The sequence below is a fragment of the Streptomyces sp. WZ.A104 genome (assembly GCF_002382885.1).
In the GTDB taxonomy this organism is placed as follows: domain Bacteria; phylum Actinomycetota; class Actinomycetes; order Streptomycetales; family Streptomycetaceae; genus Streptomyces.
In genome coordinates this window covers 1-112,434 of sequence record NZ_NWVL01000018.1, presented here as the reverse complement: position 1 = coordinate 112,434, position 112,434 = coordinate 1, and the positions used below count along the sequence as shown (strand labels likewise).

The window sequence follows — 112,434 nt, the reverse complement described above, 5'->3', positions numbered from 1 at the left end:
CGCCGACCGACCCGACTCCCACGCCGACGGACCCGACGCCGACCCCGACCGATCCGACGCCGACTCCGACGGACCCCACCCCGACGCCGACGGACCCGACGCCGACCCCGACGGACCCCACTCCCTCCCCCACCGACCCGACGCCCACCCCCACGCACCACACCCCGCACCCCACCCACTCGCCGAGCCACCCGGGCAAGCTTCCCGACACCGGCTCCCGTGGCGGTGAATGGATCATCGGGTCCATCGCGGCAGCGCTCGTGGCCGCCGGTGGAACGGTCCTGGTGGCCACGCGCAGGGCACGCCGCCGCACGTACTAGCAGCACTCGCCCAGCCCCCCGTTCAGCAGCCGCCGCCGGCCGCTGTACGGGAACGGGTCCGGCGGCCGGGACCACTGAGTCCCGGCCGCCGGACCCGCGCGACGGAACGCGACGAGAGGAAGACGAACCCCAGTGATCGGCCCCCTGACCGCCGTGACCGGAGCGAGCGGAGCCGTCGGCGGCCGGGTCGCCCGGCGCCTCGCCCGCACCGGCGTACCCGTACGGCTCCTCGGCCGTGACCCGGCCCGCCTGCCCGACCTGCCCGGCGCGGACCGCGCGCCCGCCGCCGCATACGGAGACGCGGAGGCCATGCGCCGGGCCCTCGACGGGGCGCACACCCTGTTCCTGGTCTCCGCGCACGAGAGCCCCTACCGGGTGCGCGAGCACACCACGGCGATCGACGCGGCCGTGGCGGTGGGCGTGGAACGGATCGTCTACGTGTCCTTCCAAGGTGCCGCGCCCGACGCCACGTTCACCTTCGCCCGCGACCACTGGGACACCGAGGCCCACATCCGAACGGCCGAGGTCCGCCACACCTTCCTGCGCGACAACTGGTATCTGGCGGGGCTGCCCGCGATGACGGGGGCCGACGGCGTGCTGCGCGGACCGGGCGGCGACGGGCGGGTCGCGGCCGTCGCCCACGAGGACATCGCGGACGCGGCGGCCGCGGTGCTGCTCGACGAGGGCACCACCTACGACGGCAGGACCTATGACCTCACCGGACCCGAGGCGTTCACCCTCGCCGAGGCCGCCGAGGAGCTGAGCCGGGCCACCGGACGTACCGTCACCTACGTCCCCGAGACCCGCGAGGAGGCCTACGCCTCCCGGGCCGGCTACGGGGCCGAGGACTGGGAGGTGGCCGGGTGGGTCACCTCGTACGAGGCGATCGCGCGCGGCGAACTGGCCGCCGTGTCGGACGCCGTGCCCCTGCTCACCGGCCACCCGGCCAAGAGCTTCGCGCAATACCTGGTGGAGAACCCGGACAGCTACCGCCACCTGCTGCCCGCCGACTGAGCGGACCGGCCGCACGGCCCGGGCTCACCGCCACGGGATGTGGCGCCACGGACTGCCCTCGCTCTCCGCCAGCAGCCGGTGGGCGAGGACGTTCTGTTCGTAGAACGGGCCGTACTCCTCCTCGTCGAACCGCAGCACCCGCCCCAGCGCGTACCCCGCCGAGAACTCCTCCCAGGAGAGGTGGGCCGACTTGCTCAGCGCCCCCGCGTGGACGATCGCCGCCTCCGCGTCCGCCGGGGTGCAGTAGCGCGCGGACAGCCCCCAGCGCGCCAGGTTCACCGCCCGCCCGTAGTCGTAGGCGACCGTCGTACGCACCCGGCCGTCGGGCGGCAGCAGCCCGTCCGCGCGGAACCGGGCCTCGTAGCGCATGATCCGGCGTACGAGGTTCTCGATGCCCTTCACCACGTCGGCGGCGGCCCCCAGGTCCTGGGCGTGGCCGGCGGCCGTCTCCCGCCACAGATCGGCCGACGGCAGCTCGCCCAGCGCGGACGCCAGCTGGTCGCGGGTGCGCAGCACGAAGTCCGGTTCCGGCGGGCTGTTACGGGCATCCAGCAGGGCGTCCAGCTGCTCGCGCCACTCCGCGTGGCCGGTGATGCCCCAGGAGTCGCGCAGCTGATCGCGCTCGGTGGTGTACTCGCGGTAGACCGTGCCGACCTCGTTCCACGGCACCGCGTTCCCGATCGCGAGATGCGCCCCGCAGGCCAGCCCGTATGCCAGCGGTCCGTGCAGCGCGCCGTGGCGCAGCGCGAGCAGCCGGTTCTCCCGGAGGCGGTCGTTCTCCGCGTACGCGCGCTGCCACAGCGCCAGATCCGTCGGGGACGTCGGCAGCAGCAGCTGCCCGGGCGTCCCCACGTTGACCCCGAGGAACACGCGCGGGTCGGACCAGCCGAACTCGGCGGCCCAGCGCAGCGACACCCCGTGGAAGACCCAGTCCGGATGCCAGGCGGGCAGCATGCCCCGGGTGAGCACCGGCCGGCAGACGAAGCCCGCCGGGTCGTGGTGCGCACGCCAGGTGATGGTGTCCGGCTTGGCGTCCGCCTCGGCGCGCGGGGCGGGGATGTACAGCTCGGCCCCCGCCAGCGCCGCCAGCTGGGCCCGCGGGTCGCCGCGGAGCGCCGCCTCGTGGAGGAGCTGCTCGGTCTCGGAGGGCGGGACCCAGGGGGCGGGCGTCCAGGGGGCCGGGGCAGCCGGGGGCGCGGTGGGACGGTTCGGGTGGATCGGGCTCATGACCAGGGGATGTTCCGGTAGGGGCTGGTGGGGTCCTCGGTCAGGACGCGGTGCTGGGCGAGCGCCTCCCGGTACGTCCGCTCCTCGCCGGGCGTGCCGTCCTCGTCATCACCGTGCACCAGCCGGGCCAGCAGATAGCCGAGGGAGAAGGCGTCCCAGGAGCGGTAGGCCTCCCGGGCGAGAGCGCCGAGCCGCAGCACGTCCTGCCCGGCCTCCTGCGGCTCGGTGTAGCGGGCGCCCAGCGCGAGCCGTACGACGTTGACCGCGCGCCCCAGATCGAAGGCGGCGAGGGTGTCGACCCGGCCGTCCGGGGCAAGGACCCCGTCGGCCCGGAACCGCTCCTCGTACCGTACGAACCGGTTCAGCGCCCGCTGCGCCTCCGCCCGGTCGTGGCCGTCACGCGCCGCGAGCGCCCGGTCCACCGCCTGCGACCACTCCTCCCGGCCGGGCGTGCGGCCCAGCCGGGCCGCCAGGGTGTGCCGGGTGCGCAGGACGGCCTCCTGGACGCGCCCCACCAGCTGGTTCTTCATCAGGGAGCCCAGCCGGTCGCGGAACTCGGCCCGGTGCGGGATGCCCCAGGGCCTGCGGAGTCTGGCCCGGTCCGCGGCGTAGTCCTGGTACACCGCGCCCAGCCGGTTCCACACGAGGCCGTTGGACACGGCGAGATGGGCGCCCAGCGCCAGGCCGTGGGCGAGCGGCCCGTGCAGCGGTCCGCCGCCGTCGGTGACCAGGACGCCCTGCCGGGGCCCGCCCGAACGCTCGTCCGCCTGGTGCCAGCCCCGCAGCCGACGGTGACCGGCGGCGACCAGCGCGGTGTACGGGGTGCCGTGGTTCACGGCGAGGCGGCGGGCGTCGTACGGCCAGATCCGGGCGAGCTCTCCGAGCCCCACCTCCCGGAACACCCACTCCGGATGCCAGGGCGGCAGCATCCCCGGGGTCAGGACCGGTACGCAGATCCGCCGGGTCGCCTCGTCGCGGAACGTGGGCAGCGGGGGCGTCCAGTCCGGGATGTCCGCGTGCAGCCGGGGGACGAGCACGTACAGCCGGGTGCGCGCGAGCACGTCGAGGACGGCCTCCGCACTGCCGCCCGCGACGGCCGCGGACAGCTCGCGTTCGGCCTCGGTGGGCGGAGCGGGGGGCGGGGACGCCGGCGGAGGGGGAGGAGTCCCCGCGTACGACGGTGGATGCGGCCGGTACGCCTCGTGCGCGGGCGCAACCGCCCGGCCGCCCTCTGTCTCTGCCGCGTTCCCCGTCGTCACGGAGGCGATCCTATGAAACGGGCCGCGCGCCGGCCCCGAGTGGTCAGCGGCCGGACGGGCGCACCAGCCCCGACTCGTACGCGAACACCGCCGCCTGGGTCCGGTCGCGGACGCCCAACTTGACCAGGATGCGGCCCACATGGGTCTTCACCGTCTGCTCGGCGACGGTCAGCTCCCGGGCTATCTCGGCGTTCGACAGGCCGCCCGCGATCAGCGCCAGTACCTCCGTCTCGCGCTCCGTCAGATCCCCGATGCGCGCCTTGAGCGGCGGGCGCGGGGCCTCCGCCGTCCGGGAGAACTCCACGATCAGCCGCTTGGTGATGTTCGGCGAGAGCAGGGCGTCGCCGGCCGCCACCACCCGTACGGCCTGGGCGAGTTCGTCGGCGGAGGCGTCCTTGAGCAGGAAGCCGGAGGCGCCCGCGCGCAGCGCCTCGTACACGTACTCGTCGAGATCGAAGGTCGTCAGGACGAGCACCTTCACCGTCGAGCCCTCGGCGGCGGTGATCCGCCGGGTCGCCTCGATGCCGCCCAGCTCCGGCATCCGGATGTCCATCAGGACGACGTCCGGGGCGAGTTCGGCGACCTTGGCCACGGCGTCCAGACCGTTGACGGCCTGGCCGACGACCTCGATGTCCGGCTCGGCGTCGAGCAGCACCGTGAAGCCCTGGCGGACCATCACCTGGTCGTCGGCGATCACGGCACGGATGGGCGTCGTCATGGGGCGTCCTCGGTGGTGGCGGTCGTGGTGGGGGCGGTGGGCAGGACCGCGGTGACTTCCCAACCCCCGTCGGGTGCGGGCCCGGTGGCCAGGTCGCCGCCGAGCATCGCGGTGCGCTCGCGCATCCCGAGCAGACCGTGGCGGGTGCCGGGCGAGGGGGCGGCCGGGCGGTCCGGCGGGGTGTTGGTGACCCGTACGGTCAGCCCGGTCGTGCGGTGGCCGATCTCCACCCGGGCGCTCGCCCCGGGCGCGTGACGCATCACGTTGCTCAGGGCCTCCTGCACGATGCGGTACGCGGACAGCTCGACGCCGGGAGGGAGGGGGCGGGGTTCGCCGGTGGTGGTGAGGGTGACGGCCAGACCGGTGGAGCGCACGGTGGCGAGGAGGCCGTCGAGCCCGTCGAGGCCCGGCTGCGGGGCGTGCCGGGAGGCGTCGCGCGCGGGGGCGTCCTCCGAGCGCAGGACGCCCAGCACCCGGCGCAGCTCGGTGAGGGCTTCGAGGGCGTTCTCACGGATGCCGGTGAGGTTCTCCTTGAGCTCGTCGGACGGGTCCTCCACCAGATGCGGGGCGACCTGCGCCTGGATGGAGATCACCGACATGTGGTGGGCGACCACGTCGTGCAGCTCGCGGGCGATCCGGTTGCGCTCCTCCAGGAGGGTGCGCCGGGCCCGCTCCTCGGCGGTCAGCTCGGCCTGGACGACGAGGTCCTTACGGGCCAGGCGCAGGCTGCGCAGTGCGGTGCCGAGGACCAGGGCGGTGGTGCACACGAGCGCGGCCGCGGCCGGGCTCACATGCGGCAGCGGCGGCGTGCGCAGGGCGACGAACAGCGCCGTCGCCAGCGAGAGGGCCAGCGCCGCCACCGCGCGGCGGGGCCGGACCCGCAGCGCCAGCAGGAACAGGGCGCCGCCCTGTAGCGCCGCTGCTGCGAAGGGGGTGGGATACAGGGCCGCGGGATTCACGGGGAGCCCCTTGAGCCAGGGGTACAGGTGGTCCGGAGGAGCGGCGGCCACGGTGACCAGCACCGCCACGACCGCCAGCGCGGTCGCCGCCCACCAGGCACCCACCGGACGGATCATTCCGGCCACCAGCGCCGCGGACTGTGCGGCGGCCACCAGCACCGCCAAGGCGCTGACCGCGGCACCGTGCGGGGTGAGTTCGACGGTACGGATCACCGTGACGCAGACCGCGACGATCACCAGCAGTACCAGGAACACCGGCCGCCACACCGGCGATCCGGGCTCTCCCATGCGCGGCACCCGGTCGGCGGGCGCAGCCCACAGGTCCTCGTACAGGGCGCGCGGCGCCCGGCGCACCGCAGCCCGCAGGCGCACCGCCCCCGATGACGTCACCGCCCCCACCGCCCCCTCGGCTCCACTAGCCCTCAGACTAGGCACGACGCACCTCCGCCTTCCGCCCGGGGCAGGACTCCCGTACGAGGAGGGAGCCCCCGCCCGTACGCCGCCCGACCTGTTCGTAACCCCGGAACGCCGCCCAGCACACCAGCAGCGCCAGCGCGAACACCGGCAGCCAGAGCAGCCGGGCGAGCACCCAGCCGGTGCCGTCGGGCACGGTGTGCAGCCCCGGCAGCGGCTCACCGGCGGCCAGCAGCGCGCTCGCAGTGACGACGATCATCGCGGTCTGGTGCCAGAGGAAGACGGTCATCGCCGACAGGTTCACCACCGCCACCGCGGCCCAGACCGGGGGCCTGCGCAGAGCCCGGCGCAGCGGCCCGAGCAGCAGCACGGCCGCCCCGCACTGGGCGAGGCCGAAGGTGACGGCGGCGAGGCTCGGCGGGTCCAGATTGGAGAGCGCGCCGCCGGGCACCCCGACCATGGAGGCCGGGTAGCCCGCCCACCGGACGAGGACCGCGGCCGCCGCCGCCCCGCCGAGCAGCAGCGCCCAACGGCTCGTCAGGCCGCGCAGTCCGCCCCGCGCCACCAGCGCCCCCAGGCAGTACGGCACCAGCCAGCCCGCCACCACGTTGACCCATCCCAGCTCCCGCGGCCCGCCGAGCCCGAGGCGTACGAGGTCGACGTGGAGCACCACCGCGAGCGGCCACGCCGGGTGCAGCCGCGCCACCAGCGGGGTCAGCGCGGTCAGGGCGGCGAATACCAGCAGGAACCACAGCGGCGACCAGACCAGCTTGGCCAGCGCCAGCACGGTGGGCTCACCGACCCCCGAGGCGAGCATCGCGCCCGCCGCGAGGGACCACACCACCAGCACCGCCGCCACCGGCCGGAACAGCCGCACCAGACGGCCGCCGACCCACCGCCCGTACGGCACACCCCGCTCCTGGGCCGAGGCCCAACTCCCGGCCGCCACCTGCCCGCCCACCAGGAAGAACACGGCGAGGGTCTGGAACACCCAGGAGACCGGGACGAGCTGCGGCAGATGAGTCAGCGGGCTCGCGCCGCGTACGGTACCGCTGTCGGCGACCAGCGCGGTCACCAGCCAGTGCCCGCCCACCACACCGAGGACGGCCAGTGCCCGCAGGGCGTCGATCCCGCGGTCCCGGCCGGGCGGAGTGGCGGCGTCGACCCGCGCGACGAGCCGACGCACCGCCTCACGCATCGGGGGCCTCCAGCGGGGCGCGGCCGGAGACGATCCTGCCGAGGTTCGTCAGGGCCCGCGACCCGGGCAGCAGATAGTCGCTGTGGCCCCCGCCGCCCGCGTCGAACACCTCCGCCCCGAACCGTTCCGCCACCGGATCGGTCCCGAACCCCACCGCCCCGACGAACGGCACCCGCACCCGCACATGGGGCACCCGGGCGATCCAGTCGGCGCCGCCCCGCCCCGCCCACACCCGAGCACCGGTGCCCAGGGAGTCCGCGTCCTCGCTCCCGACCCCGGGGCTGCCGTACAGCACCAGGGCATCGGCGGCCGTGCCCGAGGCGGCCCGGGCGCAGACCACCGAACCGTAGGAGTGACAGAGCAGCGTGATCCGGGCACCCGGCAGCACCGCGGCCAGCCGGTCCACCAGCGCCCGCAGCCCCGGCGCGGCCTCGGCGGCCCGCCCGTCGGTCACCGAGGCGGGGCTAACGGTGGCGGGCGTGCGGTACCCCAGCCAGGCGAGGACCGCCCCGCCGTCCCCCAACTCCCGCTGGAGCGCCACCGCCCCGCGCCGCAGCCGCCCGTACGCGTCGAGACTGACGCCCGCTCCCGGCACCAGCACGGCGACGCGCCGAGCCGCGGCCAGCTCCCCGACGACCTCCACGCTCCGCCCCCCGTCGCGCCCGTCGAACGAGAGGAACTGCCGCCCCGGCGAGGCCATCGCGCGCAGGGTGGCCGCCCGCTTCAGGTCGCCGTGCCCCACCGCCGCCCGCTCGGCGGCCAGGATGTCCTGCCGTCCGACCGCGTACCGCTCCGCCAGCGCCGCCGGGCCCGCGTCCCGCAACGGCCCGAGCGCGGTCGGCGCGGGGGCGGGCACGGCGGCGGGCCGGGCCGCACCGGAGACCGGTACGGCCACCGCGAAGGTGACCAGTGCGGCGAGCAGGGTGCGGCGCAGACGGGGTCTGCGCGGGCGGTCCGCCATGGGGCGAGGTCCTTCCGTACCAGGGACATTGTGTGATTCCGGTACAGAAGTTATGGGCGGGGTGCGGTAGTTGAAGTCCCGCTGTGGAGTGGATCTTCGGCGTAGCTCTCAGGTATGACGCGGGGCGGGCGTAGTGGGGTCAGCTCCCGTTCCGCCATGGCACGGCGGGGCCGTTCCGCGTGGCGCGGGCGCGGCGGGGTCGGCTTCGGGAGGTGTGCTCCAGGATCGCGGCGGCGAGCGGGGTGTGCACCCGGCGGGGGAGGGCGCCGACATCCCCACCACATGCGCCCGACCGACGCCGAACGTGTCCAGCACGGCGACGGCGCCCCCGGCCGGAACGGCCCCGGAACTACGCCCTCAGGGCCGAAGGGTGCGGCGGTAGGTGTCGGGCGGGACGCCGACGCCGCGGTGGAAATGGCGGCGCAGGGTCGTGGCGGTGCAGGGTCGTGGCGGTGCCCATCCCGACCGCCGCCGACGAGAGCGGGCGCTCGGACCAGGCCTTCCTCGTCGACGTCGTCGTCCGCTCCGGCGAAGCCGAACGCCGGGCCACGGCGGGCGGCCGGGACATCTACGCCGTCACCGCGCCCCTCGTCGCCGAGGCTCTCGAACGCGTCCTGGCCGGACGCACCAAGTCGGCCGGTGTCGCCTCCGCAGGCGAGATCTTCGACGCCTCGGACTTCCTGTGTTCGCTGGAACCGCACATCGCGGTCGACCTGCACCCGCGGAAGCAGAACGCCTGACCCGGCTCTTCGTTCACGAGTTCGGGATCTGGCGCGACGTCTGTGACTGAGCACTCCGGGCAACGGCCGGGATGCTTCCAGACGTCGAAGAAAGCTGTCGCAGAAGAGGCAGGATGAGGCTGGCCGGATTCGAACCGGCGTCCTCCCACATGCGGTGAAGGCGCGACAACCACTGCGCTACGAGCCCCATCCCTGCCAGGGATCATACGAGCCCCGGCGCTCCGCTGCCCCGAATATCCGCGGGCGGCGGACCACTGGGCGTGACGGCTTCACAGAAGCTGTGCCGGAGCCCGAACTCGCGCATGCCGGCCCGCGCGGCCCGGATCGCGTGCGGGGCCTTCGCCCGGCCGCCGCGAAGGTGCCGATGAGACGGGAGACCGCCGGGTCGGAGGCGACCGGCTTTGCGAGCGGTCTCGACCAACCAGGAGCACAGCACCGGCCGGAGGCGACCACCGCCCGGCCGTTGCCCTGAACATGGACGCGGGGAGAGCGCCCGATACGCTTCTTCGCCTGGGAAGTGCCTCCGACGGCGACAGGAGCAGGGGCCTCGCTAGTCCTCGTTCTTGCTGGTCAGAGGCGCTTCGCCTACTTGGCCACTCGTCGGACAGCCCACTTCATGAAAGCACGGGACCAATGTTCAACCTCGTCTTCGCGGCACTCGTCCTGTCCATCCCGGCAGGGTTGCTGATGCTGGTTCGCGGCGTTGGACGACAGTGGCACAAGCGGCCCATCGCGCTCGTCGGTGCCGCCCTGACCGCCGGCGGCTTCACGGCCGTGGTGTGGGGGTTCGGCGTCTTCGCAGGAGGGCTGGACGTTCGTGAAGCGTGCGAGTTCACCCACAACACCAACTACGACCAGGCATGGCGTGACCGCACGGGAGCGGACGGCAGCTCCTTCTTCCCGCTGGCCAACGCATGCAACGAGCACGTCAGTCTCGTGCCCGCATGGGTGAACCCGACGATCATCGTTCTCGCTGTCCTCAGCGTCAGCGCTCTCGCCCTTGCTCTGTTCCGGATCGCTTCTGCGATCTTCCACAGGAAGGAGCGGGTCTCCGCGTGAACGGATCGGAGTCCGGCGTCCGCGCGCTTCTTCCCTACGGATCTACGCGCACCTCTGGCCGGGAGAAGAAGACCGCACCCGGTCCGTGAGGGACGCCGTTCTCGGCGGCCTGCGGACCGGGTGCGGGTCGATAGGCCGTCTGGCCAGTGAAACAGCAGGTCAGACGGCCTATCCGTAGATCAAGCCTTCTTGGTCTCCCAGAAGATCCTGTCGACCTCGGCGATCAGGTCCAGAGCCTTCTGACCCGTCTTCGGGTCGTTCGAGCCCTTCGCCGCGGAGAGCGCCTTCAGGGTGTCGTTGATCAGCTGGTGCAGCTCCGGGAACTTCTCGAAGTGCGGGGGCTTGAAGTAGTCGCTCCAGAGCACCGAGACGTGGTGCTTCGCGAGCTCGGCGCGCTGCTCCTTGATCAGGACCGCGCGGGTGCGGAAGTCCGCGTCCTCGTTGGCCTGGTACTTCTCCTGGACGGCCTTGACCGACTCGGCCTCGATGCGGGCCTGGGCCGGGTCGTACACGCCGCAGGGCAGGTCGCAGTGGGCGCTGACCTTCACCTTGGGGGCAAACAGGCGGGAAAGCATGGAGCTGTCCTCCTCGTGATCGTCTTCTCAGGTGGGACATTACTCCGTGGAGCGCCGCTTTCCGTGGCTGCCCCAGGGGCTTAGGTCAAAAGTCCGGGGCGGGAACCGGGCCGTCGGCCGAATGTACGGAGCGGAACGCGGTACGCGGGACGGTGTGCCGGAGGAGGACCGGGAGGTGGCAGAGGTGCCGGAGCGGGGACGGGTGTCCGGAGGCGGGCGGGCCGGGCGGCGGCCGTTGCGGGTGGTGGAGGTGACGGGGCCCTCGATGGTTCCCACGCTCTACCACGGGGACCTGCTGCTGGTGCAGTACGGGGTGCCCGTGCGCCCGGGTGACGTGGTGATCCTGCGGCACCCCTTCCAGCAGGACCTGCTCGTGGTCAAGCGCGCCACCGAGCGGCGGCCCGGCGGCTGGTGGGTGCGCGGCGACAACACCTTCGCGGGCGGGGACAGCACGGATTACGGGGTCGTTCCCGCGGAGCTGGTCCTCGCCCGGGTGCGGGCCCGCTACCGGCCCCTGACGAAGGGTCAGCGGTCGGTGACCGCGGTGGTGGGCTGGGCGCTCTCCGCGCTGCGGCCGGTGCGCTCCGCCTCCTCGCGCTTGCGGGCGCGGTAGGCGGCCACGTTCGCCCGGGTCGCGCAGCGGTCCGAGCAGTAGCGCCGGGACCGGTTGGTGGAGGTGTCCAGGTAGGCGTTGCGGCAGGGGAGCGCCTCGCACAGGCCGAGCCGGTCCACCCCGTGCCCGGTGAGGTGGAAGGCGAGGCCCATCGCCGCGATGGCCGCGTATCCGGCGGTCGCGTTCGACGGGTGGTCGGCCAGGTGCATGTGCCAGTCCGGCCTGCCGTCCTCGTCCCGGAAGTCGTGCCCGGAGATCTGCGGGCTCACCGGGAAGTCCAGCAGCAACGAGTTGAGCAGGTCGACCGCGAGCGTCTCCTCGCCGTCGTCGGCCGCCTCGAAGACCGCGCGCAGCCGTGCCCGTACGGAACGGAACCGGGTCACGTCCGAGTCCGTCGCCCGCCGTGCCGCCTGCCGGCTGTCACCGAACAGCTCCCGGACCGCCTCGACGGAGGTGAGCGTGTCCTTGTTGCGGGCCGGCTCTTCGGTGTTGACCAGGCGCACGGCATAGTCCGAGTAAGAGGCCAGTTCCACTTGTAGTCCTTACGGCGTCGGTCTAGAGTCGGGGCGTCGACCAGTGTAATGGTCGGTGTTTGCGAACAGGTATTACGCAACGGGCGGGGCGTAACGGGTACTGCGTACCGGTGTTACGCGAACGGGTACGACATGGAGGCTGACGTGACGGAGACGGCTACGGGCACCGACTGGCGGTCCTGGCAGGAGAGCTGGGACCGGCAGCAGGAGTGGTACATGCCCGACCGCGAGGAGCGGTTCCGGGTGATGCTGGACATGGTCGAGGCGGTCGTCGGACCGGAACCGCGGGTGCTGGACCTCGCGTGCGGTACGGGAAGTATTACGGACCGGCTCCTCAAGCGGTTCCCGGGCGCCACGAGCACCGGCGTCGATCTCGACCCCGCGCTCCTGGCCATCGCCCGCGGCACCTTCGAGGGCGACGGCCGGGTCGCCTTCGTCACCGCCGACCTCAAGGACCCGGACTGGACCACCCGGCTGCCCCACACCTCGTACGACGCCGTCCTCACCGCCACCGCCCTGCACTGGCTCCACAGTGAGCCGCTCGCCACGCTCTACGGGCAGCTCGGCGGGCTCGTCCGGGACGGCGGGGTCTTCATGAACGCCGACCGCACCATCGACCCGGCGACCCCCCGGATCAACGCCGCCGAACGCGCCCACCGCCACGCCGCGATGGACCGCGCCAAGGCCGGCGGCGCACTGGACTGGGCCGAGTGGTGGGCCGTCGCCGCGAAGGACCCGGTCCTCGCCGCCCCCACCGCCGAGCGCTTCAAGATCTACGGCGAGCACGCGGACGGCGACATGCCGTCCGCCGACTGGCACGCCCGCACCCTGCTCGCCTCCGGCTTCGGGGAGGCCCGGGCGGTGTGGGCGTCGCCGTCGGACAGCCTCGTACTCGCTGTGAAGTAGGCGGGCGCGGAACGAGCGGGAGGGCGGTACGGACCCGTGTCCGTACCGCCCTCCTCGCTGCAGCCGACTACAGCACCTTCGACAGGAACGACTTCGTCCGGTCGTGCTGCGGGTTGGTCAGGACGTCGCGCGGGTGGCCCGACTCGACCACCACACCGTCGTCCATGAAGACCAGCGCGTCGCCCACCTCGCGGGCGAAGCCCATCTCGTGGGTGACGACGATCATCGTCATGCCGTCCTCGGCCAGGCCGCGCATGACGTCCAGGACGTCGCCCACCAGCTCCGGGTCGAGGGCCGAGGTCGGCTCGTCGAAGAGCATCAGCTTCGGCTCCATCGCCAGCGCGCGGGCGATGGCCACGCGCTGCTGCTGGCCGCCGGAGAGCTGGGAGGGGTAGTTCTTCGTCTTGTCGGCGAGGCCCACCCGGTCCAGCAGCTTCTCGGCACGGGCGCGGGCCACGGCCCTGGCCTCGCCCTTGACCTGGACCGGAGCCTCCATGACGTTCTCGATGGCCGTCATGTGCGGGAACAGGTTGAAGCGCTGGAAGACCATGCCGATGTCCCGCCGCTGGAGGGCGACCTCGCTGTCCCTGAGCTCGTAGAGCTTGTCGCCCTTCTGCCGGTAGCCGACCAGCTCGCCGTCGACCGAGAGCCGGCCGGCGTTGATCTGCTCCAGGTGGTTGATGCACCGCAGGAAGGTCGACTTGCCGGAGCCGGACGGGCCGACGAGGCAGAACACCTCACGCGGGGCGACCTCCAGGTCGATGCCCTTGAGGATGTGGGCGGCGCCGAAGGACTTGTGGACGCCCTCGGCCTTCACCATGGGGGTGGTCATGCGGAGACACCTCCGGAGGGCCGGTTGCTGAACGAGGCGAGGTTCGCCTTGATGCGCTGGAACGGCGTGAGCGGCAGCGAGCGCAGCGAGCCTCGGGCGTAGCGGCGCTCCAGGTAGTACTGGCCGACGCTGAACACGCTGGTCATCACGATGTACCAGATGGACGCGACGAACAGCATCTCCATCACCGCGTACGACGTGGAGCCGATCTGCGAGGTGGAGCGGAGCAGCTCGTTGTACGTGACCGCGTAGACCAGCGAGGAGGTCTTCAGCATGTTGATGAACTCGTTGCCGGTCGGCGGGATGATCACCCGCAGCGCCTGCGGCAGGACCACGCGGCGCATGGTCTTCGCCTGGGTCATGCCGAGGGCGTGCGACGCCTCGGTCTGGCCCTCGTCGACCGACTGGATGCCGGCGCGGCAGATCTCCGCCATGTAGGCGGCCTCGTTCAGGGCGAGCCCCAGCAGGGCGCACATGAACGGGGTCATGACGTCCGTCATCTCGTCCTTGTAGATGAACGGGATGTTCAGGACCGGGAAGATCAGCGCCAGGTTGAACCAGAGCAGCAGCTGTACGTAGACCGGGGTGCCCCGGAAGAACCAGATGTACAGCCAGGCCACCCAGCTGGTGACCGGGTTCTTGGAGAGCCGCATCACGGCCAGCACGACGCCGAGGATCACGCCGAGCACCATCGCGAGGACGCTGATCAGCAGGGTGCGGCCCGCACCGGCGACGACGGTGCTGTCGAACAGCTTGTCGCCCACGGCGTGCCACTGGATGTTGCCCTGGGAGAAGGCGTACCCGAGGGTGACGAGGAGGCCGATGACCACGACGCCGCTGATCCAGCGGCCGACATGGCGGACGGGAATGGCCTTGATGTACTCCGGGGCCGTGGTGGCGGCCCCGGAGACGGGCACCTGGCCGGCCGGTGAGCCGACGGGTGCCTTGTCGAGCTTGTCAGTCATCGTGACTGCCCTTCGGTGAAGCGTCCGGTCACTTGCCGCCGTTGATGGCGGCCTTGTCGATCGCTCCCGTGCCGGCGCCCCACTTGTCGAGCACCTTCTGGTACGAACCGTCGGCGATGATCGCGTCGACGGCCTCCTTCAGGGCGTCGCGCAGCCCCGTGTTGTCCTTGTTGACGGCGATGCCGAACGGGCCGGCGTCGACCTGCTCGCCCACGACCTCGAACGCCTTGCCGCCGTCGGCCTTGCGGGCCAGGTCCACCGCGACCGGGTAGTCGTTGACCCCGGCGACCGCGCCACCGGCCTTGACCCGGGTCTGGGCCTCGGTGTCGTTCTCGAAGGCCTGGATCTTGATGGCCTTCTCGCCGGCGTCCGTGCAGGCCTTCGACTGCGTCTTGAGAGCCTTCTCGTACGTGGTGGCGCGCTGCACGGCGGCGGTCTTCCCGCAGAGGTCCTCGATGGAGTTGATGCCCTCGGGGTTGCCCTTCTTCGTGTACACGGCGGTACCGGCGAGGAAGTAGTCGACGAAGTCGACGCCCTTGCCCAGCTTCTTGCCCGACTCGTCCAGGCCCTCCTGGCGCTGCTTGTTGTCGGTGATCGACGACATCGCGATGTCGTGGCGCCCGGTGTTCAGGGCGGTGATCAGGCCCTCGAAGGAACCGGAGGTGAACTCGAACTTCACCCCGAGCTGCTTGCCGAGGGCCTCGGCGAGATCGGGGTCCACGCCCACGATCTTTCCGTTCTCGACGAACTCCATCGGGGCGTATTCGGCATTCGTGCCGACCTTGATCACACCGGACTTCTGGTACTTCTCCGGCAGCTTCTCGAAGAGCGGCGCGCCGCTCTTGGTCTCCTTGCCGCTGCCGCTCTCCTGGGAGGAGCTGTCGGTCTGGTCGCCACAGGCGGTGAGCAGCAGGGAGCCGGCGACCGCGATGGCGCCGACCGCCGCGATCCGGGTCCTGGCGGTCGTACGACGCGTGGTGCTTGCGGTCATTTCGGGATCCTCCGGCAGGTGAGGGTGAGGTGCTGATGGGCGGCTTGGCACGCACCTTCGGGTGTCGCCACCTTGTGTGATGACGGCATCCTGCCATTCGGACTGGCCCGTTCAGGGGTCTCGTCATGTCAAAATCGGATAACGGGCGACCCCCGAACATCAACGGCCGGTACGTCATGCCCGGACCTTCTGCGGGGGTTCGGTCTCCGCACGGGAGAATCTTCGGTACGTCTCGACTGGTGGACGGCATTTATACCGGTTTGCCGACTTGTCCAGATATTCGACTATGAGTCACGTCACCGCATCGGAATGGACTCGTGCGTAACAGGGTTGGTCCGGTAAGAAAGACGTTTACACCCCTCATCCGGGGCTCAGGGCGCGTGTGCGGCGCGCCCGCGCGTACGTACCTCACCCTGCCGGGGCGGGCCAACCGCCCGGCGCAGGGCGCGTACGCGGTGCCCGCCCACCCCTCCTCAACCAGGAGTGGCCACCCTCAAACGATGAAGACTTAAGGGGTCAACACCATGGCAGCGGAGATCGTCAATCCTCGCAGCGACAGCACTACTGACAGCGGCATCCAGCGCACGAGCGCGACGGACACCGGGGCCGACGAGCCCTTCGATCCGGCCTTCGCCCTGCACCGGGGCGGGAAGATGGCCGTGCAGGCCACCGTCCCGATCCGGGACAAGGACGACCTTTCCCTGGCGTACACGCCCGGAGTGGCGAAAGTGTGCAGCGCCATCGCCGACAACCCCGAGCTCGTCCACGACTACACCTGGAAGTCCCAGGTCGTGGCCGTCGTGACGGACGGCACCGCCGTGCTCGGCCTCGGCGACATCGGGCCCGAGGCGTCCCTCCCCGTGATGGAGGGCAAGGCCATCCTCTTCAAGCAGTTCGGCGGCGTCGACGCGGTGCCGATCGCGCTCGCGACCACCGACGCCGACGAGATCGTCGACACCGTCGTCCGGCTCGCCCCCTCCTTCGGCGGGGTCAACCTGGAGGACATCTCGGCCCCCCGGTGCTTCGAGATCGAGCGCAAGCTCCAGGAGCGGCTGGACATCCCGGTCTTCCACGACGACCAGCACGGCACCGCCGTCGTCACCCTCGCCGCCCTCCGTAACGCCGCCAAGCTCTCCGGGCGGACGCTCGGCGACCTGCGCGGCGTCATCTCCGGCGCGGGCGCGGCGGGTGTCGCCATCGCCAAGTTCCTGCTTGAGGCGGGCATCGGCGATGTCGCGGTGGCCGACCGCAAGGGCATCGTCAGCCGCGACCGCGAGGACCTCACCGACGTCAAGCGCGAACTGGCCGAGCTGACCAACCGGGCCGGCATCTCCGGTTCGCTGGAGAAGGCGCTCGCCGGTGCGGACGTCTTCATCGGCGTCTCCGGCGGTACGGTCCCGGAGGCGGCGGTGGCCTCGATGGCCCCCGGCGCGTACGTCTTCGCGATGGCCAACCCGAACCCGGAGGTCCACCCGGAGGTCGCGCACAAGTACGCGGCCGTCGTGGCGACCGGGCGCTCGGACTTCCCGAACCAGATCAACAACGTGCTGGCCTTCCCCGGGATCTTCGCCGGTGCGCTCCAGGTCCGGGCCTCCCGGATCACCGAGGGCATGAAGATCGCGGCGGCGAACGCGCTGGCGGACGTCGTGGGCGATGAGCTGGCCGCCGACTACGTGATCCCGTCGCCGTTCGACGAGCGGGTCGCCCCGGCGGTCACCGCCGCCGTGGCCGCGGCGGCTCGCGCGGAGGGTGTGGCGCGGCGCTGAGTCCGCGCTGCGCTGTTGTGCGGTGCTTGGTGGGCGGGGCCTGTCTGTGCGGGCCCCGCCCATTCTTTTCGGCCCCGGAGGGGCTTGAGTGCGCGGGCCGGTCCGTGCGGGCTCCGCGCGCGTTCCTTGTCGGCCCAGGACGGCTTGAACGCGGCCGCTGGAGGGGCTCGGACCGCGGGCGCGGGGCCAGTTGGCGTGCGTCACACCCGCAGGCGGTTACGTCGTCGCCCCGCCCCGCCTATCGTCGAGCCATGTTCGCCGCCTACGCAGCCCGCATCGATCCCGACCAGCCTCTCGACGGACTTGAGCTGGGCGAGCGCCCGGCTCCCGAGACGCGTCCCGGATGGAGCACCGTCACGGTCCGCGCCGCCTCCCTCAACCACCACGACCTCTGGTCCCTGCGGGGCGTGGGGCTCTCGCAGGACCGGCTGCCGATGATCCTGGGCTGCGATGCCGCGGGCGTCGACCAGGACGGCAACGAGGTCGTCCTGCACTCCGTCATCGGACAGTCGGGACACGGCGTCGGGCCGAAGGAGCCGCGCTCCATCCTCACCGAGCGCTACCAGGGCACCTTCGCCGAGCAGGTCACCGTCCCCACCTGGAACGTGCTGCCCAAGCCGAAGGAGCTCAGCTTCGAGGAAGCCGCCTGCCTGCCGACCGCCTGGCTCACCGCGTACCGGATGCTGTTCACCAACGCCGGAGTGCGGCCCGGCGATTCCGTGCTCGTCCAGGGCGCGGGCGGCGGGGTCGCCACCGCGGCGATCGTGCTCGGGAAGGCCGCTGGGCTGCGGGTCTTCACCACCAGCCGGGACAAGGCCAAGCGGGAGCGGGCCGTCGAACTGGGTGCGCTGGAGGCGTACGAGCCCGGCGCCCGGCTGCCGCAGCGGGTGGACGCGGTCATCGAGACCGTCGGGGCCGCCACCTGGTCCCACTCCGTGAAGTCGCTGCGCCCCGGCGGCACCCTCGTCATCTCGGGGGCCACCAGCGGGGACCGGCCCGCGCACGCCGAGCTGACCCGGATCTTCTTCCTGGAGCTCAAGGTCGTCGGCTCCACCATGGGTTCCAAGGACGAGCTGGAGGACCTGCTCGCCTTCTGCGCCGGCACGGGGGTACGGCCGGTCATCGACCAGGTGCTGCCGCTGGACCGGGCCAGGGAAGGGTTCCAGCGGCTGGAGTCCGGCGACCTGTTCGGGAAGATCGTGCTCCGCCCCACGGACTGAGGGCGCGCACCAACTCGCCGGTAACCGACTCTTGATGGATCGTCAGTCCTGCTGATGGGATCGGGCCCATGCGAATGGGCAGAGCACTCATGGCAGTTGTCGTCGCGTCCGTGCTCGCGGCGGGGGCCCTCGCCCCCGCCGCCTCGGCGCGCCCCGCACCCGCACCCGCACCGGCACCGGAGTCCCGCGAGCGCTCCGTACCGCCGCTCACCGACGAGCGCGGCCGCACCCTCACCCTGCGCGGCTGGAACGTCGAGGACAAGGTCAACCGCGGCGAGGCCGCACTCACCGCCATCACCGAACGGCACTTCCGCGACCTGCGGGCGGGCGGCTTCAACTTCGCCCGGCTGCTGGTCTTCTGGGACGACCTGGAGCCCCGGCGCGGCCAGTACAGCGAGCGCTATCTCCGGCGCATCGAACGCATCCTGGGCTGGGCGCGGAAGCACCGCATCCACGTCCTCATCGACGCCCACCAGGATGTCTTCGGGCCCGCCTTCGGTCACCGGGGCATCCCCGCCTGGGCCACCAGGACCGACGGGCTGCCGTTCACCCCGAACCCCGACGACTGGTTCTCCGAGTACTTCGAACCGGCCGTCCAGCGGGCCTTCACCCACCTCTACGAGGACCCCGACCTGCGACGCGCCCAGGCCGCCATGTGGCAGGTCCTCGCGGAACGCTTCCGCGGCCACCCGGCGGTGATCGGATACGACCTGATCAACGAGCCGATGGGGGAGCTGCGCGAAGGCGAGGACCTGCCGACCGCCGCCCGCAGGATCGAGGCCGAGCACCTCACCCCGATGTACAACCGGCTGGCCCGCGCCATCCGCGCCAAGGACCGCTCCACCTGGCTGTTCGTCGAGCCGACCCCCATCGTCGGCGAGGGCGTGCCCACGGGGCTGGGGCGGATCGAGGACAGCCGGACCGTGTACGCCCCGCACTTCTACAACACCGCCATGGAGGCGGGCGCGGACTACGACCCGGAGGCCGGCTGGATCGAGGCGTACGAGGCCGCCGTCACCGCCTACCCGGCCCGCTACCGGATGCCCGTGGTCGTGGGTGAGTGGGGGCCGCTGAACAACGCCCTGCCGAACATGGGCCGCTTCTACCGCGAGGCCGTCGCCTCCCTGAACCGCTACAGCTCCGGCTGGGCCGGATACGTCTGGTGCTACGGCGGCGGCTACTGCGCCCTCGACGAGCGCGGCCGCTTCCGTACGAACAAGGAGCGGACGGCCACCCCCTACGCCCCGGCCGTCGCGGGAGAAGTCCGCTCCGACACCTACGACGCGGAGCGCCGGCGCTACCGGCTCGACTACCGGGCCGCCGCCCGTCCCGGGGTCACGGAGCTGTCGCTCCCGCCGTCCGTCCGGGGGTGGCGGGTCTCCGTCGCCGGGTCCGCCCGTGTGCTCGGGAACGCCCGGCACGGCGGGCGGCTGCTGGTGGTCGCCCGGCCCGGCGTGCGGGTGGAGGTGACCGTGCGGGAAGGTGGTCCGCATGGACGAACTGACCACCCCTGAAGGGTTTCTGCTGCGCCCCTGGCTGCCCGCCGACGCGCCGGCCGTGCTCCGCGCCTTCGCCCCGGCCGAGATGGACCGCCAGACCGACCGGCCCGTGTCCGACCAGGCCGGGGCGCTGGCCTGGATCGCGGACCGTACGCGTGAACGGGGGGCCAGGACCGGGTACTCCTGGGCCGTCGTGGGGGAGGAGGGCGAGGCCCTGGGCTGTGTCGCCGTTCAGGCCGTCAACCGGACCCACGACACGGGCTGGGTCTCCTACTGGACCACGGAGGCGGCGCGCGGCCGGGGCGTCGCGCCTGCCGGGGTGCGCGCGCTGGCGCGCTGGGCCTTCGGCGACCTCGGCCTCTACCGGCTGGAGCTGGGCCACCGCACCGACAACCCGGCATCCTGTGCGGTCGCCCGGCGTTCGGGCTTCGCACCCGAAGGGATCGAGCGGGCCAAGCTGCGCTACGGCCGGGTCCGCTACGACATCGAGCGGCACGCCCGCCTGGCGGACGATGATGTCAACTTTGATTGACGAGAGGTGGGTGTCAGCCGGCAGGCCGTGCACAAGAAGTACGGGAGGCGTTGATGTTCGAGCGATTCACCCGAGGGGCCCGCGCGAACGTGAAGGCCGCCGTGGCCCGGGCGGAGCGGACCGGGGCCGCCTCGGTCACCGAGGAGCACCTGCTGATCGCGCTGCTGGAACAGGAGGGCAGCCGCGCCTCCTTCGCCCTTGCCGCCCTCGGGCTGGACGGCCGCCGCGCCGCTCTGGACGCCGACTTCACCGAGGCCCGGCGGCGCGGCGGGCTGACGAGGGCCGACACCGACGCCCTCGCCGGATCGGGATCGACGTCGGCGCCGTCGTGGACCGGGTCGAGGGGGCCCATGGCGAGGGCGCTCTCGACACCGGTCGGCGCAGCCGCCGGTGGTGGTCCGGGCACCGCCCCTTCACCCCGGGGGCGAAGGGCATCCTGGAGAAGTCGCTGAGGGTGGCCCTCGGGCGCGGCGACCGGTTCATCGGCGAGGAGCACCTCCTCCTGGCCCTCACCGCGACCCCCGGAACCGTCGCCGACGTCCTCGCCGAGCACGGGGCGACGTACACGAGCGTGCACCGCGCGCTGTACGGGCCCGGGGCCGACGGCCAGGGACACGCCGAGGCCGGGTGAGGGGTGCTGGCGGGCGGGGACCCCCACTCCTCACCTCTTCTCGTTCTCCTCGTCCTCAGCCGTCAGCAGCGCCTCGATCCGTGTCGCCGCCGCGCCCAGGTGGCGGCGGGCCTCGGACAACTGGGCCTCGGACACCCCGTGGTCGCGGGCCGCGTCGCGGATGCCGTCGCGGAAGCGGTCGAGCAGCCGGTCCAGATCGCGCACCGGGTCGCCCGTGGCCGAGGTGTCCTTGCCCCAGCCGGATGCGGTGTCGTCGGGGGCCGGTGCCGACCCGGACCCGGGCTCGGACCCCGGTCCGTCGGGCTCGGGCTTGCCGAACGGGGGCCAGGTGCCGGTCCGGGCGAAGCCGCCGAGCTGGCCGGTGATCTCGGCCAGACCCTCCCGTACGCCGGAGGGCCAGTCGCCCCGCGCGAAGTGCTCCTGGACCTGGCGGGCGGCGTTCTGCATCTGCTCGCGCGCCCTGTCCTGGGCCTCCTTGGCCTGACGGCGAGCCTGCTGGGCGTCCTCGCGGGCGCGCCGGGACTCGTCCTTCGCCCGGCGGGCCTGCTCCTTCCACTCCTGCTTCGCCCGGCGTAGCTCTTCCTTGGCCGAACGCCAGGCCTCGCTGTCTCCCAGATCGCCCAGGCCGCCGAAGTCCGCGAAGTCGCCGAACGGGGAGGACTGCCCGGCCTTGCCGCTTCCGGAGCCCGCGCCCTGCCGGGACTCGGAGGCGGCCGCCCGCATGTCGCTGCGCAGCCGGCCCGCCGCGCCCCGTACGTCGTCGCGGATCTCGGCGGCCAGCTCGGAGACCGAGTCGCGGATCTCCAGCTCCAGATCGGCCAGTTCGCCGCTGCGGCCCGCCAGCTCCTCGCGGCCGCCTTCGGTGATCGAGTAGACCTTGCGGCCGCCCTCGGTGGCGTGGGTGACCAGCCCCTCGGCCTCCAGCTTGGCCAGCCGGGGGTAGACCGTGCCCGCCGAGGGGGCGTACAGGCCCTGGAAGCGCTCCTCCAGCAGGCGGATGACCTCGTAGCCGTGGCGGGGCGCCTCGTCCAGGAGCTTGAGGAGATACAGCCGCAGTCGGCCGTGGGCGAATACGGGAGGCATGTCAGAGAACCTTTCCGGTCGGCTCGGCGGCGTAGGCGTCGTCCTCGGCGGGCGGCCTGCGCAGCAGGGCGATCGAACCGGACACGGTCGTCGCCCGCAGGGTCCCCGTTCCGGCGCCCAGCGTGCCGGTGATCTTCTTCGTCCCCCACTGCCCGCCGACCCGCAGGTCCTCGAAGGCGTTGGAGACGGTCCCGCTCGCGGTGTTCGCCTCGACCCTTGCGTCCGCCGGGTGCGGCAGCCGGATCGCGATCCCGCCGGAGACCGTGGTCAGTCTGATGTCCGTGGGGTCCCCGGAGGTCTCGACGTCCAGCACCATGTCACCGCTGACGGACTCGGCCCGGACCGAGGCCCCCGCCCCGTCGACCACCGTCAGATCACCGGAGACCGAGTGGAAGCGCAGGTCCCCCGTGACGCTCTGCGCCTCCAGGCTGCCCGACACGGACTCACCGCGCACCGCGCCGGTCAGCCCGACGAGCGTGGAGTCGCCGGTGATGCCCCGGACCTCCGTACGCCCGGTGATGCCGGAGACGACGGCCCCGGCGCCGATCACCCCTACCTCCACCGAGGAGGCGGCCGGTACGACCAGGGAGACCACCGCGCTGCGGCGGCGGCCCTTCGGGTCGAACCAGCGCAGCAGGTCCTGCCAGGGCAGATCCTCGTACGCCACGGTGAGGCGGCCGTCCTCCTGGGTCACGATCAGGGGCGGGCCCTCGATCGCGGAGATCTCCAGCCGGGCCGCCGGCTCGTCGGTCCCGACGACGTTGACCGTGCCGTCCACGACACGCACGCTCAGCGCGGTCACCGGATCGTCGAAGCTCAGCCTCTGCGGCTCGGCGATGGCCCACGTCGACACAGCCATGGATGTGACCTCCCGGAGAGTGGCGACGCAACATATCGCGTCTCGTTACAGGACACGATATATCGCGGATCGGTGAAGTCAAGGCTGGCCAAGGGGGCGTGGGGCGGAATGAAGAGCACCAAAACAGGGCAAATTGCCCTAGCGTGTGAGCCATGAACGCGACATCCACCGGAGCGCTCCTGCTGTGCCGGGCCGACCCCGAGACCGTACGGCCGCTCGCCCACCTGCTGCGCGAGCAGATGCTGCTGACCCGGGCGGGCAAGGAGTGGTCCGTGCTCGTGCCCGAGGGGAAGCCCTGGCGGACCGGGGGAGCGGGGCAGGAGGCGGCCGAGCCGGTGGACCGGGTGCTCGGTGGCTGGGCGACCGCCCTCGCCGTCGGCTCCGCCTGGCCGGTGCTCGCCCTGTGGTGGGACGCCGACCGCGCCGGATACACCCTCGCCGCCGGATTCCGCCGCCCCGTGGGCTACGTCTGGCTCGGCGACGGCACCCCGGTGGGCGAGGACGAGGCCATGCGCACCTTCGCGGCCCGGCTCGGACTCGACCCGGTGCTGGACCTCCAGGCGCTGGAGGAACTGAGCCGTCCGGACCCCGACGCGGACGCCGATGCCCGGCTGCGCGGGCTGCTCGCCGTCCTCACCCGCACCGGACTGACCCTGCCCGCCGGACTCACGCCCGGCGCGAGCGGGGACCGGCTGCGCAGCGTCGCCGAGGCCCGGCCCGGCACGGAACGCGTCGCGTGGGCCGGGTGGCGGGACGCCGTACGCGTCGAACTGGACGCGGTCGAGAGCGGCCGGGTGGGGCCGTGGGTGCGTGGCCCCCGGGCCCGTGCCATCGCCGCAGTCCAGCTCGCGGCCGGGCTCCCGCTGCTGCTGTGGGGCGCCCGCCGCCGCAGCGGAGGCTGGGTCGCGGCCGGGGCGCTGCTGCTGGCACAGGGGGCGCTGGGACTCGCGTACGAACGGGCCAGGGCGGGCGCCGAACGGTAGACCGCCCCAGCGCTACGCGTCCCGAGGGTTACGCGTCCTCGTCGTCCTCGTCGTCCAGCCGTGCCAGCCAGGTCGCGAGGCGCTCGACGGGCACCTCGAAGTCGGGGTTGAGATCGACGAACGTCCGCAGCTGCTCGGCGAGCCACTCGAAGGTGACCTCCTCCTCGCCGCGCCGCTTCTCCAGTTCCTCGATGCCACGGTCCGTGAAGTACATGGGAGAAGGATATCGAGGCCCGCGCCCGCCCGGAACGCCGGAGACCCGGCTCCGCGACAGGTGCGGAACCGGGTCTCCGGTGACGTACGAACAGCTCGTACAGCCAGGTGGTCCTAGGCCTCGAAGACCTCGTTGACCAGCTGCGTCTGCTCCGCCTGGTGACGCTTGGCCGAGCCGACCGCCGGGGACGAGCCGTGCGGTCGCGAGATGCGGCGCAGGCGCTCGCCGTGCGGCACGTCCGAGCCGACCGCGAGGTCCAGGTGGTCGATCAGGTTGAGCGCGATGAACGGCCACGCACCCTGGTTCGCCGGCTCCTCCTGCGCCCACAGGTACTTCTCGGCGTTCGGGTACTTCGCGATCTCGGCCTGGATCTCCGCACCCGGCAGCGGGTACAGCCGCTCCAGGCGGATGAGCGCCGTCTCGGTGTCACCGCGCTTCTCGCGCTCGGCGTCCAGGTCGTAGAACAGCTTGCCCGCGCAGAAGACGACCTTGCGGACGTCCTCGGCCTTGACCGTCGAGTCCCCGATCACCGGGCGGAAGCCGCCGGAGGTGAACTCCTCGATCTTCGACGCCGCGGCCTTCAGACGCAGCATCGACTTCGGGGTGAAGACGATCAGCGGCTTGTGGTGCGGGTTGTGCACCTGCCAGCGCAGCAGGTGGAAGTAGTTCGACGGCAGGGTCGGCATCGCGACCGTCATGTTGTCCTGCGCGCACATCTGGAGGAAGCGCTCGGGGCGCGCGGAGCTGTGGTCCGGGCCCTGGCCCTCGTAGCCGTGCGGCAGGAGCAGCGTGACGCCGGAGGTCTGGCCCCACTTCTGCTCGGCCGAGGAGATGAACTCGTCCACGACGGTCTGCGCGCCGTTGACGAAGTCACCGAACTGGGCCTCCCAGATGACCAGCGACTCCGGACGGGCCAGCGAGTAGCCGTACTCGAAGCCCATCGCCGCGTACTCGCTGAGCAGCGAGTCGTAGACGTTGTAGCGGGCCTGGTCCTCGGAGAGGTACAGCAGCGGGGTGTAGTCCTCGCCGGTGACCTGGTCGACCAGGACCGCGTGGCGCTGGCCGAACGTGCCACGGCGGGTGTCCTGGCCGGCGAGCCGGACCGGGGTGCCCTCCATCAGCAGCGAACCGATGGCCAGCGTCTCGCCCATGCCCCAGTCGATCGTGCCGTTCTCCACCGAGGCCGCGCGGCGCTGCATCTGCGGCATCAGACGGGGGTGGACGGTGATCGACTCGGGGATGTTGACCTGGGACTCGGCGATCCGCTTGACGACCTCCGAGGAGACCGCCGTGTCGAGCGTCACCGGGAACGCGGCCTGCGGCTCCGGGACGTGCGGGGCGGCGGGCTGCGAGGTGGCCTCGCGGACCTCCGCGAAGACCTTCTCCAGCTGGCCCTGGAAGTCCTGGAGCGCCTGCTCGGCCTCTTCCAGCGTGATGTCGCCGCGACCGATGAGGGACTCGGTGTAGAGCTTGCGAACCGAGCGCTTCTTGTCGATCAGGGTGTACATCTGCGGGTTGGTGAACTCCGGGTTGTCGCCCTCGTTGTGACCGCGGCGGCGGTAGCAGATGAGGTCGATCACGACGTCCTTGTTGAACGCCTGCCGGAACTCGAAGGCGAGCCGCGCGACGCGGACCACGGCCTCCGGGTCGTCGCCGTTGACGTGGATGATCGGCGCCTCGATCATGCGCGCCACGTCGGTGGCGTACATCGAGGAGCGCGAGGACTCCGGGGCGGCGGTGAAGCCGACCTGGTTGTTGATCACCACGTGCACGGTGCCGCCGGTGCGGTAGCCGCGCAGCTGCGACATGTTGAGCGTCTCGGCGACGACGCCCTGGCCCGCGAAGGCCGCGTCGCCGTGGAGCGCGACCGGCAGGACCGTGAAGTCCGTGCCGCCCTTGTTGATGATGTCCTGCTTGGCGCGGGCGATGCCCTCCAGGACCGGGTCGACCGCCTCCAGGTGCGAGGGGTTGGCGGCCAGCGAGACCTTGATCTGCTCGCCGTCCAGACCGGTGAAGGTGCCCTCGGCGCCCAGGTGGTACTTGACGTCCCCGGAGCCGTGCATCGAGCGCGGGTCGAGGTTGCCCTCGAACTCCCGGAAGATCTGGGCGTACGACTTGCCGACGATGTTCGCCAGCACGTTCAGGCGGCCGCGGTGGGCCATGCCGATGACGACCTCGTCGAGGCGGGCCTCGGCGGCGGAGTCGAGGACGGCGTCGAGCAGCGGGATGACGGACTCGCCGCCCTCCAGCGAGAACCGCTTCTGCCCGACGTACTTCGTCTGGAGGAACGTTTCGAACGCCTCGGCCGCGTTCAGCCGGCGCAGGATGCGCAGCTGCTCCTCGCGCTCGGGCTTGGGGCGCGGGCGCTCGACCCGGTCCTGGAGCCACTTGCGCTGCTTCGGGTCCTGGATGTGCATGAACTCGATGCCGGTGGTGCGGCAGTACGACTCACGGAGCACGCCGAGGATGTCGCGGAGCTTCATCATCGTCTTGCCGGCGAACCCGCCGACCGCGAATTCCCGCTCCAGGTCCCACAGGGTGAGGCCGTGCTCGGTGATGTCCAGGTCGGGGTGCTTGCGCTGGTGGTACTCCAGCGGGTCGGTGTCGGCCATGACGTGGCCGCGGACCCGGTAGGAGTGGATCAGCTCGAAGACCCGGGCGGCCTTGGTGACGTCGTCGTCGTGCGAGGCGTCGATGTCCTTGAGCCAGCGGACCGGCTCGTAGGGGATGCGCAGCGCCTTGAAGATCTCGTCGTAGAACTCGTTCTCGCCGAGCAGCAGCTGGGACAGGACCCGCAGGAACTCACCGGAGGCGGCCCCCTGGATGACCCGGTGGTCGTAGGTCGAGGTCAGCGTCATGACCTTCGAGATACCGAGCTTGTTCAGGGTGTCCTGCGAGGTGCCCTGGAACTCCGCCGGGTAGTCCATCGCGCCGACGCCCATGATGAGGCCCTGACCGGGCATCAGGCGGGGCACCGAGTGGACGGTGCCGATACCGCCGGGGTTGGTCAGCGAGGCGGTGACGCCGGTGAAGTCGTCCATGCCGAGCTTGCCGATGCGGGCGCGCCGGACGATGTCCTCGTACGCCTGCCAGAACTCGAAGAAGTTGAGCGTCTCGGCCTTCTTGATGGCCGCGACGACCAGCTGGCGGTCGCCGTTCGGCTTCACCAGGTCGATGGCGAGACCGAGGTTGACGTGCTCCGGCTTGACCAGGGTCGGCTTGCCGTCCTTCTCCGCGAAGGAGTAGTTCATCGACGGCATGGCCTTGAGGGCCTGCACCATCGCGTACCCGATGAGGTGGGTGAAGGAGATCTTCCCGCCACGGGCGCGCTTGAGGTGGTTGTTGATGACGATGCGGTTGTCGAAGAGCAGCTTCACCGGGACCGCGCGGACGGACGTGGCCGTCGGCAGCTCCAGCGAGGCGTTCATGTTCTTCGCGACGGCGGCCGAGGGGCCGCGCAGCGTCACGTACTCCGGGCCGGCCGGGGCCTCGGTGGACTCCTCGGCCTTGGCGGGCGCGGCAGCGGGCTTCGCCGCAGCCGGGGCGGCCTTCGCCGGGGCCGGGGCGGCCTCGGCGGGCTTGGCCGGAGCCGCCTTCGCCGGGGCTGCCGGAGCAGCGGCTGCGGGCTTCGCCGGAGCCGGAGCGGCTGCGGGAGCGGCCGGTGCGGCCTGCGCGGGGGTGGTGGCGGTCACCGCAGCCCCCGAGGCTGCGGCGCCGGGAACGGGCTTGTCCGCCGTGCCGGACGTGCCCGGCTTGTAGTCGGCGAAGAAGTCCCACCAGGCGCGATCGACCGAACTGGGATCCTGGAGGTACTGCTGGTAGATCTCGTCGACGAGCCATTCATTGGCGCCGAACGCAGCGGCCGGGTTGGTGCCCGGGCTGGCTTGGTCGGTCGAGACGCTTGAGTTACTGGGGGACTGAGACGACACGGCGGCAACCGCCCTCTTCCGCTTCACAAGGTGATGGACAGCGGAAATCAAGGCTACGCCCCCCTGACCGTTCCTTGCAGGCCGGGCCGGTGCTTCGTCGTGCACATCACATCGGAAGACGGGTTTCGGCGCAGGAAATGGCGGGAAACAAGCGAGGTTCCGCTGCACTCCGGGTACGCAGGACCGTGGATACGGCCGTCCGACCGTATCCCCTGGAGATCCCGTACTGGCATGGCACGTATGAACGTGCCCTTCCGGTTCGACCCTATGTCAACGTCATCGTCAACCGCGCTGCTCGGGGATTCCCGGAAGGGTGACCTGGATGCGGCAGCCACGAACGGATTCGGCCACTCCGATCCGTCCGCCGTGCAGATCCACCGCCCAGCGGGCGATCGCGAGCCCCAGCCCCGTACCGCCGTCGCTGCCCGGCCCGTGCGGGGACGGCACCTGGCCCCGGTTGAAGCGCTCGAACACCCGGTGGCGCTCCGTCTCCGGGATGCCGGGGCCCTCGTCGACGACCTCCAGCTCCAGCGACTCGGGATACGCCCCGCGGCGCGCCAGCACCGTGACCCGGCCGTGCGGCGGGCTGTGCTTGACCGCGTTGTCGATGAGGTTGGCGACCACCTGGTGCAGTCGCTCGGTGTCCGCGTGCGCGGTGAGCTCCGGCGGCGAGACGTCCAGGTGCAGATGGACGTCCGTACGGGAGTGGTTGCCCGAACCCGACGGCAGGCGTCGGTGGGAGGCGGCGAGATTGGCCTCTTTCAGTACGCCCGAGAGATACGGCCACACCTCGAACCGGCGTGCCTTCAGTGCGACGACCCCGTTGTCCAGGCGCGACAGATCCAGCAGTGTCTCCACCAGCCGACCGAGCCGCTCGGTCTGCTTCAGCGCCGTGCACATCGTCTCGGGATCGGCGGCGGACACCCCGTCCACCACGTTCTCCAGCACCGCTCTCAGCGCCGCGATGGGGGTGCGCAGCTCGTGCGAGACATTGGCGACCAGCTCCTTGCGGTGCCGGTCCTCCGCCTCCAGATCGTCCGCCATGCGGTTGATCGTCTGGGCCAGGTCGCCCAGCTCGTCCCGCCGCCCGGCGCCGCTCACCCGGCGGGTGTAGTCGCCGTGCGAGATGGACCGGGCCACCGCGCGCATCTCGTCCAGCGGCGCGGTCAGACCGTGCGCCACGAACTGGGTGATCAGCAGTGTCGCGATCACCGAGAACACGGTGATGAACTGGAACTCGGTCCGGGTCCGCAGAGCGACGATCAGCAGTCCGGTGGTGATGAACACCGAGACCACGACGAGCGTGCCCAGCTTGGCCTTGATCGAGAAGGGCCGCATCCCGGGCCCTGGCCAGGTCATGGCGCCGGAGTCTCCAGGGCGTAGCCCACACCGTGCACGGTACGGATGCGCTCCGCGCCGATCTTCCGGCGCAGCGCCTTGATGTGGCTGTCGACCGTGCGGGTGCCCGAGGCGTCCGCCCAGTCCCACACCTCGGCCAGCAGCTGCTCCCGGGAGAGAACTGCCCGCGGGGTGTTGGCCAGGCAGACCAGCAGGTCGAACTCGGTCGGCGTGAGGTGGACGTCCTCGGCGCGCACCCGGACCCGGCGCTGCGCGTGGTCGATCTCCAGCTCACCCAGACGCAGTATCCCGCTGCGCGGGGTGACGGCGGCCAGTGCGGCCCGTTCCACCCGCCGCAGCAGCACATGCACCCGGGCGGCCAGCTCCCGCATGGAGAACGGCTTGGTCATGTAGTCGTCGGCACCGACGCCGAGCCCGACGAGCATGTCCGTCTCGTCGTCGCGCGCGGTGAGCATCAGCACCGGCACCGGGCGCTGGGCCTGCACCCGGCGGCAGACCTCCAGGCCGTCGAAGCCGGGAAGCATGATGTCGAGCACCATCAGATCCGGCTGCCAGGCCTCGGCCGCGTCCACGGCCGCGGGGCCGTCCAGCGCGGTCTGGACCAGAAAGCCCTCCGCCCGCAGCCGGGCGGAAACGGCGTCGACGATCGTGGGGTCGTCCTCGACCACCAGCACCCGGCGCTGAGCCCCCGGGGTGGCCGCGACGCCGTTGTGGGTGGTGTGTGTCTGTTCCATCGCCCCGCCCCTGCCCGTTCTCGCGGGAGGCATCCCCCCGGAGGCACGGTCTTCGCTCGTGGATTTCGTGGGTGAACCCGTGTGCCGGTCAGCAGCGTAAAGGCAGCGGAGGGCTCCCGGCTACGCAGGGTGTTGCCCCGCCGGTACGCGTTCGGGCCGGGCGCGTGGCCGGATCGTCGGGCTTGTGCCGGATGACCCGTGCCAGTGCCGTGCCGCGCATACCGGGTCGGGGCTTCAGAGACCCTTCGATGCGAGATGGACCACGTCGGGCACACCTCGGGCAACGGCCACTTCTTCGGCCCTAACCCCGCTGAACCCGGCATTCTGCAAAGCTTGTTCGAAGGCGAGGGACGGCTGCGCGGACCAGATGGCCAGCACGCCGCCCGGGGTCAGCCGGTCGTGGCAGTGGGCGAGTCCGGTGGGGGAGTAGAGGCTCCCGTTGTCCTCCGTGACGGTCCAGTCGGGCCCGTTGTCGATATCCAGACACAGGGCGTCGTAACGCTCCGTGGTCGTGCGGAGATGGGCCACCAGGTCCGTGTGCAGGATCGAGGCCCGGGGATCGGCGAGTGCGGCCCCGGAGATCCGCGCCAGCGGCCCGTCCCGGTGCCAGCCGATGATCGCCTGTTCCCGCTCCACGACAACGATCCGCCCCCAGCGCCCCTGCTCGGTGGCCCGCACCAGCGAGAAGCCCACGCCCAGCCCGCCGATCAGCACGGAGGGGCCGGTCCGGCCGGCGGGCAGGGCATCCAGCGCGGCATCGATCAGCAGCCGCTCGGAGCGCCCGTCGGAGGTGTCCATCAGGAAGCAGCCGTTGGCGATGATCTCGTAGTGCTCCCCGCGCTCCCGCAGAACGACCTCGCCGAACGGCCCGTCGCGGCGGTCGAGGGTGACGGGGGTGTCGGCGGAACGCGTCGGCATCGATTCATCGGGGGCGGTCATCGCGGACATGTCGTGGCTCTCCGGTCTCCGGTCGTGGCAGTCGGTGCCCGTCCATCCTGTCCTGCGGGCCGCGCGGAACGCCAAAGCTTTGCGGCCGCCCGCCACCGCCCCCCGCCCTGGGTGCGTCCGGTTCACGGCCGAGGCGCCTTCTTCCCGTGCACCGCCGTGTACTCGGCCGCCAGCCAGGGCCCCAGGTCGTCGAGGAACAGGCGGAGCAGGCCCGGGTCGGGGGAAGCGGTACGGGCCGCGGCCGCGGCGGCCGAACGCATCCGGGCCGCGCGCCCCGGATAGTAGCGGCCGAACACATCGGCGGACTCCTCCAGGTCGCTCGTCCAGCCGCCCCAGCGGGGCATGACCAGCGTGAAGCCGGTACGGACGAGGCGCCGGGCCACGCGTCGGCAGAGCCGCGTCCGGTCGGCGTCGGCCAGGTCCTCCGCCGTCGCCGACGCCCGCCAGCGCGGCAGCGCGAGCGCGAGATCGCCGTTGGTCTCGCGGGCGAGCAGCGAGGTGGGGCGGTAGCGGGGCAGGGCGGAGGCGAGGTCGGGCCCGAGCAGCGGAGTGCACAGGCAGGCGACGAAGAAGCCGAGGTCGTGCCGTTCCAGCTCGCTGAGTGCGGTCCGCGCACGGACCAGCAGGATGCCCGCCGTGTCGATGGCCGGGTGGTCGGTATCGAGCGCGGCGGCGACGCCGTCGGCGTCGCCGCGGTCCGCGTCCGTCGGCTCCCCCCGCAGTGCCAGCAGCAGATCGAGGTCCGAGCGCCCGGGAACAGCCGACCCGCGCGGAACGCTCCCGTACAGGTAGGCACTGTGCAGCCGCTCGCCCCCGAACGCCTCGGCGATACGGGAACGGGCATCCGCAACCACCGGCGCGAACGTCTCCGGGACGCGGTCGAGGCTTCCTTCGCGGGCGATCGTGCCGTCCTCGGCGAGACCTTTTCCGTTCATGCGAGCACTGTGCCGGAAAGGCCCGAGCGGCGGCCTCCGACCCCGGTCCCGCCCTCTCGGCGCGTGATCGCTGAGAGCGAACAGGCCCCGGGGAACATTCGGCGGCTCATGAGCATTGAGTCCACATAGCTCAACTTGCCTGCCGAAGGGGAGATCATGACTAGCGAGTCCAAGGCGTTCACACCGATCGACCTGCCCGTGCTGCCGCTCGACGACGAGGTCGTCCTGCCCGGCATGGTGGTGCCGCTGGACCTGTCCGACACCGAGGTGCGCGCCGCCGTCGAGGCCGCGCAGGCCGCCGCCCGTCCCGACGGCGGCAAGCCCGAGGTGCTGCTGGTCCCGCGGATCGACGGGACGTACACGGGGACCGGTGTCCTCGGCACCGTCGAGCAGGTCGGGCGCCTCTCGGACGGCGACCCGGGTGCGCTCATCCGGGCCCGTGACCGGGTCCGGATCGGGGCCGGGACCAGTGGTCCGGGGCGGGCGCTCTGGGTGGAGGGGACCGTGATCGACGTCGTCGTGCCCGACCCCCTGCCCGGATCGGCGGCCGAGCTGGTCAAGGAGTACAAGGCGCTCGCCACCAGCTGGCTGAAGAAGCGCGGCGCCTGGCAGGTCGTGGACCGGGTCCAGCAGATCGAGGACCTCTCCGCGCTCGCCGACAACTCCGGATACTCGCCGTTCCTCTCCACCGCGCAGAAGGTCCAGCTCCTGGAGACCGTGGACCCGGTCGCCCGGCTGAAGCTCGCCGTCCAGTGGCTGAGCGAACACCTCGCCGAGCAGGATGTCGCCGAGTCCATCGCCAAGGACGTCCAGGAGGGCGTCGACAAGCAGCAGCGCGAGTTCCTGCTGCGCCGCCAGCTGGAAGCCGTACGCAAGGAGCTCTCCGAGCTCAACGGCGACCCGGAGGACGAGTCCGACGACTACCGGGCCCGCGTCGAGGCCGCCGAGCTGCCCGAGCACGTCCGGACGGCGGCGCTCAAGGAGGTCGAGAAGCTGGAGCGGGCCAGCGACCAGTCGCCCGAGGGCTCCTGGATTCGCACCTGGCTGGACACCGTCCTCGAACTGCCGTGGAACGAGCGAACCGAGGACGCCTACGACATCCGCGGCGCCCAGGCGGTCCTGGACGCCGAGCACGCCGGTCTCGCGGATGTGAAGGAGCGCATCACCGAGTACCTCGCGGTGCGCAAGCGGCGTGCAGACCGGGGGCTGGGCGTGGTGGGCGGTCGCCGCGGCGGCGCGGTACTGGCCCTCGTCGGCCCGCCCGGTGTCGGCAAGACCTCGCTCGGTGAGTCCGTCGCCCACGCCATGGGCCGCACGTTCGTCCGTGTCGCACTCGGCGGTGTCCGGGACGAGGCGGAGATCCGCGGCCACCGGCGTACGTACGTGGGGGCGCTCCCCGGACGTATCGTGCGGGCGATCAAGGAGGCCGGTTCGATGAACCCGGTCGTCCTGCTCGACGAGATCGACAAGGTCGGTTCCGACTTCCGGGGCGACCCGGCCGCCGCCCTCCTCGAAGTCCTGGACCCCGCGCAGAACCACACCTTCCGCGACCACTACCTGGAGGTCGAGCTCGACCTCAGCGACGTCGTCTTCCTCGCCACCGCCAACGTGCTCGAAGCCATCCCGGAAGCCCTGCTCGACCGCATGGAACTGGTCAGGCTCGACGGCTACACCGAGGACGAGAAGGTCGTCATCGCCCGGGACCACCTCCTCCCGCGCCAGCTGGAGCGGGCCGGCCTGGAGAAGGACGAGGTCGCCCTGGAGGAGTCGGCGCTGCGCAGGCTGGCGGGCGAGTACACCCGCGAGGCGGGCGTACGGAATCTGGAGCGGGCCGTGGCCCGGCTGCTCCGCAAGGTCGCGGCCCAGCACGAACTGGGCGACCGCGACCTGCCGTTCACGGTGACCGACGCGGACCTGCGCGGTCTGATCGGGCGTCCGCACCATGTGCCCGAGTCCGCTCAGGACCCGGCCGAGCGCCGCACCGCCGTGCCGGGCGTGGCCACCGGGCTCGCGGTGACCGGGGCGGGCGGTGACGTCCTCTTCGTCGAGGCCTCGCTCGCCGACCCGGAGACCGGGGCCTCCGGACTGACCCTGACCGGTCAGCTCGGCGACGTCATGAAGGAGTCGGCGCAGATCGCCCTGAGCTTCCTGCGCTCGCACGGTGCGGAGCTGGAGCTGCCGGTCGCCGACCTCAAGGACCGGGGCGTGCACATCCACTTCCCGGCGGGCGCGGTCCCCAAGGACGGCCCGAGCGCCGGTATCACCCTGACGACCGCCCTGGCCTCGCTGCTCTCCGGACGCCTCGTCCGTACGGATGTGGCGATGACCGGTGAGGTGTCGCTGACCGGGCGGGTCCTGCCGATCGGCGGCCTCAAGCAGAAGCTGCTGGCCGCTCACCGCGCGGGCGTCACGACCGTCGTGATCCCGCAGCGCAACGAGGCCGACCTGGACGACGTCCCGGCCGAGGTCCTGGAGAAGCTGGACGTCCGGCCGGTCACCGACGTCCGCCAGGTGCTGGAGATCGCCCTCACCCCGGCCTCGGCCCGGGCGGAGGAGAGGATCCCGGCCGCGGCCTGAGCCCGTCGTACGGGGCGTACGGCCTGAGCGTTGTACGGCGTATGGAACGGCCCGCTTCCCGCATACCGGCGGGGGCGGGCCGTTCCGCATGCCCGGGGGCCGCTCAGGGGCGGTAGATCGTGCCCGGCTGCGGCTCGGCCGGGGCCATCAGCTCGGGGACGGTCACGAAGGTGTAGCCGTCCTTCTGGAGCGCGTCGATGATGCCCGGCACGGCGGGGACGGTGCCTTTGTAGATGTCGTGCAGCAGGATGATGCCGTCTTTGCTCGCCTGGTCCAGGATGCGCTTCCGGATCAGTGCGGAGTCGTTCGTCGAGTAGTCCTTCGCGGTGGCGCTCCACAGCACCTGCGACAGCCCCAGCTCCTTGCTGACCTTGCTGACCTCGTCGTCCGTGCGGCCCTGCGGCGGGCGCATGAGCCGGGGCCGCTCGCCGGTGATCCTCTCGATGGCCTTCTGGGTCTTCTCCAGCTCGGCCCGTATCTCGTCCGGGTCGTGGTCGGTAAGGATCTTGTGCGTCCAGGTGTGGTTGGCGACCTCGTGGCCCTCGTCCTGGATGCGCCGCACGGTGTCCGGGTGCTTGACGACATGGTGCTTGCCCAGCAGGAAGAAGGTGGCGTGCACCTTCTTCTCCTTCAGGATGTCCAGCAGCTCGGGGGTGTCCTCGCCCGGCCCCGCGTCGAAGGTCAGGGCGATGCACTTGGCCTCGCGGCAGTCCACCGGCCCGAACGCGCCCTTGGCGTCGGCAGCCGCCTCCCCGCGCGCCGAGCCCGGCGCGGTCGTGTCCATCGAGCAGCCGCTCAGCGTCAGTGTGAGCGCCGCCACCAGAGCCATGGCCAACCGCTTCCCGGGCAATGACGTCTTTGACGACGGCACCTTGGACAGCGGCGTCTTTTCGGGCATGGCAAAGCACTCCTCCGTGCGGGAAATCCCGCACAGCTGTGCGGTACGCCGAGGACTATACCTAGTACGTATACATGGAGTGCATAGTGGGTCGCGCCGTCGCCGTCGGCCCCCTCCTGGGCATCCTGCGAAATACTGGCCGAGCTGCGGCGTCGACCACCCGCGGTGACATGTTTCATCGGCAGGGAGCCGTAGAGGGGGTGCTGACGTGCACGGGAGTGAGAGCGAGCCGGAGCGGGGCGTGGCCGCCGGAAGCGGTGTGGACCACGAATTCTTGGCGCTGGAGCGCGAGTTGGCCGTGTTCCTGCGCCGGGCGCGGGCCAGCTCGGGCGAGATGGCCCGGGAGGTCCACCCGGAACTGGAGCCCGCCGCCTACGGGCTGCTCGTCCGCCTGGAGTCGGCGGGCCGGCAGCGGGCCACCGAGCTGGCCGCGTACTTCGGCGTCGGCAAGGCCACCATGAGCCGCCAGCTGCACTCCCTGGAGAACCTCGGCCTGGTCGTACGCGAGCCCGACCCGGCCGACGGCCGCGCCTGGCTCGTCCACCTCACCGACGAAGGCCTGGCCCGCTTCCGCAGCGTCCGGGATGCCCGCCGCGAGCGCTACGTACGCAAGCTGACGGGCTGGGACCGGGCCGAGGTGGCGGAGCTGGCCCGGCTGCTGCACCAGCTGAACGCCCGCGCCGAAAGCTGACCCCGAGCCGAGGGCCGGCCCCGCGCCGAAAGGCCCCTACAGCTCCACCAGGATCGCCGTGGCGTCGTCGTGCGCCTTGCCGCGCCGCAGCCGCGCGCGCCCGGCCCCCGCGTCGGCGGTCTCCAGCTCCCGTACCCGGTCGATCAGCGCCTGCGGCCCCGACCTCCGCAACTGCTCCAGCGCGGCCGCCCAGTCCCCCTCGCCGAACATCTCCGTCCAGCGGCTCGCCCCGTCCGTGAGCGCGGCGAGGGCACGGACCTCGGAGGCCGGGGCGCTGCCGGTCACCGCGCGCACCGCCACCGACGGATCGGCGGCAGCCGTGAAGAAGCCGCCCTCCTTGTTGCGCACCGTGGAGTCCGCGATCTCATGGGAGGCCAGCGAACCCGGCGGCAGCCGGTCCAGCCGGTCGTCGAGGACCGCGCGGACCGAGCCGTCCGGGGCCTCCAGCAGCAACACCGAATCCGAGAGCACCAGGTACTCGACCGCGTGTTCGCCCCAACGCGCCATGACCACGGTCGCCTGAGGAGTGCGTACGTGAGAAAGGTCACAGGTGGGCCGGTGTGCGTCGGCCGTACGGGAGATGGCCTCGGCCAGTACCTCGGTCAGGGACAGATCGAGGCGTGAACCGGACAGTTCCACCAGCGCGCCGCCCAGGCGGGCCGTGAACCACGGAACCGGGTGCACACAACCGGGCTCCGTCGGCGGCGGGGTGACGCCGTCGAGCAGGACCAGCGTGCCGCCCTGACCGGACGCGGGGAGAGCGGCCGAGACCCAGTCCTCGTTGGGGCGTTCGGGGCTGCCGGGGGCGGTGGCCAGTTCGATGCGCATGACGTCAGTCTCCACGACGCCTTCACGGGACCCGCACCCCGGTCGCATTGGCTTGTACCAGCAGGTCAACAGGGCCTCAGGGGCCGGAAGGAGAGACTCCGAACGAGTGCGGGCGGGCATCCTGCCAAAGCCGGAGCGGAAGTTCCACCCCATCGTCCATGCATGGTCAGGGGCGCACCGGGGGAGACTTGTTCGCCAACTCAAGAGTGATGTTCACTCGTTCGAGTGGCGGAGCGGTTGATGCGCGCACCCCTCTCAAAAGCACTGGAATGGTCAGAAGCCGTACCAGGAGCGGGGTGCCCCTCTGTGTGACCGTGCGTCACCTCTGCTTCAAGGGTGGACGAGTCAAGATTGCGAGCACCGGTGCAGAAGAAGCGGCCGCGGAGCAAGGGCACGACGCACGACGGTTCCGGGGCGACGCCTCCGGCGCCCGGCGCCGACAGGCGAACCGTGCGGGTGCGCAGCCGACTGGTCGCCGGAGTCGCGGTCGTCGGCGTCATCGTCCTGGCGGCGGGTGCGCCCGCCGTGCTCGGGGCCTCCGCCGATCTGACCGAGTCCCAGCGGCTCGTCACCCTCGCCGAGCTGAACCAGCAGGCCGTCACCCTCGCGCACTCCCTCGCCGACGAACGCGACGCGGTCACCGCGTACATCGCCGACGGCCGGGGCGAGGATGACGACAGCGACGCCGCGGAGAACCGCACCGCCCGCGCCACGCGCGTCGACCAGCAGATCGACGAGATCCACGAGGCGGCCTCCGCGGCCCTGCGCCGCGACCTCTCCACGATCCCCTCCCTGCGCCGGGACGCGCTGACGGGCAAGGGCACGGCGCTGGAGGCCCACCAGGCGTACTCCGACGTCATCGCCAAACTGCACGGCATCGCCGCCGAGCTGGCCGAGAAGACCCCGCCGCGCGCCGCCGACGCCACCCGGGCCCCGCTCACCCTCGGCGGCGCGGCCGAACAGGCCTCCGCGACCCGGGGGCTCCTCCTCGCCGCGCTCGCCGTGCCGAGCCCCGAGCCCACGGTCCCGCAGACCGACCCCTTCACCGGGCTGCCCGTGCAGACCCAGGACGAGGACGCCGCCCGGGCCGACCGCGAACGCGACGAGCTGAGCGCCGCCGCCCAGCAGGCCCGCGTACGCGAACTGGCCTCGCTCGCCGACTTCGACCAGGCGGCGAACCCGGCGGCCCGCGACAAGCTCTCCGCCACCGTCACCGGCCCGGAGGTCAACGACGCGGAGAAGTACCTCACCCGTCTCACCGACCGCCCCGAGCTGTCCGAGGCGGAGCGCAGGGTCAGCCCGAAGAAGCTGGAGGCCGCGCTCTCCGCCCGCGTCGACCGGATGCGCAGCGTCGAGTCCGCCCTCTCCGCCGGCCAGGTCCGGCACCTGGAGGGGCTCCGCGACGACGACGTCACCGCCCTCGAACTGAGCATCGCCCTGCTCGGCGGCTGCTTCCTCCTCGCCGTCGGCGTCTCCACCGCGGTCGCCCGCACGCTCACCCAGCCGCTCGCCGTCCTCCGTATCGGCGCCGCCCGCCTCGCCGAGGAGCCCGAGACCGCCGAACCGGTCCGCTACACCGGCCGCAACGACGAGTTCGCCCAGGTCGTCCGGTCGATGAACACCCTGCACGGCAAGCTCACCGCCCTGCACCAGGACTTCACCGGTCGCGTCGAGAGCCTCAGCGCCGAACGCTCCGGCCTGATCAAGAGCCGCGAGTCCCTCGCCCAGCAGCGGTCCGAACTCCAGGACCGGACCGCCGAGCTGGCCACCCAGCTGGAACAGCTCAAGAACACGGTCCACCACACCTTCGTCAACCTCTCCCTGCGCACCCTCGGCCTCGTCGAGCGGCAGCTCGGCGTGATCGAGGGCCTGGAGGAGCGCGAGCAGGACCCGGAGCGCCTCGCCACCCTGTTCAAGCTGGACCACATGGCCACGGTCATGCGCCGCCACAGCGAGAACATGCTCGTCCTCGCGGGCGCCGACCACGGCCACAGTCACGCCGGCCCGATCCCGCTGGTCGACGTGGCACGCGCCGCCGTCAGCGAGATCGAGCGGTACGAGCGGGTCACCATCCAGTCCCTGCCGCCGCACGCCCAGATCGCCGGATTCGCGGCCGACGACCTCAGCCACCTCCTCGCCGAACTCCTGGAGAACGCGACCTCCTTCTCTCCGCCGGACTCCCATGTCGAGCTGTCCGGCTGGCTCCTGGAGACCGGCGAGGTGATGCTCTCCGTGTCCGACGAGGGCATCGGCATGTCGACGGTCCGGATGGGCGAGCTCAATGCCAGGCTGGCCGACCCGGCCTCGTTCGAGCCGGGGGAGCGGCACATCGACATGACCGGCGCCGGACTCGGGCTCCAGGTGACGTCGTTGCTGGCCGCCCGGCACGGAGTGCGGGTCCAGCTGCGCGAGCAGAAGGGAAGTGGAGTGGCGGCTGTCGTCGTCCTGCCGCAGACCCTGCTGCCCAAGTCCCTGCCCGCGGCCTCGCCGCCCGCCGTGCAACTGCCGGGCGACGGCCCGGCGCTCACCCTGCCGGGGTCGGTGGCCGAGGCCAACTCCAACGCGCTGCCGAGCCGTTCGCCGGTCGCGCCGACGGCTGCGGAGAGGGCTGAGGCCGCCACGGAGACGGCTGAGGCTACGGAGACCGAGGCGGCTGCCGAGCCGATGCCGGAGGCCGAAGCGGGGGCCGCGCCCGTGGGAGTCTCCGCAGAGGCTTTCGACGCGTCCTCCGGGGAGGTCCGCGAAGAGGTCTCCGGCGCTGAGCCCGGGCCTGTGTCCGTGTCCGAGCCCGTGTCCGAGCCCGAGCCCGGGCCTGTGTCCGAGCCTGACCCCGTGTCCGAGCCCGATCCCGGCCTCGCCTCCGAGCAGGCCGTCGAGCCCCAGTCCGCCGTGGACCCGATCATCGCCGCCGCTGAGCGCGCGATCCGCGAGAACGCCTCGGCGGAGGCGCAGCGTGGGCCGGAGCCCGCGCCCGTACCGGAGCCGGCCGAGGACCCCGAGGCCCGGGAAGCCAACGCCGTACCGCAGCAGGAGCAGGAGCAGGAGCAGGAGCAGGAGCAGGGGCAGGGGCCGGAAGCGGAGGCCCGGCCCACGCCCGACGCGGGTGCCGAACCGGACTCCGGCCCCGACGCGGAGGCACCCGCCGAATCGGACTCCGAGATCACGATGCAGGTCCGCCTGCCGAAGCCCCCGGCCACCCCCACGGCTCCCACGGTCCCCACCGCCCCCGTGGTCCCCGCAGCCCCCATCACCCCGGCCACGCGTCAGCCCGCCGACCCGTACGCGATCGGCCCCGACCGCCACGAGCGGCCCGCGGAGGGCGGCCCGGACGACGGCCCCGCGTTCCGCCCCGCTCCCCACACCGAGGCCTCCCACACCGAGGCCTTCCCCGCCGATGTCGTCCCCGGTCCCCGTCGCCCCGAGGGCGAGCGGGTCACGGACAAGGGGCTGCCCAAGCGCACGCCCAGGATCGTCCGGCCCGAGGGTTCACCCGCCGGGCTCACCGGAGGCACCCGCACCGGCGGCATCGACAGGGACGATCTCCGCCGCCGTCTCGGCAGCTTCCACCAAGCGGCGAAGGAGGGCCGACGCGACGTCGAGGCCGAGATCGCCGAGTCCACCGGCACCACGAGCACCACGAGCACCATCCACACCACCAGCACCGCACGGATCGACCAGACCGGCGGCCGTCGTACGGACGGCCGGAACGAAGAGACGGGGGACACAGTCGAGGAGGCACGCAGTTGACTGCGCCCAGCACATTCGGGCTGAGTACCGAAGCCCGGAACCTTCACTGGTTGCTGAGCAATCTCGTGGAGGAGGTGCCAGGGGTCCACTCGGTCACCGTCGTCTCGTCCGACGGCCTGATGCTGCTCTCCTCCGACCCCGGCCATCACAGCGCGAAGGCGGCCGGGACGTCGGACGGCCCCAAGGGCTCCAGTGCCGACCTCGCCACCATCGTCGCCGGTATCGGCTCGCTGACCGTCGGCGCCGCGAAACTGATGGACGGCGGCGGCGTCAAACAGACGATGGTCGCCATGGACGAGGGCAGCGTCTTCGTCATGTCGATCAGCGACGGCTCCCTGCTCGGGGTGCACGCCGCCCCCGACTGCGACATGAGCGTCGTCGCGTACCACATGGCCCTTTTCGTCGGCCGGGCCGGACACGTACTCACCCCCGAACTCCGCAGCGAGCTGCGCACATCGATGGAGAGCGCCCAGTGACGACCGCCGCCGCAGCCGAACCCGCCCCGCGTCTCCCCGTCCGCGGCGCCGACCGGCGCCCCGCCCGGGTCCGCCCGTACTCCCTCACCGGCGGCCGCACCCGCTTCGGGCACGTCCTGCTCGTCGAGACGTTCGTCGCGGCCCTCGAAGCACCCGAGGAGCGCCGCGAGCTCACCAACGGAAACCTCGTCTCGCGCGTCATGCCCGAGCTCCAGGCCATCGTCGAACTCTGCCGCCGGATGCGTACGGTCGCGGAGGTCTCGGCCCTGTTGAAGATGCCGCTCGGAGTCGTCCGGGTGCTGCTCAGCGACTTGGCCGACCAGGGAAAGATCCGCGTGTACGGGACCGGGCACGGCACCGGTCAGCCCGACCGCGCACTGCTCGAAAGGGTGCTCAATGGACTCCGCCGTCTCTGAGGCGCCGCTCTTCGCCCCGCGCCAGCCGGGGCCCCGGGACCAGGCGGAGGAATCCCTCCAGGCCTGGCAGCTCGACCACACCCGCGCACCCACCGCCACCAAGATCGTGGTGGCGGGCGGCTTCGGCGTCGGCAAGACGACGTTCGTGGGCTCGGTCTCCGAGATCACCCCGCTCCAGACCGAAGCGCTGATGACGCAGGCCAGCGAGGAGACCGACGACCTCTCCGCGACGCCTGGGAAGACCACCACGACGGTGGCCATGGACTTCGGCCGGCTCACCCTCGACGACGACCTCGTGCTGTACGTCTTCGGCACGCCCGGCCAGCAGCGCTTCTGGTTCATGTGGGACGACCTGGTGCGCGGGGCGATCGGCGCGGTCGTCCTCGCCGACACCCGGCGGCTGGAGGACTGCTTTCCCGCGCTCGACTACTTCGAGAGCTGCGGGCTGCCGTACATCGTGGCGGTCAACCACTTCGAGGGGACGCCCGGTTACGAGGCGGAGGACGTCAGGGAGGCCCTGACCGTACCGTCGCAGGTGCCGATAGTGATCATGGACGCGCGCAACAGGATCACGGTCGTCGAGTCGCTCCTCGCCCTGGTCGGTCACGCCCTCGACGTCACCCCCGCCTAGACCGCCCAGACCGCCCAGACCGCCTCGAACCAGAGACAACGGAGAGCCGCGATGCGGAAGATACTCATAGTCGGAGCCGGTCAGTCCGGGCTCCAGCTGGCCCTGGGCCTTCAGTCCAGAGGCTACGAAGTCACCCTCATGTCCAACCGCACGGCCGACGAGATCCGCACGGGCCGGGTCATGTCGACGCAGGTCATGTTCCACACCGCGCTCCAGCACGAGCGGGACTACCAGCTGAACTTCTGGGAGTCCCAGGCCCCGAGGATCGAGGGCCTCGGCGTCTCCGTCGCCGCCCCCGACTCCTCGCGCGCCGTCGACTGGGTCGGCAAGCTGGACGGGTACGCGCAGTCCGTCGACCAGCGCGTGAAGATGGCGGGCTGGATGGAGACCTTCGCCCAGCGTGGCGGGCAGCTGGTCATCCACGGGGCGGCCGTCTCCGACCTGGACTACTTCTCCCGCACCTACGACCTGGTGATGGTCTCGGCGGGCAAGGGTGAGCTGGTCTCCATGTTCGGCCGGGACGCGGCCCGTTCGCCGTTCGACGCCCCGCAGCGGGCACTGTCCGTCGCCTACGTCCACGGCATGGGCCCGCGCCCGGAGCACCCGGAGTTCGACGCGGTCCGCTGCAACCTGGTGCCGGGCGTCGGCGAGCTGTTCGTGATGCCGGCTCTCACCACCTCCGGCCGGGCCGACATCCTCTTCTGGGAGGGCATCCCCGGCGGCCCGCTGGACGCCTTCCAGGGCATCAGGGACCCATCCGAGCACCTCGCGAAGACGCTGGAGCTCATGGAGAAGTTCACGCCCTGGGAGTACGCCCGAGCCACCAGGGTCGAGTTGACCGACGCCAACGCAACCCTCGCGGGCCGTTACGCCCCCACCGTCCGCAAGCCGATCGGCCGGCTCCCCGGCGGCGGTCTGGTCCTCGGCGTCGCGGACGTCGTCGTGGCCAACGACCCGATCACCGGCCAGGGCTCCAACTCGGCGTCCAAGTGCGCCGACTCCTACCTGGACTCGATCATCGAGCACGGAGAGAAGGAGTTCGACGCGGCGTGGATGCAGTCCGCCTTCGACCGCTACTGGGACACCGCCCAGCACGTCGTGAGGTGGACCAACGCGATGCTCGGCGTCCCCCCGGAGCACGTGCTGAACCTGATCGGCGCGGCCGGTCAGCTCCAGCCCGTCGCGGACCGCTTCGCCAACGGGTTCAACGACCCGGCGGACTTCGACGACTTCTTCTTCGAGCCGGAGAAGACGAACGCGTACCTGGCCTCGGTCTCCGGAGCCTGACAGCGGAGTGTGCTTCGGCGGCCGGGCCCGCACCGCCGGTCCGGCCGCCGGGAGCCTATTCGGGTGCCGCGTCCGGTGCCGTGTCCGCGCCGTACCCGGTGTCCGCGCCGTCGCGGGCGCCCTCGGGGAGATCCGGGAGCGTGTACGCGGACAGCGGTACGCCGCCGGGGTCCGGGCGGACGGCCCCGAGCAGCGGGTTCGACGCCACCGGGGAGACCTTCACCTCCGTACCGGGGCGGGGTGCCTGCACCACGAGGCCGTTGCCGATGTACAGCGCCACGTGGGTCGCCTTCGGGAAGTAGACCACCAGGTCGCCGGGGCGCAGTGAGGAGAGCGGCACCTTCGGGAGCCGCTTCCACTGTTCCTGAGAGGTGCGCGGGATCGGCCGTCCGGCCGACGACCAGGCCCGGGACGTCAGCCCGGAGCAGTCGAAGGACCCCGGCCCCTCCGCGCCCCACACGTACGGCTTGCCGATCTGCCGGATCGCGTACGCCACGGCGTCGCCGCCCTGCCGTGTGGGCGGCCGGGTGGAGCTGAGGGCCCCGGAGGCGACCAGTTCGCGCTGGGCCGCCGCCACGCCCTGCTGCTCAAGTCCGGCCAGCAGGTCCAGTTGCTCGGCGGAGAGCGTGGCGAGCAGGGCCTCGACCCGCTCCAGCTTGCCGCGCACGGTGTCGCGCTGCTTCTTCTGCCGCGCGGCCAGCTTCTTCTGCTGGTCCATCGCCTTCCGGGACGCGGAGGCCAGCGTGTCCGCGCGCCGGGCCGATTCGGTCAGCCGGTCCACCGTAGCCGCACGGCCCGCGGCCACGCGCTCGATGACGTGGGTCTGGTCCAGGGCCCGCAACGGGTCCCGGGCCAGCAGCAGCTGGAGGAACGCGGAGAAGTCGGTGCGCCCCTGATACTGCTCCCGGGCCAGCCGCCCGGCGTCGCCGCGGCTGAGTTCCAGCGCGGCCCGCGCCTTCGTCAGGTCGGAGTCGACCTTCTTCGCCCGCGCGGTCTGCTTCTTCAGCTTCTCGGCGGTGGCGTTGTAGGCCTCGCTCGCCTCCTCCGCCTCCTGGTAGAGGGTCTGCAACTCGCGCAGCAGGGTGGCGACACTCCTCGGCGCCCCGGCCTCGGGGGCGGCGAGGGCGGTCTCGGCGTCGACGAGGGGAGCGGATGAGGAATCGTCGGACGGTACGGGGTCCGGCTCGGCGGGTGCGGCGATGGCCGGGGAGACCGTGAGCGCCGCGGTGAGGGCGGTCGTACAGACCGCGCGCAGGAGCCTGCCTGACACGACATCACCTCCGTGACCAAAAGTGGGTGAATCTGATTATCCGGTCACTCGGTGTCAGGTGATGCAAGCACTGCGCGGCGTGCCGTCCGAGGAATCCCCCGGACGGCGGTGGGGGAGGGGGAGGGCCTCAGACCACCGGGAAGGCGTAGAAGACCTTGCCCCGCTGGACGACGGCGGTCCTGCCGACCGTGAGCGTCCGGTACGGCGCGATCACCGTCCCGCCCTTGGGGTCGGTGGCACCGATGTCCTGGAACTTCCACAGCCGCTCACCGTCGGCCGCCGAGAACGCCGTGACCTGGATCGCGTCGGCGGCGATCAGGGTCTTCTCGCTGGCGCTGAGCGTGATGGACGGGGCGTTCCCGATCCCCGGCACCTCCGTGGAGCGGCGCCACACGAGCCGGCCGGTCTCCCGTTCCACCGCGCCGACCTGCCGGGTGCGTTCGGTGGTGTGGATCAGCGGTCCGGCGAGGATCGGGGTGCCGAAGACCGAACCGGGGCTGCCCGCGACCCGCCAGAGCGGCTTCGTGGTGTCCGTCTCGAAGGCCTGGAGGTCGGTGCCGACCGCCGCGAACAGCGCCCCGTCCTCGTCGCCCGCGATGCCCGCGACGGGGGAGGCCGTGCCGTACTGCTTCGTCCCCAGCAGCTTGCCGGTCTTCTGGTCGAACGAGCGGATGGAGCCCTTCCCCTTGGCCGCCTTGACCTCGGCCGGCGTGAGCGTGCCCGACTCCTGGCGTACGAGGATGTCGGTGGAGCGCTCCCCGATGACCCGGTAGACGGGGGTGCCCGGGGCACGGCCCGCCGGTACGGGCGTACGCCACAGCTCCTTGCGCTGCACGATGTCGTACGCGAAGAAGTACGCCTGGACGACCTCCTTGTCCTTGGCCTTCTTCTCGCCCTTCTTCGGCTTCGGCGCCTCCACGGTGACCGTGTGCGAGCCGGTGAACCAGACGACCGGGCCCGAGTGCCCGGCCAGCCGCCCGACCGCCAGGCCGGGCAGGTCGGTGAAGCCGTCCGTGTACCGCAGCCGGTGCACGACGGTGCCGTCCTCCGGCGACAGCCACAGGAACTCCGTCGGGGTGGCCACGAAGCACAGCTCATCGCCCGCAGCCAGCGCGGCCTGCCCCTTCGCGGCGTCGGCGCGCTGCCACAGCCGCTTCCCGGTCCGCAGGTCGACGGCGCTCGCCTGGCTCTCGCTGGTCACCACCAGCAGCCGGTCCCGCCACAGCGCGGTGGTGCGTGGGGCGGACTCGGAGGCCGGGTGCCGGTAGATCCAGCGCGGCTCGGGGGCCTGCCCCGGCAGCGTACGGCGGGGCTTCGGCGCGGGCTTGTCGTCCGTGGCCGCCGCGGTGTCCCCGGAGCCGAGCGCGGCAACAGCACCGCCGCCCACGACCAGTCCGCCGACCGCCGCGGCCGCGATGGTCAGCAGGGTCCGGCGGCTGGTGGCGGGGTCGGGCGCGGGGGCCGGTGCGGGGGGCAGGGGCAGGGACACCATCGGGCCACCGCCGGGCCCGCCCGGGCCTCCCGGACCTGAGGGCCCGGCGGGGAGCGCCGGGAGGGCGGCCGGAGGGTACGGGGCCGGTCCGCCCTGGGTGTGGGTCGGCTGCTGCGGGGCGGCGGGTGCCGCGGGCAGCTGGGGAGCCTGGGGGTGGGGGGTGCCCGGGGGAGCGGTCATTTCGTGGGGGACGGCGAGCTGGGTGGTCGGGCGGTCGTTCCGCGGCGGCCGCGGCCCGGTGTTGAGGAAGCGCGTGGTGCCCCGGTCCTCACCGACGTCTCCGTCGGCCCCGCTGTCCCCGTCACCTACGGGGGTGGCTGCTGGGGGAGCGGTGGCGGCCGCCGGTGCCGGTGCGGCGGTGGGGCCCTTCGCGAGCGCGGGAAGCGGCCGCGCGTCCTGGGGCACGAGGGCCTTGCGGGGGTCCTCGGGCCGGGCGTCCTCGGGCCGGGGGTCGTGCGGCCGGGGGGCCTCGGGTCGGGCGTCCTCGGGCCGGGGGGCCTTCGGTCGGGCGTTCTCGGGTTCGGTGGGGGTTGCGGACATACCGGGGATTTCTGGAGTGGGGGCGGGTTCGGTGGAGGCTTCGGTGTCGGTGTCGGTGTCGGTGTCGGTGTCGGTGGTGGAGCCGGTGGTGGAGCCGGGGCCGGAGCCGGAGTCGGTGGCCGTGGGGGCGGTGGTGGCCTCGGCGGCCTCAGTGGCCTCACCGGTCTCGGCGGTCTCCGTGGCCTCGCCGGGCTCCTTGACCTCCTTGGGCTCCTGGGGCTCTTCGGCCCCCTTGGCCTCCCGGGGCGCGTCGGCGCCAGGGCCGTCCGCAGCGCCAGGACCGTCCGTAGCGGCCGGGCCATCCGTAGTGGCCGGGCCATCCGTGTCATCGGCGCCCGCGCCGGGCCCTTCCGCAGCCCCCGCCTTCCCTGCCTTCCCCTCCGGCGCCCCGAGCGCCCGCACGCGCGCCTCCTGGTCCGTGACCGCCGCCGCCAGCTGTTCCGGGAGCCAGCCGCCGTGGGCGAGGCCCGCTGCGCCCTCCAGGGCCAGTTCGGCGGCGACCGTGCCCGCGGTGGGACGCTCGGCCGGGTCCTTCGCCAGGCAGGACGTGATCAGCTCGCGCAACGGCTCCGGCACGGCGTCCAGTTCCGGTTCGTCCTCGGCGATGCGGCGGGCGGCCTCTTCGGGCGGGCCCTCCGTGAACGGGGTCGTTCCGGTCGCCGCGTACGCCAGGAGCAGTCCCAGTACGAACAGGTCGGAGGCGGCGGAGACCTCCTTGCCCTCGATCTGCTCGGGCGTCAGATAGCCGAGCCGTACCGACAGCTGGCCGCCCGGCCGCGCCTCCGCCGAGGCCGCCGCGCCCAGCGGGCCGAACGCGGTGAGGCGGGGGCCGTCCTCGGCGAGGAGCACCGTACCGGGGGCGAGGCCCTGGAGCACGGACCCGGCGGCGTGCACCCGGGAGAGGATCTCGGCGATGCCCGCGCCCAGTATCCGCAGGGCCCGCTCGGGCAGCGGTCCGGCGATCCCGACCGCCTCGGCCAGCGGCAGCGCGGGGACGTAACCCGCCGCCGTCCACAGAAGTTCCGGGGCCTCGTCCTCGTCCGCACCGGTCTCCAGTGGTGGGGTCACCCAGCCGCCCGCCAGGCGTTCGGCGGTGCGGGCCTCCGCCTGGAAGCGGCGGCGGAAGGCGGGTACGGCGGCCAGCGCGGGGCGCGCGGCGGTGACGACGGCCGGCTCACCGGTCTCCGTGTCCCGGGCCACGTACTGCACGGCGCTCGCACCCTCGTGGAGGCGCGCCAGCACGGTGAAGCGGCCGAAGCGGCGTGGATCGTCCTGACGCAGCGCCTCCATGGCGCACCCCCCTTGTGACCGTCCCTCGGCACCTGACCGTCGATCTTAGGGCCTGCGCCGAAGCGCGGCCCGTCCGCCACTCAGCCGCGGCCCGGGGGCTTCGACCAGGGCCACTTGAGCGTACGGCGCTCGCGGCCCCCGGGAACGTACTCGTACACCCAGCCGCGCTGGAGGCCGAGGCGTCTGGTGTACCCGGCCGGGACGCGCTGGTACGCGTACACGGTGGCCGGGCCGCCGTCGGGGGAGGGTACCGGGACCTCGTACCACTTCGGCGGATGGCCGGTCGGGCCCAGCAGGATCGGCAGCACCCGGCCGTCCAGGGGGCCGCCGCGGAAAGGGGTGTTCTCGCTCTTCACCGGGTCAGTCTGACGCAGCCGCCGCGGGCAGCAGGTGCGCCGCCTCCGCAACGACCGGAATCACCCGCTCCGCTAGCTGTCCCGCCGGTCCCCCGGCGGTCTCCAGCGCCAGCAGGTCGCTCACCACGGACGCGGTCTCCGGGTCGGTGGCGGCGGTGGCCGCGAGGAGGGCGATGAGGTGGTCGACCAGCCAGCCGCGCAGCTCGGCGGCGGAGGGCCGCTTCCCGTCGTCGAGCCAGATCAGCGAGGCGGCCTCGACGGCCGCGATCCAGCTGCGCACCATCATCCGCAGCCGCGGCCCGGCGGGCTGCTCCCCCTCCCCCGCGCCGCCGATCCGTCCCAGGTGGCGCAGGATCTCGTCGGCGGCCGCCCTGCGCACCCCGTCCACGATCGTCGTCGTACGGGAGGTCTCCACGACGCTGCCGCCGCGCAGCAGGGCGCTGAACCCGGTGTCGTGCTCGTCGACGAAGCGCAGATAGCGGTCCAGGACCCGGGCGACCCGCTCGGTGGGCGGGCCCTCCGGCGGCTCGGTGAAGCACAGCTTCAGCTCGTCGGCCGCCGAGCCGAGCGCGGCCTCGTACAACTGCTGCCGCCCGCCGGGGAAGTAGCGGTAGACCAGCGGCCGGGACACCCCGGCCGCCACCGCCACGTCGTCGAGCGAGACCTCGTCGGGGGCCCGGTGCGCGAAGAGGCCGAGCGCGGCCAGCAGCAGCTGGGCGCGGCGCTCCTCGACACTGAGCCTGCGGTACGTCGCACGGGGCTGCGGGACTGCGGCGGTGGGCGTCATGCCACCGAGACTAGAGCCTGTGGCCCGCACCGCTTCAGGCCAGCAGCCCGGAGCTCCGCCACAGTCTGCGACCGACGCCGTTCAGCAGCCCGATGTCGTCGAAGAAGTCCGTCAGCCGCTTGGCGCCGGTCTGCATGACCTCGGTGCGGTGGCCGCTCGCCCTCACCTCGGCCACGGCCGCCCGGCGGTCCAGGCCGACGTTCTCGTACACCTGCGGGTTGACGAAGCAGACGGAGAAGACGCGGGCCGCCTCGCCGCAGCTGACCCTGGTGAGTTCGCGCTCCCAGCGCGGGGCGGTCACCATCTGGCGGCGCAGCTCTTCGCGGGCGTACCGGACGTGCCGGGCCTCCTCGATCACATGGATGCGGGTCACCCCGCGCACCAGGGTCTGCACCCGGTCGTCCGGGAACGTCAGGCGCTGCATCCAGTCGAGGATCTCCTCGCCGAGCAGGGTCGCGGCGAACGAACCGGGGGTGGTGGAGACGGTCTTCAGGACCCGCGCCAGGTTGTGATAGACGCGCGGCACCGGGTAGGTCGGGGCGCCGCCCCAGTCGATCATGCGGCCGAACATCATCGAGTGCCGGCACTCGTCGGCTATCTCGGTGAGCGCGTAGCGGACGTGGTTGCTGGTGACGGGCTTGTCATAGATGTGCCGGACCAGCAGCTGCATCAGGATGATCTCGAACCAGATGCCGAGCGAGGCGAGCGCGGCGGCCTCGTGCCGGGAGAGGTCGAGGCGCTGTTCCTCCGGCATGCGGTCCCACATCGGGGTGCCGTAGAGCGAGAGCAGCTCCGGGGGCCAGAACCACTTGCCCTCCTCGACGGCCGCGTCCCAGTCGAGTTCGGTGTCGGGGCCGAAGGAGTGTCTGGCCGAGGATGCGAGCAGCCGCGCGGCGATCTGCTCGCGGTCGCGGAGCGGCCCGAATGCGTCACGGAGCAGGGTCATATCGCGATCGGTCGCGGTCGTCATGGCGGGAGCACCTCACGCTGGGGGTTACCGGCAGTCATCTCTTATGAGACTGCTCGTCAGTAAGCCCGTCAATCCCCTGCGGACGACTTGTTGACCCGCTGTCTACCAACGTGTGAACCTGCTGGGGAGACGGTGGGTGGGCACGCTCAACTGCCGCCGGTGTCACGGAACTTATGAGCCAGTCGAGGCGAAGGAGCCGTCCGTGTCCACACATGACCTCTACACCACCCCGCCCGCCGAACCGATCTGGCAGGTCCCCGCCACCGGAGCCGCCCGGTTCAGCTGGGACTACGACGACGGCCGCGAACGCCTCCTCGCCCTCTACCAGAAGGGCAAGGACAAGCAGTGGGACGGCAGCAAACGCATCGACTGGTCCCTGGAGGTCGACCCCGCCGACCCGCTCGGCACCCCTGACGAGGTGCTCACGCTCTACGGCACCCCGCACTGGGCGAAGATGACGGGCCATGACCGGGGTGAGCTGCGCAAGCACTACACCTCCTGGCAGTTCAGCCAGTTCCTGCACGGTGAGCAGGGCGCGATGGTCTGCGCCGCGCGGATCGTGGAGTCCGTCCCCGACCTGGACGCCAAGTTCTACTCCGCCACCCAGACCATGGACGAGGCCCGGCACGCGGAGATCTACGGCCGCTTCCTCCACGAGAAGATCGGCATGCTCTACCCGGTCAACGACAACCTCCAGGGCCTGCTGGGCGACACCCTGCGCGACTCCCGCTGGGACATGCCCTACCTCGGGATGCAGGTCCTGATAGAGGGCCTGGCACTGGCCGCCTTCGGGATGATCCGCGACACCACGACCAAGCCGCTGCCGAAGCAGATCCTCGCGTACATCATGCAGGACGAGGCCCGCCATGTGGCCTTCGGGCGGATGGCGCTGCGGGACTACTACAAGCAGCTCAGCGACGCCGAACTGCGCGAGCGCGAGGAGTTCGTCATCGAGGGCTGCTACCTGATGCGCGACCGGCTCAGCGGCGTCGAGGTCCTGGAGAACTTCGGCATCGGCAAGCAGGAGGCGAAGGAGCTCTCCGAGCACTCCGAGTACCTCCAGCTCTTCCGCAAGCTGCTGTTCAGCCGGATCGTCCCGTGCGTCAAGGACATCGGCCTGTGGGGCGAACGGCTCCAGAAGGCGTACGTCGACATGGGCGTCCTCGAACTCGGCGACTCCAACCTGGACCTGCTCATGTCGCAGGACGAGGAGATAGCCGAGGAACTGGACCGCGAGCGCTTCGCCGCCGAGGAGCAGGCCCGGGTGACGGAGGTGGCGGACGCCATCGAGGAGGGGGCGGCGGCCGACGCGGCCTGAGCAGCCACGCGGATGCCCGAGCGGATACTCGGATGCGTGCCGCCGGGCAACGGCGGCACGATGCCCGTATGACGACGAACCCGCCCCCAGCCGCCACCGCCGCCGGTCTCGCGGCCGCCCGCCGCAGCCTCGAAGCGCTCGCGCTCGGCGACGCGTTCGGGGAGCGCTGGTTCCCGCTCTTCCGCGAGCGGCGGCGGGCCCTGAACGAGATCAGGGCCCGCCGTACCCCGCCGGAGCCCCTGTGGCACTGGACCGACGACACGGCCCTCGCGCTCGCCCTGCAACGCTCCCTCGACGAGCGCGGCCAGGTCGACCAGGACCACCTGGCGCTCTGCTACGCCCTCGCCTTCGACGCCGACCAGGCACGGGGCTACGGCCACGGCATGCACCTCCTGCTGCCGCAGCTCCTCTCGGCCCCGGCCGACTGGCGCACCCTGGCCCCCGGACTCTTCGACGGCGGCAGCCTGGGTAACGGTGCGGCGATGCGGGTCGCACCCCTCGGCGCCCGGTTCCACGAGGACCTCCACCGGGTCGCGGAACAGGCCGCGCTCTCGGCCGAGGTCACGCACGCCCACCCGGACGGCATCGCGGGCGCGGTGGCGGTCGCCGTGGCGGCGGCGCTCTCGGTACGGGGCGAGTTCACACTGGACGCGGTCGCGGACGGGACGCCGGAGGGGCCGGTACGGGACGGGGTCCGGCGCGCCGCCCGGACCCCGTTCACCACGGAACCGTGGAGGGCCGCGGACCTCCTCGGCAACGGGCAGCGCATACGGGCCGACGACACCGTGCCCTTCGCGCTGTGGACCGCCGCCCGTCATCAGGGCGACCTGGAGGCGGCGCTCTGGGCGACGGCGGAGGGGTTCGGCGACGTGGACACCACGTGTGCCATCGCCGGGGGCGTCGTGGGAGCGTCCACCGGGACGGCCGGGGCACCGGAGGAATGGCGGCGCAAGCGGGAGCCGTTGGGGCAGGAGGCGGTCTGACCGGGTGCGCGCCGGTTCTGGTGCGGGCTCTTCCGGGCGGCGCGCCGGCTCTGGCGTGGGCTTCCCCGGCCGGGCGCCCGTTCGTAGGCGTGTCGTACCGTGAGCCCATGACCACCCCGCCGCAGCCATCGCAGGGCCCGTACGGGCCGCCGCCCCCGCCCTCGCACGGCTCCTACGGCCCGCCGGCCGCCGCCCCCGGGGTGCCGCAGCAGCCCTACGGCTTCCCGCAGCAGCCTCCCGGCCCGCCGCAGCAGGGCGGCTGGGGGCAGCCCGGCATACCCGCAGGTGGCGGGCCGGGGGCGGGAGGCTGGCCGCCCCAGGGGCCGCAGCCGCCGCGCAGGACGAAGACCGGGCTGATCGTCGGCATCGCGGTCGGCGCGCTGCTCGTGGCGGGCGGCATCGTCTTCGGCGTCACCCAGCTCGCCGACAAGGGCTCCGACCTGGTCTACCCGAAGGCGGAGTACGAACTCCTCGTGGAGAAGCAGCTGCTGGACGGCGAGTTCAGCCTCACCCAGGACCTCTCGGAGACGGAGGGCAAGGAGATCGAGGAGACCCCCGACGCCAGCATCCGCGACGCCAACGCGATCGTCGCGCAGTACGGCTCGGACAAGGGCGGGGTCCTGGTGCTCTCCGGGATGCACGGGCGCCTGGCCAGCCCCGGATTCATGCGCGGCAAGATCATGGAGGGGGCGGCGGAGGGCGACGGCGCGAAGCTCGTCGTGCCGCCCAAGAAGTTCACGCCGGCGGGGTACGACATCACGATCGAGTGCCAGGTCGTGCAGTCGAAGGAGGGCGTCGGTGTCGCCAACATCCCGATGTGTGCCTGGGGTGACGACAGCACCGCCGCGATGGTCGCGCTGATCCGGCCCGAGAGCATCCTCAAGTCTCCCCGGTCCATCGACCTGGCCGAGGCCGCGGCGGAGACCGCCAAGGTCCGGGAGGAAGCCCGCAAGCCGATCGGCTGACCTGCCACGGTCCGCCATGGTCCGGGCAGGGGGCGCCGGAGTCTCCCGCCGCCCGCCTGCCCGTCCGTCGTCGATCAGCGCACTCCGGCCGGTGCCGGGAAGCGGGTGCGCAGGGTGAACGCTCGCTCGGTCGGGCCGTGTTCGCGCAGGTGCAGCAGTCGTTCCTCGGCGTCCGCCACCGTCGGGCGTACCCCCGCCGGCACCCACCACAGGGCGGTCATCGCCTCCTGGATCTGCTCGAACCACTCGCGGCGCCGGCTCATCAGCTCCCGGTGCCGCCCGGCGTACATGAAGGCGGTGAGCGCTTCGACGTCCCGCCACACCGACATGTTCACGATCAGCCAGTCGTCCCCGAAGACCGGGACGTCCGTGGCGTTCCCGGAGTCGGAGCGCAGTCGCCAGAGGAACCCGTCGGCTTCGTCGGCGACCGTGTTCACCGGGTCCAGCCCATCGACGAAGTCCTTCAACTGTGGTGAATCCAGCGGGAATCTGAGCCGTGAGATGTTCACCTGCGCCAACTCGTGTTCTCCGCCGCTGATTTCTGTCTCGATAGAGGTCATGACCGCACGGTAGGCAGCATGCTCTCCACGGCGTGGGCCATTCCGAGCAGCGAGACGTCCGCCCCCCGTGCCGCCACCAGCTGGAGCCCCACCGGGCAGCCGTCCCCGGTGAACCCGGCGGGCAGGCTCGCCGCCGGGTGGCCGCTCAGGTTGAACACCCAGGTCAGGGCAGTGGAGTAAAGGTCGCCCGGACCCTCGTGCCCATGCGGCCGGTTCGGCGTGACCGGGGTCAGCAGCAGGGGCGCGGCGGCGAAGAGCGCGTCCAGCCGGTCGTCGTTCGCCCGCCGGACCGCCACGGCCGCCGGGTCCCCGGGTGCCCCGCCCCGTACCGCCTGCCAGGCCCGCGCCGGATCGAGCAGTTCGCAGCCGGTGTCCAGCAGGCGTACGGTCCCCGCCGCGACGAGCCGGTCCACCGCCGCCCGGACGACGGCCGCCACCTCCGGGTCCACGTCCGCGAAGCCGAGGCCCTCGCTGTAGACGGCGGGAAGCGGGAGCGGCGGGGCGGCGGGTGGCTCGTACCCGTCCAGCACATGGCGGAGATACCGCTCAGCACCCGCGGCCGACCGGGCCAGCACGCCCGCCGACGCGAGCCCGGACCGGTCGGGGGAGGGGAGCAGCCCGTTCGTCGTCTTCAGGCCGAACACCCCGCACCAGGCGGCCGGGATGCGGACCGACCCGGCCCCGTCGCTGCCGGTCGCCAGCTCCGCCATCCCCGCCGCGACCGCCACCGCCGAGCCCGCCGACGAACCGCCCGGCGTCCGGTCCGCCCGCCACGGGTTGACCGTACGGCCGTGGGCGCCCTGTCCCCAGGTCTGCCAGACCGTCCCGGGGCCGGGGACGGAGGTCGCGCCGACCGGGACCCCGCCCGCCGCGATCAGCCGGCGGGCCGCGTACGAGCGGGCGCCCGCCGGGCCCTTCACCGCGAACGGCAGCCCGCCCAGGGGGAGTTCCCGTGCCTCCGGCTCACGGGCGAGCGCCTCGTCCGGCCAGACCTCGATGAACGCGTTGAGCGCCGGGTCCAGTCGCCCGATCCGTTCCAGGGCCCGCGCCACGGCGGACGGTGTCCTCGTCGTCCTCGTTGTCCTCGTCATGGGCCCACTCTCTCCCCCTGTTCAGCCTCGCGTCCTCACTCCTCCAGCGCCGCCTCCATCACCGCCCGTGCGATCGGGGCCGCGCTGCCGCCGCCGCTGATGTCGGCCCGGTCGGCGGAGGCGTCCTCCACGACCACGGCGACCGCGACGGCCGGGCGGCCGGATCCCGGGGCCTCGGCCCAGGAGATGAACCAGGCGTACGGAATACCGGAGTTGTCGACTCCGTGCTGGGCCGTTCCGGTCTTGCCGCCGACCCGCACCCCGTCGATCGCCGCGTTCGACCCGGTGCCGTTCTCCACCGTGTCGACCATCATCCGCTGGAGCTGCACCGCCGTCGACGGGCTCATCACCCGCTCGTACGGCCGGGAACCCTCCTGCCGGACGGTGTCCCCGTCATGCGTGGTCACCCGGTCCACCAGATGCGGGCGGCGCAGATCGCCGCCGCCCGCCACCGCCGAGGCCACCATCGCCATCTGGAGCGGGGTCGCGGTCGTGTTGAACTGCCCGATCGACGACAGGGCCAGCTGGTCCTCGCTCATGTCGGTGTCGAAGTTGCTCCTGGCCACCCCGGACGGGATGCGCAGCCCGGAGTCGTTGAAGCCGAACCTCCCGGCCGCCTCCGCCATCCCCGCCAGGCCGACCCGCACGCCCAGGTGGGCCATCACGGTGTTGCAGGAGACCCGGATCGCATCCGCCAGCGAGGCCTTCTCGCAGCCGCGAGACTCGTCGGGCAGGGTGGTCCTCGTGTTCGGCAGGACGTACGGGGACGGGGTGTCCGTGGGCGCGTCCGGGTCGGTGACCACCCGGGACTCCAGGGCCGCCGCCGCCGTCACGATCTTGAAGGTGGAACCGGGCGGATAGGTCTGCCGGATGGCCCGGTTGAGCATCGGCAGGCTCTTGGCCGCGTTCAGCCGGGTCCACGCCTCGGTGACGGCCGAACCGGTGCCGGAGAGCCGCTCGGGGTCGTACGAGGGGGTCGAGACCAGGGCCAGGATCCTGCCCGTCGACGGCTCCAGGGCGGCCACCGCGCCCCGCCGCCCGCGCAGTCCGTCGTACGCGGCCCGCTGCACCGACGCCTTGACGGTGGTGACAACATTGCCGCCCGGCTGTCGGCTCCGCGTGAAATCGTTCCAGAAGGGCAGCGGCGTCAGAGCTGAGTCCGTACCGGACAGGACGGAGTCCTCGGCGTTCTCGATGAGCGTGGTGCCGTACGTCTGCGAGGCGTATCCGGTCACCGGGGCGTAGAGCGGGCCGTGCCGGTAGGTGCGCTCGTAGTCGAGCTGCTCGCCGGTCCTCCGGTTGCCGGTCACGGGCCGGTCGCCGACCAGGATGTTGCCGCGCGGCTGGTCGTAACGGGCAATGGCGCTACGGCGGTTGGCGGGGTTGTCGTTCAGCTCCTCGGCCTCGAAGAGCTGGACGCGGGCCGCGTTGACGAGCAGCGCCACGAGCAGCAGCAGACAGAAGGCGGCGGCCCGCCGGATGTAGCGGATCACCGCTCGTTCTCCTCCCCGGCTCCGGCTTCTGGCCCGTTCTCCACCGTCGTCGCGATGACCCCGGTCTCCACCTGCTCCGGGTGCGGTCTTCGTGAGACGTCACTGACCCGGATCAGCAGGGCGACGATGATCCAGTTGGTGACGACGGACGAGCCGCCCTGGGCCAGGAACGGCATCGCCATCCCGGTCAGCGGGATCAGCCCCATCACCCCGCCCGCGATCACGAACACCTGGAGCGCCAGGATCGACGCCAGGCCGATGGCGAGCAGCCGCCCGAACGGGTCGCGCAGCGCGAGCCCGGCCCGGTAGCCGCGCGCCACGAGCAGCGCGTAGAGGAGGAAGACGGCGGTCAGGCCGCTCAGTCCCAGCTCCTCGCCCGCCGTCGCCAGGATGAAGTCGGACTTGGCGGCGAAACCGATGAGGATGGAGTGGCCCGCGCCGAGCCCGGTGCCGAGCATGCCGCCCGCGGCGAACGCGAACAGCGACTGGGCGAGCTGGCCGGGGCCCCGCCCCGCGTCGATCGAGGCGAACGGGTCCAGCCAGTCCTGCACCCGGCCGTGTACGTGCGGTTCGAACGAGCCGACGACGAACGCCCCGACGGCGGCCAGGAGCAGCCCGACCGCGATCCAGCCGGTCCGGCCGGTCGCCACGTACAGCATGATGACGAAGAGCCCGAAGAACAGCAGCGAGGTGCCGAGGTCGCGCTCCAGCACCAGCACGCCGACGCTCAGCAGCCAGATCGCCACGATGGGCCCGAGCACCCGCCCGGAGGGCAGCTGGAGCCTCCAGACCGTGCGGCCGGTGTGCGCCAGCGCGTTGCGATTGGCGGCCAGATAGGCGGCGAAGAACACCGCCAGCAGGATCTTGGCGAACTCGCCGGGCTGGAAGGAAAGTCCACCGATCCGGATCCAGATCTTCGCCCCGTTCACCGCCGGGAAGAAGATCGGCACGATCAGCAGCGCGAGCGCGGTGGCCACCGAGAGATACGCGTACCGCTGGAGCACCCGGTGGTCGCGCAGCAGCACCACGACGGCGGTGAACAGTGCGACGCCGAGCGTGGACCAGATGAGCTGGGTGGGCGCGGCCTGGTCCCTCGGGGTCTCCAGGTCGAGCCGGTAGATCAGGACCAGGCCGAGACCGTTGAGCAGGACGGCGATCGGCAGCAGCAGCGGATCGGCGTACGGGGCCCGGAAGCGGACCGCGGCATGGGCGAGCAGCGCGAGCATGCCGAGCCCCGCACCGTATCCGGCGACATCGGGGGGCACGGCCCCGTTGCGGGCCAGGCCCACCGCCGCGTAACCGTAGACGGAGATGAGGACGGCCGCGACGAGAAGGACGAGCTCCACCCCGCGCCGCTTGGGCAGGCGTAGCTCGGGCGGTGAAGCGTCCGCCGTCGTTGCGGTCATGCTCCGCAACGTAGCAAGAGGTGCGCTGTATTTCCCTTATGTCACACCCTTCTGATGTCCTCGTCGCCCTGCGCGGGAACGCCTGCGTCCGCCCGTGGGGCGGGCGGCTGCGGAGCCGGGCCCGACGGGCGGACGGACGTGCGGGTGAGGTGGAGTCAGCACCAGCGCGGCGCGGCGCCGATGTTCTCGATGTAGCGGGCCGAGCCCCAGGCCCAGGTGCCGTCGGTCAGCAGGTACCAGCGGTTGTTGCCGTCGACGTTGTCGCCCTTGGTCTTGCAGAAGATGTGGACGACCGCACCGTGCTCGACCGAGCCGACGATCCGGCTGCTGCGGGTCGGCTTGTCGCGGAGCAGCAGGTAGGGCTTGGCGATGACCCGGCCCTTGTAGGTCCGCTTGGGCCTCTGGGACTCGGCCTGCCCCTGCGCCTCCTGGCGGGCCTCGTGCTCGCGCTGGAGGGCCGACGCGGAGAGCTCGTCGGACGTCGGGTCCGGGGCGGTGGCCTCGGCGCGCTGGCCGGCGGGCTGGGGGTCCGCGGCCAGGGCGGCGGGGGCGCCGGCCGTGAGCGCCGCGAGGGTGCCTGCGGCGACGCACAGGCCGAGCCGGCGGAAGCGCGAGGGGCGGGACAGGGGGGACATGCTGCCTCCATGCGAAAGGGAAGGGGGCCGTGGGGGACACGAGCTGGGCTCGCCCTGGTCACGCTAAGTTCGCCACAGAGGGTCCGCAACGCGTCACGGTCCGTGAGGGGGGCCTTCGTGTGAGCCGTCCGGGTCACCGTGGGCGTCATCGACGGCGGTCTCCCCGCCCCTTTCCTCCTCGTCGAGGTGTACGTACTCCGGCAGGGTCATCCGAGCCAGCGCGCCGCCGTCCGGCGGATTGCCGACCTCCAGCCGGGCGCCGATGGCCTGGGCCTGGCCCGCGGCGATGGTCAGCCCCAGCCCGTGGCCCTTGCCTGCCCCCTCCGTACGGAACCGCTGTGGCCCGCCTTCCAGCAGATACGCCGGGAACCCCGGCCCGTGATCCCTTACGGTCACCACCGCTCCGTCCACGCTCAGAACCACCGGAGGGGCCCCGTGCCGGTGGGCGTTGGAGACCAGGTTGCCGATCACCCGCTCCAGCCGACGCCGGTCGGTCTCCACCCGGGCCGCGCCCGTCACCCGGACCTCGGTGTCGGTGCCGGAGGCGCGCACGACCCGTTCCGCCAGCGGTGCGAGATCGTGCACGGCGAGATCGACCTGCTCCGTGCGGGCGTCGAGGCGGGAGATCTCCAGCAGGTCCTCGGTCAGCGCCCGCATCGCCCTGACCCGGTCGCGCACCAGCTCGGCCGGGCGGCCCGGCGGCAGCAGTTCGGCGGCGGCCGACAGGCCGGTCAGCGGGGTGCGCAGCTCGTGCGCCACATCGGCGGTGAACCGCTGCTCGGCCTGGAGCTTGCGCTGAAGCGTCGAGGCCATCGTGTCGAGCGCGCCCGCCACGATCGCCACCTCGTCCTGCGCGCGGACCGGGCGGGCGGTGCGGGGGTCGTTCACCCGGGCGTCGAGATCGCCCGCGCTGATCCGGCGGGCCACCCGGGCGCTCTGGTGGAGCCTGCGGGTCACCCGGCCGACGGCGAACAGCCCGACGAACAGGGTGGCGGCGATGGCCAGCAGCGAGGAGCCGATGATCGCCCGGTCGAGCCCGGCGATGGTGCGGGCGCTGTGGCTGTAGTCCGTCCAGGTGGCCAGCGCCCGCCCGTCCGCCGGACCGGCCGCCCACATGGCGGGGCCGCCCTGTCCGTCCGGGTCGCCCGGCCGGTGCGGGCCGTCCGCCACGATCGTGCCCCGCTCGCCGCCCGCGGCCAGGGCGCGCAGCGAGGCGGGGAGGCCCGGCGGGTCGATGCCGGAGCCCCGCGGCAGCGGCTCCCCGGCCTCGTACGCGTCGGTGACCACCTCCAGTCGCTCCAGCGCCTTCTCGCGGGCGTGGCCGACCGTCTGCCGGGTCACCGCGGTGTGCACCAGGACGCCGAGGAGCGCGGCCAGAGTGCAGCACATGACGGTCAGGAAGACCGCGGACTTCCAGGTGAGGCCCGCGGTCCAGGAGGGGGAGCGGAGCCCGCGCCTCCTCATCGCGTCTCCGTGGGGGCGTCGGTGGCAGCGGCATCGGGAGGGGTGGAAGCGTCGGTGGCGGACGGCGTGGGCGAAGACGTCCGCGTGGCTGTCGCCTTCGGCCTCCTCGGGCCCTTCCGGTGCTCGGGTGTCCGCAGGATCTCGTCCCGGGTGGGCAGCATCGCGCGCTGCCGGTCGTCCCAGGACCACGCGGTGCGGTACTCGTACCCCGGGATCACCGAGGGGGCCCGCATGATCACGTCCCGGCCCGCCAGCTCCACGCTGATCACGGCGTCGTAGGCGGACATGATCCGGGTCAGCCCGCCCCGGTCCGGCATATAGGCGCGTACGGCGAGCTGCTGGTCGGGCATGCGAATGCCGAGCACCAGTTCGTCCATGTCGTCGCCGGTCAGGTCGCGGTAGTACGGCGGGAGGACCGGGCAGTCGTCGGGCGCCGTGCGGCAGGCGCGGATCTGACGGACGGTCTCGTCCGGCAGCTCGTCCAGGCCGCTGTCCCGGTCGGTCCTGGCCTTCAGCCCGGCCTGCGCCACGGCGACCGGGTCCAGCCGCCGCACATCGCCACCGGGCACCCGGATCCCCGGGATGCGGGCCGTCTCGCCCTCCCCGTAGTCGTACGGGGCGGACGAGGCGGGCGGCAGCTCCGGCCAGAGGTGCTTGGGCTCGACGGCCGACGGCGCGTCCCCCGCGCTCTCCAGGCCGCCCGCCGCACCGCAGCCGGACAGCAGGGCGAGCGCGGCTACGGCGCACGCCGCGGCGCGGGCCGTCGACGGGACGCTGTGCGGGCGCACGGGCTCGCCTCCTCTCCGGCGGGGCTCGACGGGCTCACGGGCGACCGCCGGACCGCGCGGACGGCAGGGGCCTCACACCCTAATCGGAGGATCGTACGCAATGCCCACTTCGTGCCCCTACGTGACGCCTCGGTACGTCGTCGGTACGGGCCGGGAGGTCAGCGCTGGTAAGGATTCCCGCCCTGGCCCGGCGGCGTGAAACCAGGCTGCTGCTGGGCCTGGCCGTACGGTCGGCCGTCCTGCCCGGCCGCGTGCTGCGCGAGCAGCTGGTCGGCCTGCTCCTGCGGTATCTGCTGCTCCCCGCCGCAGAACGTGCACTGCGTGGCGAACTTCGTCGAGAAGGGGAACAGCGGCACGAAGAACAGCGTGAACTTCGTGACCCGTTTGCGCAGGGTGTGCGCGGCCGGATTGCCGCACCAGCCGCACACCATCGTCAGGATGGCCAGCTGGTGGAGGTAGCCCTTGGTGCCGAAAATGATCATGCCGTGGTCCCTTTCCCCGTCTCTCGTCCCGTGCCGTGCCCCGTCCTCCGGAGCGCTCGTCGGCACAGCGTCAGGAGCTTCTCGTCCTCGTGGATGTCGTGGCTGCCGTACCCGCCGTCCATCGCGTTGTGACGGCGTACGGAGGCGAGTTCGGTGCGCAGGACGTGTGCCGCGGCCGACCCTTCGGGGACCGGTCCCATCCGCGCCAGGCATTCTGCCACCCGGACCCGCACATGACGGCTGCGTTCCCAGGCGGCCAGCAGCACTTCGGTGGTCTCCCGCGGCCGTCCGGACACCTCCCACAGCGCGATCGCCGCGTCCACGCGCAGCCACAGCTCGTCGTGGGCCAGCAGCCCGCGCAGCCGGGGCGCGACCACCTCCGCGCGCGGCCCGAGGGCCCCCAGCGCCACCGCCGCCGCACGCCGGCCGTGCACCTGGTCGGACTGGAGGCCCTCGATCAGCACCGGCAGCACCGCCCCGGTGTCCCCGGAGATCGCCCACAGCGCCTCGGCCGCCTCCGTCGCCGCGGCCGTCCCTGGGTGGCGGATCAGCGCCCGCAGCTCCGGGACGGCCTCCCGCGCCGCTGGCCCGAACGAGGCCAGCGCCCGCAGCGCCGCCGTACGCAGCCAATCGCCCCGGTACGCCGGCGCCCCGCGCAGCACCCGCAGCACCTCGGGGGCCGCCTCGCCCGCGCGCAGCCCGGTCAGCCCGGCCAGCAGCGGGCTCGCCCGGTCGTAGGCGCCCTCGTCCAGCTCCACCTCCGCGAGCCTGCGCCGCAGCGCCCCGGCGAGCGGCCGGGCCGCCGCCCCGAGGTGGCCCACCGCGAACCCCACGTCGTGCGCCACCTGGGGAAGCTCCAGGGCCGCCGCGAGCGCGGGCACCGCACGGGGGTCGCCGAGGCGGGCCAGGGCCTTCACGGTGGAGCCGAGGCCGGGCGGGCCGCCGGCCCAGGCCTTCACCCAGCCGCCGGGATCGGCGGCCAGCCGGGCGGCCAGGGCGTCCGCCGCGGGGGCCGCGAGGCGGAACAGCTCCTCCAGCACATGGCTCGCGGCCTCCGCCAGCCGGGGCTCGGGGTCGCCCAGCTGGTCGCCGACGAGCGCCACCAGCTCCTCGTAGGGGCCGCGCCAGGCCCGTATCAGCCCGCCGCTCATCCGTACGGCGTCGATGCGCTGCCAGCGGTCGGGGCTGCGCAGCTGGTCGGCGAGCAGCGCGGTGCGGTCGCCCACCCGGTCGTCGAGGCCGACGTGGAGCGTGCGCAGCAGATCGGCGGCCCAGGGAGTGCCGTGCCCCGGGCTGTCCTGAGCGGGCAGGGCCCGCAGCTGTCCAACGAGCGTCGGCGCCGCGACCTGCTCGCTCCGACAGCCCTCCGATGCGGCCACGGGCTCGGAGTCGGGGTCCTGGTCCATGGCCCCGGAGCCGTCTGCGGGTCCGGGGTCGGCTGCGGCCCCGGACTCGGGCTTGGACTCGGGCTTGGACCAGGACCCGGCAACTGACTCGGCCCCGGCCCCGGTCCCGGCAACGGACCCGGGCTTGGACTCGGTGCCGGCTGCGGCACCGGCACCGGCACCGGCAACGGCCCCGGTCCCGGCAACGGACCCGGGCTTGGACTCGGTGCCGGCTGCGGCCCCGGCACCGGCACCGGCCCCGGACCCGGCTTCGGCAGCCGTTTCCCGGCCGGGCTCCGGTGCCGAGTCCGGGGCTCGCGCACCGCCCAGGCCCCCCGTGCCGTCCAGGTCCCTCGCACCCCCCGGCTCCCTCGCACCGTTCGTCTCCGTGGCGGCGCACTCCGTCGGCGCCGGGGGCGCCTCGGGCGCCGCGCGCATCTCGCGCAGCAGCCCCGACACCACCGGCACCACATCACCGGGCAGGACATCGGGCGAGCAGCGCGCCAGCTGGGCCAGGGCCGCGAGCCGCAGGCCCGGTGTGTGGGCGCGGGACGCCAGCCCGTTCAGCCACTCCGCCACCCGGCCCGCCAGCGGCCGGTGCCGCAGAGCGACCCGCCCGGCGGCCTCGACGAGCGCGAGCCGCACCTCCTCGTCGGGCTCCACCGGCAGCCGCTCCCGCAGCAGTGCGAGGACCCGCACAGGGTGCCGGTGCAGCGTGGCGAGGGCCAGCGGGGCGGCGAGTCGCACTCCGGGGTCCTCGTCGGCGATCAGCTCGAAGAACACCCCGGCGCCCGCGGTGACCGCGGCCGCCGCCATCGCGTAGTTCGCGGCGCCCTCGATCTCGTCCTCGTCGATCTCGTCCTCGTCGTCCTCGTCGAGGTCGAAACCGCCGATGCTGGTGAGCAGTTCGACGACACAGCCCCGGTCCTGCACGCCCGGATCCACGACCAGTTCGAAGAGGAACGGGATGCATGCCAGCGTGCAGGCGTATACATCGCCCTGGTGGTGCACCGCGCCGTACATGCCGTCGAGCGCCGTCTCCCGCTCCGCCGGATCGTCCGACGCGAGCCCCCTCAGGAGCTCCGGCACATCGTCGGCAGGCCCGTAGGCATGCTCCATCGAGGCCCAGTCGACCTCATCGATCCCCGAGAACACGCCATCCCCTCCCCACGACCACGACAGCGCCCGGAAGGGTACGCCCTCGCGGCGCGCCCGTCCGTCACACCCCTTCGGCGCGCCCCGCAGAAAGCGCCTGCGCAGAGTGTGCACCACGGGTCCGACAATCCACCCGCCACTTGCGGCCTTTCCTCACGCCGTGACCAGGTCATGACCAGGTCAAGACGATTCGGCTGTGAGGTCGCTGTGAACGAGGGACCGCCACAGGGCAATCCGCGCTCCCCGAGCTCACTTGGCCCCGCCCCGAGCTCACTTGGGCCCGCCCTGGGCTCACTTGGACCCGCTCCGGGCTCACCCGGCCCCGCCCAGGGCTCCCCCCGGGAGCGGATGTGCCTGTTCCGGATCGTTCAGGGGGGCGAGGAGATCTCCGTACCGTTCCAGCCGCCCGCCCATGTCCCCGGCCCGGAACACCAGGGCACCGGCCTCCCGGCAGTCCGCGATCTCGTCCCAGGTGACCGGGGCGGACACGGTGGGCTCGGGCCTGGCGCGCAGAGTGTAGGGCGTCGCGGTCGTCTTCGCCGCCGCGTTCTGGCTGAAGTCGACGAAGACCTTCCCCGGCCGCAGGGCACGCTTCATCCGGTGCAGGGCCAGCTCCGGAAGGGCCGCCTCCGCCTCCATGGCGAGCCGCTTGGCGTACGCGGACACCTCGCCGGAGGGTGTCGGCGTGAGCGGGACCAGCAGATGCAGTCCCTTGGACCCGGACGTCTTCCCGTACGCGAGCAGTCCGTCGGCCGCGAGCCGCTCCCGCAGCCAGAGTGCCACCGTGCAGCACTGCACGACGGTCGCGGGGGAGCCGGGGTCCAGGTCGAGGACCATCCGGTCGGCGATCTCCGGCGCGTCCGCCCGCCACTGCGGGGTGTGGAACTCCACCACCAGGTTGGCCGCCCACATGAGCGAGGCCAGATCCTGCACCATCACCTGCCGGGCGGCCGGGTCCTCGCTCCGGGGAACGGCGGCCGTGGCCACCCAGGCGGGCGTACCGGGCGGCGGATTCTTGGTGAAGAACAGCTGCCCGTCGGGCCCGTCCGGGTAGCGCAGGAAGGACACCGGGCGGTCGCGCAGATGGGACAGGACCGCCCCGGCGACGGTGGTCGCGTAGTAGTGCAGCACTTCGCCCTTGGTCGTCCCGGTGGCCGGATACAGCACCTTGTCGAGATTGCTGAGCGAGACCCGTCGCCCCTCCACGTCGGTGATCGGCGTCATACGATAAGAATCACACGAAAACCTATATGAACGCGCTTAACGGCCTTCCTGGTCAAAACGGCTAAAGGGGTGAACGGTGAGGTCCATATGGAACGGCGCGATCTCCTTCGGGCTGGTCAGCATCCCGATCAAACTGGTCAACGCCACGGAGAACCACTCGATCTCCTTCCGGCAGGTCCACCTCGCCGACGGCGGCCGGATCCGGTACCGCAAGGTCTGTGAACTGGACGAGGAAGAGGTGTCCGCCGCCGAGATCGGCAAGGCGTACGAGGACGCCGACGGCACCATGATCCCGATCACCGACGAGGACCTCGCCCAGCTCCCGCTGCCCACCGCGAAGACCATCGAGATCGTCGCCTTCGTGCCCGCCGACCAGATCGACCCGCTCCAGATGGACGCGGCGTACTACCTCTCCGCCAACGGCGTCCCGGCCGCCAAGCCGTACACCCTGCTGCGCGAGGCCCTCAAGCGCAGCAACAAGGTGGCCCTCGCCAAGTACGCCCTGCGCGGCCGCGAACGGCTCGGGATGCTCCGGGTCGTCGACGACGTGATCGCGATGCACGGCCTGCTCTGGCCCGACGAGATCCGCGCACCCGAGGGTGTCGCCCCGGACGGCGACGTCACCGTCCGCGACGCCGAACTCGACCTGGCGGACGCTCTGATGGACACTCTGGGCGAGGTCGACATGGACAGCCTCCACGACGACTACCGGGAGGCGGTGGAGGAGCTCATCGCCGCGAAGGCCTCCGGCGAGACCCTGCGGCCGGCCGCGTCCGATGACTCCGGCGGCGGCAAGGTCATCGACCTGATCGCGGCCCTGGAGAACAGCGTCCGCGCGGCGAAGGAATCCCGCGGCGAGGGTGAGGGGGCCGAGAGCGCCGAGGGCGGCGAGGACGAGGGCGGCATGGCCGATGTCCACCCCATCCAGAGGACGTCCGCGAAGAAGACCACGCACCGCACGCCGACCGGCAAGACGGTCACCCGCTCCAGTGGCTCCACGACCGCGAAGAAGTCCGCCCCCAAGTCCACCGGCGCGAAGAAGTCCACGTCGACGGCGAAGAAGGCGGGGGAGAAGAGCACGCCGAGGAAGACCACCGGGAAGACGTCCACGCCGACGGCGAAGAAGACCGGGGCGAAGAAGACCACGACGAAGAAGACCACGGCCAAGAAGCAGACGTCGGCGTCCTCTTCGAGCTCTTCGAGCGGGGGCACCACCAGGAAGACGTCAGCCTCCTCCCGCAAACGCGCCTCGGCCTGACGGCGAACCCCGCCCCGCCGCCCCGCTGTCACAGTCCACCCGTACGCTACGGCGCATGAGCGCAGAGTCTCCCTCGGGACGGGTGATCGACGGCCGCTTCACGCTGGTGGAGCGGCTCGGCAGCGGCGGCATGGGCATGGTCTGGCGGGCCCGGGACATGGCCCTGCACCGGGACGTCGCGCTCAAGGAGGTCCGGCCCCCGGACCCGAACCTCGCGGAGTACGACCCCGAGGGCGCCCGCACCCTGCGCGCCCGCGTGCTGCGCGAGGCCCGCGCACTGGCCCGCCTCGACCACCCCAACGTGGTCACCGTCCACCACATCGTCGACCCCGGCGAGGACGGCTACCCATGGATCGTGATGGAGCTGGTGGCCGGTTCCTCCCTCCACGACCGGCTCGCCGCCGGACCCGTGGAGCCCGCAGAGGCCGCCGAACTGGGGCGCGGCATCCTCTCCGCCCTGCGCGCCGCCCACGCCTCCGGCATCCACCACCGTGACGTCAAGCCCGCCAACGTGCTGCTGCGCACCGACGGCCGCCCCGTCCTCACGGACTTCGGCATCGCCGCGATCCGGGAGTCGACCAGCCTCACGGCCACCGGCGCCCTCATCGGCTCGCCCGACTACATAGCCCCCGAGCGCATCCGGGGCACCGAGGGGGACCCCTCCTCAGACCTCTGGTCGCTCGGCATGATGCTGTACGTCGCCGTCGAGGGCCGCCACCCGCTGCGCCGGGCCACCACCCTGGCCACCCTGGCCGCCGTCCTCGACGAGGAGATCCCGCCGCCGGTACGGGCCGGGGCCCTCGCCCCGGTCCTGGGCGCGCTCCTGACCCGGGACATCGCGGCCCGCCCGGACGCCGAGACCCTGGACGCCCTGCTGGCCGAGGCCGCCCGCACCGGTTCCGGCGGCGGGAGCCCGGCCCCGGCCCGGGCCCCGGGCCCGACGCCCACGGAGCCGGTGTGCGATCGGCCCGCGCCCGCCGGGCCCGGAGGGCGGGCGGGCCGTGTCCCGACCGCGTACGGCTTCCCGCCGACCCCCGTGCCCGCACCCGTACTGAACAACCCGCCGGCGCCCGTACCGAACAACCCCTACCGACCGGGCAACCCTTACCAGCAGTCGTACGCGGCTGCCGTTCCCGTCCTCACCGAGGAGGAGCGCGGACGGCGGAGCCGGCGCCGCACCCGGATGGCTGCCACCGCCTCGTCCGTCGTCTCGGCCCTGGTGCTCGCGGGCGTGGTCCTCTGGACGAGCGACGTCCTGCCCTTCGGGCGTTCCGGTTCCGACGGCGGCGACCGCCCCCGTGACACCGCGGGCGCCCCTGCGGACGGCTCGAAGGAGACGCCCCCGGCCTCCAACCCGACGCCGGAGGGGGTTACCGACGACGAAGGCAACGACGACGATCGCCAGGGGGGCGAGGAACCGGAGACCCCCGAGAACCTGCTCACCCCGGACGGAGCGCGGGCGGCGATCAAGGCGCTGAAGCCCCTCATGGGCGGGACGAAGGTCACCGACTTCACGCTCCACGGCGAACACGCCTCCGCCGAGGCGCCGCTGAAGTCCAACTCCCGCCTCTACGACCGGTTCAGCTACCGCGATGGCCAGGCGAAGAACGACGAGCTGGGCGGCACGCTGACGTCCGGGGAAACGACGGTCGACCTGAACTCCGTCGACTGGGACGCGCTGCCCGCCCTCCTGCGCACGGCGGGGCGGACGCTCAACATCCCGGAGCCGGAGAGCCGTTACGTCATCGTGGACCCCTCGTCACCCTTCCACGACGACCGCCCGGTCCTGCGCGTCTACGTCACCGACTCACACGGCGGAGCCTTCCTCACCGCGCACCTGGACGGGCGGGTCATCGAGAAGAGCCCGCGCCCGAAGGGCTGACGCCCCGGGGCACCGACACCGGCCGGACCGGGTCCGGCAGCACGGGCAGATCCAGGCCGAAGGGGCTCCGCTCGATGACGTAGGTGCAGCTCGTGTACGTGTAGCCGGGCCGGACCTTCGACCCGGCGGAGTAGCTGTCCACCCGGGCGGTGGCGCCCGTGCCGTGCTTGTAGAGGAAGTGGTAGTCCCCTGCCGGGAGTCGCAGTCGTGCCTTCGGGTAGTTTCTGCCGCTCGTCCGGCAAGCCTGCCGCGCGCCGACGGCCGCGCCGCTGTACCGCCTGCATCCGTCGCAGGCCTTCAGGGATACGGTGCCGGTGACCGGGCCGGTGTAGAGCACCTCGACCGCGTTCGGCGCGTCGTTGCTGATGACCAGCTCCATCCGGGCACCCCCGGGGCGGCCCTTCGGGGGCAACCGCCTGCCCGCCGGGGGCCGGTCGGCGGCGATCTCGGCGGCGATGGCTATGTCCCGCGCCCGGCGCACCCGCTCGTCGCTCTTGTACGTCCGGGCGAAGTCCGTCATCGTCCTTCGCGCGTCCCCGAACTTCCTGTCCTTGAACTGATCGACCCCGCAGGCGTACGCCCCGTCCGCCACACCCTTGTCCGCATCGGCGCGCAGCGCCTTCACCCGGTCGGAAGGCAACCCGGCCGCGGTGGTGCCGAGGCGGCGCAGCGCCGCCGTGGCCGCACACGGCTCGGCGCCCTTCAACGCCGCGACCTGGGCCTTGATCCGCTCGCTGATCGCCGGTCCGACCTGCTGGGCGGGCGCGGAGTCGGGGAACGTACGCAGCAACTCGCCCAGCTCCGCACCGCCCCCGCCGCTGCCTCCGGCCGCAGCGCCCAGGCGCGAGACCCCGCACCCGTACAGCGAGGCGGCGAGGGGTTCGTCGGGCCAGGCGGCCAGGGTCCCGAGAAGCCTCTCGCCGACCGCGTCCGGCAGGGTGCGCAGATAGGTCAACGGTTCGACGGCTTCGCAGTGCCGCTTCCTCGCGTACGGGGCGGAGACAGCGTCGTAGTACGCCTTCAGGCGGTCCGGGAGCAGCTTGGCGGCCCGGGAGCCCGGGTGGTCCTCGGCGAGCGCGCGATAGACGCCGAGCGCCTTCTCGTACTCGCCCTTCGCCGCCCCGAAGGGCTGCCGCGCCGCCGCCGCGACCCGCTGGTCCCCGCCCTCCAGCCGCTCCAGCAGTATCTGCTCCCGGGCCTCGTCCCGCGCGGAGCCGTACACCACCGCCCCACCCGCCGGCACGGCCAGCAGCACCACCCCGAGACCGGCCGCCAGCACCGGCCGCCACGACCCGCCCAGCGCCGAACGCCGGGCGATCCGGGCGCCGTCGGAGGCGGCGAGTACGAGCACGGCCAGATACCCGACGAGGACGCCCCCGGGCACCCCGTCCGGATCGGCGGGCAGCGCGACGAACAGCAGGGCAGCCGTCGCCGCCCAGCACCCGGCCGCCCGCCCCCAGCGCCCCAACAGGGCGTAACCGAGCCCGAGCCCGGCCAGATTGAGCATCCCGGCGGCAACCGCCCGCAGCCCGGCCCCGTCGGGCGGCGGCCCGGCACCAGGTGCGTGGGAGGGCGGCGGCCCGGCATCCTGAGCAGGGGAGGGCGGCGGCCCGGCATCAGGCGCATGGGGGGACGGCGGCCCGGCATCAGGCGCATGGGAAGGCGGTGGCGGGACCGCCCCGCCGATCCCGGGCGAGGCCCCCTGTCCCGCATGTCCCGCAACCCCGTGCTGATCACCGGACTCCATAACGGTCCCCCCACCGTCGAGCCGCACACGTCACCGTGATCCTGCCCGGTTCTGTCCCCGGTCACGCACAGAATCCGTCACCGCCACCTCGACCCCTTGGCGCGTCTCCGGGCCGCAGGCCGGACGGATCATCCTCTACACTGCCCAACGCCGCGACTGGCGCGTGCCCCGGGCAGGGGCGCTCCGTGGAACCGACCACGAGGAAGCGGCACACCCCGGGCCCGCCCGGGGCGTCATCTCCGGAGAGCCGTCCGCCTGGGCATCCGGGTCCACGCCGCATCGAGCGGCCGACCCGGAAGGACCCCTTCCATGACCACCCGGACCCCGGCAACCGCACCCGCACCCTCTGCCACCACCGCGCCCGCGCCCCGCCATCCGGCCCTCATCTCCGCCGACCCGGAGCTGGCCGCCCTGATCGGTGCGGAGGAACGGCTCCAGGCCGACACCCTGCGCCTGATCCCCAGCGAGAACTACGTCTCGGCCGCCGTACTCGAAGCCTCCGGCACGGTGCTCCAGAACAAGTACTCCGAGGGCTACCCCGGCAAGCGGTACTACGAGGGCCAGCAGGTCATCGACCAGGTCGAGACCCTGGCGATCCGCCGCGCCCGGGCCCTCTTCGGGATGGATCACGCCAACGTCCAGCCGTACTCCGGCTCCCCGGCCAACCTCGCCGCCTACCTGGCCTTCCTCCAGCCCGGCGACACGGTCCTCGGCATGTCCCTCCCGATGGGCGGCCACCTCACCCACGGCTGGGGCGTCTCGGCCACCGGCCGCTGGTTCCGGGGCGTTCAGTACGGAGTCCGCAGGGACACCGGCCGGATCGACCTGGACGAGGTCCGCGACCTGGCCCGCGCCGAGCGGCCCAAGCTCATCTTCTGCGGCGGTACGGCCGTACCCCGCACGATCGACTTCGCGGGCTTCGCGGAGATCGCCCGCGAGACCGGCGCCGTACTGGTCGCCGACATCGCGCACATCGCGGGCCTGATCGCGGGCGGCGCGCACCCCTCGCCCGCCGGGCACGCGGACGTCGTCTCCACCACCACCCACAAGACCCTGCGCGGCCCCCGCGGCGCGATGCTGCTCAGCACGGCCGAACACGCCCGCGCCATCGACCGCGCGGTCTTCCCCGGCCTCCAGGGCGGCCCGCACAACCAGACCACCGCCGCCATCGCGGCCGCCCTGGGTGAAGCGGCCACCGCCGGCTTCTGCGCGTACGCCCACCAGGTCGTGGCCAACGCCCGCACACTGGGGGAGGAGTTGGCGGATCGCGGCTTCGACCTGGTCTCCGGCGGCACCGACAACCACCTCCTGCTGATCGACCTCACGAACAAGGACGTCCCCGGCAAGGCGGCAGCCCAGGCCCTCGACCGCGCGGGCGTCGTCGTCAACCACAACGCCGTCCCCTACGACCCCCGCAAGCCCTTCGATCCCTCCGGCATCCGCATCGGCACCCCCGCCCTGACCTCCCGCGGAGTGCCCGCCTCCGCGATGGCCACCGTCGCCACGTGGATCGACACAGCCGTCGAGGCGGCCCGCAAGGGCGACGAGGCCGCACTCACCACGATCCGCGCCGAGGTGAAGGAGCTGATGGACGCCCACCCGGCGCCGGGACTGCCGATGGCCTGACCGGGCAAGTCGTTCCCGGTGCGGGTTTCGTCATGTCATGTGGCGGATGGGGAGCCGATATTTCCCTCACCCCGGTACCCGACGGTGTCCCGCCGCAGCGCGCCGTGCTGGCCGGGATTGCCGAGACGGCGCTCAACGCACTGTGGGACGCGCCGCCGAGGGTCGGCGACCGCATGGCCGTCGTGGGCTCGGGCGCGGTCGGCTGCTCCGTAGCGGCGCTCCTCGCCCGGTTCCCCGGCGTCCGGGTCCAGCTCGTCGGCATCGACCCGGCCCGGGTGGAGGCCGCCGCCGCGCTGGGCGTCGGGTTCGCCGCTCCCGTACACGCGAGGGGTGACTGCGATCTCGTCTTTCACGCCGGTGCCACCCGGTCCGGGCTGCGGCGCTCGCTCGAACTGCTCGCCTCCGAGGGCTGTGTGGTCGACCTGAGCTGGTACGGGGACCAGCCGATGACCCTGCCGCTCGGGGAGTTCTTCCATTCCCGGCGCCTGACGCTGCGGAGCAGCCAGGTCGGCGCCGTCCCGCCGGGGAGACGGGGGCGGTACACCACCGGAGACCGGCTCGCCTTGGCACTCGATCCGCTGCGGGACCCGGTCTTCGACGCGCTGATCACCGGCGAGCCCGACTTCGACGAACTTCCGCGCGTGATGGCCGAGATCACTGCCGGCCGGCTGCCCGGACTCTGCCATCGCATCCGCTACAGCCCTCAGCACCCCCGGCACCGCCGTCCCCTCTGCCGAAGTTGCCGACCATGCCGACGAGACGCTCAGCCCCCTTCTGGTGGGAGAGGCCGCAACAACGGTGTTCCTGAGGCCCGCTCCGTACCCCGGAGGGACCACGGCCCGGATGAGACTGGTCGACGCACGTGCCGTCGGCGATGTGTCCCTGCTGCGGTTCGCCCCGAATGAACGTTCCATCGAGCCCCTCGAAGTCAGCTGACCACACCCGTAGTTGACGACCCGTAGGTATGATCGCGGGGCGTGCGGGCGGCCTGTCACAGGCGGAACGGGGGGACGGCCATGAGTAAAGCGGTGGAACTGGCGGATGTCATCACCCAGTTGCGGAGTGAGCTGAGCCGGGCCATGGCGGCGGGGGACGACGACGAGATCCGCTTCCAGGCGGAGAAGCTGGAGCTGGAACTCACCGTGGGGGTGGAACGGAGCCTGGAGCCGGGAGTCAAGGTCCGGTTCTGGGTGCTCGACGCGCAGAGTTCCGCGCGTGCCGCCCACATGACCACGCAGCGGATCACACTCACCCTCCAGCCGGTGCGCGGCGACGCGCCCGACAGCCCCGTGCTGATCTCCGGCGCCGAGCTGCCTGATGAGGCCTGACCCCCGGAACGGTGGGGGCGGCCTTGACCCGCATCGGCTCGCGGAGATCATCGTCAGGACCGGAAGCGGCAGGCGGCGCGGCTCCGGCTACCGGATTTCCGCCGGTGTCGTTCTCACGGCTGCCCACGTGGTCGCCGACGCGACCGAGGTGGTCGTGCGGTGCGACGCCGACCGGCCCGGTGAATGGTCGGCCCCGGCGGCCGTGGCCTGGGCCGACGGAAGCAGCGACCTCGCCGTACTGAATCTCACGTCACCGGCGGCCCTTCCCGCGGACGCGGACGTCGCTCCGGCGCGTTTCGGGCGCATCGCCGACGACCGGCACGGCGTGTTCGTCGTGCACGCCGCGGGGTTCCCGCTGTGGAAGCGACGCCGCCGGCCGGACGGTACGTACTTCCGTGAACTGCACCAAGCGGACGGTACAGTCGCGGCGCTCTCCAACCTCCGTACGGGCACGCTGGAGATGACCGTGGCACCGGCCGGCGCCGACCCCGACCCCGACGTGTCGCCCTGGGCAGGCATGTCCGGCGCCGCGGTGTGGGCGGGCAGCCGCATCGTCGGCGTCGTCGCCGAACACCACCGCTTGGAGGGTACGGGCAGGCTCACCGCCGTCCGTCTCGACCGGGCCGTGCGCCAGCTCGCCGCCCCGGACCGTGTGGAGTTCGCCCGGCTCACCGGGTTCCCCGCGACGGCGGACCTGCCTTTCGCGGTGCCGGGGGAGTCGGTGGAACCGCCCGGCGACAGGGACTCCGACCCCGAGGTGCGGGTGGTGGGGGTGCCGGTGGCGCACGGTATCGAGCTGTTCAAGAACCGCACCCACGAGACCGACCTGATCGCGGGCCACCTGAGCGACCCCGCCAACCGCATGGTGACAGTGATCGGGCGGCGCGGCATCGGCAAGAGCGCGCTCGCCGCGAAGGTCATGGACCTCCTCGACCGCGGCGCATGGCCCGGAACCGTCCGGGGCCCGGTCCCGTCCGGCCTGGTCAACCTCTCCACCCGCACGACCGGGATATCCCTGGAGCGCCTCTTCTTCGACTGCGCCCGCCTGCTCGGCCCCGAGCGGGAAGCGCGTCTGCGCGAGGTCTGGTCCGCCGGCGGGACGGTCCACGACCGGCTGGACCAGCTGCACGCGGCCATGGGCGGGCGCCTCATCGTCATCCTCCTGGACAACCTGGAGGACCTGCTCCACGACGACGGCGGCATCGCCGACGAGGGCCTTGCGGTCTTCCTCGACTGGCTGTTCCGGACCCGGGGCACCCCGCGTCTCCTCGTCACCAGCCAGTTGCCGGTACGCCTCGCGCCCGAACTGCGGCGCTTCACCGCGCAGGTGGAGCTCTCCAAGGGCCTCGGATCCGCCGAGGCGGCGGCCCTGCTGCGTGAACTCGACCGGGACGGCAGCCTCGGCATCGCCGACCTGTCCGACGACGAACTGCTGAACGCCGCAGTCCGCGTCCACGGTGTGCCGCGTGCGCTGGAACTCCTCGTCGGCGCGGTCGCCGGAGACACCTTGCTGCTGCCCACGCTCAGCGATGTCCTGAAGGACTTCACGCACCGGCACGACGTCGTCGCCGACCTCGCCCAGGACCGCTACCGGCGCCTCGACGAGCAGGCACGTGCGGTGCTCGGAGTCCTTGCGGCCCTCCGTATCCCCGTGAAGCAGGCGGCGGTCGAGGAGATCCTCGCCGGACTCGACCCGAGCCTGCCGGTGACCCCCGCCCTCACCTCCCTCGTCCGCATGCACCTGGTCTCCGTGGACCGGCCGAGCCGTACCCTCGCCCTGCACCCCATGGACGCCGACCTCGCCTACGCCCAGATGCCCTCGCACGGTTCCCTCGGGAGGCAGACCGTGGAACGACGGCTCGCAGCCTGGTACGCGGGGCAGCGCCGCCCCGACGACGCATGGCGGTCGCCGGAGGACCTCGAACCGCACCGGCGGCAGTTCGAGCACCTGGTGCGCGCGGACGACCACGACGCCGCCGCACGCGTGCTGAACGAGATCAGTGAATGGCTCGTCTGGCACGGCTCCGTCCTCTCCGCGGTCTCGATGCACCTCACCGTCCGCGGGCACATCGGCGACGACCGGGTACGCCTCGCCCACACCGTCGCCTACGGCCACGCCAGGCTCAGCGCCGGTCCGATGGAGCAGGCGGTCGACCTGTTCACCGAAGCGGTGGAGCTCGCCGAACGCCTCGGAGACCGGTCCGCGCTACAGAACGCCCTGTTCGGCCTCGGCGACGCCCACCGGCAGCTCGGGAACCTCGGAACCACCGTCGAACTCCTCACCCGGGCCGCCGGGCTCGCGGGCGAACTGGGCGACACCGAGCGCGAGGCGCACGCCTTGCTCTCCCTCAGCCTCACCCACAGCTACCTCGGCGACGGCGAGCGCGCGCTGGACGGCGCCGACCGGCTGGCCGCGATCGCCGACGCGAGCGGAGATCCGCTCACCACCGCACGGGCCGGTAACGCACGCACCATCGCCCTGCTCACCCTGGGCCGCTGGCAGGACACCATCGCCGCAGGCGCCGAGACGGCCAGGGCCTACCGGGCCTCCGGCACCCCGGAGGCGATCGCCTACGCACTGAACGCGCAGGGCATCGCGTTCCTGGCCCTCGACGCCCCCGCCCAGGGAATCCCGGTCCTCGAAGAGGCCTGCCACGAGGCCTCACTGATGGAGAACCCCCGGGGCGAGGGCGTCTGCCTGCTCAATCTCGCCTGGGCGTACTGGTGCGACGGCCGTCATGGGCAATCCGCCGACACGGCCGAGCGTGCCTCGACCGTCCTCCGGATCGCCGGCTCCGCCCAGGAGGAGGCGGCCCGCTTCCTGGCCGAGGCCGCCCGTGCCCGCCCCCTCGCGCCGCGGAAGGCGGCGGCCGCCCTGAACCGAGCGGCCGCCTCTCTGGACGGCAACGCCGAAGTCATCGCCCCCGCCTGGCTCACCGAGCACGCCGACCGGCTGGCGGACGGGGCCGCCCCGGCAGCCGGACCGCAGCCCGAGGCCTGAGGTCGCAGTCGCAGACGCACCGTGGGGCACCTGCGTCACGGAAGTCCCTTCCATCCGTCACAGGGATCTCCTAGTCTCACACTCTGTTCACATGTGGTCTGTTCACTTCTGACAATTGCTGATCTTGCGACAGAGGTCAGGCGCGGGGGTAGTGAAGCATGCGGGAAAACCGGCGCTCGAAGTTGAGCGTTCTCGCCGGTGCGTCGGGACTGGCGCTCTCGGCCGTCACCGCGGCACCGGCGCTGGCCGACGATGTACCGGAGAGCCCCCGGGAAGTGGAGATGGCCGCGGACGTGAAGGTCGTCGAAGGCATAGCCCCGGCACTCGGACCGGCCGCAGGACCGGCCGCAGCGGCCGAGGCCGCTACGGCCTCGGACACATGCCTGGGCTCCACCGCCGCCTATGGCTCCAGCGGGTGCTTCCAGCACAACGCCGACATCGTCTGGGCGGGCGACACGAAGAAGGACGGCATGTCCGCGGCTGTCGGCGTCTACACCGACTACGGGCGCGCCGAGGAGGTCTGTGTCAACAATCTCGGCGTGAACACCTGGGCGGGCTGCGACAAGGACTACCGGGAGAGCGGGAACGTGCGCCTTCGCGTTCTGCGCTACGACGGCGACACCGGCAAGTTCTACCAGCCTGAGGCCTGGTCCGGCTGGGTCCCGGTCGACGGAAAGTACTGACTGGAAAGTACTGACCGGAAAGTACTGGCCCGCCCACCTTGGTGCGCTCCGCTCGACCGCGACGGTGCGGAGCGCACGAAAAAACCGGACCAGCCTTTGCTGGTCCGGTTCTTCAATCCGGAAGTGCCCCCGGCAGGATTCGAACCTGCGCACCCGGCTCCGGAGGCCGATGCTCTATCCCCTGAGCTACGGGGGCGTGTCGCTGTCGTGCTCTGCGACGGGTGAAACACTACCAGCTCCGACGGGGTGTCCGTGAACAGGTATTCCGTCGCGCCGGTCGGCGCAGGCGGAGGCCACTCGTCCGGGGCGGAAGTGGACAAAAGCCGGACGCGGCCGCTCCGGCCGCCCTACTCTCGAAGGGTGTCAGGGGCGTACGGCCGCGTGCTTGTTGTCGACGACAACAAGGTCATCCGGCAGCTGATCAGGGTCAATCTCGAACTTGAGGGTTTCGAGGTCGTGACCGCGGCCGACGGTGTCGAGTGCCTGGACCTGGTCGACCGGGTCCGCCCCGACGCCGTCACCCTCGACGTCGTGATGCCCCGGCTGGACGGCCTGGAGACCGCGACCCGCCTTCGCTCCGATCCCCGGACCCGCCGTCTTCCCATCGCCGTCATCAGCGCCTGCACGCCGTTCGAGGTCGATGCGGGCGTGGCGGCCGGGGTCGACGCGTTCCTGGCGAAGCCGTTCGAGCCGAGCGAGCTGGTGCGGATCATGCACCGGCTGGTGACCGGCGAGGACCGGCCCCCGGTGGACGGGCGGCGCGGCGCCGGGCGGGCGGGGAGCACCGCGGGCTGACCCTGTGGCGAATCCGGTTCGGACCGGCCGCTCGACGAATCCGGGTCCGGCCGGTCCCTCGGCGAAATCCGGTTCGGGCCGGCCGTACGGCGAGACCGGGTCCGGCTGACCATATGGCGAAACCGGTCGCGTAGTGCCCCCCTGTCTCACCTAGGCTTGTCCCGTGACCCCCGCCGACCTCTCCCGGACCGTGCTGCACGCCGTGCGCCGCGCGGTCGACGAGGATGCGTTGCGCGCGCCCGTGCCCGCGCGCGTGCGGGTGGAGAGGACACGGCCCGGCGGCAGCGGGGACTACGCCTGCGCCGTCGCGCTCCAGCTGGCCGGGCCCGCCGCGCTGCCCGCCCTGGAGGTCGCCCGTATCCTGCGGGAACGGGTCGCCGCCGAGCCCGGCATCGAGCGGGTCGAGATCACCGGTCCCGGGTTCCTGAGCTTCACCCTCGACGCCACGGCCGAGCACCACCGCGCCCTCCTCGACGCCGTACGGGAGCAGGGCCTCGCGTACGGACACGGGGACGCGCTCCGCGACGAGATCCTCCAGTTCCATCACGCGCGCGAGGTGCGTGCCGCGGTGACCGCCCATGCCGTGCGCCGGCTCGTCATCTCCCAGGGCGCCCGGGTCCGGATCAGCTGCGAGGAGGCGCCCGACCCGGACTGGGCCCGCCTCGGCGTCACCGTCGACGCGCACGGGACGCCCCCCGTACCGCTCACCGGGATCCGGCCCGTCCCCGCCGGGGCCACCGCTGCGGAGCTGCTGCGGCGGCTCGGGCCCGACGCGGCCCGCTGGGGGCTCCTGCGGTCCGCCGGGCACGACCGCGCCGCCCTCGGCCCCGAACTGCTCGTCCAGGGCGAGGCCAATTCCCTCTTCCGGGTGCGTTACGCCCACGCCAGAATCCGTGCGCTCACCCGCGGGGCCGCCCTCCTCGGCTTCACCGCCGAGCCCGCCCCGGACGCCGAGCGCGCCGGGCACACGGAACCCGCCCCGTTCGACAGCGCCGCCCGCCCCCTCCTCGACCTCATCGCCGACCATCCCGGCGTCCTGCTCGCAGCAGCCCGTCACCGCGCGCCCGACCGGGCCGCACGGCAGCTGGAAGCCGTCGCGCACGCGTTCTTCGACTTCCACGACTCCTGCCCGCCCCTGCCCGCCGGTGACGAGAAACCCTCGGCCGCCCACCGCGCCCGGCTGGCTCTCGCCGAAGCCGCCGGGACGGTGCTGGCAGGCGGCCTGTCCCTGCTCGGCATCCGTGCGCCCGAACATCTCTGACGAGATCAGAAGAGACCCGAGAGAACGAACACGATGAGCCGCTCCGCACACCCCGCAGGACCCCGTCACGCCGACGTGCTGACCGAGGGGCACTACTCCGCGCCCGCCGCCGATCTCAACATCCTGGACGAGAAGGTCTGGTCCCGTACGGTCACCCGGGACGCGGACGGCGCCCTCACCGTCGGCGGGATCGCCGTCGCCCGGCTCGCGGAGGAGTTCGGCACCCCCGCGTACTTCCTGGACGAGAGCGACTTCCGGGCCCGCTGCCGGGCCTGGGCCGACGCCTTCGGGCCGGACGCCGACGTCTTCTACGCGGGGAAGGCATTCCTCTCCCGCGCGATCGTCCGCTGGCTCACCGAAGAAGGACTCAACCTCGACGTCTGCTCCGGCGGTGAGCTGACCACCGCCCTCGACGCGGGCATGCCCGCCGAGCGCATCGCCTTCCATGGCAACAACAAGACCGTCGCCGAGATCGAGCGGGCCGTCGATGCGGGCGTCGGGCGGATCGTGCTCGACTCCTTCCAGGAGATCGTCCGCGTCGCCCACATCGCCCAGCCGCACGGTGTCCGCCAGCGGGTGCAGATCCGTGTCACCGTCGGCGTCGAGGCCCACACCCACGAGTTCATCGCCACCGCGCACGAGGACCAGAAGTTCGGGATCGCGCTCGCCGACGGGCAGGCCGCCGAGGCGGTGCGCCGCGCGCTCGCCCTCGACGGGCTCGAACTCATCGGCATCCACTCGCACATCGGCTCGCAGATCTTCGACATGGCGGGCTTCGAGGTCTCCGCCCGGCGCGTGGTGCAGCTGCTCGCCGAGGTCCGCGACGAGCACGGCGTCGAGCTGCCCGAGATCGACCTCGGCGGCGGCCTCGGTATCGCGTACACCTCCGAGGACGACCCCCGTGAGCCGCACGAGATCGCCAAGGCGCTCAACGACATCGTCACCCGCGAGTGCGAGGCCGCGAATCTGCGTACCCCCCGCATCTCCGTCGAGCCGGGCCGCGCCATTGTCGGACCCACCGCGTTCACGCTGTACGAGGTCGGCACGATCAAGCCCCTGGAGGGGCTGCGGACGTACGTCAGCGTCGACGGCGGCATGTCGGACAACATCCGCACCGCGCTGTACGACGCCGAATACAGCGTCGCGCTCGTCTCGCGCACCTCGGACGCGGAGCCGATGCTCGTCCGGGTCGTCGGCAAGCACTGCGAGAGCGGTGACATCGTGGTCAAGGACGCGTTCCTCCCCGCCGACCTGGCCCCCGGCGACCTGATCGCCGTGCCGGCCACCGGGGCGTACTGCCGTTCCATGGCGAGCAACTACAACCACGCCCTGCGCCCCCCGGTCGTCGCTGTCCGGGACGGCGAGGCGCGCGTCATCGTCCGGCGCGAGACGGAGGAAGATCTTCTGCGTCTCGATGTCGGCTGATGAAATAGTCATCTCAGGATCCGGACGGGTGACAGAATCGCCCGTCCGGTGAGTGAGACTGGTCCCCACATGAGCATGGATGAGAAACGAGGTCGGATGATGCGTACGCGTCCGCTGAAGGTGGCGCTGCTGGGCTGTGGAGTGGTCGGCTCAGAGGTGGCGCGCATCATGACGACGCACGCCGACGACCTCGCGGCGCGCATCGGTGCGCCCGTCGAGCTCGCCGGAGTCGCCGTCCGCCGGCCCTCCAAGGTGCGGGAGGGCATCGACCCCGCACTGGTCACCACCGACGCGACCGCGCTCGTGCGGCGCGGCGACATCGACGTCGTCATCGAGGTCATCGGGGGCATCGAGCCGGCCCGCGCGCTCATCACCACCGCCTTCGAGAACGGCGCGAGCGTCGTCTCCGCCAACAAGGCACTGCTCGCCGAGGACGGCGCCTCCCTGCACGCCGCCGCCGAGAAGTACGGCCGCGATCTGTACTACGAGGCCGCCGTCGCCGGGGCGATCCCGCTGGTGCGGCCGCTGCGCGAGTCGCTCGCCGGGGACAAGGTCAACCGGGTGCTCGGCATCGTCAACGGCACCACCAACTTCATCCTCGACAGGATGGACACCAGCGGCGCCGGCTACTCCGAGGCGCTCGACGAGGCCACCGCCCTCGGGTACGCCGAGGCCGACCCGACCGCCGACGTCGAGGGCTTCGACGCCGCCGCGAAGGCCGCGATCCTCGCCGGGATCGCCTTCCACACCCGGGTGAAGATCGGCGACGTGCACCGCGAGGGCATCACCGAGGTCACCGCCGCCGACATCGCCTCCGCGCGCCGCATGGGCTGCACCGTCAAGCTGCTCGCCATCTGCGAGCGCGCCGCCGACGGAGCCTCTGTCACCGCCCGCGTGCACCCCGCGATGATCCCGCTGAGCCACCCGCTGGCCTCGGTCCGCGAGGCCTACAACGCGGTGTTCATCGAGGCGGACGCAGCTGGTCAGCTCATGTTCTACGGACCCGGCGCCGGCGGCTCCCCGACCGCTTCCGCGGTCCTCGGCGACCTCGTCGCGGTCTGCCGCAACAAACTGGGCGAGGCCACCGGCCCCGGTGAGTCCGCCTACACGCGCCTGCCGGTCAGCCCCATGGGCGAGGTCGTCACGCGCTACCACATCAGCCTCGACGTGGCCGACAAGCCGGGCGTCCTCGCCCAGGTGGCAACGGTCTTCGCCGAGCAGGGCGTATCCATCGATACCGTCCGCCAGCAGGGAAAGGACGGCGAGGCGTCCCTCGTCGTCGTCACCCACCGCGCGCCCGACGCCGCCCTCTCCGGGACCGTCGAAGCGCTGCGCAAGCTCGACACCGTGCGCGGTGTCGCCAGCATCATGCGTGTTGAAGGGGAGTAAGGACCCATGACCAGCAAGGGCACCCACCAGTGGCGCGGCATCATCGAGGAGTACCGGGACCGCCTTCCGGTCACGAGCACGACGCCGGTCGTCACGCTTCGTGAGGGCGGTACGCCGCTCGTTCCGGCGCAGGTCCTCTCCGAGCGCACGGGCTGCGACGTGCACCTCAAGGTCGAGGGCGCCAACCCCACCGGTTCGTTCAAGGACCGCGGCATGACCATGGCCATCACCCGGGCCAAGGAGGAGGGGGCGAAGGCCGTCATCTGCGCCTCCACCGGCAACACCTCGGCCTCCGCCGCGGCGTACGCCGTGCGTGCGGGCATGGTCTGCGCCGTCCTCGTACCGCAGGGCAAGATCGCGCTCGGCAAGATGGGCCAGGCGCTCGTGCACGGCGCCAAGATCCTCCAGGTCGACGGCAACTTCGACGACTGCCTCACCCTGGCCCGCTCGCTCTCGGACAACTACCCGGTGGCGCTGGTCAATTCGGTCAACCCGGTCCGTATCGAGGGCCAGAAGACCGCCGCGTTCGAGATCGTCGACGCGCTCGGCGACGCCCCCGACATCCACGTCCTGCCGGTCGGCAACGCGGGCAACATCACCGCGTACTGGAAGGGGTACCGCGAGTACGCCGGTGACGGCGTCTCCACGCGCACCCCGCGCATGTGGGGCTTCCAGGCCTCCGGCTCCGCGCCCATCGTGCGCGGCGAGGTCGTCAAGGACCCCTCCACCATCGCCACCGCGATCCGCATCGGCAACCCGGCCTCCTGGGACTACGCCCTGGCCGCACGCGACGAGTCGGGCGGTTTCATCGACGAGGTGACGGACCGCCAGATCCTGTCCGCGTACCGGCTGTTGGCCTCCCAGGAGGGCGTCTTCGTGGAGCCCGCCTCGGCCGCGTCCGTCGCCGGTCTGCTCAAGGCCGCCGAGGAGGGCAAGGTCGACCCCGGCCAGCGCATCGTCTGCACGGTCACCGGCAACGGCCTCAAGGACCCCGACTGGGCCGTCGCGGGCGCCCCGCAGCCGGTCACGGTCCCGGTCGACGCGGCCACCGCCGCGCAGAAGCTCGGGCTCGTCTGACCGGTCCGGGCCGGTCGGGACGGACTGCCCGGGCCGGACCGGGCGGCAGGTTGTCCGGATCGGCCCGGGCAGTCACGTCACTCGACCCGGTCAACCGCGACAACCCGGCTCAACCGCCCTCTTTTCGGGGCGGAGAGCGCATAGGAGGCGGGCGACACGCATCGTGCGCCTCCTGTGCGCCCTATGTCGCCACAGAACCTTCCTTCGATAAGCTGTACCCCATCCGCCCGACATCCGCCCGACGGTTCGCTGTGGTGCGGCAGCCGTGACGGCGAGCACGGGGCGGACCACCGGGAACCCCACGTACCGCCCGGTGCAACTCCGTCCGCCCCATCCCGCAGACCCCCGCCGCAGAGCCACCGCACTGCATCCCCGCTGCCTTACAAGGAGTCGTCCGACCGATGGCCGGTCCCGCGTTCCGAGCCGCCGCCGTCAGGGTGCGCGTCCCCGCAACCAGCGCCAACCTGGGCCCGGGCTTCGATGCCCTCGGCCTGTCGCTGGGGCTGTACGACGATGTCGTCGTCCGGGTCGCCGACTCCGGGCTGCACATCGACATCGCAGGTGAGGGCAGCGAGACCCTGCCCCGAGACGAGAGCCACCTGCTCGTGCGCTCCCTGCGTACCGCGTTCGACCTGCTCGGCGGGCAGCCCCGCGGCCTGGAGATCGTCTGCGCCAACCGCATCCCGCACGGCCGTGGCCTCGGCTCCTCCTCCGCCGCCATCTGCGCCGGAATCGTCGCCGCCCGCGCCGTGACGACAGGCGGCGACGCCCGGCTCGACGACGCGGCCCTGCTGGAGCTGGCGACCGAGATCGAGGGGCATCCCGACAACGTCGCGGCCTGTCTGCTCGGCGGGTTCACGCTCGCCTGGATGGAGGGCGGGGCGGCCCGGGCGATCAGGATGGACCCTGCCGATTCCGTCGTTCCGGTGGTTTTCGTGCCCGGACGACCGGTGCTCACCGAGACGGCGCGCGGCCTGCTTCCGCGCACCGTCCCGCACGTCGACGCGGCGCTGAACGCCGGCCGGGCGGCCCTCCTCGTCGAAGCCCTGACCCGTCGCCCCGAGCTGCTGCTCGCCGCCACCGAGGACCGGATCCACCAGGAGTACCGGGGCCCCGCCATGCCGGAGAGCGTGGAACTGGTCAACCGTCTGCGCGCCGACGGTGTGCCCGCGGTCATCTCCGGTGCGGGGCCCACGGTCCTCGCGCTGACGGAGGAGGGTTCGGCCGACAAGGTCGCCCGACTGGCGGGGGAGGGCTGGGCGGCGAACCGGCTGGCCCTCGACGGGCCGGGCGCCAGTGTGCTGCCGCTGGCCGCGTAACCGCATGTGATTACCGGTGAGCGAGAGGGGGAATGTTTGTTGGAGCCGGTAGTGTTAACCTCAAGTCTGCAACCGACGTCTTTGAGGCGCGTTGCTTCGTGTCCCCCTCCGGGACCACCATTCTTCCGGGAGCCTCCCCAACTGCCTGAGCAGCCTGCCTGAGCAGTTTCGAGCACGCTCCGGAACCGGCACGACACCCCTCGCTCGTCCAGGAGTGGGCCGAGCAGGGGGATCTCGCGCCGGACCCCGCACGTTTCGTCTCTCCGCCGTACCCGGCGGACCACCGCCCCGGCAAGGTCCGCGATCCAGCAAGATCAACAGACCACAGTCGGACAGCACAACCGGTCGCCGAGCCAGAAGGCCGACGTCCGCTCCAGGGAAGGACCCTTCGTGAGCGACACCACCGATCTGATGGGCGTGACTGCCGACAAGAACGTCGACAGCGCCGCGCCCGCCGAAGGTGCTGCCACTGGCACCACCGCACGGCGCCGCCGCTCCGGCACCGGCCTTGAGGGCATGGTCCTGGCCGAGCTGCAGCAGGTCGCGTCCGGCCTCGGCATCAGGGGTACTGCGCGGATGCGCAAGAGCCAGCTGATCGAGGTCATCAAGGAGGCTCAGGCGGGTGGCGGATCCGCTGCCCCCAAGACCTCCCCCAAGGCCGCAGAGACCCCCGCCGAGGCGGAGAGCAAGCCGAAGCGCCGCGCGACCTCCAAGGCGCGCACCGGCGACGAGGCCGCCGCTGCCGAGAAGGCCACGGCCCAGCAGCAGATCGAGATCCCCGGTCAGCCGGCCAGCGACGACCAGCCCGCGGGCGAGCGCCGTCGCCGCCGTGCCACCGCGCAGGCGGGCAGCCCCGACACCAAGACCGAGGCGAAGACCGAGGTCAAGGCCAAGGCGGAGCCCGCGGCCGAGCAGAAGGCCGAGGACCGGGGCGAGCCCAAGGGCGACGCCAAGGCCGAGGCCGCCACCGACACGGCCGAGGGCCGTCGCGGTGACCGCCGTGACCGTGGCGACCGCGGTGACCGTGGCGACCGCGGTGACCGTGGTGAGCGCCGTGAGCGCCAGCGCGACCGCCGCGGCAAGGGTGACGACCAGGGCCAGCAGGGCGGCGGCGGGCAGCGCCCGCAGCGCCAGGGCCAGGGTCAGGGCCAGCAGAACCGCGACAACGGTCCGCAGGACGACTTCGACGACGAGGCGGGCGGCCGCCGCGGCCGCCGTGGCCGCTACCGCGACCGCCGTGGCCGCCGTGGCCGCGACGACTTCGCCGGCGATGTGCAGGTGGCCGACGACGACGTCCTGATCCCCGTCGCGGGCATCCTGGACATCCTCGACAACTACGCGTTCATCCGGACCTCCGGCTACCTGCCGGGCCCGAACGACGTGTACGTCTCGCTCGCCCAGGTCCGCAAGAACGGCCTGCGCAAGGGCGACCACGTCACCGGCGCGGTGCGCCAGCCCAAGGACGGCGAGCGGCGCGAGAAGTTCAATGCGCTGGTCCGCCTCGACTCGGTCAACGGCATGGCGCCGGAGTCCGGCCGGGGCCGCCCCGAGTTCCAGAAGCTGACCCCCCTCTACCCGCAGGACCGGCTCCGTCTGGAGACCGACTCCAACATCCTGACGACGCGGATCATCGACCTGGTGGCCCCGATCGGCAAGGGCCAGCGCGGGCTGATCGTGGCCCCGCCGAAGACCGGCAAGACCATGATCCTCCAGGCCATCGCCAACGCGATCACGGTCAACAGCCCCGAGTGCCACCTGATGGTCGTCCTGGTGGACGAGCGTCCGGAGGAGGTCACCGACATGCAGCGGTCGGTGAAGGGCGAGGTCATCTCCTCGACCTTCGACCGCCCCGCCGAGGACCACACCACCGTCGCAGAGCTGGCCATCGAGCGCGCCAAGCGTCTCGTGGAGCTGGGTCACGACGTGGTCGTCCTGCTCGACTCGATCACCCGCCTGGGCCGCGCGTACAACCTCGCGGCACCGGCCTCCGGCCGCATCCTCTCCGGTGGTGTCGACTCGACCGCGCTCTACCCCCCGAAGCGCTTCTTCGGCGCCGCGCGCAACATCGAGGACGGCGGCTCGCTGACCATCCTGGCCACCGCGCTCGTCGAGACCGGCTCGCGCATGGACGAGGTGATCTTCGAGGAGTTCAAGGGCACCGGCAACATGGAGCTCAAGCTCGACCGGAAGCTCTCGGACAAGCGCATCTTCCCGGCGGTGGACGTCGACGCGTCCTCCACCCGTAAGGAAGAGATCCTGCTCGGCACCGACGAGCTGGCGGTCGTCTGGAAGCTGCGCCGGGTGCTGCACGCACTCGATCAGCAGCAGGCCATCGAACTCCTCCTGGACCGGATGAAGAAGACCCAGTCCAACGCGGAGTTCCTGCTCCAGATCCAGAAGACGACGCCGGGCAGCGGCAACGGCAACGACTGACGCAGCCCCCTCGACGGTTTACCAACCGCCGCTTGAATCCGCCCCGTTACTCCGGTGACGGGGCGGATTTCTGCATGTAACATCAATTCGCCGTCACTCTCCCCCCACTTACGGCACCACCACTTGATGCCCCTGGATAAATGGGAGACTTGCGTGCGCATATCGCGCCATGCCGGATCAGTACGAATCGTCGGCCGCTTGGCGGCCGCCGGCGCCGCGACGCTGGCACTGTTGGGCGGAGGCCTGACGGCCGGGGCCCAGGCGGCTGAAGGCGGCGAACGCTTCCTGCCGCCGAAGGGCGTCGAGGTGGTGAGCCCGCAGAAGCTCTCACCGAAGATCATCGGCGGGACCGACACCGCCTTCAAGAACGCGCCCTGGATGGTGCAGCTGCTCTTCGAGGAAGACAACGACGGGCTCTTCTACTTCTCCTGCGGCGGCACTCTCGTTGCCCCCAACAAGGTGATGACGGCGGCCCATTGCGTTACCGACGAGAATGGCAAGGCCCTCGATATGGTCGGCCGTGGGCTGGTGCTCGCGGGGACCGCCAAACTGGCGGGTGGCCCCAAGGACGAAGGGACGGCCGTAGGGATATCCCGCTCCTACTTCGCGGGTTCGTACAACGCGGCCGAGATAGACAACGACATCGCGCTTCTGACGCTTTCCCGGCCCTTGAGCTACAAGCCGGCGCAGCCCGCGTCGTACGGCGACACCGCGCGTTACGTCGCGGGAACGAAGGCCACCACGTACGGCTGGGGCATGACCGGTTCGGACTGGGGCTCCTCCCCCCTGTCGGACACCCTGCTGCGGCTGGAGCAGCCGCTGCGTTCGGACGCCGAGTGCTCCGAGAACCTCGACGGCGCCACCGGCGTCCCAGGTTCCTACAAGCCGGGCCACATGATCTGCGCGGGCGTCGGCGGCACCGGCAACGACGCCACCGGGAGGGCGACCTGCCCCGGAGACTCCGGCGGCCCGATGTTCGTCACCGGGCGCATCATCGGCATCACCTCCTGGGGTCCCGCCAACAGCGCCGAGGCGTGCAACCTCCGTGGCACGTATGACGCCTACACGAAGGTGTCGACGTACTACCGGTCGATCCAGCCCCGCATCGACGACACGAGCTTCAGCCGTGACCACCGGGCCGATGTGTTCGCCCGTTCCACCGGTGCGGCGGCGTACACCTTCCCCTCGTCGGGCGAGAAGCTCGCCGCCCGCAAGGTGCTCGCCGGCTCCTACAACGCGTACAACCTGCTCATCCAGACGGACCTCGACCGGGACGGCTACCAGGATCTGATCGCCAGGGAAGGATCGACCGGGGACGTCTACTGGCTGCACCGTTCGGTGAGCAGCTCGACCTACGCCAAGACGAAGATCTTCAGCAACTGGAAGACGGTCCGGGCGATCGTCGCTCCCGGCGATGTCAACAACGACGGCAAGGGCGACATTCTGGCCGTCACCGCCACGGGCGACCTCATCACGTACCCGAGCTACGGCAACGGCAGGTTCAACACCCCGGTCAAGTCGGCGACGGGTTACCAGGTCTACAACCAGGTGCGGGGACACGGCGACCTCACCTATGACGGCAAGAACGACCTGCTGGTCCGTCGCGGCGGCACGAACGACCTCTACCTGGTCAAGGGCACCGGCAAGTCCACCGCCCCCTTCGAGGAACCGGTCAAGGTCCGCAGCAACTGGGCGGCGTACAACCTCCTCGTCACCCCGGGCGATGTGAACGGGGACGCCAAGGCCGATCTCGTGGCCCGCTCCAACTCCGGCGGCCTGTATCTCCTCAAGGGCACCGGGCAGGCCAACTCGGAGATCTTCGCCACACAGATCAAGCTCGGCAGCGGCTGGAACGACTACTACACCGTCGGCTGAAACCCCAGGTGAGCGGCGGATGTCCGCTCGCGCACCACACAGGGCTGTGGCCCCCGTCCTCCGACGGGGGCCACAGCCCTGTGTGCAACCCTTCTTGCCGCTTCGCCATCTGACCAAGAGGTGACAAACCCTCCCGGAACCATCGCGCCCCGGGAGCGAAGAGCGACGGAGCGCAGGACCGAGGGAGACGTGTGAGCGAGCAGAGCAGGAGCGCGGGGCGCATACGCGGCACCGGCAGCCGTCGGAGGAAGCCCTCGCGCCGGCACCGTGCGAAGGCCGTCGCGGCCTGGTCGGTGGCGGGGTTCGTGGTCGTCGGCGGGGCCGGGCTCGGGTACGCGTACATGACGCTCAACGGCAACCTCTCCAGCATCGACATCGATGCGAAGCTCGGCGCCGACCGTCCCGACGACGTGGATAACGGTTCGCAGGACATCCTGGTGCTGGGCTCCGACTCGCGCTCCGGTGACAACGGGGAGTACGGCGCCGACGAGGGCGGGGCCCGCTCGGACACGGCGATGGTCGTGCACGTCGACAAGGGCCACAAGTCCGCGAGCGTCGTCTCGATACCGCGCGACACCCTCATCGAACGCCCCGCCTGTACGAGCGACACGACGGGCGACCCGGTCCCGGCCCAGCACCGGGTGATGTTCAACACCGCCTACGAGGTCGGCGGGCCCGCCTGCGCGGTGAAGACCGTCGAGTCGATGTCCGGCATCCGCATGGACCACTACGTCGAGGTCGATTTCACCGGCTTCAAGAAGCTCATCGACGAGCTCGGCGGCGTCGAGATCACCACGAAGACCGCGATCAACGACTCCAAGAGCCATCTGGACCTGGAGCCGGGCACCCACACCCTGGACGGTGAGGAGTCACTCGGACTCGTCCGGACCCGCAAGAGCGTCGGCGACGGCAGTGACCTCGGGCGCATCCAGCTCCAGCAGGCGTTCATCAAGGCGCTCATGGAACAGGCGAAGAGCGTCGGGGTGCTCTCCAGCCCGCAGAAGCTGTTCGGCCTCGCCGACGCCGCCACCAAGGCCGTCACCACGGACTCCGGCCTCGGGTCGGTCAAGAAGCTCAGCTCCTTCGCCAACGGACTCAAGGGGCTCGGCGCGGACAACGTGCACATGGTGACCCTGCCGGTGGAGTACGACCCCGTCGACCCGAACCGCGTCCTTCCCCAGGAGAAGGCCGGGAAGCAGGTCTGGACGGCCCTCAGGAACGACCGGCCGATACCCGCATCCGCCACCGAGGAGTCCGCCGGGGACAAGGGCGAGGCCGGGAAGGTCGTCGAATAGCGGCGGAGCGGTCACGCAGCGTACGGCGCGGTGCGGGGGGAATACCTGCGGCCCGCCCCCGGTTTTGGGAGATACGGCCGGTCCTGGCAGACTGGTACGTCGGCCCCGGTTCACGGACGCGCAATCAGCGCGGTCGACCCGGCGCCCTCCCGAAACTAGGAGACACCTTGAAGCGCGACATTCACCCCGAGTACGTCGAGACGCAGGTCAGCTGCACCTGCGGTGCGTCGTTCACCACCCGGAGCACCATCGACGGCGGCACCATCCGTGCCGACGTCTGCTCCGAGTGCCACCCGTTCTACACGGGCAAGCAGAAGATCCTCGACACCGGCGGCCGCGTGGCCCGCTTCGAGGCCCGCTTCGGCAAGGCTGCCGGCTCCGCCAGCAAGTAGCGAGCCACTGCGCCGGTTCTCGGCGCCCTCTCACCGGGGGCGTCGGGACCGGCGTTTTCCGGTCAGCAGGCCCGTAGACGTCATCAACCAGGAGCCCCCGCATGTTCGAGGCGGTCGAGGAACTGATCGGTGAACACACCGATCTTGAGAAGAAGCTCGCAGACCCGTCGGTCCACGCCGACCAGGCCAACGCGCGCAAGCTGAACAAGCGCTACGCGGAGCTGACCCCGATCGTCGCCACGTACCGGAGCTGGAAGCAGACCGGCGACGACATCGAGACCGCCCGCGAGTTCGTCGCGGACGACCCCGACTTCGCCGCCGAGGTCAAGGACCTGGAGAAGCAGCGCGAAGAGCTCACCGAGAAGCTCCGCCTCCTCCTCGTCCCGCGCGACCCCAGCGACGACAAGGACGTGCTCCTGGAGATCAAGGCGGGCGCGGGCGGCGACGAGTCCGCCCTGTTCGCCGGTGACCTGCTGCGCATGTATCTGCGCTACGCCGAGCGCGTCGGCTGGAAGACCGAGATCATCGACTCCACCGAGTCCGAGCTCGGCGGCTACAAGGACGTCCAGGTCGCCGTCAAGACCAAGGGCGGCAACGGCGCCACCGAGCCCGGCCAGGGCGTCTGGGCCCGGATGAAGTACGAGGGCGGCGTGCACCGTGTGCAGCGCGTGCCCTCCACCGAGTCCCAGGGCCGTATCCACACCTCCGCCGCGGGCGTGCTCGTCACCCCCGAGGCCGAAGAGGTCGACGTCGAGATCCACGCCAACGATCTGCGGATCGACGTCTACCGCTCCTCCGGGCCCGGCGGGCAGTCCGTCAACACGACCGACTCCGCCGTCCGCATCACGCACCTGCCGACCGGCGTCGTCGCCTCCTGCCAGAACGAGAAGAGCCAGCTCCAGAACAAGGAGCAGGCCATGCGCATCCTGCGCTCCCGGCTGCTGGCCGCCGCCCAGGAGGCCGCTGAGCAGGAGGCCTCCGACGTACGCCGCAGCCAGGTGCGTACGGTCGACCGCTCCGAGAAGATCCGGACGTACAACTTCCCGGAAAACCGCATCTCGGACCACCGCGTCGGCTTCAAGGCGTACAACTTGGACCAGGTGCTCGACGGCGACCTGGACGCAGTGATCCAGGCCTGCGTCGACGCCGACTCCGCCGCCAAGCTCGCCAACGCGTGAGCGTCTGAACGCACCGTCCGCCCCGCACACCCGTAACCCGTACGGAGAACCGCGATGAACCTGCTGCTCGCCGAGGTGGCCCAGGCCACCCAGCGGCTGGCCGACGCCGGTGTCCCCTCACCGCGATTCGACGCCGAGGAACTCGCGGCCTTCGTCCACGGGGTGAAGCGGGGCGAGCTGCACCAGGTGCCCGACAGTGACTTCGACGCCCGCTACTGGGAGACGATCGCCCGCCGCGAGGCCCGCGAACCCCTCCAGCACATCACCGGGCGGGCCTTCTTCCGCTATCTGGAGCTCCAGGTCGGGCCCGGGGTGTTCGTGCCCCGGCCGGAGACCGAGTCCGTCGTCGGCTGGGCCATAGACGCCGTACGGGCCATGGATGTCGTCGAGCCCGTCGTCGTCGACCTGTGCACCGGCTCGGGCGCCATCGCGCTCGCCATGGCCCAGGAGGTCCCGCGCTCTCGCGTACACGCCGTGGAGCTGTCCGAGGACGCGCTCAAGTGGACCCGGAAGAACGCCGAGGGGTCCAGGGTCACCGTCCACCGCGGAGACGCCCTGAGCGCCCTTCCCGAGCTCGACGGCCAGGTCGACCTGGTGATCTCCAACCCGCCGTACATCCCGCTCACCGAATGGGAGTACGTCGCCCCCGAGGCCCGCGACCACGACCCTGAGATGGCCCTCTTCTCCGGCGAGGACGGCCTCGACACCATCCGCGGCATCGAGCGCACCGCCCACCGCCTGCTGCGCCCCGGCGGCCTCGTCGTCATCGAGCACGCCGACACCCAGGGCGGCCAGGTGCCGTGGATCTTCACCGAGGAGCGGGGCTGGGCGGATGCCGCCGACCACCCCGACCTGAACAAGCGCCCCCGGTTCGCCACCGCCCGCAAGGCCATGCCGTGACCCGCCCCCGGCACCACCACCCGTACCCGTACACGTTTGAGGAGGCCGGCTGATGGCACGGCGATACGACTGCAACGACGCCACCGACCGGATCACGGGCCTGCGCGAGGCCGCCTCCGCCGTCCGCCGCGGCGAACTCGTCGTGCTGCCCACCGACACCGTGTACGGCATCGGCGCCGACGCCTTCAGCTCCGAGGCCGTCAACGACCTGCTGGACGCCAAGGGGCGGGGCCGCAACATGCCCACCCCCGTTCTCATCGGCTCCCCGAACACCCTGCACGGCCTGGTCACCGACTTCTCCGAGCAGGCCTGGGAGCTCGTCGACGCCTTCTGGCCCGGCGCGCTCACCCTCGTCGCCAAGCACCAGCCCTCGCTCCAGTGGGACCTCGGCGACACCCGGGGCACCGTCGCCATCCGGATGCCGCTGCACCCGGTCGCCATCGAGCTGCTGACCGAGGTCGGTCCGATGGCCGTCTCCAGCGCCAACCTCACCGGACACCCCGCCCCGGAGGACTGCGACGCCGCCCAGGGCATGCTCGGCGACTCCGTCTCCGTCTACCTCGACGGCGGCCCGACGCCCGGCATCGTGCCGTCCTCGATCGTCGACGTCACCGGTGCCACCGCGGTCCTGCTGCGGGCCGGCGCGGTCTCCGCGGAGGAGCTGCGCAAGGTGGTACCCGACCTTGAGGTGGCCAATTGACCGCCCCCGAGGGGCGTGGCATAGCAGGGCGGACCGACACCTTCCGCATCCTCCACGTCAGCACCGGCAACGTCTGCCGCTCGCCCATCACCGAGCGGCTGACCCGCCATGCCCTGACGGACCGCCTCGGCGACCCGCTCAGCGGCGGCCTCATCGTGGAGAGCGCGGGCACCTGGGGCCATGAGGGCGCCCCCATGGAGGCCAACGCCGAAGTGGTCCTCGCCGACTTCGGCGCGGACGCCAGCGGCTTCGTCGGCCGCGAGCTGCTCGACGAGCACGTCATCCGCGCCGACCTGGTCCTCACCGCCACCCGCGACCACCGCGCCCAGGTCATCTCCATGGGCCACTCCGCGGGCCTGCGGACCTTCACGCTCAAGGAGTTCACCCGGCTGGTGCGGGCGATAGACCCCGCCACCCTGCCCGACCCGCGCGACGAGGGCGTCGTCGAGCGCGCCCGCGCCCTGGTCCGCGCCGCCGCCGCGCTGCGCGGCTGGCTGCTGGCCCCGACCGCCGAGGCGGACGAGGTCTACGACCCCTACGGCGCGCCCGTCACCTTCTTCCGCTCCATCGGCGACGAGATCAACCAGGCCCTCGACCCGGTCGTCACCGCCCTCACCGGCGTCCGCGCACCGAGCTGACGGACGTACGCGTGCCTCCTGCCGTGCCGGTCGGGCCGGTGCGCCGACCGGCGTAGGAGAGGCCGTGACAGCGGGCACAGCACTCCGCCCCGGCCTACATTGGAGCTGACACCGGCACACCCTCGCCGGCGCACCCTCCTCCAGGCCCGGAGCCGTCCCATGCCGGTCACCTCGCCCGCCGCACCCGCAGCCGTGTCGTCCGCGCCCGACGCCCTGCCCCAGGACTTCGGCGCCCTGCTCCGCGAGGACCCGGAGATCGCCGGAATCCTGCTCGCGGAGACCGGCCGCCAGGCCGCCACCCTCCAGCTGATCGCCGCCGAGAACTTCCAGTCGCCCGCGGTCCTCGCCGCCCTCGGCTCCCCGCTCGCCAACAAGTACGCCGAGGGCTACCCGGGCGCCCGCCACCACGGCGGCTGCGAGCACGCGGATGCCGCCGAACGCATCGCGGTGCGCCGGGCCACCGCCCTCTTCGGCGCCGAGCACGCCAACGTCCAGCCGCACTCCGGCTCCTCCGCCGTCCTCGCCGCCTACGCCGCGCTGCTGCGCCCCGGCGACACGGTGCTCGCGATGGGACTCCCGTACGGGGGACACCTCACCCACGGGGCGCCCGGCAACTTCTCCGGCCGCTGGTTCGACTTCGTCGGCTACGGGGTGGACCCGGACACCGGGCTCATCGACTACACCCGGCTCCGCGCGCTGGCCCGCGCCCGCCGCCCCAAGGCCATCGTCTGCGGTTCGATCTCCTACCCCCGGCACCCCGACTACGAGCTGTTCCGCGAGATCGCCGACGAGGTCGGCGCGTATCTGATCGTCGACGCCGCGCACCCGATGGGACTGATCGCCGGGGGAGCCGCGCCCAACCCGGTCCCGTACGCCGACGTGGTCTGCGCCACCACGCACAAGGTGCTGCGCGGGCCGCGCGGCGGGATGATCCTGTGCGGCGCGGAGCTGTCCGAGCGGATCGACCGGGCGGTGTTCCCCTTCACCCAGGGCGGCGCGCAGATGCATACGGTCGCGGCGAAGGCGGTCGCGTTCGGGGAGGCGGAGACACCGGCGTACACGCTCTACGCGCACCAGGTCGTCGCCCATGCCCGGGTGCTCGCCGCCGGTCTGGAGGCGGAGGGCTTCGAGGTCACCACGGGCGGCACCGACACCCACATCGTCGTCGCGGACCCGGCGCCGCTCGGCGTCGACGGCCGCACCGCCCGCGAACGGCTGGCCGCCGCCGGTATGGTCCTGGACACCTGCGCGCTGCCGTACGGGGACGCCCGGGGTATCCGCCTGGGCACCGCCGCCGTCACCACGCAGGGGATGGACGAGGGGGACATGGCCCGGATCGCCGCGCTGTTCGGGGCGGCCGTACGGGAGACGGGCGAGGTGGGCCCGGTCGCGGCGGAGGTCCGTGAGCTGGCGATGCGGAATCCTCCGTACCCGGGGTAGACGAGGGTTGTGCAACCATCACCCGTACCGTGGAGTCCTTGTTTCAGAGACTAGGGTGTGGGGCTTAGATGGCCGGCGAAACCTGTGGGGCAGCCCGTGCGTGATTACCTGCTGACGCTCTGTGTCACGGCCGCAGTGACTTATCTGCTGACCGGACCGGTGCGTAAGTTCGCCATCGCGGTCGGGGCGATGCCCGCGATCCGCGCCCGCGACGTCCACCGGGAGCCGACTCCGCGGCTCGGTGGCATCGCCATGTTCGGCGGACTGTGTGCGGGGCTGATCGTCGCCGACCACCTGCACAACCTGAAGGACGTCTTCGAACTCTCCAACGAGCCGAGGGCGTTGCTCTCCGGCGCCGCCCTGATCTGGCTGATCGGCGTTCTCGACGACAAGTTCGAGATCGACGCCCTGATCAAGCTCGGCGGCCAGATGATCGCCGCCGCCGTCATGGTCATCCAGGGGCTCACGATCCTGTGGCTGCCCATCCCCGGCGTCGGCACGGTCGCCCTCACCCAGTGGCAGGGCACGCTGCTCACGGTGGCGCTGGTCGTCATCACGATCAACGCGGTCAACTTCGTCGACGGCCTGGACGGGCTCGCGGCGGGCATGGTGTGCATCGCCTCGGCGGCGTTCTTCCTGTACGCCTACCGCCTCTGGATGGGGTACGGGATCGAGGCGGCGGCCCCCGCGACGCTGTTCGCGGCGATCCTGATGGGCATGTGCCTCGGTTTCCTGCCGCACAACATGCACCCGGCGCGGATCTTCATGGGCGACTCCGGCTCGATGCTGATCGGCCTGGTGCTGGCGGCGGGCGCGATCTCGATCACCGGCCAGGTCGACCCGGACAACATGAAGATCTTCTTCGAGGGCAGCGAGCGCGGGGCCACCCACGCGATGTTCCCGGTCTTCATCCCGCTGGTGCTGCCGCTGACGATCATCGCGATCCCCGCCGCCGACCTGATCCTCGCCATCGTCCGACGCACCTGGAACGGCCAGTCGCCGTTCGCCGCCGACCGGGGCCACCTGCACCACCGGCTGCTGGAGATCGGCCACTCGCACAGCCGGGCCGTGCTGATCATGTATTTCTGGTCGGCCATCATCGCCTTCGGCGCCGTCGCCTACTCGGTGCACTCGGCCTCGACGTGGATCGTCTTCATCATCATCGCGGCGAGCGTGGTGGGCCTCGTCCTGCTGCTGATGCCGCGCTTCACCCCGCGCGCCCCGCACTGGGCCAACCGCTTCGTGCCGCCGCGCTACCGCCGCGGGGCGGCGGTGCGGGCTTCCTCCCCCTCGTACGAGGAGAACCCGGCACCCGTGGCCTCCGGGGCCCAACAGGGCGTGCAGGGCGCTCGGATGGGCGAGGAGGACGCCGAACGGGCCCCTGTGGCGGTCGGGGTGTCCGGCGTCAACGGGGCGACCGCGATCGGCGCTCGTTCGCGCTTCCCCGAACGCCGCTCCATCGACTCCTCGCGCTGACGATTCGGATTCCGTGGTGCATTACCAGACATTGCACCGCCTTGTCGTGCACACACGCGCGGGGTAACTCTCATGTGTGACAGGTGGCACACTTTCCAGGTAAAGACCTCATCAAATAGTTTGTGATACCGTTCACGAGACCCGGTGACGGAGCCGAAGGACCCTAGTGAGACGGTCCATTGGCCCAGGTCTCCGCTCTGCGGACCGGGCCTACGCTCGTCCATGACGACGCCCCATTCCTCCCCAAGACCAGTGGAGCTGCCGCCATGCAGTCCGACATGCGCGAAGTACTGCGCATCGCCGCCCCCACCGCCGCGGTGGGCGCCATCGCCACGCTTGTCGGCGGCTTGCTCGCCGGCGGCAAGGGGGCGATCGGCGCCGTGGTGGGCTGCGTGGTGGTCATCCTCTTCATGGCCCTCGGACAGCTGGCGTTGCAGTGGGTCGCCAAGTCGATGCCCCACCTGTTCCAGGGCATGGGGCTGATGGTCTACTCGGTCCAGCTCGTGCTCCTGCTCCTGCTGATCATGGGCATCAGGGACACGTCGCTCTTCGACCTCCAGGTCTTCGCCCTCACGCTGGTCGCCTCGGTGATCACATGGATCATCACGCAGACCGTGCTGCATGCCAGGAGCAAGACCCTGTACGTGGATCCGGAGGCGGAGAGCCGGAACGCCCCGGGCGGAACCGAGGACAAGCATGACCAGTAGGGCCGGGATAAAGCCCTGTTCGACATGCTGCTATCGTCCGGTCTCGGTTGCGGTACTGCGGGCGCGGACAACACGGCTGTCGCCTGATTCATCGCGAGGCTTCGGGCCCGGCCGCCGCCTCCTCACCGTAAGAATCCAGTCCGGTGCCGACCTGCGGCTGCCAGCCGCTCCGATACAACGAGGTAGCCGTATCCATGCGCCATGCAGAAGGAGCTCCTGGTGACTGCTGACGCCCAGACGCTCGCTTTCGAGGTTGACTGCCACCTGTTCCAGGGTTCGTGCGGATTCCCAGCCCCGAGCGCGTGGTCGTTCATTTTCGACCCGATCTTCAGTGTCGGTCCGGTCGACTTCAACAAGCCGATGCTGCTGGCGATCATCGGAACGATCGCCATCCTGAGCCTGTTCTGGGCCGGCTTCTCCAAGCCCAAGGTCGTTCCGGGCAAGCTGCAGATGGTCGCCGAAGCCCTCTACGACTTCGTGCACCGGGGCATCGCCAAGGAGATCATCGGCAAGAAGGGCGAGCCCTTCGTTCCGCTGCTGGTGTCGCTGTTCTTCTTCGTCTGGATGATGAACCTCTGGGCGATCATCCCGATCGCACAGTTCCCGGTGACCTCGGTCATTGCCTACCCGGTCGGACTGGCTCTGGTCGTCTGGGTCGTCTACATGTCGGTGACCTTCCGGAACAACGGGTTCGTCGGAGGCATCCGCAACCTGTGCGTGCCGAGCGGCCTGCCCAAGCCGATCTACGTGATCCTGACGCCGATCGAGTTCGTCTCGAACATCTTCGTGCGCCCCTTCACGCTGGCGGTCCGACTCTTCGCGAACATGTTCGCCGGTCACATCCTCATCCTGGTCTTCACGATCGCGACGTGGTACATGCTCGGCACCGTGCTCGGCACCGTGTACGCCACCGCGTCGTTCGCCGTGACCCTGGCCCTGACCGTCTTCGAGATGTTCATTCAGGCGCTCCAGGCCTACGTGTTCACCGTGCTGACCGCCACGTACTTGTCCCAGGCGCTCGAAGAAGCGCACTGAGGACACCCGGGCCACCGCCCGGACACCCCTTAGTCGTCCGGTGGACGCAATCTCCACCGGCCAATCAAGAGAAGGAATCACAGATCAATGTCTGAGACTCTCGCAGCCGTTGTGGGCAACGTCGGCACCATCGGTTACGGCCTCGCGGCGATCGGCCCCGGCGTCGGCATCGGCATCATCTTCGGTAACGGTGTGCAGGCCATCGCCCGCCAGCCCGAGGCCGCCGGCCTCATCCGCCAGAACATGCTGCTCGGCTTCGCCGTCATCGAGGCCCTGGCCCTGATCGGCTTCGTCGCGCCCTTCATCTACCCCAAGTAGTCCAGGCGACCTGACGATACGTTTTCGACGAAAGGTCCACCATGTTGCACTTGGCAGCTGAGGAGCCGCAGTCACCGCTGCTGCCGGTCTGGCCCGAGATTCTCATCGGCCTGATCTGCTTCAGCATTGTCTTCTTCGCTTTCTACAAGAAGCTCCTCCCGGCCATCAACAAGGCCCTGGACGAGCGTCGTGAGGCGATCGAAGGTGGCATCGAGAAGGCCGAAGCGGCTCAGACCGAGGCCCAGAGCGTTCTTGAGCAGTACAAGGCTCAGCTCGCCGAAGCCCGCCACGAGGCCGCCCGCCTGCGCCAGGAGGCGCAGGAGCAGGGTGCCGTCATCATCCAGGAGATGAAGGCGGAAGGTCAGCGGCAGCGCGAAGAGATCATCGCCGCCGGCCACGCCCAGATCGAGGCCGACCGCAAGGCTGCGGCTTCCGCACTCCGCCAGGACGTCGGCAAGCTCGCCACCGACCTGGCCGGCAAGCTCGTCGGTGAGTCCCTCCAGGACCACGCCCGGCAGAGCGGCACCGTCGACCGGTTCCTCGACGAGCTTGAGGCGAAGGCCGAGGCCGCCCGATGAACGGCGCGAGCCGCGAGGCACTGGCTGCCGCACGTGAGCGTCTCGACGCGCTGACCGACAACACGTCGGTCGACGCGGCGAAGCTCGCCGAGGAGCTGGCTTCGGTCACCGCACTGCTCGACCGCGAAGTATCCCTGCGCCGGGTCCTCACCGACCCGGCCCAGAGCGGCGAGAGCAAGGCCGAGCTGGCCGCCCGCCTGCTCGGCGGTCAGGTCGGCGGCGAAACCGTCGACCTGGTCTCCGGTCTCGTCCGGTCCCGCTGGTCGCAGTCGCGCGACCTGGTGGACTCGGTCGAGGAGCTGGCGAACACCGCCGACCTCACCGCCGCCCAGCGCGGCGGCGCCCTCGACGACGTCGAGGACGAGCTGTTCCGGTTCGGCCGGATCATCGGCTCCGACCAGGAGCTGCGGTCCGCGCTCACCAGCCGTACGGCCACGGCCGCCGCCAAGAGTGAGCTGCTGCGCAGCCTGCTCGGCGGCAAGGCGCAGCCGGTCACCGAGCGGATCATCGTCCGCCTGGTGACCCAGCCCCGTGGACGTAGCCTGGAAGCAGGGCTGGACTCGCTGTCCAAGCTCGCCGCGGAGCGCCGGGACCGCATGGTCGCCGTCGTCACCTCGGCGGTGCCGCTCAGCGACCGGCAGAAGCAGCGTCTCGGCGCCGCCCTGGCGAAGCTCTACGGCCGCGAGATGCACCTGAACCTCGACGTGGACCCCGCGGTCCTCGGCGGGATCTCGGTGCGCGTCGGTGACGAGATCATCAACGGCACCGTTGCGGAGCGCCTCGACGAGGCGACCCGTCGCATCGCCGGCTGACACAGCGCAGCGCAAAAGTACACGCAAGACCAGCGGCCCGGTTGGGCCGTGCAGAAACTGCAGAAGATTCCTGGGGGTCGGCCCCCAGACCCCCTTAAGAAACTTCGGGCCCAACAAGGAGAGCAGGGAACCCAGATGGCGGAGCTCACGATCCGGCCGGAGGAGATCCGGGACGCACTGGAGAACTTTGTCCAGTCGTACCAGCCGGACGCGGCCTCGCGCGAGGAGGTCGGTACGGTCAGCGTTGCCGGCGACGGCATCGCGAAGGTGGAGGGCCTGCCCTCCGCCATGGCGAACGAGCTGCTGAAGTTCGAGGACGGAACCCTCGGTCTCGCCCTCAACCTTGAGGAGCGCGAGATCGGTGCGATCGTCCTCGGCGAGTTCAGCGGCATCGAGGAGGGCCAGCCGGTGCAGCGCACCGGTGAGGTGCTCTCCGTCGGCGTCGGCGAGGGTTACCTCGGCCGTGTCGTCGACCCGCTCGGCAACCCGATCGACGGTCTCGGCGAGATCGAGACCGACAGCCGCCGCGCCCTAGAGCTGCAGGCCCCTGGCGTCATGGTCCGCAAGTCGGTGCACGAGCCCATGCAGACCGGCTACAAGGCCGTCGACGCCATGGTGCCGATCGGCCGCGGCCAGCGTCAGCTGATCATCGGCGACCGTCAGACGGGTAAGACCGCTCTGGCCGTCGACACGATCATCAACCAGCGCGACAACTGGCGCTCGGGCGACGTGAACAAGCAGGTGCGCTGCATCTACGTCGCCATCGGTCAGAAGGGTTCCACCATCGCCTCCGTGCGTGGTGCGCTCGAAGAGGCCGGTGCGCTGGAGTACACGACCATCGTCGCCGCCCCGGCGTCCGACCCGGCCGGCTTCAAGTACCTGGCGCCGTACACCGGTTCGGCCATCGGCCAGCACTGGATGTACCAGGGCAAGCACGTCCTGATCATCTTCGACGACCTCTCGAAGCAGGCCGACGCCTACCGCGCCGTGTCCCTGCTGCTGCGCCGCCCGCCGGGCCGCGAGGCCTACCCGGGTGACGTCTTCTACCTGCACTCGCGTCTGCTGGAGCGCTGCGCCAAGCTCTCCGACGAGATGGGCGCCGGTTCGATGACGGGCCTCCCGATCGTCGAGACCAAGGCGAACGACGTGTCGGCGTTCATCCCGACCAACGTCATCTCCATCACCGACGGCCAGTGCTTCCTGGAGTCCGACCTGTTCAACGCGGGTCAGCGTCCGGCGCTCAACGTCGGTATCTCGGTCTCCCGAGTCGGTGGCTCCGCCCAGCACAAGGCCATGAAGCAGGTCTCCGGCCGGCTTCGCGTGGACCTCGCCCAGTACCGCGAGCTGGAGGCGTTCGCCGCCTTCGGTTCCGACCTGGACGCGGCCTCGAAGGCCTCGCTGGAGCGCGGTAAGCGCATGGTCGAGCTGCTGAAGCAGCCGCAGTACGCCCCGTTCCCGATGGAGGAGCAGGTCGTCTCGGTCTGGGCCGGCACCACGGGCAAGATGGACGACGTCCCGGTCGAGGACATCCGTCGCTTCGAGGCTGAGCTGCTGGAGTTCCTGCGCCGCGAGCGCAAGGACCTGCTGACCAGCATCGCCGAGGGCGGCAAGATGTCCGACGACACGCTGCAGTCGGTCGCCGACGCGATCGCCGCCTTCAAGCAGCAGTTCGAGACCTCGGACGGCAAGCTCCTGGGCGAGGGCTGATCGATGGGCGCTCAGCTTCGCGTTTACAAGCGCCGCATCCAAGCCGTCACCGCGACCAAGAAGATCACCAAGGCGATGGAGATGATCGCCGCCTCGCGCATCGTCAAGGCGCAGCGCAAGGTGGCGGCATCCATGCCGTACGCGACCGAGCTCACCCGTGCGGTGACCGCGGTGGCGACCGGCTCCGACGCCAAGCACCCGCTCACCACCGAGGTCGAGGTCCCGACCCGGGCCGCGGTCCTGCTCGTCACGAGCGACCGCGGTCTGGCCGGCGGCTACTCCTCCAACGCCATCAAGGCCGCGGAGCGGCTGCGGGAGCGCCTTGCCGAAGAGGGCAAGGAGGTCGACACGTACATCGTCGGCCGCAAGGGTGTCGCGTACTACGGCTTCCGCGAGCGCAAGGTCGAGGACTCCTGGACCGGCTTCACCGACAACCCGGCGTACGCCGATGCCAAGCGCATCGCCGCCCCGTTGATCGAGGCCATCCAGAAGGACACGGCCGAGGGCGGCGTCGACGAGCTGCACATCGTCTTCACGGAATTCGTGTCGATGATGACGCAGAACGCGGTCGACAACCGGATGCTGCCGCTTTCGCTCGACGAGGTGGCCGAGGAGAGCACCCGCAAGGGTGAGATCCTTCCGCTGTTCGACTTCGAGCCGTCGGCCGAGGACGTCCTCGACGCCCTTCTGCCGCGCTACGTCGAGAGCCGCATCTACAACGCACTGCTGCAGGCGGCCGCTTCCGAGCACGCTGCCCGCCGCCGCGCGATGAAGTCGGCGACCGACAACGCCGGGGACCTCATCAAGAGCCTGTCCCGGCTTGCCAACGCGGCCCGACAGGCCGAAATCACCCAGGAAATCAGCGAGATCGTCGGCGGTGCCAGTGCTCTGGCCGACGCGACCGCGGGGAGTGACAAGTAATGACGACGACAGTTGAGACGGCCGCTGCCACGGGCCGCGTCGCCCGGGTCATCGGCCCGGTCGTCGACGTGGAGTTCCCCGTCGACGCGATGCCGGAGATCTACAACGCCCTCCACGTCGAGGTCGCCGACCCGGCCGAGGACGGCGCCCGCAAGACGCTGACCCTTGAGGTCGCCCAGCACCTGGGTGACGGCGTGGTCCGCGCGATCTCGATGCAGCCCACCGACGGCCTGGTCCGCCAGGCCCCGGTGACCGACACGGGCGCGGGTATCACCGTCCCCGTCGGTGACATCACCAAGGGCAAGGTGTTCAACACCCTCGGTCAGATCCTGAACGAGCCGGAGGCCGAGGCGCAGATCACCGAGCGCTGGCCGATCCACCGCAAGGCCCCGGCCTTCGACCAGCTTGAGTCGAAGACCGAGATGTTCGAGACCGGCCTGAAGGTCGTCGACCTGCTGACCCCGTACGTCAAGGGCGGCAAGATCGGTCTGTTCGGTGGTGCGGGCGTCGGCAAGACGGTCCTCATCCAGGAAATGATCATGCGTGTGGCGAAGCTGCACGACGGTGTGTCGGTGTTCGCCGGTGTCGGTGAGCGCACCCGTGAGGGCAACGACCTCATCGACGAGATGACCGAGTCGGGCGTTCTGGACAAGACCGCGCTCGTCTTCGGCCAGATGGACGAGCCGCCGGGCACGCGTCTGCGCGTCGCCCTGTCCGCCCTGACCATGGCGGAGTACTTCCGCGATGTGCAGAAGCAGGACGTGCTGCTCTTCATCGACAACATCTTCCGCTTCACGCAGGCCGGTTCCGAGGTCTCCACGCTGCTCGGCCGTATGCCGTCCGCGGTGGGCTACCAGCCGACCTTGGCCGACGAGATGGGTGTGCTCCAGGAGCGCATCACCTCGACGCGTGGTCACTCGATCACCTCGATGCAGGCGATCTACGTCCCCGCGGACGACCTGACCGACCCGGCCCCGGCCACCACGTTCGCCCACCTCGACGCGACGACGGTTCTCTCCCGTCCGATCTCCGAGAAGGGCATCTACCCGGCCGTGGACCCGCTGGACTCCACGTCCCGCATCCTGGACCCGCGCTACATCTCGCAGGACCACTACGCCGCGGCCAGCCGCGTCAAGGGAATCCTGCAGAAGTACAAGGACCTCCAGGACATCATCGCGATCCTGGGTATCGACGAGCTGGGCGAGGAGGACAAGCTCGTTGTCCACCGTGCCCGTCGCGTCGAGCGCTTCCTGTCGCAGAACACCCACGCCGCCAAGCAGTTCACCGGCCTGGACGGTTCGGACGTGCCGCTCGACGAGTCGATCGCCGCGTTCAACGCGATCTGCGACGGCGACTACGACCACTTCCCGGAGCAGGCGTTCTTCATGTGCGGTGGCCTGGACGACCTCAAGGCCAAGGCCAAGGAGCTCGGCGTCTCCTGAGCCCCCGGCTCACCGAGGGGGGCGGGTGTGTCCCGCCCCCCTCACCACGCCCCGTAGAATTGACCCAACACCCGGCATCGACCGCCGGGTGGTGACCCGAGGAGCCACCCTTGGCTGCTGAGCTGCATGTCGAGCTGGTCGCCGCGGACCGTAGTGTCTGGTCCGGCGAGGCCACCCTGGTCGTCGCGCGCACCACGTCCGGCGACATCGGCGTCATGCCCGGTCACCAGCCGCTTCTCGGTGTGCTGGAATCGGGCCCGGTGACGATCCGCACGAGTGAGGGCGGCACCGTCGTCGCCGCCGTGCACGGTGGATTCATCTCGTTCGCGGACGACAAGCTGTCGCTGCTGGCCGAGATCGCCGAGCTGGCGGACGAGATCGATGTCGAGCGCGCCGAGCGGGCGCTGGAGCTCGCGAAGTCGGAGGCGGACGCCGCTGCCCAGCGGCGTGCGGACGTACGACTGCGCGCGGTGGCGGTGCGCTAGCACCCCGCTGACAGATGTTTTTACTCAGCCGCGGCCCGAGCTGGAGCAATCCAGCCGTGTCGCGGCTGAGGCGATGCAGGTGCAATACGTATTTCGGTATCCGTTACTCGACGATGCGAGGAGGTCGGTGGAGATGGTCCTCGCGTTGTGGGTGGGCGTGTCCGTCGTCGTACTGGTCCTGTTGGGGTTGTTCGTCTTCGGTCTGCGCCGGCGGCTGATCCAGCGGTCCGGTGGGACCTTCGACTGCAGCCTGCGCTGGGATGTGTCCGAGGAGCCCGACGCCCTGGGCAAGGGCTGGGTGTACGGGGTCGCCCGCTACAGCGGTGACCGCGTCGACTGGTTCCGGGTCTTCTCCTACGCTCCTCGCCCCCGCCGGGGCCTGGAGCGTTCTGCGATCGAGGTGATCGCCCGCCGGCTGCCGGAGGGCGAGGAGGAGCTCGCGCTGCTCTCCGACTCCGTCGTGCTCGGCTGTCTCCACCGGGGGACGCGCCTGGAGCTGGCGATGAGCGAGGACGCCCTGACCGGCTTCCTGGCCTGGCTGGAGGCTGCACCGCCCGGCCAGCGGGTCAACGTCGCGTAGCGGCCGCGCACCCAGCGAGAACGTACGCGTACACAGCGAGAAACCGGGGAGACGGGGGGCGGACCCGTCTCCCCGGTGCTTTTCCGGGGTGGTGCGTGCCGTTACGGCGTGGGGATCACTCCCGCGGCTACTGGAGACCGCTGTCGATGGCGCTCACCAGTTCACCGTTGGCGGTGTCACCGGAGAACTCCCAGAAGAACGCACCTCCCAGGCCCTGGTTCTTCGCCCAGGTCATCTTGGAGCCGATGGTGGCCGGGGTGTCGTAGCTCCACCAGTTGTTGCCGCAGTGGGCGTAGGCCGTGCCGGCGATGGTGCCGGTGGCCGGGCAGGTGTTCTTGAGGACCTTGTAGTCCTCGATGCCCGCCTCGTACGTGCCCGAGGCCGCGCCGGTCGCCGTGCCGCCGGGGGCGGACTGGGTGACGCCGGTCCAGCCGCGGCCGTAGAAGCCGATGCCGAGGAGGAGCTTCTTGGCCGGGACGCCCTTCGCCTTGAGCTTGGCGATGGCCTCGGAGGAGGTGAAGCCCTCCTGCGGGATGCCGGTGTACGGGTTCAGCGGCGAGTGCGGGGCCGTCGGGCCCTGCTTGGCCCAGGCGCCGAAGAAGTCGTACGTCATCACGTTGTACCAGTCGAAGGACTGGGCGGCGCCCGCGTAGTCGGTGGCGTCGATCTTGCCGCCGGCCGAGGCGTCCGCGGTGATGGCGGCGGTGACCAGGTTGTCGGAGCCGAACTTCGCCCGCGTGGCGGAGGCCAGCTTCTTCAGTGCGTCCGGGCCGCTGGTGTCACAGGTCAGGCCGCAGGCGTTGGGGTACTCCCAGTCCAGGTCGATGCCGTCGAAGACATCGGCCCAGCGGGGGTCCTCGACCAGGTCGTAGCAGGACTGGGCGAAGGCGGCGGGGTTCTGCGCGGCCTGGGGGAAGCCGCCGGACCAGGTCCAGCCGCCGAAGGACCAGAGGACCTTGATGTGCGGGTACTTGGCCTTCAGCTTGCGCAGCTGGTTGAAGTTGCCGCGCAGCGGCTGGTCCCAGGTGTCGGCGACGCCGTCCACGGACTGGGCAGCGGTGTACGCCTTGTCGTAGTCGGCGTACGCGTCACCGATGGTGCACTTGCCGTTCTGCACGTTGCCGAAGGCGTAGTTGATGTGCGTGATCTTCGCGGCGGAGCCGGACGTCACCAGGTTCTTGACGTGGTAGTTGCGCCCGTAGACGCCCCAGTTGGTGAAGTAGCCCAGGTTGATCTTGTCGCCGACGGGCGGCTCGCCGCCTCCGCCGGTGGTGCGCACGGAGACGGAGCCGGAGACCGGGCCGGTCTGGCCGGCGGTGTCCCGGGCCTGCACGGCGTAGGAGTAGTCGGTGCCCGCGGTCAGGCCGGTGTTGGTGTAGGTGGTGCCGGTGACCGTGGCGACCTTCGCCCCGTCGCGCAGCACGTCGTAGTTCTTGACGCCGTTGTCGTCGGTGGCCGCGCTCCAGCTGAGCTTCACCGAGGTGTCCGTGACATCGCTGGTGGTCGGGGTGCCCGGGGCGGAGGGCGGGTTGTCGCCCGGGACGGTGCCGCCGTCACAGGAGGCGCCGTTCAGCTTGCAGCCCGAGGGGGAGCCGGAGCCGGTGCCGTTGAAGCCGAAGCTGACGCTGGCGCCGGGGGCGATGGTCCCGTTCCAGGAGAGGTTCTTGGCGGTCCAGTGGTTGCCGCTGCTGGTGACGGCGGCGTCCCAGGCGGAGCCGACCGCGGTGCCCGAGGGGAAGTCCCACTCGATCGTCCAGGAGGAGAGCGCGGTGGTGCCGGTGTTCTTCACCGTCCACTGGCCCTCGAAGCCGCTGCCCCAGTCCGACTTCTTGGTGTATGTGGCAGTGGCCGACGCGGCTGCCGAGGCGGGGGAGGCGAGGCCCACCATCGCGGCCAGCGGGACGACGAGCGCGGTCAGGCCCGCCACGACCTTGGATCTTCCGCTCCGGGTGGGTATCCATCGGAATCTGGAACGGCGTTGGGGGGTTTCAGTGCTCAACGGTGCTCCTCGGGTGAGGTCCAACAAACGGGGGTAATTCGTGGACTGCAAACCCTGCGCCGCCCTGAGTACGTAGTGTTCCCGTACTCACCGCAGTGTGTTTCGGTGACAGTAGGAAGGTCTGGACCAATCGTCAAGAGGTCCAGACCTTAGATGGGGGAATGAGGCCCGGAAGCGGGTCAGATCCCCAACTCCTGTGCCAGGACGGCTGCCTGGACCCGGCTGCGCAGCTCCAGCTTCCCGAGCAGCCTGCTGACGTGGGTCTTCACCGTGGCCTCCGCCATCGACAGCCGCAGCGCGATCTCCGCGTTGGACAGGCCCTCACCCAGACACCCCAGCACCTCGCGCTCCCGCCGGGTCAGTGCGTCCAGCACCGCTGGATCGGCCGTCTCCCTCGCACGTACGGGTGTGGCTCCGGCGAACTCCGCGATCAGCCGGCGGGTCACGGCCGGGGCGATCAGGCCCTCGCCGCGCGCCACCGTCCGTACCGCCTCCAGCAGATCGCGGGCGTCGGTGTTCTTCAGCAGGAAGCCCGAGGCCCCGGCCCGCAGCGCCCCGAACACGTACGCGTCGAGGTCGAACGTGGTCAGGACGAGAACGTCCGCCAGCTCCTCCGCAACCACCTGCCGGGTCGCCGACACCCCGTCCAGCCGGGGCATCTGCACATCCATCAGGACGAGATCCGGGCGGAGTTCACGCGCCAGGCGCACCGCGGCCTCGCCGTCCCCCGCCTCCCCGACGACCTCGATGTCCGGCGCGCTGGAGAGGATCAGCACCAGTCCCGCGCGCACCGCCGACTGGTCCTCCGCGACCAGTACCCGGATCGTCATTCCCGCACCTTCCTTTCCCATACGGGCAGTTCGGCCCGCACCCGCCAGATCCTGGTGCCGTCGGCGGCCGGCCCGGGCCCCGCCTCGATCGTCCCGCCGAGCAACGCCACCCGCTCCCGCATGCCCACGAGCCCGGCCCCGGACCCTGGCGCCGTGGGACCGGGGCGCTCCCCGAACACACTGGTCACCTCGACCGTCAGCAGTTCCCCGGTCCGGCCTAGTCGCACCACCACCGGGCCCGGCGCCGCGTGCTTGAGGGCGTTCGTCAGGGACTCCTGAACGATCCGGTACGCGGCCAGCTCCACCGGCGTCGGCAGCGGGTCGGAGCCCGTCGCCCGGGTGTCCTCCAGGGTGCAGGTCAGCCCGCTGGACGCGGCGTTGGTGTTCGCCTGCTCGACCAGTGCGTCCAGTGCGGCGAGCGTCGGCGCGGCGGCTGGGGCGCCGCCCTCGCCGCCCTCGCGCAGCAGCCCGATCAGCCGCCGCATCTCCGCGAGCCCCTCCACGCTGTTCTCCCGGATCACCCCGAGGGCCCGCCGCGAGGTCTCCGGGTCGTCGATGGACAGGGCCGCCGTGGAGTGGATCGCCACGGCGGAGAGGTGGTTGGCCACCATGTCGTGCAGCTCCCGGGCCATCCGGGCCCGCTCGGCGACCACCGCCTGTGTCCGGTCCAGCTCCGCCAGCCGCGCGGTCTGGTCGGCGGCCAGCCGGGCGGCCTCGGCGGCGGCGCGGTGGTTGCGCACGCTGACCCCGGTGATCGCCGGGACGAAGGTGACCAGTCCGGTGACGACACCGATCAGCAGCGCCTCGGGCCTGCGGAACCACGCCAGGAAACCGATCGTGGACGCGACGGTGACCAGGAGCGTGGCCACCGGGAGGCGGCGTGCCGCGGCCGGGGTCCCGTACAGCACGGCCGCGTACATCACGTCCGTGAACATCAGGACGGTCGCCAGACTGCCCCGGGTGAACTGGTCCGCGATCAGCGCGAGCGCGCCGAAGGCCAGCGCCGTGCGCGGGGCGCTGCGGCGCAGCAGCTCCATCGCGGCCATCACGGTCAGTGGTATGAGGGCGATCCAGGGTGCGGAGAAGGGGCGGCCGCCCTGGGTGTGCAGGCCGAGCCGCCACAGGAGCAGCCCCCCGAGCAGCCCGCAGACGGCAAGGAGCACATCGTCGCGGTGGGGGCGGATCGAGGTGAGCACCTCTCCATCCAACACGCCGCGCGGACGCCCGGCCTCCCTTCGCGGACCGATGCGCGACTACATCGAAGGATGCAGTCCCGTTTCGTCACTGCCGACGACGATTCCCCGCCCCGCGGACGGGAGGCTGGAGGGGAACGGGAGGAGAGACGCTGTGATCGCCATTCTGGTCGTGGCCTGCGAGGTCGCTTTCTGGGTGCTGCTGGCCGCGGGGCTCGCACTGCGCTACGTCGCGAGGAAGCCGAGGCTCGGAGCCGCCGTGCTGCTGTGCGAGCCGCTGCTGGAGGTCCTGCTGCTGGTGGTGACGGCGATCGACCTGAAGAACGGGGCCGAGCCCGACTGGAAGCACGGGCTGGCCGCCGTCTACATCGGCTTCACCGTGGGCCTCGGCCACCACACCATCAAGTGGGTGGACGCCCGCGTCGCCCACCGCTGGTTCGGCGGCCCGCCGCCGGTGAAGCCGCCGAAGTACGGCACGGCCCGCGCCGTCCACGAGTGGCGCGTTGCCGCCCGCTGGATCCTCGCCGCGACCGTCGCGCTCGGGCTGCTCCAGGCGGCGGTCTGGTACGTCGGCTCCGGCGGGGAGACCAGCTCGCTGCGGATGTGGCAGCAGAAGGTGGGCTGGGTGATCGGCATCAACCTGATCATCGCCGGGAGTTACACGCTGTTCCCGAAGCAGGCCCCGAAGGGCTACGAGGACGCCGCCGTCGAGCGGGAACCGGCCGAGAAGTAGGCGGGCCCCCGCCCGGGGGAAGCCTCAGCGCTCGCCGCCCGGCACCCACAGCACGTCCCCGACCTCCTTGTTCGCGCTCCGCGCCAGAATGAACAGGAGGTCGGAGAGGCGGTTGAGATACGTGGCGGTCAGGGCGTTCATCGACTCACCGTGCACCTCCAGCGCCGCCCAGGTGGACCGCTCGGCCCGCCGGACCACCGTGCACGCCTGGTGGAGCAGTGCGGCCCCCGGCGTACCCCCGGGAAGGATGAAGCTGCGCAGCTTCTCCAACTCCTCCAGGAAGCGGTCGCAGTCCGCCTCCAGCTTGTCGATGTAGGACTGCTCGACCCGCAGCGGCGGATACTTCGGGTCCTCCACCACCGGGGTGGACAGGTCGGCGCCCACGTCGAACAGGTCGTTCTGGACCCGTACGAGGACCTTCACCACGTCCTCGCGCAGCTGCCCCAGCGCGATGGCGGTCCCGATCACCGCGTTGGCCTCGTTGGCGTCCGCGTACGCCGAGATCCGCAGATCGGTCTTGGCGGTGCGGCTCATGTCGCCGAGGGCGGTGGTGCCCCGGTCGCCGGTCCGGGTGTAGATGCGCGTCAGATTGACCATGGGGTCAGCGTAGTGACGCCGAACCCCCAACTGCGCACGGCGTGGAGCCGAATGACGCGTCCCGGTGTGATGTCCGTCATTCGAGACGTGACGCGCATCTCTTCGCGGCCCCAGCGCGCCCGACGGGTACTAACCTCCGCCGGAGAGCATGTGAACCGCCGTGAACAAATGCCGCACAGGCGAACAGAAACCAAGGGGTGCGAACGTGGCCAGGAAGCTCGCCGTCATCGGGGCCGGACTCATGGGGTCCGGGATCGCGCAGGTCTCCGCCCAGGCGGGCTGGGACGTCGTGCTGCGGGACGTCACCGACGCCGCGCTGACGCGTGGCCGCGACGGCATCAAGGCCTCGTACGACAAGTTCGTCGCCAAGGGCAAGCTGGAGGCCGCCGACGCCGAGGCAGCGCTCGCCCGCATCACCACGACCACCGATCTCGACGCCGTCGCGGACGCGGACGTCGTCGTGGAGGCCGTCTTCGAGAAGCTGGAGGTCAAGCACGAGATCTTCCGCTCCCTGGACAAGGTCGTCGGCGAGCACACCGTCCTCGCCTCCAACACGTCCGCCATCCCGATCACCAAGATCGCGGCCGTGACGGAGCGTCCGGAGCGCGTCGTCGGCGTGCACTTCTTCTCGCCGGTCCCGATGATGCAGCTCTGCGAGCTGGTACGCGGCTACAAGACCAGCGACGAAACCCTCGCCACCGCGCGGGAGTTCGCCGAGTCCGTCGGCAAGACCTGCATCGTCGTCAACCGCGACGTGGCGGGCTTCGTCACCACCCGGCTCATCTCGGCGCTCGTCGTCGAGGCGGCCAAGCTGTACGAATCGGGCGTCGCCTCGGCCGAGGACATCGACATCGCCTGCAAGCTGGGCTTCGGCCACGCCATGGGCCCGCTCGCCACGGCCGACCTCACCGGCGTCGACATTCTGCTGCACGCCACCGGCAACATCTACACCGAGTCCCAGGACGAGAAGTTCGCCGCCCCGGAGCTGATGCGCCGGATGGTCGACGCAGGTGACATCGGGCGCAAGAGCGGGCAGGGCTTCTACACGTACTGACCGCGAACCGCGCTCCCCGGCCCGTCGGCCCGCCGCCGTCAGGGCCGGGGAAGCCGGGGAGTGTACCCGGCAGCGACCGGTCTCCGGCGAACCGGCTTCACTCCACCGAGTGAATTCGGTATCGGTTCGCTTACAGACGGCAACTTCCCTGTCGCCGGGGCAGTCAGTTGTGACAGAGACAGAAGCACAGGCAGAAGAAAAGACAGACGGACCTTCTACGGAGCATGACCGGGGAGCGCATATGCACATCAGGGGCGACCACGCCGAGCTGGTCGTCGGGGGCCGCCTCGACGTCCGAAGCGCGGCGGACGCCCGTACGGTCCTGCACACGGCCGTCGACGACGGAGCCGGCGACCTCGTGCTGGACCTGACCGAGCTGGACTCCTGGGACGCCACCGGACTCGGCGTCATCATGGGGGCCCACCGCCGGGCCGGACGGGCCGGACGCCGCCTCGTGCTGCGCGGTGTGCCGCCGCAGATGCAGCGCCTCCTGGTGGCCACCCGGCTGCACCGCATCCTGGCCATCGAGGGCGGGATCGCCGCCGACTCGCTGCCGCGCGTCTAAGAGGGCGTCCTGCTGTCCCTGCCGGTCCGCCGAGTGAACGGACGGACGGAATCCGGCGGCAGAAGTCGCGCAATCCTCACCGGAACGTGACGTCCTGGGCGGCGCGGCACCCCGCCCCTTCGTAGATACTGTGCAAGGTCTAATGTTCGGCCGTCCGCCGAATGAAACCGAAACCCAAGTGGTGGACACCGGACCGGAAGCGACAGCGGGGCGTGTGAGGCCGGGAGGGGCGACCGCGCACGACGCGTCTGGGGGACTTTGCGATGGACCCGACACACCGGGCACCCGAGGAACACGGGCAGGGGCACGACCGTCCCGGCGGCGAGCCGGACCACCGGCGGCCGTCCCGCGACGCCGCCGCCGACTTCGGGCAGCAGGCACCGCAGCAGGTCCGCGTCGTCCGGCTGACCGCCGGTGATCTGCTCGTCACGGTCAACCCCGTCGACGGCAGCGAGGTCGAGGCCTGCCCGCCCGGCGCGGAGCCCGCCGCCCCCGTCCGCCGCACCCCCGCCGAGCGCGCCGACCACGAGCGCGCTGGCGCACCCCCCGTTCCCCCGGGCCCGCCCGCCCCGCAGCCGG

At 71.6% G+C, this 112,434-nt stretch carries 95 protein-coding genes, 2 tRNA genes and 6 pseudogenes; 60 read left to right on the top strand and 43 right to left on the bottom strand.

Annotated features, from left to right (window positions below):
* Window positions 1-320, top strand: a pseudogene (locus CIB93_RS37875) (peptidase); the annotation flags it as partial.
* 132 nt (window positions 321-452) lie between these two features.
* A complete protein-coding gene (locus CIB93_RS12765; protein ID WP_096626907.1) occupies window positions 453-1,334 on the top strand; it encodes an SDR family oxidoreductase in 882 nt (293 codons plus the stop codon).
* 24 nt (window positions 1,335-1,358) lie between these two features.
* On the opposite strand, the gene CIB93_RS12760 is transcribed toward CIB93_RS12765, so the two are convergent.
* From CIB93_RS12760 to CIB93_RS12735, 6 genes are read right to left on the bottom strand one after another with little or no spacing between them, the layout of a single operon-like run.
* Window positions 1,359-2,561 carry a DUF1266 domain-containing protein gene (locus CIB93_RS12760; RefSeq protein WP_096626906.1) on the bottom strand — a complete coding sequence of 401 codons (1,203 nt, stop codon included), beginning with the start codon at window positions 2,559-2,561 and terminating at the stop codon, window positions 1,359-1,361.
* Window positions 2,558-3,820, bottom strand: coding sequence for a DUF1266 domain-containing protein (locus CIB93_RS12755; RefSeq protein WP_373558743.1), 1,263 nt, complete (start codon window positions 3,818-3,820; stop codon window positions 2,558-2,560). Before CIB93_RS12755 ends, CIB93_RS12760 begins: the two co-directional genes overlap by 4 nt.
* Window positions 3,821-3,863: 43 nt before the next feature.
* Entirely contained in the window at window positions 3,864-4,538 is a 675-nt protein-coding gene (locus CIB93_RS12750) for a response regulator transcription factor (protein ID WP_096626904.1), read from the bottom strand.
* Window positions 4,535-5,896 carry a sensor histidine kinase gene (locus CIB93_RS12745; protein WP_096626903.1) on the bottom strand — a complete coding sequence of 454 codons (1,362 nt, stop codon included), beginning with the start codon at window positions 5,894-5,896 and terminating at the stop codon, window positions 4,535-4,537. Before CIB93_RS12745 ends, CIB93_RS12750 begins: the two co-directional genes overlap by 4 nt.
* A gap of 28 nt (window positions 5,897-5,924) precedes the next feature.
* Window positions 5,925-7,109, bottom strand: a complete 1,185-nt coding sequence (locus CIB93_RS12740) for an acyltransferase (protein ID WP_096626902.1) — start codon at window positions 7,107-7,109, stop codon at window positions 5,925-5,927.
* Window positions 7,102-8,070: an alpha/beta hydrolase gene (locus tag CIB93_RS12735; protein ID WP_096626901.1), complete on the bottom strand. Its 969-nt coding sequence runs from the start codon at window positions 8,068-8,070 to the stop codon at window positions 7,102-7,104. Before CIB93_RS12735 ends, CIB93_RS12740 begins: the two co-directional genes overlap by 8 nt.
* Window positions 8,071-8,525: 455 nt before the next feature.
* Between CIB93_RS12735 and CIB93_RS12730 the strand changes: the two are divergent.
* Window positions 8,526-8,810, top strand: a pseudogene (locus tag CIB93_RS12730) (saccharopine dehydrogenase); the annotation flags it as partial.
* A 114-nt stretch (window positions 8,811-8,924) separates the two neighbouring features.
* Here the strand turns inward: CIB93_RS12730 and CIB93_RS12725 are convergent.
* Window positions 8,925-8,998 (bottom strand) — tRNA-Ala (locus tag CIB93_RS12725).
* 445 nt (window positions 8,999-9,443) lie between these two features.
* On the opposite strand from CIB93_RS12725, the gene CIB93_RS12720 reads away from it, so the two are divergent.
* Both CIB93_RS12720 and CIB93_RS39415 read left to right on the top strand, forming a co-directional pair.
* On the top strand, window positions 9,444-9,869 hold the full coding sequence (locus CIB93_RS12720) for a hypothetical protein (RefSeq protein WP_096626900.1): 426 nt from the start codon (window positions 9,444-9,446) through the stop codon (window positions 9,867-9,869).
* 31 nt (window positions 9,870-9,900) lie between these two features.
* Window positions 9,901-10,047, top strand: a pseudogene (locus CIB93_RS39415) (site-specific integrase); the annotation flags it as partial.
* Window position 10,048: 1 nt separating this feature from the next.
* Here CIB93_RS39415 and sodN read toward each other — a convergent pair.
* Window positions 10,049-10,444 carry a superoxide dismutase, Ni gene (gene sodN, locus CIB93_RS12710; protein WP_096626899.1) on the bottom strand — a complete coding sequence of 132 codons (396 nt, stop codon included), beginning with the start codon at window positions 10,442-10,444 and terminating at the stop codon, window positions 10,049-10,051.
* Between the two features lie 121 nt (window positions 10,445-10,565).
* Between sodN and sodX the strand changes: the two genes are divergently transcribed.
* Complete coding sequence (gene sodX / locus CIB93_RS12705) at window positions 10,566-11,057, top strand: nickel-type superoxide dismutase maturation protease (RefSeq protein ID WP_096626898.1); 492 nt, start codon at window positions 10,566-10,568, stop codon at window positions 11,055-11,057.
* Here the strand turns inward: sodX and CIB93_RS12700 are convergent.
* The gene (locus CIB93_RS12700; RefSeq protein ID WP_096626897.1) at window positions 10,970-11,590 is read right to left on the bottom strand and encodes an ABATE domain-containing protein; all 621 of its coding nucleotides are present in this window, start codon (window positions 11,588-11,590) and stop codon (window positions 10,970-10,972) included. The two genes, sodX and CIB93_RS12700, sit on opposite strands and share 88 nt — an antisense overlap.
* A 132-nt stretch (window positions 11,591-11,722) precedes the next feature.
* Between CIB93_RS12700 and CIB93_RS12695 the strand changes: the two genes are divergently transcribed.
* On the top strand, window positions 11,723-12,496 hold the full coding sequence (locus tag CIB93_RS12695; protein ID WP_096626896.1) for a class I SAM-dependent methyltransferase: 774 nt from the start codon (window positions 11,723-11,725) through the stop codon (window positions 12,494-12,496).
* Between the two features lie 67 nt (window positions 12,497-12,563).
* Here the strand turns inward: CIB93_RS12695 and CIB93_RS12690 are convergent, their stop codons facing one another.
* The 3 genes from CIB93_RS12690 to CIB93_RS12680 are packed head-to-tail and all read right to left on the bottom strand — an operon-like array spanning window position 12,564 to window position 15,284.
* Window positions 12,564-13,328, bottom strand: coding sequence for an amino acid ABC transporter ATP-binding protein (locus tag CIB93_RS12690; protein WP_096626895.1), 765 nt, complete (start codon window positions 13,326-13,328; stop codon window positions 12,564-12,566).
* On the bottom strand, window positions 13,325-14,293 hold the full coding sequence (locus CIB93_RS12685; protein WP_096626894.1) for an amino acid ABC transporter permease: 969 nt from the start codon (window positions 14,291-14,293) through the stop codon (window positions 13,325-13,327). The genes CIB93_RS12690 and CIB93_RS12685 overlap by 4 nt, the downstream gene beginning before the upstream one ends.
* A 28-nt stretch (window positions 14,294-14,321) precedes the next feature.
* Window positions 14,322-15,284: an ABC transporter substrate-binding protein gene (locus tag CIB93_RS12680; RefSeq protein WP_096626893.1), complete on the bottom strand. Its 963-nt coding sequence runs from the start codon at window positions 15,282-15,284 to the stop codon at window positions 14,322-14,324.
* Between the two features lie 524 nt (window positions 15,285-15,808).
* On the opposite strand from CIB93_RS12680, the gene CIB93_RS12675 reads away from it, so the two are divergent.
* The 5 genes and pseudogenes from CIB93_RS12675 to CIB93_RS12655 all read left to right on the top strand — a co-directional run bounded on the left by CIB93_RS12675 (window position 15,809) and on the right by CIB93_RS12655 (window position 20,932).
* The gene (locus tag CIB93_RS12675; RefSeq protein WP_096626892.1) at window positions 15,809-17,050 is read left to right on the top strand and encodes an NADP-dependent malic enzyme; all 1,242 of its coding nucleotides are present in this window, start codon (window positions 15,809-15,811) and stop codon (window positions 17,048-17,050) included.
* 251 nt (window positions 17,051-17,301) lie between these two features.
* Window positions 17,302-18,270 (top strand): zinc-binding dehydrogenase, encoded by a 969-nt coding sequence (locus CIB93_RS12670; RefSeq protein ID WP_096626891.1) that lies wholly within the window; start codon window positions 17,302-17,304, stop codon window positions 18,268-18,270.
* Between the two features lie 89 nt (window positions 18,271-18,359).
* Window positions 18,360-19,784 (top strand): cellulase family glycosylhydrolase, encoded by a 1,425-nt coding sequence (locus CIB93_RS12665; RefSeq protein WP_096626913.1) that lies wholly within the window; start codon window positions 18,360-18,362, stop codon window positions 19,782-19,784.
* Window positions 19,762-20,301, top strand: coding sequence for a GNAT family N-acetyltransferase (locus CIB93_RS12660; protein WP_096626890.1), 540 nt, complete (start codon window positions 19,762-19,764; stop codon window positions 20,299-20,301). The genes CIB93_RS12665 and CIB93_RS12660 overlap by 23 nt, the downstream gene beginning before the upstream one ends.
* 53 nt (window positions 20,302-20,354) lie before the next feature.
* Window positions 20,355-20,932: pseudogene (locus CIB93_RS12655) on the top strand (Clp protease N-terminal domain-containing protein).
* Window positions 20,933-20,962: 30 nt separating this feature from the next.
* On the opposite strand, the gene CIB93_RS12650 reads toward CIB93_RS12655, so the two are convergent.
* Window positions 20,963-22,015 carry a PadR family transcriptional regulator gene (locus CIB93_RS12650; protein ID WP_096626889.1) on the bottom strand — a complete coding sequence of 351 codons (1,053 nt, stop codon included), beginning with the start codon at window positions 22,013-22,015 and terminating at the stop codon, window positions 20,963-20,965.
* Window position 22,016: 1 nt separating this feature from the next.
* Window positions 22,017-22,874 (bottom strand): DUF4097 family beta strand repeat-containing protein, encoded by an 858-nt coding sequence (locus tag CIB93_RS12645; protein WP_096626888.1) that lies wholly within the window; start codon window positions 22,872-22,874, stop codon window positions 22,017-22,019.
* Window positions 22,875-23,026: 152 nt separating this feature from the next.
* On the opposite strand from CIB93_RS12645, the gene CIB93_RS12640 reads away from it, so the two are divergent.
* Complete coding sequence (locus CIB93_RS12640) at window positions 23,027-23,857, top strand: hypothetical protein (protein WP_096626887.1); 831 nt, start codon at window positions 23,027-23,029, stop codon at window positions 23,855-23,857.
* A gap of 28 nt (window positions 23,858-23,885) precedes the next feature.
* Here CIB93_RS12640 and CIB93_RS12635 read toward each other — a convergent pair whose 3' ends face one another.
* The 6 genes from CIB93_RS12635 to CIB93_RS12610 all read right to left on the bottom strand — a co-directional run bounded on the left by CIB93_RS12635 (window position 23,886) and on the right by CIB93_RS12610 (window position 31,976).
* Entirely contained in the window at window positions 23,886-24,071 is a 186-nt protein-coding gene (locus CIB93_RS12635; RefSeq protein ID WP_003966321.1) for a DUF6104 family protein, read from the bottom strand.
* Between the two features lie 113 nt (window positions 24,072-24,184).
* A complete protein-coding gene (locus CIB93_RS12630) occupies window positions 24,185-28,000 on the bottom strand; it encodes a multifunctional oxoglutarate decarboxylase/oxoglutarate dehydrogenase thiamine pyrophosphate-binding subunit/dihydrolipoyllysine-residue succinyltransferase subunit (protein ID WP_179500078.1) in 3,816 nt (1,271 codons plus the stop codon).
* 282 nt (window positions 28,001-28,282) lie between these two features.
* Window positions 28,283-29,359 carry an ATP-binding protein gene (locus tag CIB93_RS12625; RefSeq protein ID WP_096626885.1) on the bottom strand — a complete coding sequence of 359 codons (1,077 nt, stop codon included), beginning with the start codon at window positions 29,357-29,359 and terminating at the stop codon, window positions 28,283-28,285.
* Window positions 29,356-30,093 carry a response regulator transcription factor gene (locus CIB93_RS12620; protein WP_096626884.1) on the bottom strand — a complete coding sequence of 246 codons (738 nt, stop codon included), beginning with the start codon at window positions 30,091-30,093 and terminating at the stop codon, window positions 29,356-29,358. Before CIB93_RS12620 ends, CIB93_RS12625 begins: the two co-directional genes overlap by 4 nt.
* A gap of 234 nt (window positions 30,094-30,327) precedes the next feature.
* Window positions 30,328-31,041: a spermidine synthase gene (locus CIB93_RS12615; RefSeq protein WP_257002157.1), complete on the bottom strand. Its 714-nt coding sequence runs from the start codon at window positions 31,039-31,041 to the stop codon at window positions 30,328-30,330.
* Between the two features lie 122 nt (window positions 31,042-31,163).
* Complete coding sequence (locus tag CIB93_RS12610) at window positions 31,164-31,976, bottom strand: nucleotidyltransferase domain-containing protein (protein WP_096626883.1); 813 nt, start codon at window positions 31,974-31,976, stop codon at window positions 31,164-31,166.
* A gap of 156 nt (window positions 31,977-32,132) precedes the next feature.
* Between CIB93_RS12610 and lon the strand changes: the two genes are divergently transcribed.
* A complete protein-coding gene (gene lon / locus CIB93_RS12605) occupies window positions 32,133-34,553 on the top strand; it encodes an endopeptidase La (RefSeq protein ID WP_096626882.1) in 2,421 nt (806 codons plus the stop codon).
* Window positions 34,554-34,656: 103 nt separating this feature from the next.
* Here lon and CIB93_RS12600 read toward each other — a convergent pair whose 3' ends face one another.
* Complete coding sequence (locus CIB93_RS12600) at window positions 34,657-35,451, bottom strand: polysaccharide deacetylase family protein (RefSeq protein ID WP_096626881.1); 795 nt, start codon at window positions 35,449-35,451, stop codon at window positions 34,657-34,659.
* 208 nt (window positions 35,452-35,659) lie between these two features.
* Between CIB93_RS12600 and CIB93_RS12595 the strand changes: the two genes are divergently transcribed.
* Entirely contained in the window at window positions 35,660-36,142 is a 483-nt protein-coding gene (locus CIB93_RS12595; protein WP_096626880.1) for a MarR family winged helix-turn-helix transcriptional regulator, read from the top strand.
* Between the two features lie 36 nt (window positions 36,143-36,178).
* On the opposite strand, the gene CIB93_RS12590 is transcribed toward CIB93_RS12595, so the two are convergent.
* Window positions 36,179-36,970 (bottom strand): hypothetical protein, encoded by a 792-nt coding sequence (locus tag CIB93_RS12590; RefSeq protein ID WP_096626879.1) that lies wholly within the window; start codon window positions 36,968-36,970, stop codon window positions 36,179-36,181.
* Between the two features lie 363 nt (window positions 36,971-37,333).
* Between CIB93_RS12590 and CIB93_RS12585 the strand changes: the two genes are divergently transcribed.
* From CIB93_RS12585 to CIB93_RS12565, 5 genes are read left to right on the top strand one after another with little or no spacing between them, the layout of a single operon-like run.
* Window positions 37,334-40,717: a nitrate- and nitrite sensing domain-containing protein gene (locus CIB93_RS12585; protein ID WP_096626878.1), complete on the top strand. Its 3,384-nt coding sequence runs from the start codon at window positions 37,334-37,336 to the stop codon at window positions 40,715-40,717.
* The gene (locus tag CIB93_RS12580; RefSeq protein ID WP_096626877.1) at window positions 40,714-41,193 is read left to right on the top strand and encodes a roadblock/LC7 domain-containing protein; all 480 of its coding nucleotides are present in this window, start codon (window positions 40,714-40,716) and stop codon (window positions 41,191-41,193) included. The genes CIB93_RS12585 and CIB93_RS12580 overlap by 4 nt, the downstream gene beginning before the upstream one ends.
* Window positions 41,190-41,609: a DUF742 domain-containing protein gene (locus tag CIB93_RS12575; protein WP_096626876.1), complete on the top strand. Its 420-nt coding sequence runs from the start codon at window positions 41,190-41,192 to the stop codon at window positions 41,607-41,609. The genes CIB93_RS12580 and CIB93_RS12575 overlap by 4 nt, the downstream gene beginning before the upstream one ends.
* The gene (locus CIB93_RS12570) at window positions 41,590-42,240 is read left to right on the top strand and encodes an ATP/GTP-binding protein (protein ID WP_096626875.1); all 651 of its coding nucleotides are present in this window, start codon (window positions 41,590-41,592) and stop codon (window positions 42,238-42,240) included. Before CIB93_RS12575 ends, CIB93_RS12570 begins: the two co-directional genes overlap by 20 nt.
* A 51-nt stretch (window positions 42,241-42,291) precedes the next feature.
* Window positions 42,292-43,527, top strand: coding sequence for a styrene monooxygenase/indole monooxygenase family protein (locus CIB93_RS12565; protein ID WP_096626874.1), 1,236 nt, complete (start codon window positions 42,292-42,294; stop codon window positions 43,525-43,527).
* 55 nt (window positions 43,528-43,582) lie between these two features.
* Here the strand turns inward: CIB93_RS12565 and CIB93_RS12560 are convergent, their stop codons facing one another.
* The 5 genes from CIB93_RS12560 to CIB93_RS12540 form a co-directional block, all read right to left on the bottom strand.
* A complete protein-coding gene (locus CIB93_RS12560; protein ID WP_096626873.1) occupies window positions 43,583-44,797 on the bottom strand; it encodes a C40 family peptidase in 1,215 nt (404 codons plus the stop codon).
* 127 nt (window positions 44,798-44,924) lie between these two features.
* Window positions 44,925-48,119 carry a PQQ-binding-like beta-propeller repeat protein gene (locus CIB93_RS37870; RefSeq protein ID WP_096626872.1) on the bottom strand — a complete coding sequence of 1,065 codons (3,195 nt, stop codon included), beginning with the start codon at window positions 48,117-48,119 and terminating at the stop codon, window positions 44,925-44,927.
* 80 nt (window positions 48,120-48,199) lie between these two features.
* Entirely contained in the window at window positions 48,200-48,475 is a 276-nt protein-coding gene (locus CIB93_RS12550) for a hypothetical protein (RefSeq protein ID WP_096626871.1), read from the bottom strand.
* 4 nt (window positions 48,476-48,479) lie between these two features.
* Window positions 48,480-49,262: a TetR/AcrR family transcriptional regulator gene (locus tag CIB93_RS12545; RefSeq protein ID WP_096626870.1), complete on the bottom strand. Its 783-nt coding sequence runs from the start codon at window positions 49,260-49,262 to the stop codon at window positions 48,480-48,482.
* A gap of 34 nt (window positions 49,263-49,296) precedes the next feature.
* Window positions 49,297-50,232, bottom strand: a complete 936-nt coding sequence (locus CIB93_RS12540) for a diiron oxygenase (protein ID WP_096626869.1) — start codon at window positions 50,230-50,232, stop codon at window positions 49,297-49,299.
* 202 nt (window positions 50,233-50,434) lie between these two features.
* Here CIB93_RS12540 and CIB93_RS12535 point away from each other — a divergent pair, with 202 nt between their 5' ends.
* From CIB93_RS12535 to CIB93_RS12525, 3 genes are all read left to right on the top strand, one after another.
* On the top strand, window positions 50,435-51,550 hold the full coding sequence (locus CIB93_RS12535; protein ID WP_096626868.1) for a ferritin-like domain-containing protein: 1,116 nt from the start codon (window positions 50,435-50,437) through the stop codon (window positions 51,548-51,550).
* A 68-nt stretch (window positions 51,551-51,618) separates the two neighbouring features.
* The gene (locus tag CIB93_RS12530) at window positions 51,619-52,533 is read left to right on the top strand and encodes an ADP-ribosylglycohydrolase family protein (protein WP_096626867.1); all 915 of its coding nucleotides are present in this window, start codon (window positions 51,619-51,621) and stop codon (window positions 52,531-52,533) included.
* 107 nt (window positions 52,534-52,640) lie between these two features.
* Complete coding sequence (locus CIB93_RS12525; RefSeq protein WP_096626866.1) at window positions 52,641-53,498, top strand: hypothetical protein; 858 nt, start codon at window positions 52,641-52,643, stop codon at window positions 53,496-53,498.
* Window positions 53,499-53,572: 74 nt separating this feature from the next.
* Here the strand turns inward: CIB93_RS12525 and CIB93_RS12520 are convergent, their stop codons facing one another.
* From CIB93_RS12520 to ligD, 10 genes are all read right to left on the bottom strand, one after another.
* A complete protein-coding gene (locus CIB93_RS12520) occupies window positions 53,573-54,058 on the bottom strand; it encodes a DUF3291 domain-containing protein (RefSeq protein WP_179500077.1) in 486 nt (161 codons plus the stop codon).
* Window positions 54,055-55,149, bottom strand: coding sequence for an amidase family protein (locus CIB93_RS12515; RefSeq protein ID WP_096626865.1), 1,095 nt, complete (start codon window positions 55,147-55,149; stop codon window positions 54,055-54,057). The genes CIB93_RS12520 and CIB93_RS12515 overlap by 4 nt, the downstream gene beginning before the upstream one ends.
* Window positions 55,150-55,184: 35 nt before the next feature.
* Window positions 55,185-56,642: a penicillin-binding protein 2 gene (locus tag CIB93_RS12510; protein WP_096626864.1), complete on the bottom strand. Its 1,458-nt coding sequence runs from the start codon at window positions 56,640-56,642 to the stop codon at window positions 55,185-55,187.
* A complete protein-coding gene (locus tag CIB93_RS12505; protein WP_096626863.1) occupies window positions 56,639-58,048 on the bottom strand; it encodes an FtsW/RodA/SpoVE family cell cycle protein in 1,410 nt (469 codons plus the stop codon). Before CIB93_RS12505 ends, CIB93_RS12510 begins: the two co-directional genes overlap by 4 nt.
* A 155-nt stretch (window positions 58,049-58,203) precedes the next feature.
* Window positions 58,204-58,683 (bottom strand): SH3 domain-containing protein, encoded by a 480-nt coding sequence (locus tag CIB93_RS12500; RefSeq protein ID WP_096626862.1) that lies wholly within the window; start codon window positions 58,681-58,683, stop codon window positions 58,204-58,206.
* Window positions 58,684-58,776: 93 nt separating this feature from the next.
* Entirely contained in the window at window positions 58,777-60,147 is a 1,371-nt protein-coding gene (locus CIB93_RS12495) for a HAMP domain-containing sensor histidine kinase (protein ID WP_096626861.1), read from the bottom strand.
* Window positions 60,144-60,935: a hypothetical protein gene (locus tag CIB93_RS12490; protein ID WP_096626860.1), complete on the bottom strand. Its 792-nt coding sequence runs from the start codon at window positions 60,933-60,935 to the stop codon at window positions 60,144-60,146. The genes CIB93_RS12495 and CIB93_RS12490 overlap by 4 nt, the downstream gene beginning before the upstream one ends.
* 158 nt (window positions 60,936-61,093) lie before the next feature.
* The gene (locus CIB93_RS12485; RefSeq protein WP_096626859.1) at window positions 61,094-61,417 is read right to left on the bottom strand and encodes a zinc-ribbon domain-containing protein; all 324 of its coding nucleotides are present in this window, start codon (window positions 61,415-61,417) and stop codon (window positions 61,094-61,096) included.
* Window positions 61,414-63,957 carry a HEAT repeat domain-containing protein gene (locus CIB93_RS12480; protein WP_096626858.1) on the bottom strand — a complete coding sequence of 848 codons (2,544 nt, stop codon included), beginning with the start codon at window positions 63,955-63,957 and terminating at the stop codon, window positions 61,414-61,416. Before CIB93_RS12480 ends, CIB93_RS12485 begins: the two co-directional genes overlap by 4 nt.
* A 312-nt stretch (window positions 63,958-64,269) precedes the next feature.
* Window positions 64,270-65,181 carry a non-homologous end-joining DNA ligase gene (ligD, locus tag CIB93_RS12475; protein ID WP_096626857.1) on the bottom strand — a complete coding sequence of 304 codons (912 nt, stop codon included), beginning with the start codon at window positions 65,179-65,181 and terminating at the stop codon, window positions 64,270-64,272.
* Between the two features lie 76 nt (window positions 65,182-65,257).
* Here ligD and CIB93_RS12470 point away from each other — a divergent pair, with 76 nt between their 5' ends.
* Together CIB93_RS12470 and CIB93_RS12465 are read left to right on the top strand one after the other, a co-directional pair.
* The gene (locus tag CIB93_RS12470; RefSeq protein ID WP_096626856.1) at window positions 65,258-66,439 is read left to right on the top strand and encodes a Ku protein; all 1,182 of its coding nucleotides are present in this window, start codon (window positions 65,258-65,260) and stop codon (window positions 66,437-66,439) included.
* Window positions 66,440-66,494: 55 nt separating this feature from the next.
* On the top strand, window positions 66,495-68,321 hold the full coding sequence (locus tag CIB93_RS12465) for a serine/threonine-protein kinase (RefSeq protein ID WP_257002156.1): 1,827 nt from the start codon (window positions 66,495-66,497) through the stop codon (window positions 68,319-68,321).
* On the opposite strand, the gene CIB93_RS12460 is transcribed toward CIB93_RS12465, so the two are convergent.
* Window positions 68,290-70,068, bottom strand: coding sequence for a hypothetical protein (locus CIB93_RS12460; protein ID WP_373558741.1), 1,779 nt, complete (start codon window positions 70,066-70,068; stop codon window positions 68,290-68,292). The genes CIB93_RS12465 and CIB93_RS12460 overlap by 32 nt on opposite strands.
* 309 nt (window positions 70,069-70,377) lie before the next feature.
* On the opposite strand from CIB93_RS12460, the gene glyA (CIB93_RS12455) reads away from it, so the two are divergent.
* The 5 genes and pseudogenes from glyA (CIB93_RS12455) to CIB93_RS12435 all read left to right on the top strand — a co-directional run bounded on the left by glyA (CIB93_RS12455) (window position 70,378) and on the right by CIB93_RS12435 (window position 76,706).
* The gene (glyA, locus tag CIB93_RS12455; protein ID WP_096626854.1) at window positions 70,378-71,694 is read left to right on the top strand and encodes a serine hydroxymethyltransferase; all 1,317 of its coding nucleotides are present in this window, start codon (window positions 70,378-70,380) and stop codon (window positions 71,692-71,694) included.
* A 62-nt stretch (window positions 71,695-71,756) separates the two neighbouring features.
* Window positions 71,757-72,392 (top strand): annotated as a pseudogene (locus tag CIB93_RS12450) (zinc-binding alcohol dehydrogenase); the annotation flags it as partial.
* Window positions 72,393-72,710: 318 nt separating this feature from the next.
* On the top strand, window positions 72,711-73,022 hold the full coding sequence (locus CIB93_RS12445; RefSeq protein ID WP_179500075.1) for a trypco2 family protein: 312 nt from the start codon (window positions 72,711-72,713) through the stop codon (window positions 73,020-73,022).
* Window positions 73,012-76,023, top strand: a complete 3,012-nt coding sequence (locus CIB93_RS12440; RefSeq protein WP_096626853.1) for a trypsin-like peptidase domain-containing protein — start codon at window positions 73,012-73,014, stop codon at window positions 76,021-76,023. Before CIB93_RS12445 ends, CIB93_RS12440 begins: the two co-directional genes overlap by 11 nt.
* A gap of 158 nt (window positions 76,024-76,181) precedes the next feature.
* Window positions 76,182-76,706, top strand: coding sequence for a hypothetical protein (locus tag CIB93_RS12435; protein WP_096626852.1), 525 nt, complete (start codon window positions 76,182-76,184; stop codon window positions 76,704-76,706).
* A 124-nt stretch (window positions 76,707-76,830) separates the two neighbouring features.
* Here the strand turns inward: CIB93_RS12435 and CIB93_RS12430 are convergent.
* Window positions 76,831-76,902, bottom strand: a tRNA-Arg gene (locus CIB93_RS12430).
* Between the two features lie 185 nt (window positions 76,903-77,087).
* Between CIB93_RS12430 and CIB93_RS12425 the strand changes: the two genes are divergently transcribed.
* The 26 genes from CIB93_RS12425 (at window position 77,088) to CIB93_RS12300 (ending at window position 104,884) form a co-directional block, all read left to right on the top strand.
* Complete coding sequence (locus tag CIB93_RS12425; RefSeq protein WP_096626851.1) at window positions 77,088-77,501, top strand: response regulator; 414 nt, start codon at window positions 77,088-77,090, stop codon at window positions 77,499-77,501.
* A 163-nt stretch (window positions 77,502-77,664) separates the two neighbouring features.
* On the top strand, window positions 77,665-78,762 hold the full coding sequence (gene nrtL / locus CIB93_RS12420; RefSeq protein WP_096626850.1) for an ArgS-related anticodon-binding protein NrtL: 1,098 nt from the start codon (window positions 77,665-77,667) through the stop codon (window positions 78,760-78,762).
* A gap of 33 nt (window positions 78,763-78,795) precedes the next feature.
* Window positions 78,796-80,187, top strand: a complete 1,392-nt coding sequence (gene lysA / locus CIB93_RS12415) for a diaminopimelate decarboxylase (RefSeq protein ID WP_096626849.1) — start codon at window positions 78,796-78,798, stop codon at window positions 80,185-80,187.
* A 99-nt stretch (window positions 80,188-80,286) separates the two neighbouring features.
* Window positions 80,287-81,576, top strand: a complete 1,290-nt coding sequence (locus tag CIB93_RS12410) for a homoserine dehydrogenase (protein ID WP_096626909.1) — start codon at window positions 80,287-80,289, stop codon at window positions 81,574-81,576.
* A gap of 6 nt (window positions 81,577-81,582) precedes the next feature.
* Window positions 81,583-82,653: a threonine synthase gene (gene thrC, locus CIB93_RS12405; RefSeq protein WP_096626848.1), complete on the top strand. Its 1,071-nt coding sequence runs from the start codon at window positions 81,583-81,585 to the stop codon at window positions 82,651-82,653.
* A gap of 401 nt (window positions 82,654-83,054) precedes the next feature.
* Window positions 83,055-83,972 carry a homoserine kinase gene (gene thrB, locus CIB93_RS12400; RefSeq protein ID WP_096626847.1) on the top strand — a complete coding sequence of 306 codons (918 nt, stop codon included), beginning with the start codon at window positions 83,055-83,057 and terminating at the stop codon, window positions 83,970-83,972.
* Window positions 83,973-84,362: 390 nt separating this feature from the next.
* On the top strand, window positions 84,363-86,405 hold the full coding sequence (rho, locus tag CIB93_RS12395) for a transcription termination factor Rho (RefSeq protein WP_096626846.1): 2,043 nt from the start codon (window positions 84,363-84,365) through the stop codon (window positions 86,403-86,405).
* A gap of 198 nt (window positions 86,406-86,603) precedes the next feature.
* Entirely contained in the window at window positions 86,604-88,280 is a 1,677-nt protein-coding gene (locus CIB93_RS12390; RefSeq protein ID WP_179500074.1) for a trypsin-like serine protease, read from the top strand.
* A gap of 191 nt (window positions 88,281-88,471) precedes the next feature.
* A complete protein-coding gene (locus CIB93_RS12385) occupies window positions 88,472-89,575 on the top strand; it encodes an LCP family protein (protein ID WP_096626844.1) in 1,104 nt (367 codons plus the stop codon).
* A gap of 167 nt (window positions 89,576-89,742) precedes the next feature.
* The gene (rpmE, locus tag CIB93_RS12380) at window positions 89,743-89,967 is read left to right on the top strand and encodes a 50S ribosomal protein L31 (RefSeq protein WP_019764351.1); all 225 of its coding nucleotides are present in this window, start codon (window positions 89,743-89,745) and stop codon (window positions 89,965-89,967) included.
* Window positions 89,968-90,068: 101 nt separating this feature from the next.
* Entirely contained in the window at window positions 90,069-91,145 is a 1,077-nt protein-coding gene (gene prfA, locus CIB93_RS12375) for a peptide chain release factor 1 (RefSeq protein WP_096626843.1), read from the top strand.
* A 54-nt stretch (window positions 91,146-91,199) separates the two neighbouring features.
* Window positions 91,200-92,045: a peptide chain release factor N(5)-glutamine methyltransferase gene (prmC, locus tag CIB93_RS12370; RefSeq protein ID WP_096626842.1), complete on the top strand. Its 846-nt coding sequence runs from the start codon at window positions 91,200-91,202 to the stop codon at window positions 92,043-92,045.
* 52 nt (window positions 92,046-92,097) lie between these two features.
* Entirely contained in the window at window positions 92,098-92,745 is a 648-nt protein-coding gene (locus CIB93_RS12365) for an L-threonylcarbamoyladenylate synthase (RefSeq protein ID WP_096626841.1), read from the top strand.
* Complete coding sequence (locus CIB93_RS12360) at window positions 92,742-93,383, top strand: protein-tyrosine-phosphatase (RefSeq protein WP_096626840.1); 642 nt, start codon at window positions 92,742-92,744, stop codon at window positions 93,381-93,383. The genes CIB93_RS12365 and CIB93_RS12360 overlap by 4 nt, the downstream gene beginning before the upstream one ends.
* A gap of 159 nt (window positions 93,384-93,542) precedes the next feature.
* Entirely contained in the window at window positions 93,543-94,823 is a 1,281-nt protein-coding gene (gene glyA / locus CIB93_RS12355; protein WP_096626839.1) for a serine hydroxymethyltransferase, read from the top strand.
* An 84-nt stretch (window positions 94,824-94,907) separates the two neighbouring features.
* A complete protein-coding gene (locus CIB93_RS12350) occupies window positions 94,908-96,299 on the top strand; it encodes an MraY family glycosyltransferase (protein ID WP_179500073.1) in 1,392 nt (463 codons plus the stop codon).
* A 266-nt stretch (window positions 96,300-96,565) separates the two neighbouring features.
* Complete coding sequence (locus tag CIB93_RS12345; RefSeq protein ID WP_096626837.1) at window positions 96,566-97,006, top strand: hypothetical protein; 441 nt, start codon at window positions 96,566-96,568, stop codon at window positions 97,004-97,006.
* Between the two features lie 201 nt (window positions 97,007-97,207).
* A complete protein-coding gene (gene atpB, locus CIB93_RS12340; protein WP_096626836.1) occupies window positions 97,208-98,041 on the top strand; it encodes a F0F1 ATP synthase subunit A in 834 nt (277 codons plus the stop codon).
* Window positions 98,042-98,128: 87 nt separating this feature from the next.
* Window positions 98,129-98,359: an ATP synthase F0 subunit C gene (atpE, locus tag CIB93_RS12335; RefSeq protein WP_006127588.1), complete on the top strand. Its 231-nt coding sequence runs from the start codon at window positions 98,129-98,131 to the stop codon at window positions 98,357-98,359.
* Between the two features lie 41 nt (window positions 98,360-98,400).
* Complete coding sequence (locus tag CIB93_RS12330; protein WP_096626835.1) at window positions 98,401-98,937, top strand: F0F1 ATP synthase subunit B; 537 nt, start codon at window positions 98,401-98,403, stop codon at window positions 98,935-98,937.
* The gene (locus CIB93_RS12325) at window positions 98,934-99,749 is read left to right on the top strand and encodes a F0F1 ATP synthase subunit delta (RefSeq protein WP_096626834.1); all 816 of its coding nucleotides are present in this window, start codon (window positions 98,934-98,936) and stop codon (window positions 99,747-99,749) included. Before CIB93_RS12330 ends, CIB93_RS12325 begins: the two co-directional genes overlap by 4 nt.
* A 135-nt stretch (window positions 99,750-99,884) precedes the next feature.
* A complete protein-coding gene (atpA, locus tag CIB93_RS12320) occupies window positions 99,885-101,456 on the top strand; it encodes a F0F1 ATP synthase subunit alpha (protein WP_096626833.1) in 1,572 nt (523 codons plus the stop codon).
* A gap of 3 nt (window positions 101,457-101,459) precedes the next feature.
* The gene (locus CIB93_RS12315; RefSeq protein WP_096626832.1) at window positions 101,460-102,377 is read left to right on the top strand and encodes a F0F1 ATP synthase subunit gamma; all 918 of its coding nucleotides are present in this window, start codon (window positions 101,460-101,462) and stop codon (window positions 102,375-102,377) included.
* Window positions 102,377-103,819: a F0F1 ATP synthase subunit beta gene (atpD, locus tag CIB93_RS12310; RefSeq protein ID WP_096626831.1), complete on the top strand. Its 1,443-nt coding sequence runs from the start codon at window positions 102,377-102,379 to the stop codon at window positions 103,817-103,819. Before CIB93_RS12315 ends, atpD begins: the two co-directional genes overlap by 1 nt.
* Before the next feature lie 110 nt (window positions 103,820-103,929).
* The gene (locus CIB93_RS12305) at window positions 103,930-104,304 is read left to right on the top strand and encodes a F0F1 ATP synthase subunit epsilon (RefSeq protein WP_096626830.1); all 375 of its coding nucleotides are present in this window, start codon (window positions 103,930-103,932) and stop codon (window positions 104,302-104,304) included.
* 133 nt (window positions 104,305-104,437) lie between these two features.
* Window positions 104,438-104,884, top strand: a complete 447-nt coding sequence (locus CIB93_RS12300; RefSeq protein ID WP_096626908.1) for a DUF2550 domain-containing protein — start codon at window positions 104,438-104,440, stop codon at window positions 104,882-104,884.
* A 127-nt stretch (window positions 104,885-105,011) separates the two neighbouring features.
* Here CIB93_RS12300 and CIB93_RS12295 read toward each other — a convergent pair whose 3' ends face one another.
* The 3 genes from CIB93_RS12295 to CIB93_RS12285 form a co-directional block, all read right to left on the bottom strand.
* On the bottom strand, window positions 105,012-106,883 hold the full coding sequence (locus CIB93_RS12295; RefSeq protein ID WP_096626829.1) for a glycoside hydrolase family 18 chitinase: 1,872 nt from the start codon (window positions 106,881-106,883) through the stop codon (window positions 105,012-105,014).
* Window positions 106,884-107,062: 179 nt separating this feature from the next.
* Entirely contained in the window at window positions 107,063-107,713 is a 651-nt protein-coding gene (locus tag CIB93_RS12290; protein WP_096626828.1) for a response regulator transcription factor, read from the bottom strand.
* Entirely contained in the window at window positions 107,710-108,909 is a 1,200-nt protein-coding gene (locus CIB93_RS12285) for a sensor histidine kinase (RefSeq protein ID WP_096626827.1), read from the bottom strand. Before CIB93_RS12285 ends, CIB93_RS12290 begins: the two co-directional genes overlap by 4 nt.
* 151 nt (window positions 108,910-109,060) lie before the next feature.
* On the opposite strand from CIB93_RS12285, the gene CIB93_RS12280 reads away from it, so the two are divergent.
* On the top strand, window positions 109,061-109,639 hold the full coding sequence (locus tag CIB93_RS12280) for a hypothetical protein (protein ID WP_096626826.1): 579 nt from the start codon (window positions 109,061-109,063) through the stop codon (window positions 109,637-109,639).
* Window positions 109,640-109,663: 24 nt separating this feature from the next.
* On the opposite strand, the gene CIB93_RS12275 is transcribed toward CIB93_RS12280, so the two are convergent.
* Complete coding sequence (locus CIB93_RS12275) at window positions 109,664-110,236, bottom strand: cob(I)yrinic acid a,c-diamide adenosyltransferase (RefSeq protein WP_096626825.1); 573 nt, start codon at window positions 110,234-110,236, stop codon at window positions 109,664-109,666.
* Window positions 110,237-110,441: 205 nt separating this feature from the next.
* On the opposite strand from CIB93_RS12275, the gene CIB93_RS12270 reads away from it, so the two are divergent.
* The 3 genes and pseudogenes from CIB93_RS12270 to CIB93_RS12260 form a co-directional block, all read left to right on the top strand.
* Window positions 110,442-111,290, top strand: a complete 849-nt coding sequence (locus CIB93_RS12270; protein WP_096626824.1) for a 3-hydroxyacyl-CoA dehydrogenase family protein — start codon at window positions 110,442-110,444, stop codon at window positions 111,288-111,290.
* Between the two features lie 241 nt (window positions 111,291-111,531).
* Entirely contained in the window at window positions 111,532-111,855 is a 324-nt protein-coding gene (locus tag CIB93_RS12265; protein ID WP_096626823.1) for an STAS domain-containing protein, read from the top strand.
* Window positions 111,856-112,118: 263 nt separating this feature from the next.
* Window positions 112,119-112,434, top strand: a pseudogene (locus CIB93_RS12260) (ATP-binding protein); the annotation flags it as partial.

What these genes read in the sequence shown, in the direction of transcription:
- CIB93_RS12760 (WP_096626906.1), bottom strand. Translation starts at nt 2,561, where the DNA reads ATGAGCCCGATCCACCCGAACCGTCCCACCGCGCCCCCGGCTGCCCCG.
- CIB93_RS12750 (WP_096626904.1), bottom strand. Translation starts at nt 4,538, where the DNA reads ATGACGACGCCCATCCGTGCCGTGATCGCCGACGACCAGGTGATGGTC.
- CIB93_RS12740 (WP_096626902.1), bottom strand. Translation starts at nt 7,109, where the DNA reads ATGCGTGAGGCGGTGCGTCGGCTCGTCGCGCGGGTCGACGCCGCCACT.
- CIB93_RS12735 (WP_096626901.1), bottom strand. Translation starts at nt 8,070, where the DNA reads ATGGCGGACCGCCCGCGCAGACCCCGTCTGCGCCGCACCCTGCTCGCC.
- CIB93_RS12720 (WP_096626900.1), top strand. Translation starts at nt 9,444, where the DNA reads ATGTTCAACCTCGTCTTCGCGGCACTCGTCCTGTCCATCCCGGCAGGG.
- sodN (WP_096626899.1), bottom strand. Translation starts at nt 10,444, where the DNA reads ATGCTTTCCCGCCTGTTTGCCCCCAAGGTGAAGGTCAGCGCCCACTGC.
- sodX (WP_096626898.1), top strand. Translation starts at nt 10,566, where the DNA reads ATGTACGGAGCGGAACGCGGTACGCGGGACGGTGTGCCGGAGGAGGAC.
- CIB93_RS12695 (WP_096626896.1), top strand. Translation starts at nt 11,723, where the DNA reads ATGGAGGCTGACGTGACGGAGACGGCTACGGGCACCGACTGGCGGTCC.
- CIB93_RS12690 (WP_096626895.1), bottom strand. Translation starts at nt 13,328, where the DNA reads ATGACCACCCCCATGGTGAAGGCCGAGGGCGTCCACAAGTCCTTCGGC.
- CIB93_RS12685 (WP_096626894.1), bottom strand. Translation starts at nt 14,293, where the DNA reads ATGACTGACAAGCTCGACAAGGCACCCGTCGGCTCACCGGCCGGCCAG.
- CIB93_RS12680 (WP_096626893.1), bottom strand. Translation starts at nt 15,284, where the DNA reads ATGACCGCAAGCACCACGCGTCGTACGACCGCCAGGACCCGGATCGCG.
- CIB93_RS12675 (WP_096626892.1), top strand. Translation starts at nt 15,809, where the DNA reads ATGGCAGCGGAGATCGTCAATCCTCGCAGCGACAGCACTACTGACAGC.
- CIB93_RS12670 (WP_096626891.1), top strand. Translation starts at nt 17,302, where the DNA reads ATGTTCGCCGCCTACGCAGCCCGCATCGATCCCGACCAGCCTCTCGAC.
- CIB93_RS12665 (WP_096626913.1), top strand. Translation starts at nt 18,360, where the DNA reads ATGGCAGTTGTCGTCGCGTCCGTGCTCGCGGCGGGGGCCCTCGCCCCC.
- CIB93_RS12660 (WP_096626890.1), top strand. Translation starts at nt 19,762, where the DNA reads ATGGACGAACTGACCACCCCTGAAGGGTTTCTGCTGCGCCCCTGGCTG.
- CIB93_RS12650 (WP_096626889.1), bottom strand. Translation starts at nt 22,015, where the DNA reads ATGCCTCCCGTATTCGCCCACGGCCGACTGCGGCTGTATCTCCTCAAG.
- CIB93_RS12645 (WP_096626888.1), bottom strand. Translation starts at nt 22,874, where the DNA reads ATGGCTGTGTCGACGTGGGCCATCGCCGAGCCGCAGAGGCTGAGCTTC.
- CIB93_RS12640 (WP_096626887.1), top strand. Translation starts at nt 23,027, where the DNA reads ATGAACGCGACATCCACCGGAGCGCTCCTGCTGTGCCGGGCCGACCCC.
- CIB93_RS12635 (WP_003966321.1), bottom strand. Translation starts at nt 24,071, where the DNA reads ATGTACTTCACGGACCGTGGCATCGAGGAACTGGAGAAGCGGCGCGGC.
- CIB93_RS12625 (WP_096626885.1), bottom strand. Translation starts at nt 29,359, where the DNA reads ATGACCTGGCCAGGGCCCGGGATGCGGCCCTTCTCGATCAAGGCCAAG.
- CIB93_RS12620 (WP_096626884.1), bottom strand. Translation starts at nt 30,093, where the DNA reads ATGGAACAGACACACACCACCCACAACGGCGTCGCGGCCACCCCGGGG.
- CIB93_RS12615 (WP_257002157.1), bottom strand. Translation starts at nt 31,041, where the DNA reads ATGTCCGCGATGACCGCCCCCGATGAATCGATGCCGACGCGTTCCGCC.
- CIB93_RS12610 (WP_096626883.1), bottom strand. Translation starts at nt 31,976, where the DNA reads ATGAACGGAAAAGGTCTCGCCGAGGACGGCACGATCGCCCGCGAAGGA.
- lon (WP_096626882.1), top strand. Translation starts at nt 32,133, where the DNA reads ATGACTAGCGAGTCCAAGGCGTTCACACCGATCGACCTGCCCGTGCTG.
- CIB93_RS12600 (WP_096626881.1), bottom strand. Translation starts at nt 35,451, where the DNA reads ATGCCCGAAAAGACGCCGCTGTCCAAGGTGCCGTCGTCAAAGACGTCA.
- CIB93_RS12590 (WP_096626879.1), bottom strand. Translation starts at nt 36,970, where the DNA reads ATGCGCATCGAACTGGCCACCGCCCCCGGCAGCCCCGAACGCCCCAAC.
- CIB93_RS12570 (WP_096626875.1), top strand. Translation starts at nt 41,590, where the DNA reads ATGGACTCCGCCGTCTCTGAGGCGCCGCTCTTCGCCCCGCGCCAGCCG.
- CIB93_RS12565 (WP_096626874.1), top strand. Translation starts at nt 42,292, where the DNA reads ATGCGGAAGATACTCATAGTCGGAGCCGGTCAGTCCGGGCTCCAGCTG.
- CIB93_RS37870 (WP_096626872.1), bottom strand. Translation starts at nt 48,119, where the DNA reads ATGGAGGCGCTGCGTCAGGACGATCCACGCCGCTTCGGCCGCTTCACC.
- CIB93_RS12545 (WP_096626870.1), bottom strand. Translation starts at nt 49,262, where the DNA reads ATGACGCCCACCGCCGCAGTCCCGCAGCCCCGTGCGACGTACCGCAGG.
- CIB93_RS12540 (WP_096626869.1), bottom strand. Translation starts at nt 50,232, where the DNA reads ATGACGACCGCGACCGATCGCGATATGACCCTGCTCCGTGACGCATTC.
- CIB93_RS12530 (WP_096626867.1), top strand. Translation starts at nt 51,619, where the DNA reads ATGACGACGAACCCGCCCCCAGCCGCCACCGCCGCCGGTCTCGCGGCC.
- CIB93_RS12525 (WP_096626866.1), top strand. Translation starts at nt 52,641, where the DNA reads ATGACCACCCCGCCGCAGCCATCGCAGGGCCCGTACGGGCCGCCGCCC.
- CIB93_RS12520 (WP_179500077.1), bottom strand. Translation starts at nt 54,058, where the DNA reads ATGACCTCTATCGAGACAGAAATCAGCGGCGGAGAACACGAGTTGGCG.
- CIB93_RS12515 (WP_096626865.1), bottom strand. Translation starts at nt 55,149, where the DNA reads ATGACGAGGACAACGAGGACGACGAGGACACCGTCCGCCGTGGCGCGG.
- CIB93_RS12505 (WP_096626863.1), bottom strand. Translation starts at nt 58,048, where the DNA reads ATGACCGCAACGACGGCGGACGCTTCACCGCCCGAGCTACGCCTGCCC.
- CIB93_RS12500 (WP_096626862.1), bottom strand. Translation starts at nt 58,683, where the DNA reads ATGTCCCCCCTGTCCCGCCCCTCGCGCTTCCGCCGGCTCGGCCTGTGC.
- CIB93_RS12495 (WP_096626861.1), bottom strand. Translation starts at nt 60,147, where the DNA reads ATGAGGAGGCGCGGGCTCCGCTCCCCCTCCTGGACCGCGGGCCTCACC.
- CIB93_RS12485 (WP_096626859.1), bottom strand. Translation starts at nt 61,417, where the DNA reads ATGATCATTTTCGGCACCAAGGGCTACCTCCACCAGCTGGCCATCCTG.
- ligD (WP_096626857.1), bottom strand. Translation starts at nt 65,181, where the DNA reads ATGACGCCGATCACCGACGTGGAGGGGCGACGGGTCTCGCTCAGCAAT.
- CIB93_RS12465 (WP_257002156.1), top strand. Translation starts at nt 66,495, where the DNA reads ATGAGCGCAGAGTCTCCCTCGGGACGGGTGATCGACGGCCGCTTCACG.
- CIB93_RS12460 (WP_373558741.1), bottom strand. Translation starts at nt 70,068, where the DNA reads ATGGAGTCCGGTGATCAGCACGGGGTTGCGGGACATGCGGGACAGGGG.
- glyA (WP_096626854.1), top strand. Translation starts at nt 70,378, where the DNA reads ATGACCACCCGGACCCCGGCAACCGCACCCGCACCCTCTGCCACCACC.
- CIB93_RS12445 (WP_179500075.1), top strand. Translation starts at nt 72,711, where the DNA reads ATGAGTAAAGCGGTGGAACTGGCGGATGTCATCACCCAGTTGCGGAGT.
- CIB93_RS12440 (WP_096626853.1), top strand. Translation starts at nt 73,012, where the DNA reads ATGAGGCCTGACCCCCGGAACGGTGGGGGCGGCCTTGACCCGCATCGG.
- CIB93_RS12435 (WP_096626852.1), top strand. Translation starts at nt 76,182, where the DNA reads ATGCGGGAAAACCGGCGCTCGAAGTTGAGCGTTCTCGCCGGTGCGTCG.
- lysA (WP_096626849.1), top strand. Translation starts at nt 78,796, where the DNA reads ATGAGCCGCTCCGCACACCCCGCAGGACCCCGTCACGCCGACGTGCTG.
- CIB93_RS12410 (WP_096626909.1), top strand. Translation starts at nt 80,287, where the DNA reads ATGCGTACGCGTCCGCTGAAGGTGGCGCTGCTGGGCTGTGGAGTGGTC.
- thrC (WP_096626848.1), top strand. Translation starts at nt 81,583, where the DNA reads ATGACCAGCAAGGGCACCCACCAGTGGCGCGGCATCATCGAGGAGTAC.
- thrB (WP_096626847.1), top strand. Translation starts at nt 83,055, where the DNA reads ATGGCCGGTCCCGCGTTCCGAGCCGCCGCCGTCAGGGTGCGCGTCCCC.
- prfA (WP_096626843.1), top strand. Translation starts at nt 90,069, where the DNA reads ATGTTCGAGGCGGTCGAGGAACTGATCGGTGAACACACCGATCTTGAG.
- prmC (WP_096626842.1), top strand. Translation starts at nt 91,200, where the DNA reads ATGAACCTGCTGCTCGCCGAGGTGGCCCAGGCCACCCAGCGGCTGGCC.
- CIB93_RS12365 (WP_096626841.1), top strand. Translation starts at nt 92,098, where the DNA reads ATGGCACGGCGATACGACTGCAACGACGCCACCGACCGGATCACGGGC.
- glyA (WP_096626839.1), top strand. Translation starts at nt 93,543, where the DNA reads ATGCCGGTCACCTCGCCCGCCGCACCCGCAGCCGTGTCGTCCGCGCCC.
- CIB93_RS12345 (WP_096626837.1), top strand. Translation starts at nt 96,566, where the DNA reads ATGCAGTCCGACATGCGCGAAGTACTGCGCATCGCCGCCCCCACCGCC.
- atpB (WP_096626836.1), top strand. Translation starts at nt 97,208, where the DNA reads ATGCAGAAGGAGCTCCTGGTGACTGCTGACGCCCAGACGCTCGCTTTC.
- atpE (WP_006127588.1), top strand. Translation starts at nt 98,129, where the DNA reads ATGTCTGAGACTCTCGCAGCCGTTGTGGGCAACGTCGGCACCATCGGT.
- CIB93_RS12330 (WP_096626835.1), top strand. Translation starts at nt 98,401, where the DNA reads ATGTTGCACTTGGCAGCTGAGGAGCCGCAGTCACCGCTGCTGCCGGTC.
- CIB93_RS12325 (WP_096626834.1), top strand. Translation starts at nt 98,934, where the DNA reads ATGAACGGCGCGAGCCGCGAGGCACTGGCTGCCGCACGTGAGCGTCTC.
- atpA (WP_096626833.1), top strand. Translation starts at nt 99,885, where the DNA reads ATGGCGGAGCTCACGATCCGGCCGGAGGAGATCCGGGACGCACTGGAG.
- CIB93_RS12315 (WP_096626832.1), top strand. Translation starts at nt 101,460, where the DNA reads ATGGGCGCTCAGCTTCGCGTTTACAAGCGCCGCATCCAAGCCGTCACC.
- atpD (WP_096626831.1), top strand. Translation starts at nt 102,377, where the DNA reads ATGACGACGACAGTTGAGACGGCCGCTGCCACGGGCCGCGTCGCCCGG.
- CIB93_RS12300 (WP_096626908.1), top strand. Translation starts at nt 104,438, where the DNA reads ATGGTCCTCGCGTTGTGGGTGGGCGTGTCCGTCGTCGTACTGGTCCTG.
- CIB93_RS12290 (WP_096626828.1), bottom strand. Translation starts at nt 107,713, where the DNA reads ATGACGATCCGGGTACTGGTCGCGGAGGACCAGTCGGCGGTGCGCGCG.
- CIB93_RS12275 (WP_096626825.1), bottom strand. Translation starts at nt 110,236, where the DNA reads ATGGTCAATCTGACGCGCATCTACACCCGGACCGGCGACCGGGGCACC.
- CIB93_RS12265 (WP_096626823.1), top strand. Translation starts at nt 111,532, where the DNA reads ATGCACATCAGGGGCGACCACGCCGAGCTGGTCGTCGGGGGCCGCCTC.